This window comes from Streptomyces sp. NPDC001020, from assembly GCF_053599115.1.
In genome coordinates this window covers 1-108,077 of the sequence record NZ_JBSFLQ010000027.1, presented here as the reverse complement: position 1 = coordinate 108,077, position 108,077 = coordinate 1, and the positions used below count along the sequence as shown (strand labels likewise).

102 protein-coding genes, 5 tRNA genes and 1 pseudogene are annotated in these 108,077 nt (G+C 70.4%); 76 read left to right on the top strand and 32 right to left on the bottom strand.

Annotated elements, in window-relative coordinates; all coding sequences use genetic code 11:
- Positions 1 to 217 precede the first annotated feature (217 nt).
- Together ACWDEX_RS24805 and ACWDEX_RS24800 are read right to left on the bottom strand one after the other, a co-directional pair.
- Positions 218 to 889, bottom strand: coding sequence for a response regulator (locus ACWDEX_RS24805; protein ID WP_450466114.1), 672 nt, complete (start codon positions 887 to 889; stop codon positions 218 to 220).
- A gap of 175 nt (positions 890 to 1,064) precedes the next feature.
- Complete coding sequence (locus tag ACWDEX_RS24800; RefSeq protein ID WP_450466112.1) at positions 1,065 to 1,937, bottom strand: RecB family exonuclease; 873 nt, start codon at positions 1,935 to 1,937, stop codon at positions 1,065 to 1,067.
- 221 nt (positions 1,938 to 2,158) lie between these two features.
- On the opposite strand from ACWDEX_RS24800, the gene ACWDEX_RS24795 reads away from it, so the two are divergent.
- The 3 genes from ACWDEX_RS24795 (at position 2,159) to ACWDEX_RS24785 (ending at position 5,651) form a co-directional block, all read left to right on the top strand.
- The gene (locus ACWDEX_RS24795) at positions 2,159 to 3,793 is read left to right on the top strand and encodes a site-2 protease family protein (protein WP_450466111.1); all 1,635 of its coding nucleotides are present in this window, start codon (positions 2,159 to 2,161) and stop codon (positions 3,791 to 3,793) included.
- 169 nt (positions 3,794 to 3,962) lie between these two features.
- On the top strand, positions 3,963 to 4,865 hold the full coding sequence (locus ACWDEX_RS24790; protein ID WP_450466110.1) for a tRNA (adenine-N1)-methyltransferase: 903 nt from the start codon (positions 3,963 to 3,965) through the stop codon (positions 4,863 to 4,865).
- 213 nt (positions 4,866 to 5,078) lie between these two features.
- Positions 5,079 to 5,651 (top strand): hypothetical protein, encoded by a 573-nt coding sequence (locus tag ACWDEX_RS24785; RefSeq protein ID WP_450466108.1) that lies wholly within the window; start codon positions 5,079 to 5,081, stop codon positions 5,649 to 5,651.
- Between the two features lie 112 nt (positions 5,652 to 5,763).
- Here the strand turns inward: ACWDEX_RS24785 and ACWDEX_RS24780 are convergent, their stop codons facing one another.
- Entirely contained in the window at positions 5,764 to 6,069 is a 306-nt protein-coding gene (locus ACWDEX_RS24780; protein WP_450466106.1) for a ferredoxin, read from the bottom strand.
- Positions 6,070 to 6,314: 245 nt separating this feature from the next.
- Between ACWDEX_RS24780 and arc the strand changes: the two genes are divergently transcribed.
- From arc to prcA, 6 genes are all read left to right on the top strand, one after another.
- Complete coding sequence (gene arc / locus ACWDEX_RS24775; protein ID WP_450466105.1) at positions 6,315 to 8,081, top strand: proteasome ATPase; 1,767 nt, start codon at positions 6,315 to 6,317, stop codon at positions 8,079 to 8,081.
- A gap of 234 nt (positions 8,082 to 8,315) precedes the next feature.
- The gene (dop, locus tag ACWDEX_RS24770) at positions 8,316 to 9,827 is read left to right on the top strand and encodes a depupylase/deamidase Dop (protein ID WP_450466103.1); all 1,512 of its coding nucleotides are present in this window, start codon (positions 8,316 to 8,318) and stop codon (positions 9,825 to 9,827) included.
- 179 nt (positions 9,828 to 10,006) lie between these two features.
- On the top strand, positions 10,007 to 10,225 hold the full coding sequence (locus tag ACWDEX_RS24765; protein ID WP_319151554.1) for a ubiquitin-like protein Pup: 219 nt from the start codon (positions 10,007 to 10,009) through the stop codon (positions 10,223 to 10,225).
- A gap of 41 nt (positions 10,226 to 10,266) precedes the next feature.
- Positions 10,267 to 10,860: an endonuclease VII domain-containing protein gene (locus ACWDEX_RS24760; protein WP_450466101.1), complete on the top strand. Its 594-nt coding sequence runs from the start codon at positions 10,267 to 10,269 to the stop codon at positions 10,858 to 10,860.
- A complete protein-coding gene (gene prcB / locus ACWDEX_RS24755) occupies positions 10,812 to 11,654 on the top strand; it encodes a proteasome subunit beta (protein WP_450466099.1) in 843 nt (280 codons plus the stop codon). The genes ACWDEX_RS24760 and prcB overlap by 49 nt, the downstream gene beginning before the upstream one ends.
- A 62-nt stretch (positions 11,655 to 11,716) precedes the next feature.
- Complete coding sequence (prcA, locus tag ACWDEX_RS24750; protein ID WP_450466097.1) at positions 11,717 to 12,469, top strand: proteasome subunit alpha; 753 nt, start codon at positions 11,717 to 11,719, stop codon at positions 12,467 to 12,469.
- Positions 12,470 to 12,569: 100 nt separating this feature from the next.
- Here the strand turns inward: prcA and ACWDEX_RS24745 are convergent, their stop codons facing one another.
- Entirely contained in the window at positions 12,570 to 13,580 is a 1,011-nt protein-coding gene (locus tag ACWDEX_RS24745) for a LacI family DNA-binding transcriptional regulator (RefSeq protein ID WP_450466095.1), read from the bottom strand.
- 129 nt (positions 13,581 to 13,709) lie between these two features.
- Here ACWDEX_RS24745 and ACWDEX_RS24740 point away from each other — a divergent pair, with 129 nt between their 5' ends.
- From ACWDEX_RS24740 to ACWDEX_RS24690, 11 genes are all read left to right on the top strand, one after another.
- The gene (locus ACWDEX_RS24740; protein WP_450466094.1) at positions 13,710 to 14,969 is read left to right on the top strand and encodes an MFS transporter; all 1,260 of its coding nucleotides are present in this window, start codon (positions 13,710 to 13,712) and stop codon (positions 14,967 to 14,969) included.
- A 9-nt stretch (positions 14,970 to 14,978) separates the two neighbouring features.
- The gene (gene pafA, locus ACWDEX_RS24735) at positions 14,979 to 16,340 is read left to right on the top strand and encodes a Pup--protein ligase (RefSeq protein WP_450466093.1); all 1,362 of its coding nucleotides are present in this window, start codon (positions 14,979 to 14,981) and stop codon (positions 16,338 to 16,340) included.
- 126 nt (positions 16,341 to 16,466) lie between these two features.
- Entirely contained in the window at positions 16,467 to 17,465 is a 999-nt protein-coding gene (locus tag ACWDEX_RS24730; RefSeq protein ID WP_450466122.1) for an FKBP-type peptidyl-prolyl cis-trans isomerase, read from the top strand.
- A 70-nt stretch (positions 17,466 to 17,535) separates the two neighbouring features.
- Complete coding sequence (locus ACWDEX_RS24725; RefSeq protein WP_450466091.1) at positions 17,536 to 17,907, top strand: FKBP-type peptidyl-prolyl cis-trans isomerase; 372 nt, start codon at positions 17,536 to 17,538, stop codon at positions 17,905 to 17,907.
- A gap of 182 nt (positions 17,908 to 18,089) precedes the next feature.
- Entirely contained in the window at positions 18,090 to 19,067 is a 978-nt protein-coding gene (locus tag ACWDEX_RS24720; RefSeq protein ID WP_450466089.1) for a helix-turn-helix transcriptional regulator, read from the top strand.
- Between the two features lie 18 nt (positions 19,068 to 19,085).
- The gene (locus ACWDEX_RS24715) at positions 19,086 to 20,174 is read left to right on the top strand and encodes a helix-turn-helix transcriptional regulator (protein WP_450466088.1); all 1,089 of its coding nucleotides are present in this window, start codon (positions 19,086 to 19,088) and stop codon (positions 20,172 to 20,174) included.
- Positions 20,171 to 20,464, top strand: coding sequence for a hypothetical protein (locus ACWDEX_RS24710; RefSeq protein ID WP_450466086.1), 294 nt, complete (start codon positions 20,171 to 20,173; stop codon positions 20,462 to 20,464). Before ACWDEX_RS24715 ends, ACWDEX_RS24710 begins: the two co-directional genes overlap by 4 nt.
- A 10-nt stretch (positions 20,465 to 20,474) precedes the next feature.
- Entirely contained in the window at positions 20,475 to 20,669 is a 195-nt protein-coding gene (locus ACWDEX_RS24705; protein WP_450466084.1) for a hypothetical protein, read from the top strand.
- 256 nt (positions 20,670 to 20,925) lie between these two features.
- Positions 20,926 to 21,213: a Sec-independent protein translocase subunit TatA gene (gene tatA / locus ACWDEX_RS24700; protein WP_450466082.1), complete on the top strand. Its 288-nt coding sequence runs from the start codon at positions 20,926 to 20,928 to the stop codon at positions 21,211 to 21,213.
- Between the two features lie 48 nt (positions 21,214 to 21,261).
- On the top strand, positions 21,262 to 22,203 hold the full coding sequence (gene tatC / locus ACWDEX_RS24695) for a twin-arginine translocase subunit TatC (protein ID WP_450466081.1): 942 nt from the start codon (positions 21,262 to 21,264) through the stop codon (positions 22,201 to 22,203).
- A 200-nt stretch (positions 22,204 to 22,403) separates the two neighbouring features.
- Positions 22,404 to 25,211 carry a DEAD/DEAH box helicase gene (locus ACWDEX_RS24690; protein ID WP_450466079.1) on the top strand — a complete coding sequence of 936 codons (2,808 nt, stop codon included), beginning with the start codon at positions 22,404 to 22,406 and terminating at the stop codon, positions 25,209 to 25,211.
- A 57-nt stretch (positions 25,212 to 25,268) separates the two neighbouring features.
- Here the strand turns inward: ACWDEX_RS24690 and ACWDEX_RS24685 are convergent, their stop codons facing one another.
- Positions 25,269 to 26,210: an RluA family pseudouridine synthase gene (locus ACWDEX_RS24685; RefSeq protein WP_450466077.1), complete on the bottom strand. Its 942-nt coding sequence runs from the start codon at positions 26,208 to 26,210 to the stop codon at positions 25,269 to 25,271.
- 82 nt (positions 26,211 to 26,292) lie between these two features.
- Between ACWDEX_RS24685 and ACWDEX_RS24680 the strand changes: the two genes are divergently transcribed.
- Positions 26,293 to 26,868, top strand: coding sequence for a GNAT family N-acetyltransferase (locus ACWDEX_RS24680; RefSeq protein ID WP_450466076.1), 576 nt, complete (start codon positions 26,293 to 26,295; stop codon positions 26,866 to 26,868).
- A 125-nt stretch (positions 26,869 to 26,993) separates the two neighbouring features.
- Here the strand turns inward: ACWDEX_RS24680 and ACWDEX_RS24675 are convergent, their stop codons facing one another.
- Together ACWDEX_RS24675 and ACWDEX_RS24670 are read right to left on the bottom strand one after the other, a co-directional pair.
- Entirely contained in the window at positions 26,994 to 27,839 is an 846-nt protein-coding gene (locus tag ACWDEX_RS24675) for a siderophore-interacting protein (protein ID WP_450466075.1), read from the bottom strand.
- Between the two features lie 104 nt (positions 27,840 to 27,943).
- Positions 27,944 to 28,924 (bottom strand): 5'-3' exonuclease, encoded by a 981-nt coding sequence (locus tag ACWDEX_RS24670; RefSeq protein WP_450466074.1) that lies wholly within the window; start codon positions 28,922 to 28,924, stop codon positions 27,944 to 27,946.
- A 140-nt stretch (positions 28,925 to 29,064) separates the two neighbouring features.
- Between ACWDEX_RS24670 and ACWDEX_RS24665 the strand changes: the two genes are divergently transcribed.
- The 4 genes from ACWDEX_RS24665 to ACWDEX_RS24650 all read left to right on the top strand — a co-directional run bounded on the left by ACWDEX_RS24665 (position 29,065) and on the right by ACWDEX_RS24650 (position 34,673).
- Positions 29,065 to 30,150, top strand: a complete 1,086-nt coding sequence (locus ACWDEX_RS24665) for a quaternary amine ABC transporter ATP-binding protein (protein WP_450466072.1) — start codon at positions 29,065 to 29,067, stop codon at positions 30,148 to 30,150.
- Positions 30,143 to 32,758 (top strand): ABC transporter permease/substrate binding protein, encoded by a 2,616-nt coding sequence (locus tag ACWDEX_RS24660; RefSeq protein WP_450466071.1) that lies wholly within the window; start codon positions 30,143 to 30,145, stop codon positions 32,756 to 32,758. The genes ACWDEX_RS24665 and ACWDEX_RS24660 overlap by 8 nt, the downstream gene beginning before the upstream one ends.
- A 519-nt stretch (positions 32,759 to 33,277) precedes the next feature.
- Positions 33,278 to 33,853, top strand: a complete 576-nt coding sequence (locus tag ACWDEX_RS24655; protein ID WP_450466070.1) for a helix-turn-helix domain-containing protein — start codon at positions 33,278 to 33,280, stop codon at positions 33,851 to 33,853.
- 100 nt (positions 33,854 to 33,953) lie between these two features.
- The gene (locus ACWDEX_RS24650) at positions 33,954 to 34,673 is read left to right on the top strand and encodes a helical backbone metal receptor (RefSeq protein WP_450466121.1); all 720 of its coding nucleotides are present in this window, start codon (positions 33,954 to 33,956) and stop codon (positions 34,671 to 34,673) included.
- A gap of 99 nt (positions 34,674 to 34,772) precedes the next feature.
- On the opposite strand, the gene ACWDEX_RS24645 is transcribed toward ACWDEX_RS24650, so the two are convergent.
- Both ACWDEX_RS24645 and ACWDEX_RS24640 read right to left on the bottom strand, forming a co-directional pair.
- Positions 34,773 to 35,474: a gamma-glutamyl-gamma-aminobutyrate hydrolase family protein gene (locus tag ACWDEX_RS24645; protein WP_450466069.1), complete on the bottom strand. Its 702-nt coding sequence runs from the start codon at positions 35,472 to 35,474 to the stop codon at positions 34,773 to 34,775.
- 78 nt (positions 35,475 to 35,552) lie between these two features.
- A complete protein-coding gene (locus tag ACWDEX_RS24640) occupies positions 35,553 to 36,308 on the bottom strand; it encodes a FadR/GntR family transcriptional regulator (RefSeq protein WP_450466068.1) in 756 nt (251 codons plus the stop codon).
- Between the two features lie 75 nt (positions 36,309 to 36,383).
- Here ACWDEX_RS24640 and ACWDEX_RS24635 point away from each other — a divergent pair, with 75 nt between their 5' ends.
- The 4 genes from ACWDEX_RS24635 to ACWDEX_RS24620 all read left to right on the top strand — a co-directional run bounded on the left by ACWDEX_RS24635 (position 36,384) and on the right by ACWDEX_RS24620 (position 41,005).
- On the top strand, positions 36,384 to 37,754 hold the full coding sequence (locus ACWDEX_RS24635) for a glutamine synthetase family protein (RefSeq protein ID WP_450466067.1): 1,371 nt from the start codon (positions 36,384 to 36,386) through the stop codon (positions 37,752 to 37,754).
- A gap of 11 nt (positions 37,755 to 37,765) precedes the next feature.
- Positions 37,766 to 39,145: an aldehyde dehydrogenase family protein gene (locus ACWDEX_RS24630; protein ID WP_450466066.1), complete on the top strand. Its 1,380-nt coding sequence runs from the start codon at positions 37,766 to 37,768 to the stop codon at positions 39,143 to 39,145.
- Positions 39,145 to 39,933, top strand: coding sequence for a 3-oxoacyl-ACP reductase (locus tag ACWDEX_RS24625; RefSeq protein WP_450466119.1), 789 nt, complete (start codon positions 39,145 to 39,147; stop codon positions 39,931 to 39,933). The genes ACWDEX_RS24630 and ACWDEX_RS24625 overlap by 1 nt, the downstream gene beginning before the upstream one ends.
- A gap of 157 nt (positions 39,934 to 40,090) precedes the next feature.
- Positions 40,091 to 41,005, top strand: coding sequence for a DUF2510 domain-containing protein (locus ACWDEX_RS24620; protein WP_450466065.1), 915 nt, complete (start codon positions 40,091 to 40,093; stop codon positions 41,003 to 41,005).
- 8 nt (positions 41,006 to 41,013) lie between these two features.
- Here ACWDEX_RS24620 and ACWDEX_RS24615 read toward each other — a convergent pair whose 3' ends face one another.
- The gene (locus ACWDEX_RS24615; protein WP_450466064.1) at positions 41,014 to 42,216 is read right to left on the bottom strand and encodes an amino acid deaminase/aldolase; all 1,203 of its coding nucleotides are present in this window, start codon (positions 42,214 to 42,216) and stop codon (positions 41,014 to 41,016) included.
- A 293-nt stretch (positions 42,217 to 42,509) separates the two neighbouring features.
- On the opposite strand from ACWDEX_RS24615, the gene ACWDEX_RS24610 reads away from it, so the two are divergent.
- From ACWDEX_RS24610 to ACWDEX_RS24600, 3 genes are read left to right on the top strand one after another with little or no spacing between them, the layout of a single operon-like run.
- Entirely contained in the window at positions 42,510 to 43,724 is a 1,215-nt protein-coding gene (locus ACWDEX_RS24610; protein WP_450466063.1) for a hypothetical protein, read from the top strand.
- Positions 43,721 to 44,923, top strand: coding sequence for a type VII secretion-associated serine protease mycosin (mycP, locus tag ACWDEX_RS24605; RefSeq protein ID WP_450466062.1), 1,203 nt, complete (start codon positions 43,721 to 43,723; stop codon positions 44,921 to 44,923). The genes ACWDEX_RS24610 and mycP overlap by 4 nt, the downstream gene beginning before the upstream one ends.
- A gap of 11 nt (positions 44,924 to 44,934) precedes the next feature.
- Positions 44,935 to 45,702 carry an SseB family protein gene (locus tag ACWDEX_RS24600; protein ID WP_450466061.1) on the top strand — a complete coding sequence of 256 codons (768 nt, stop codon included), beginning with the start codon at positions 44,935 to 44,937 and terminating at the stop codon, positions 45,700 to 45,702.
- Between the two features lie 21 nt (positions 45,703 to 45,723).
- On the opposite strand, the gene ACWDEX_RS24595 is transcribed toward ACWDEX_RS24600, so the two are convergent.
- On the bottom strand, positions 45,724 to 46,110 hold the full coding sequence (locus ACWDEX_RS24595; protein ID WP_450466060.1) for a DUF1844 domain-containing protein: 387 nt from the start codon (positions 46,108 to 46,110) through the stop codon (positions 45,724 to 45,726).
- Between the two features lie 359 nt (positions 46,111 to 46,469).
- Between ACWDEX_RS24595 and infC the strand changes: the two genes are divergently transcribed.
- The 9 genes from infC to ACWDEX_RS24550 all read left to right on the top strand — a co-directional run bounded on the left by infC (position 46,470) and on the right by ACWDEX_RS24550 (position 56,566).
- Positions 46,470 to 47,180, top strand: coding sequence for a translation initiation factor IF-3 (gene infC, locus ACWDEX_RS24590; protein WP_450466059.1), 711 nt, complete (start codon positions 46,470 to 46,472; stop codon positions 47,178 to 47,180).
- 189 nt (positions 47,181 to 47,369) lie between these two features.
- The gene (rpmI, locus tag ACWDEX_RS24585) at positions 47,370 to 47,564 is read left to right on the top strand and encodes a 50S ribosomal protein L35 (RefSeq protein WP_007829094.1); all 195 of its coding nucleotides are present in this window, start codon (positions 47,370 to 47,372) and stop codon (positions 47,562 to 47,564) included.
- A 95-nt stretch (positions 47,565 to 47,659) separates the two neighbouring features.
- On the top strand, positions 47,660 to 48,043 hold the full coding sequence (gene rplT / locus ACWDEX_RS24580) for a 50S ribosomal protein L20 (protein ID WP_252423736.1): 384 nt from the start codon (positions 47,660 to 47,662) through the stop codon (positions 48,041 to 48,043).
- A 216-nt stretch (positions 48,044 to 48,259) separates the two neighbouring features.
- On the top strand, positions 48,260 to 49,120 hold the full coding sequence (locus ACWDEX_RS24575) for a TrmH family RNA methyltransferase (protein ID WP_450466058.1): 861 nt from the start codon (positions 48,260 to 48,262) through the stop codon (positions 49,118 to 49,120).
- A gap of 95 nt (positions 49,121 to 49,215) precedes the next feature.
- Positions 49,216 to 50,370: an ATP-binding protein gene (locus tag ACWDEX_RS24570; RefSeq protein ID WP_450466057.1), complete on the top strand. Its 1,155-nt coding sequence runs from the start codon at positions 49,216 to 49,218 to the stop codon at positions 50,368 to 50,370.
- A 148-nt stretch (positions 50,371 to 50,518) separates the two neighbouring features.
- A complete protein-coding gene (gene pheS / locus ACWDEX_RS24565; RefSeq protein ID WP_450466056.1) occupies positions 50,519 to 51,643 on the top strand; it encodes a phenylalanine--tRNA ligase subunit alpha in 1,125 nt (374 codons plus the stop codon).
- Complete coding sequence (gene pheT, locus ACWDEX_RS24560; protein WP_450466054.1) at positions 51,643 to 54,153, top strand: phenylalanine--tRNA ligase subunit beta; 2,511 nt, start codon at positions 51,643 to 51,645, stop codon at positions 54,151 to 54,153. Before pheS ends, pheT begins: the two co-directional genes overlap by 1 nt.
- 375 nt (positions 54,154 to 54,528) lie before the next feature.
- On the top strand, positions 54,529 to 55,869 hold the full coding sequence (locus ACWDEX_RS24555) for a transcriptional regulator (RefSeq protein WP_450466053.1): 1,341 nt from the start codon (positions 54,529 to 54,531) through the stop codon (positions 55,867 to 55,869).
- 151 nt (positions 55,870 to 56,020) lie between these two features.
- Positions 56,021 to 56,566: an NUDIX hydrolase gene (locus ACWDEX_RS24550; protein ID WP_450466052.1), complete on the top strand. Its 546-nt coding sequence runs from the start codon at positions 56,021 to 56,023 to the stop codon at positions 56,564 to 56,566.
- 17 nt (positions 56,567 to 56,583) lie between these two features.
- Here the strand turns inward: ACWDEX_RS24550 and ACWDEX_RS24545 are convergent, their stop codons facing one another.
- Complete coding sequence (locus ACWDEX_RS24545; RefSeq protein WP_450466051.1) at positions 56,584 to 56,841, bottom strand: hypothetical protein; 258 nt, start codon at positions 56,839 to 56,841, stop codon at positions 56,584 to 56,586.
- Between the two features lie 367 nt (positions 56,842 to 57,208).
- Here ACWDEX_RS24545 and ACWDEX_RS24540 point away from each other — a divergent pair, with 367 nt between their 5' ends.
- A complete protein-coding gene (locus ACWDEX_RS24540) occupies positions 57,209 to 58,441 on the top strand; it encodes a helix-turn-helix transcriptional regulator (RefSeq protein ID WP_450466050.1) in 1,233 nt (410 codons plus the stop codon).
- Between the two features lie 105 nt (positions 58,442 to 58,546).
- On the opposite strand, the gene ACWDEX_RS24535 is transcribed toward ACWDEX_RS24540, so the two are convergent.
- Positions 58,547 to 59,407 carry a 3-hydroxybutyryl-CoA dehydrogenase gene (locus ACWDEX_RS24535; protein ID WP_450466048.1) on the bottom strand — a complete coding sequence of 287 codons (861 nt, stop codon included), beginning with the start codon at positions 59,405 to 59,407 and terminating at the stop codon, positions 58,547 to 58,549.
- A 168-nt stretch (positions 59,408 to 59,575) separates the two neighbouring features.
- Between ACWDEX_RS24535 and ACWDEX_RS24530 the strand changes: the two genes are divergently transcribed.
- Positions 59,576 to 60,790 carry a glycoside hydrolase family 10 protein gene (locus ACWDEX_RS24530; protein WP_450466047.1) on the top strand — a complete coding sequence of 405 codons (1,215 nt, stop codon included), beginning with the start codon at positions 59,576 to 59,578 and terminating at the stop codon, positions 60,788 to 60,790.
- A gap of 14 nt (positions 60,791 to 60,804) precedes the next feature.
- Here the strand turns inward: ACWDEX_RS24530 and ACWDEX_RS24525 are convergent, their stop codons facing one another.
- Positions 60,805 to 61,011 (bottom strand): DUF1918 domain-containing protein, encoded by a 207-nt coding sequence (locus ACWDEX_RS24525; RefSeq protein WP_450466045.1) that lies wholly within the window; start codon positions 61,009 to 61,011, stop codon positions 60,805 to 60,807.
- A gap of 99 nt (positions 61,012 to 61,110) precedes the next feature.
- On the bottom strand, positions 61,111 to 62,121 hold the full coding sequence (locus tag ACWDEX_RS24520) for a DMT family transporter (protein ID WP_450466043.1): 1,011 nt from the start codon (positions 62,119 to 62,121) through the stop codon (positions 61,111 to 61,113).
- Here ACWDEX_RS24520 and ACWDEX_RS24515 point away from each other — a divergent pair.
- The 7 genes from ACWDEX_RS24515 to ACWDEX_RS24485 all read left to right on the top strand — a co-directional run bounded on the left by ACWDEX_RS24515 (position 62,120) and on the right by ACWDEX_RS24485 (position 69,417).
- Entirely contained in the window at positions 62,120 to 63,562 is a 1,443-nt protein-coding gene (locus ACWDEX_RS24515; protein WP_450466041.1) for an aminotransferase-like domain-containing protein, read from the top strand. The genes ACWDEX_RS24520 and ACWDEX_RS24515 overlap by 2 nt on opposite strands.
- Before the next feature lie 80 nt (positions 63,563 to 63,642).
- The gene (locus ACWDEX_RS24510) at positions 63,643 to 64,086 is read left to right on the top strand and encodes a GNAT family N-acetyltransferase (RefSeq protein ID WP_450466040.1); all 444 of its coding nucleotides are present in this window, start codon (positions 63,643 to 63,645) and stop codon (positions 64,084 to 64,086) included.
- 405 nt (positions 64,087 to 64,491) lie between these two features.
- Positions 64,492 to 65,520 (top strand): N-acetyl-gamma-glutamyl-phosphate reductase, encoded by a 1,029-nt coding sequence (argC, locus tag ACWDEX_RS24505; protein ID WP_450466038.1) that lies wholly within the window; start codon positions 64,492 to 64,494, stop codon positions 65,518 to 65,520.
- Between the two features lie 46 nt (positions 65,521 to 65,566).
- A complete protein-coding gene (argJ, locus tag ACWDEX_RS24500) occupies positions 65,567 to 66,718 on the top strand; it encodes a bifunctional glutamate N-acetyltransferase/amino-acid acetyltransferase ArgJ (RefSeq protein WP_450466037.1) in 1,152 nt (383 codons plus the stop codon).
- Positions 66,715 to 67,677 (top strand): acetylglutamate kinase, encoded by a 963-nt coding sequence (gene argB, locus ACWDEX_RS24495; RefSeq protein WP_450466035.1) that lies wholly within the window; start codon positions 66,715 to 66,717, stop codon positions 67,675 to 67,677. The genes argJ and argB overlap by 4 nt, the downstream gene beginning before the upstream one ends.
- Positions 67,674 to 68,873, top strand: coding sequence for an acetylornithine transaminase (locus tag ACWDEX_RS24490; RefSeq protein ID WP_450466033.1), 1,200 nt, complete (start codon positions 67,674 to 67,676; stop codon positions 68,871 to 68,873). Before argB ends, ACWDEX_RS24490 begins: the two co-directional genes overlap by 4 nt.
- A gap of 7 nt (positions 68,874 to 68,880) precedes the next feature.
- The gene (locus ACWDEX_RS24485; RefSeq protein ID WP_450466031.1) at positions 68,881 to 69,417 is read left to right on the top strand and encodes an arginine repressor; all 537 of its coding nucleotides are present in this window, start codon (positions 68,881 to 68,883) and stop codon (positions 69,415 to 69,417) included.
- Positions 69,418 to 69,476: 59 nt separating this feature from the next.
- Here the strand turns inward: ACWDEX_RS24485 and ACWDEX_RS24480 are convergent.
- From ACWDEX_RS24480 to ACWDEX_RS24465, 4 genes and pseudogenes are all read right to left on the bottom strand, one after another.
- Positions 69,477 to 69,929, bottom strand: a pseudogene (locus ACWDEX_RS24480) (ABC transporter transmembrane domain-containing protein); the annotation flags it as partial.
- A gap of 60 nt (positions 69,930 to 69,989) precedes the next feature.
- A complete protein-coding gene (locus ACWDEX_RS24475) occupies positions 69,990 to 70,778 on the bottom strand; it encodes an FAD:protein FMN transferase (protein ID WP_450466117.1) in 789 nt (262 codons plus the stop codon).
- Positions 70,779 to 70,790: 12 nt separating this feature from the next.
- A complete protein-coding gene (locus ACWDEX_RS24470; protein ID WP_450466029.1) occupies positions 70,791 to 71,276 on the bottom strand; it encodes an FMN-binding protein in 486 nt (161 codons plus the stop codon).
- Positions 71,277 to 71,283: 7 nt separating this feature from the next.
- Complete coding sequence (locus ACWDEX_RS24465; RefSeq protein ID WP_450466028.1) at positions 71,284 to 72,633, bottom strand: ferredoxin reductase family protein; 1,350 nt, start codon at positions 72,631 to 72,633, stop codon at positions 71,284 to 71,286.
- Between the two features lie 161 nt (positions 72,634 to 72,794).
- Here ACWDEX_RS24465 and ACWDEX_RS24460 point away from each other — a divergent pair, with 161 nt between their 5' ends.
- Entirely contained in the window at positions 72,795 to 73,535 is a 741-nt protein-coding gene (locus ACWDEX_RS24460) for a response regulator transcription factor (protein ID WP_450466027.1), read from the top strand.
- Between the two features lie 20 nt (positions 73,536 to 73,555).
- A complete protein-coding gene (locus ACWDEX_RS24455; protein ID WP_450466025.1) occupies positions 73,556 to 75,022 on the top strand; it encodes a sensor histidine kinase in 1,467 nt (488 codons plus the stop codon).
- On the opposite strand, the gene ACWDEX_RS24450 is transcribed toward ACWDEX_RS24455, so the two are convergent.
- Both ACWDEX_RS24450 and ACWDEX_RS24445 read right to left on the bottom strand, forming a co-directional pair.
- On the bottom strand, positions 75,016 to 75,717 hold the full coding sequence (locus ACWDEX_RS24450) for a L,D-transpeptidase family protein (RefSeq protein ID WP_450466023.1): 702 nt from the start codon (positions 75,715 to 75,717) through the stop codon (positions 75,016 to 75,018). The genes ACWDEX_RS24455 and ACWDEX_RS24450 overlap by 7 nt on opposite strands.
- Before the next feature lie 3 nt (positions 75,718 to 75,720).
- Positions 75,721 to 76,308 carry a pyridoxamine 5'-phosphate oxidase family protein gene (locus tag ACWDEX_RS24445; RefSeq protein WP_450466022.1) on the bottom strand — a complete coding sequence of 196 codons (588 nt, stop codon included), beginning with the start codon at positions 76,306 to 76,308 and terminating at the stop codon, positions 75,721 to 75,723.
- 130 nt (positions 76,309 to 76,438) lie between these two features.
- On the opposite strand from ACWDEX_RS24445, the gene ACWDEX_RS24440 reads away from it, so the two are divergent.
- The 5 genes from ACWDEX_RS24440 to ACWDEX_RS24420 all read left to right on the top strand — a co-directional run bounded on the left by ACWDEX_RS24440 (position 76,439) and on the right by ACWDEX_RS24420 (position 82,455).
- On the top strand, positions 76,439 to 77,632 hold the full coding sequence (locus tag ACWDEX_RS24440; RefSeq protein WP_450466021.1) for an argininosuccinate synthase: 1,194 nt from the start codon (positions 76,439 to 76,441) through the stop codon (positions 77,630 to 77,632).
- 102 nt (positions 77,633 to 77,734) lie between these two features.
- The gene (argH, locus tag ACWDEX_RS24435; RefSeq protein WP_450466020.1) at positions 77,735 to 79,165 is read left to right on the top strand and encodes an argininosuccinate lyase; all 1,431 of its coding nucleotides are present in this window, start codon (positions 77,735 to 77,737) and stop codon (positions 79,163 to 79,165) included.
- 103 nt (positions 79,166 to 79,268) lie between these two features.
- On the top strand, positions 79,269 to 80,240 hold the full coding sequence (locus ACWDEX_RS24430; protein ID WP_450466018.1) for an aldo/keto reductase: 972 nt from the start codon (positions 79,269 to 79,271) through the stop codon (positions 80,238 to 80,240).
- Positions 80,241 to 80,344: 104 nt separating this feature from the next.
- The gene (locus ACWDEX_RS24425; RefSeq protein WP_450466017.1) at positions 80,345 to 80,896 is read left to right on the top strand and encodes a TetR/AcrR family transcriptional regulator; all 552 of its coding nucleotides are present in this window, start codon (positions 80,345 to 80,347) and stop codon (positions 80,894 to 80,896) included.
- Positions 80,893 to 82,455 carry an MFS transporter gene (locus tag ACWDEX_RS24420; RefSeq protein WP_450466015.1) on the top strand — a complete coding sequence of 521 codons (1,563 nt, stop codon included), beginning with the start codon at positions 80,893 to 80,895 and terminating at the stop codon, positions 82,453 to 82,455. Before ACWDEX_RS24425 ends, ACWDEX_RS24420 begins: the two co-directional genes overlap by 4 nt.
- An 81-nt stretch (positions 82,456 to 82,536) precedes the next feature.
- Here the strand turns inward: ACWDEX_RS24420 and ACWDEX_RS24415 are convergent, their stop codons facing one another.
- Positions 82,537 to 83,226 (bottom strand): lysophospholipid acyltransferase family protein, encoded by a 690-nt coding sequence (locus tag ACWDEX_RS24415; RefSeq protein WP_450466014.1) that lies wholly within the window; start codon positions 83,224 to 83,226, stop codon positions 82,537 to 82,539.
- A gap of 326 nt (positions 83,227 to 83,552) precedes the next feature.
- Here ACWDEX_RS24415 and ACWDEX_RS24410 point away from each other — a divergent pair, with 326 nt between their 5' ends.
- Positions 83,553 to 84,716 carry a glycerophosphodiester phosphodiesterase gene (locus ACWDEX_RS24410; RefSeq protein WP_450466012.1) on the top strand — a complete coding sequence of 388 codons (1,164 nt, stop codon included), beginning with the start codon at positions 83,553 to 83,555 and terminating at the stop codon, positions 84,714 to 84,716.
- A 260-nt stretch (positions 84,717 to 84,976) separates the two neighbouring features.
- A complete protein-coding gene (locus tag ACWDEX_RS24405; protein ID WP_450466011.1) occupies positions 84,977 to 85,480 on the top strand; it encodes a GNAT family N-acetyltransferase in 504 nt (167 codons plus the stop codon).
- A gap of 66 nt (positions 85,481 to 85,546) precedes the next feature.
- On the opposite strand, the gene ACWDEX_RS24400 is transcribed toward ACWDEX_RS24405, so the two are convergent.
- Together ACWDEX_RS24400 and ACWDEX_RS24395 are read right to left on the bottom strand one after the other, a co-directional pair.
- Positions 85,547 to 85,993 (bottom strand): hypothetical protein, encoded by a 447-nt coding sequence (locus ACWDEX_RS24400; RefSeq protein WP_450466010.1) that lies wholly within the window; start codon positions 85,991 to 85,993, stop codon positions 85,547 to 85,549.
- On the bottom strand, positions 85,974 to 86,333 hold the full coding sequence (locus ACWDEX_RS24395) for a hypothetical protein (RefSeq protein ID WP_450466009.1): 360 nt from the start codon (positions 86,331 to 86,333) through the stop codon (positions 85,974 to 85,976). The genes ACWDEX_RS24400 and ACWDEX_RS24395 overlap by 20 nt, the downstream gene beginning before the upstream one ends.
- A gap of 626 nt (positions 86,334 to 86,959) precedes the next feature.
- Here ACWDEX_RS24395 and ACWDEX_RS24390 point away from each other — a divergent pair.
- From ACWDEX_RS24390 to ACWDEX_RS24350, 9 genes are all read left to right on the top strand, one after another.
- Positions 86,960 to 87,994, top strand: coding sequence for a methionine ABC transporter ATP-binding protein (locus ACWDEX_RS24390; protein ID WP_450466008.1), 1,035 nt, complete (start codon positions 86,960 to 86,962; stop codon positions 87,992 to 87,994).
- Positions 87,991 to 88,728: a methionine ABC transporter permease gene (locus ACWDEX_RS24385; RefSeq protein ID WP_450466007.1), complete on the top strand. Its 738-nt coding sequence runs from the start codon at positions 87,991 to 87,993 to the stop codon at positions 88,726 to 88,728. The genes ACWDEX_RS24390 and ACWDEX_RS24385 overlap by 4 nt, the downstream gene beginning before the upstream one ends.
- A gap of 77 nt (positions 88,729 to 88,805) precedes the next feature.
- Entirely contained in the window at positions 88,806 to 89,642 is an 837-nt protein-coding gene (locus ACWDEX_RS24380) for a MetQ/NlpA family ABC transporter substrate-binding protein (protein ID WP_450466006.1), read from the top strand.
- A 167-nt stretch (positions 89,643 to 89,809) separates the two neighbouring features.
- Positions 89,810 to 90,448, top strand: a complete 639-nt coding sequence (locus tag ACWDEX_RS24375) for a GNAT family N-acetyltransferase (protein ID WP_450466005.1) — start codon at positions 89,810 to 89,812, stop codon at positions 90,446 to 90,448.
- Between the two features lie 129 nt (positions 90,449 to 90,577).
- Complete coding sequence (gene cbiE, locus ACWDEX_RS24370; RefSeq protein ID WP_450466004.1) at positions 90,578 to 91,789, top strand: precorrin-6y C5,15-methyltransferase (decarboxylating) subunit CbiE; 1,212 nt, start codon at positions 90,578 to 90,580, stop codon at positions 91,787 to 91,789.
- A 344-nt stretch (positions 91,790 to 92,133) separates the two neighbouring features.
- Entirely contained in the window at positions 92,134 to 95,739 is a 3,606-nt protein-coding gene (gene cobT / locus ACWDEX_RS24365; protein ID WP_450466003.1) for a nicotinate-nucleotide--dimethylbenzimidazole phosphoribosyltransferase, read from the top strand.
- A 166-nt stretch (positions 95,740 to 95,905) separates the two neighbouring features.
- Complete coding sequence (gene cobA, locus ACWDEX_RS24360; RefSeq protein ID WP_450466002.1) at positions 95,906 to 97,138, top strand: uroporphyrinogen-III C-methyltransferase; 1,233 nt, start codon at positions 95,906 to 95,908, stop codon at positions 97,136 to 97,138.
- Between the two features lie 66 nt (positions 97,139 to 97,204).
- Complete coding sequence (locus ACWDEX_RS24355) at positions 97,205 to 98,023, top strand: TrmH family RNA methyltransferase (protein WP_450466001.1); 819 nt, start codon at positions 97,205 to 97,207, stop codon at positions 98,021 to 98,023.
- Between the two features lie 10 nt (positions 98,024 to 98,033).
- Positions 98,034 to 98,426 (top strand): NUDIX hydrolase, encoded by a 393-nt coding sequence (locus ACWDEX_RS24350; protein ID WP_450466000.1) that lies wholly within the window; start codon positions 98,034 to 98,036, stop codon positions 98,424 to 98,426.
- Positions 98,427 to 98,436: 10 nt separating this feature from the next.
- Here the strand turns inward: ACWDEX_RS24350 and ACWDEX_RS24345 are convergent, their stop codons facing one another.
- Positions 98,437 to 99,744 (bottom strand): serine/threonine-protein kinase, encoded by a 1,308-nt coding sequence (locus ACWDEX_RS24345; protein WP_450466116.1) that lies wholly within the window; start codon positions 99,742 to 99,744, stop codon positions 98,437 to 98,439.
- A 699-nt stretch (positions 99,745 to 100,443) separates the two neighbouring features.
- Here ACWDEX_RS24345 and ACWDEX_RS24340 point away from each other — a divergent pair.
- The 3 genes from ACWDEX_RS24340 to ACWDEX_RS24330 all read left to right on the top strand — a co-directional run bounded on the left by ACWDEX_RS24340 (position 100,444) and on the right by ACWDEX_RS24330 (position 102,128).
- Positions 100,444 to 100,641 carry a hypothetical protein gene (locus tag ACWDEX_RS24340; protein ID WP_450465999.1) on the top strand — a complete coding sequence of 66 codons (198 nt, stop codon included), beginning with the start codon at positions 100,444 to 100,446 and terminating at the stop codon, positions 100,639 to 100,641.
- A 214-nt stretch (positions 100,642 to 100,855) separates the two neighbouring features.
- Complete coding sequence (locus ACWDEX_RS24335; RefSeq protein WP_450465998.1) at positions 100,856 to 101,782, top strand: phosphotransferase family protein; 927 nt, start codon at positions 100,856 to 100,858, stop codon at positions 101,780 to 101,782.
- A gap of 88 nt (positions 101,783 to 101,870) precedes the next feature.
- Entirely contained in the window at positions 101,871 to 102,128 is a 258-nt protein-coding gene (locus tag ACWDEX_RS24330) for a TFIIB-type zinc ribbon-containing protein (protein WP_450465996.1), read from the top strand.
- A gap of 45 nt (positions 102,129 to 102,173) precedes the next feature.
- On the opposite strand, the gene ACWDEX_RS24325 is transcribed toward ACWDEX_RS24330, so the two are convergent.
- The 5 genes from ACWDEX_RS24325 to ACWDEX_RS24305 form a co-directional block, all read right to left on the bottom strand.
- Positions 102,174 to 102,245, bottom strand: a tRNA-Val gene (locus tag ACWDEX_RS24325).
- A 43-nt stretch (positions 102,246 to 102,288) separates the two neighbouring features.
- A tRNA-Val gene (locus ACWDEX_RS24320) sits at positions 102,289 to 102,360 on the bottom strand.
- Positions 102,361 to 102,402: 42 nt separating this feature from the next.
- Positions 102,403 to 102,474 (bottom strand) — tRNA-Val (locus tag ACWDEX_RS24315).
- Between the two features lies 1 nt (position 102,475).
- Positions 102,476 to 102,549, bottom strand: a tRNA-Cys gene (locus ACWDEX_RS24310).
- 39 nt (positions 102,550 to 102,588) lie between these two features.
- Positions 102,589 to 102,661 (bottom strand) — tRNA-Gly (locus ACWDEX_RS24305).
- A 165-nt stretch (positions 102,662 to 102,826) separates the two neighbouring features.
- Here ACWDEX_RS24305 and ACWDEX_RS24300 point away from each other — a divergent pair.
- The 3 genes from ACWDEX_RS24300 (at position 102,827) to ACWDEX_RS24290 (ending at position 105,688) form a co-directional block, all read left to right on the top strand.
- Positions 102,827 to 103,864, top strand: coding sequence for a chorismate-binding protein (locus ACWDEX_RS24300; protein ID WP_450465995.1), 1,038 nt, complete (start codon positions 102,827 to 102,829; stop codon positions 103,862 to 103,864).
- A 124-nt stretch (positions 103,865 to 103,988) separates the two neighbouring features.
- The gene (locus ACWDEX_RS24295) at positions 103,989 to 104,810 is read left to right on the top strand and encodes an aminotransferase class IV (RefSeq protein WP_450465993.1); all 822 of its coding nucleotides are present in this window, start codon (positions 103,989 to 103,991) and stop codon (positions 104,808 to 104,810) included.
- A gap of 53 nt (positions 104,811 to 104,863) precedes the next feature.
- The gene (locus ACWDEX_RS24290; protein ID WP_450465991.1) at positions 104,864 to 105,688 is read left to right on the top strand and encodes a GNAT family N-acetyltransferase; all 825 of its coding nucleotides are present in this window, start codon (positions 104,864 to 104,866) and stop codon (positions 105,686 to 105,688) included.
- A 10-nt stretch (positions 105,689 to 105,698) separates the two neighbouring features.
- Here ACWDEX_RS24290 and ACWDEX_RS24285 read toward each other — a convergent pair whose 3' ends face one another.
- Entirely contained in the window at positions 105,699 to 106,223 is a 525-nt protein-coding gene (locus ACWDEX_RS24285) for a DsbA family protein (RefSeq protein ID WP_450465990.1), read from the bottom strand.
- Between the two features lie 226 nt (positions 106,224 to 106,449).
- Here ACWDEX_RS24285 and ACWDEX_RS24280 point away from each other — a divergent pair, with 226 nt between their 5' ends.
- Together ACWDEX_RS24280 and ACWDEX_RS24275 are read left to right on the top strand one after the other, a co-directional pair.
- Positions 106,450 to 106,872 carry a hypothetical protein gene (locus tag ACWDEX_RS24280; RefSeq protein WP_450466115.1) on the top strand — a complete coding sequence of 141 codons (423 nt, stop codon included), beginning with the start codon at positions 106,450 to 106,452 and terminating at the stop codon, positions 106,870 to 106,872.
- Positions 106,873 to 107,035: 163 nt separating this feature from the next.
- Positions 107,036 to 107,188, top strand: a complete 153-nt coding sequence (locus ACWDEX_RS24275; protein WP_177198606.1) for a hypothetical protein — start codon at positions 107,036 to 107,038, stop codon at positions 107,186 to 107,188.
- Positions 107,189 to 107,256: 68 nt separating this feature from the next.
- Here the strand turns inward: ACWDEX_RS24275 and ACWDEX_RS24270 are convergent, their stop codons facing one another.
- The gene (locus ACWDEX_RS24270) at positions 107,257 to 107,814 is read right to left on the bottom strand and encodes a CGNR zinc finger domain-containing protein (RefSeq protein WP_450465988.1); all 558 of its coding nucleotides are present in this window, start codon (positions 107,812 to 107,814) and stop codon (positions 107,257 to 107,259) included.
- Between the last annotated feature and the right edge of the window lie 263 nt (positions 107,815 to 108,077).

The window sequence follows — 108,077 nt, the reverse complement described above, 5'->3', positions numbered from 1 at the left end:
GCCGACGACCGCCCCCGCCGCGTCTGTCCTTGCGGATCTCGAACTCCATCGCACCCCTTGAGCTGGGGTGTTGCGACGACCACTAGAACTCAAGCCTGGCCCGGGGGCCTTCGTGCTTGCGGGCGGCGGGTTCGTGTCGCTCGCGGCAACGCGAAGGGCGCCCCCTCATGTGCAGGGAGCGCCCTCACCGGCCGCCCGTCCGACGGGCCGGAAGGCTCTACTGAGCGCCGGGACGCACCAGCCCGCTCTCGTACGCGTACACCGCCGCCTGCACCCGGTCCCGCAGCCCCAGCTTCGTCAGGACGTGACCGACATGCGTCTTGACCGTCGTCTCGCTGACGAACAGGTCGGCGGCGATCTCGGCGTTCGACAAGCCGCGCGCCACCAGCTTCAGCACCTCGACCTCACGCTCGGTAAGGGTGTGCAGCGTGTCCGGAACCGGCTCGTCCCCGGACGGCAGATGCCCCGCGTACTTGTCGAGCAGTCGGCGCGTGATGCTTGGCGCGAGCAACGCCTCACCCGCGGCGACCACCCGGATCGCCTGCACCAACTCGTTGGCGGGGGCGTCCTTGAGGAGAAAACCGCTGGCACCGGCACGCAGCGCCTCCACCACGTACTCGTCGAGGTCGAAGGTGGTCAGCACCAGTACTTTGACCGGGCCGTCCCGCCCGGGCCCGGTGATCTGCCGGGTCGCCTCCACCCCGTCCATCCGGGGCATGCGAATGTCCATCAGAACCACATCGGGCTGCAGGGCACGCACCTGGTCGAGGGCCTGGAGGCCGTCTCCGGCTTCACCGACGACCGCGATGTCCTGCTCGGCCTCCAGGATCATCCTGAAGCCCGTGCGCAGCAGCGGCTGGTCATCGACCAGTAGGACACGGATGGCCACGTAAGTCTCCTTCGCTAGTGCCAGCCCATTCTGCCCTGCTCGCCACCGCCCGACTCCGGCACCCTGGTCCGCAGCGGCCGCATCCCCCAGGGGCCATCCCCGCACCCACGGCCACACACCCGCCGGTCGATCGCAACCGAAGCGACCGCTTCTACCGAAGGTCGGCCCCCGGACCTCAGGAGGCGTGCCCGTCAGCCGGTCGCACCGGCAGCGGATACGGCGGGGGAGTACCACCGAATTCCGGACAGACCGCCTGATGGTCACACCAGCCGCACAGCTTGGTGGGGCGCGGACGCCAGTCACCCGTCTCCGTCGCCAGCCGGATCGCCTCCCACAGCGCGAGCAGCTTGCGCTCGACACGCTCCAGATCAACGAGCACCGGGTCGTACGTCAGCACATCACCGCTGCCGAGATAGACCAGTTGCAGCCGCCGCGGCACGACCTTCTTCAGCCGCCACACCACCAGGGCGTAGAACTTCATCTGGAACAGCGCGCCCTCCGCGTACTCGGGCCGGGGCGCCTTGCCCGTCTTGTAGTCGACGATCCGCACCTCACCCGTGGGAGCGACATCGACACGGTCGATGATCCCGCGCAGCTTCAGCCCGGACTCCAGCTCCGTCTCCACGAACAGTTCACGCTCGGCCGGCTCGAGACGCGTCGGATCCTCCAGCGTGAACCAGCGCTCGACAAGCCGCTCCGCCTCGTCGAGCCAGCGCGCCAGCCGCTCACCTCCCGGATCGTCCGCGAACAGCTCCTCCACCTCAGGCTTGTTCTCCCGCAGCCGATCCCACTGGGCGGGCACCAAAGACCTGGCGCGCGGGGCGGTTCGCTCGGCAGCGGGCGCGTCGAAAAGCCGCTCCAGCACCGCATGCACCAGCGTGCCCCGGGTCGCCGCCTCACTCGGCTTCTCCGGCAGCCTGTCGATCACCCGGAACCGGTACAGCAGCGGACACTGCATGAAGTCGCCGGCCCGCGAGGGCGACAGCGACGCCGGGGGTACGGCGGCCGGGGCGGACGGCTCGGCGGCGCCGTCGGTGCTGGATTCCATGACCACAGACCCTACGGCGCGCCGCTGACAGTGACACAGTCGCGCCCCGGCAAAGCATGACAAGACCGGCATGTCCGGCACGGTGCGAGCTCGTGCGGCGGCGCGGAAAACAGAGAGGGGTGCCGGGGCGGACCCCGACGCGACAGCCGCATACCATCGACCACAAACCCTCCCACCCGGTACGACCGGGGCCGGGGAGACGCTTCGATCGAGGGGACAGCGTGGACGAGAGCGGCGGGAGCGGACAGCCGCGCCCCGGCAACGACGGTGCGACCGACCGCGAGGAGGCTCCCACGACACGGACCGCCGACACCGCAGCCCACGAAGAGCAGCGGAAACACACCCAGGCACAGCCGGCACCGGCCGACGACAGCACACCAGAGCCCACGTCACCGAACGAGGAGACGAAGAGCGCGCCGGTGTCCCGCGACAAGCAGGAGGCTCCGGCGGCCACCCCCGGCGAGAACACGGACCCGGTGACGCCCCACCACGGACAGGCGGACCCGGAGGCATCCCCCGACGGCGACACACAAAGCGCCACGTCCCCGGACACCCCCGGCACCCCGGCACCCCCGCGCACCGACGACACCACCGACACCTCCGCACCCAGCCGACCCCACGCCCACGACCCGGCGGGCACCCCTGCCCGCCCCCTGGCCCACTCCGGCACCCCGGGCCAAGCCGGGCCCCCGCAGCGTCCGAAGGAACCCGGCGGCGGCATCCTCATGGGCAGGCCCTTCGGCGTGCCCGTCTACGTCGCGCCCAGCTGGTTCCTCGTCGCCGCCCTCATCACCTGGGTGTTCGGCGGCCAGCTCGACCGCGTGCTTCCCGAGCTCGGCGCCGCCCGCTACCTGGTGTCCCTCTTCTTCGCGGTCGCCTTCTACGCCTCCGTCCTCGTCCACGAACTCGCCCACACCGTCGCCGCCCTCCGCTTCAAGCTGCCCGTACGCCGGATCCAGCTCCAGTTCTTCGGCGGCGTCTCCGAGATCGAGAAAGAGGCCGAGACCCCCGGCCGGGAATTCACGCTCGCCTTCGTCGGGCCTCTGCTCTCCCTCGTCCTCGCCGGCATCTTCTACCTCGCCCTGCAGTCCGCCGAACCAAACACCGTCCCCGGCGTCCTGCTGGCCGGCCTCATGATCTCCAACCTCATCGTGGCCGTCTTCAACCTGCTCCCCGGACTGCCCCTCGACGGCGGCCGCATGCTCCGCGCCGTCGTCTGGAAGATCACCGGCAAGCCGATGAACGGCACCATCGCAGCCGCCTGGGTCGGCCGCGCCCTCGCCATCTCCGTCCTCATCGGCCTCCCCCTGCTCACCCAGTCCGACGTCCTCGGCCGCACCGCCGACGACAACATCGGCATGGACACCCTCACCGACGCCCTGCTCGCCGCCATCCTTGCCGCGATCATCTGGACCGGCGCCGGCAACAGCCTGCGCATGGCCCGCCTGCGCGAACACCTCCCCGACCTACGCGCCCGCACCCTCACCCGCCGCGCCGTCCCCGTCGAGACCGGCACCCCCCTCTCCGAGGCATTGCGCCGCGCCAACGAGGTCGGTGCCCGCGCCCTCGTCGTCGTCGACGCCCACGGCGAACCCCTCTCGCTCGTCCGCGAGGCCGCCATCGTCGGCGTACCGGAACACCGCCGCCCCTGGGTCACCGTCAGCGGCCTCGCCCAGGAACTCACCGACGGCATGCGCGTCTCCGCGGAACTGGCCGGCGAAGACCTCCTCGACGTCCTGCGCGCAACCCCCGCCACCGAGTACCTGGTCGTCGAAGAGACCGGCGAGATCTACGGCGTGCTGTCCGCCATGGACGTGGAGCGTGCCTTCGTCAAGGCCATGGCCCGCCCCAGCTGACCACCGGCTCCCGGGGCACGTGCGTCTCCGAGACGCTCCGCCAGGCACCGAGGGAGCGAACGCACTCAACCCGTCGGGCCTTCGCGCGATCGCCCCTCGACACGGCGAGCCTCCTCCGGCTCACTCCCGAGTGGTCGGTAGCCCCCTCGGCTGCCGGTAGGCTGGTCACATGTCCGAACCGACCGGTGCCGCCCGCCGACGCGGGCCCTTCAAGGTCGGGGACCAGGTACAGCTGACCGACCCCAAGGGCCGCCACTACACGTTCACGCTCGAAGCGGGGAAGAACTTCCACACCCACAAGGGTTCCTTCCCGCACGACGAACTGATCGGCGCTCCCGAGGGCAGCGTTGTCCGCACCACCGGGAACGTCGCCTACCTCGCGCTGCGCCCCCTGCTCCCCGACTACGTCCTGTCCATGCCCCGCGGGGCAGCCGTCGTCTACCCCAAGGACGCCGGGCAGATCCTCGCCTTTGCCGACATCTTCCCCGGCGCACGCGTCGTCGAAGCCGGCGTCGGCTCCGGTTCGCTCAGCAGCTTCCTGCTGCGCGCCATCGGCGACCAGGGCATGCTGCACAGCTATGAGCGTCGCGCCGACTTCGCCGAGATCGCGCAGGCGAACGTCGAGCGCTACTTCGGCGGCCCGCACCCCGCCTGGCAGCTCACCGTCGGCGATCTCCAGGACAACCTGAGCGACACCGACGTCGACCGCGTCATCCTCGACATGCTCGCCCCCTGGGAGTGCCTGGAAGCCGTCTCCAAGGCACTCGTCCCCGGCGGCATCCTGTGCTGCTACGTCGCGACCACCACCCAGCTCGCCCGGACCGTCGAGTCCATCCGCGAGATCGGCTGCTTCAACGAGCCGACCTCCTGGGAAACGATGATCCGCAACTGGCACATCGAGGGCCTGGCCGTCCGCCCCGACCACCGAATGATCGGCCACACCGGCTTCCTCCTCACCGCCCGCCGCCTCGCCGACGGCGTCGAACCGCCCATGCGCCGCCGCCGGCCCGCCAAGGGCGCCTACGGCGAGGACTACTCCGGACCCAACGCCGACGGAGGCGCCGGCCGCTGACGGCCCACGCCCCTCTCCAACCCACAAGCGCCGTGGCCGAGTTCCCCCCAACACCGCGGAACTCGACCACGGCGCTCACACGTTGGAACACCGGCACACCCCCGAACCTGACACCCCACCAGAAGCGCGGACCCCACCGTTCCCCGGCACTGTGAGGTGTGACACGATGCGGGACACCCCACCGGCACAGCCCTCACAGGAGACACCTCTCTCGTGCAGCACCCCGCCGTCCCGGAACTCGCCCACACCACCACCCGACCCATCCACTGGGTCGTCACGGCCGCCGCCATAGCCGGCGTGATCGCCCTGTCCTCCGCGCTGCAGCCCGGGTCAGCGACGGCAGCCCAGCCCCACACCAAGACCAAGGCGGCCCCGGCCACGACGGCGCCCCCCGACGCCGCCGCCGCCGACTTCCCCCTCGACTGCGGCACCACCAAGCCCCTCGTCCAGAAGAAGGCCACCGGCGACCTGGACGGCGACGGCCGCCCCGAAACCGTGGCAGTGGTCCGCTGCGACGCCGGCATGGGAACCCCACCCGACGGCATCTACGTCCTCACCCGTACCGCGGACGCCCCCAAGCCCCGCGTCGTCGCCACCCTCGTCGACCCCAAGGACCGCCTCACCGTCGCCGACTTCGCCGTCCGCGACGCGGCGGTCACCGCCACCCTTCTCGGCTACTCCTCGCCCGACGTACCGAGTTGCTGCCCGGACGTGACGACTCCCGCCAAGTGGCGGTGGAAGGGCGGCGCGTTCATCCGCTCCACGCCCGATACCCAGCCCGTGTGATCCCGCCCACCACGCCCCGGCGCACAGCGCACACGACCGCCGGAGCGAACACCCACCGGTACGCACCGAGGGTGAGAAACACAGACACGCATGGCGTGGAGTGGTCGCACGATCACTCCACGTTGGGGCCGTAGACCTCCACCCCGTCCGCGATCCGGCGCACATGGATGCACTCACCAGGGCATTCCCGCGCCGAGTCGACCACATCCGTGAGAAGCGGCAGCGGTACGGGCGTTGTGGCACCCCTGGCCTGGAGGAGTTCCTCCTCCTCGCCCTTCACATAGGCCAGACCGTCAATGTCCAGCTCGAAAACCTCGGGCGCGTACTGGGCGCAGATGCCGTCGCCGGTACACAGATCCTGGTCGATCCAGACCTCCAGCGCCTCGCCGTCGACTCCGGCCTGCTGCTGCACGGTCATCTCTCCTGCCGATTCCTGCGCGGAGCCGCCCGGGAATCGGGCCAGCTCTGACGGGTGTTGAACACTGCGACCCTACCTTCGGCCGCTTCCCAATCATGTTCGGTGGGTATTCCCCTGGCGTGAGGGAGAGCGCAAGGGTGAAGATCGGACACACCCCGACAGTCTTTGTGATCTAGGGGTTTCAATCGGCACCCGCCCAGGTAGGGTCTGGAAGCGTCCAGCTCCCCTTGGAGGAGGTGAGGACCGTGGCAGCCCACGACGACGACATGAACCGCGGCATCCGCCCGGGACGAGGGTCCGACGACCCGGCCGGGCAGATCGCCTACCTTGAGCAGGAGATCGCCGTCCTGCGACGCAAGCTCGCCGACTCTCCGCGGCACACGAGGATTCTCGAAGAGCGGATCGTCGAGCTGCAGACCAACCTGGCCGGCGTGTCCGCGCAGAACGAACGACTCGCCAACACGCTCCGTGAGGCCCGCGACCAGATCGTGGCCCTCAAGGAGGAGGTCGACCGCCTGGCACAGCCGCCCGCCGGCTTCGGCGTCTTCCTGCAGGCGAACGAGGACGGCACAGCCGACATCTTCACCGGAGGCCGCAAGCTTCGGGTGAACGTCAGCCCCAGCGTGGAGGTCGACGAGCTCCGTCGCGGCCAGGAAGTGATGCTCAACGAAGCGCTCAACGTGGTCGAGGCCATGGAGTTCGAGCGCGTCGGAGACATCGTCACCCTCAAAGAAGTACTCGAGGACGGCGAGCGCGCCCTCGTGCTCGGGCACACCGACGAGGAACGGGTGGTACGGCTCGCCGAGCCGCTGCTGGACGTCACCATCCGCCCCGGCGACGCCCTCCTGCTCGAAACCCGCTCCGGCTACGTCTACGAGGTCGTGCCCAAGAGCGAGGTCGAGGAACTCGTCCTCGAAGAGGTACCCGACATCGGCTACGAAGCGATCGGCGGCCTCGCCGGCCAGATCGAAGCCATCCGCGACGCGGTCGAGCTCCCCTACCTCTACCCCGACCTGTTCAAGGAGCACGAACTGCGGCCGCCCAAGGGCGTCCTGCTGTACGGGCCCCCCGGATGCGGCAAGACACTCATCGCCAAGGCCGTCGCCAACTCACTGGCCAAGAAGGTCGCCGAAGTGACCGGCCAGGCCGCCGGCAAGAGCTTCTTTCTCAACATCAAGGGCCCCGAGCTCCTGAACAAGTACGTCGGCGAGACCGAGCGACAGATCCGCCTCGTCTTCCAGCGCGCCCGCGAGAAGGCCGGCGAGGGCACCCCCGTCATCGTCTTCTTCGACGAGATGGAGTCCCTCTTCCGCACCCGCGGCTCCGGTGTCAGCTCGGACGTGGAGAACACCATCGTCCCCCAGCTGCTCGCCGAGATCGACGGCGTCGAAGGCCTGCAGAACGTCGTGGTCATCGGCGCCTCCAACCGCGAGGACATGATCGACCCCGCCATCCTCAGGCCCGGCCGCCTCGACGTGAAGATCAAGATCGAACGTCCGGACGCCGAAGCGGCCAAGGACATCTTCGGGAAGTACCTCACAGAAAACCTCCCCCTGCACACCGACGACGTCAGTGAGCACGGAGGCGACAGGGCCGCCACCATCCACGGCATGATCCAGACCGCTGTGGAGCAGATGTACGCCGAGTCCGAGGAGAACCGCTTCCTCGAGGTCACCTACGCCAACGGCGACAAGGAAGTCCTCTACTTCAAGGACTTCAACTCCGGCGCGATGATCGAGAACATCGTCGGACGCGCGAAAAAGATGGCGATCAAGGATTTCCTCGAACACAACCAGAAAGGCCTCAGGGTCTCCCACATCCTCCAGGCGTGTGTGGACGAGTTCAAGGAGAACGAGGACCTGCCCAACACCACCAACCCCGACGACTGGGCCCGGATCTCCGGAAAGAAGGGCGAGCGGATCGTCTACATCCGCACCCTCATCACCGGAAAGCAGGGCACGGACACCGGACGCTCCATCGACACGGTGGCGAACACCGGCCAGTACCTGTAAAAAGCAGGGCGGCTGCGGGTTCCCTCACCGGGTACCCGCAGCCTCCTGCTATTCGGGCCACGGCTGGAGCAAGGCAATGAGGCAAATGATCTCCCCGCCAGCGCAAAGGCGTTCTAGGCTCTTTCGTACCGCCGCGTCGCGCCGTGCGGGGACGGGCACCGCACGCGCACCGGAGCACCAGCGGTACTAGAGCGCCGCCCCCGACCGAGGGCGCCGCCTGGCAAGGAGGGCCGCATGACCGTACGGCGAGTAATGGGCATCGAGACGGAGTACGGCATCTCCGTCCCCGGCCACCCGAACGCCAATGCCATGCTCACCTCATCCCAGATCGTCAACGCCTACGCGGCGGCGATGCACCGGGCCCGCCGGGCCCGCTGGGACTTCGAGGAGGAGAACCCGCTGCGCGACGCGCGAGGCTTCGACCTCGCCCGCGAGGCCGCCGACGCCAGCCAGCTCACGGACGAGGACATCGGCCTGGCCAACGTGATCCTCACCAACGGGGCGCGACTGTACGTCGACCACGCACACCCCGAATACAGCGCCCCCGAGGTCACCAACCCGCGCGACGCCGTCCTCTGGGACAAGGCCGGCGAGCGGATCATGGCCGAGGCCGCCGAACGGGCCGCACAGCTTCCCGGCGCCCAACCGATCCACCTCTACAAGAACAACACCGACAACAAGGGCGCCTCCTACGGCACGCACGAGAACTACCTGATGAAGCGGGAGACCCCCTTCTCGGACATCGTGCGCCACCTCACGCCGTTCTTCGTCTCCCGCCCCGTCTTCGCCGGAGCAGGCCGCGTCGGCATCGGCCAGGACGGGCACGAACACGGCTTCCAGCTCAGCCAGCGCGCCGACTACTTCGAAGTCGAGGTGGGCCTCGAGACCACCCTCAAGCGCCCCATCATCAACACCCGCGACGAGCCGCACGCCGACGCCGAGAAGTACCGCCGCCTCCACGTGATCATCGGGGACGCGAACCTCTCAGAGATCTCGACCTACCTGAAACTGGGCACCACGGCCCTGGTCCTCTCCATGATCGAGGACGGCTTCATCGCCGTCGACCTCGCCGTCGACCAGCCCGTACGCACCCTTCACCAGGTCTCCCACGACCCGAGCCTCAAGCGCCTGATCACCCTCCGCAGCGGCCGGACACTCACCGCGGTCCAGCTCCAGATGGAGTACTACGAACTCTCACGCAAATACGTCGAGGAGCGCTTCGGTGCCGACGCCGACGAACAGACCAAGGACGTCCTGGCACGCTGGGAGGACACCCTCAACCGCCTGGAGAGGGATCCCATGAGCCTGGCCGGCGAACTGGACTGGGTCGCCAAACGAGAGCTCATGGAGGGCTACCGGCGCCGCGACGGCCTCGACTGGGACGCCGCCAGGCTGCACCTGGTCGACCTCCAGTACGCCGACGTGCGCGCCGAGAAGGGCCTCTACAACCGCCTGGTCGCCCGCGGCCGCATGAAGCGCCTCCTGGACGACGACGACATCGAGCGGGCCCGTACCAAGCCCCCGGAGGACACTCGCGCCTACTTCCGCGGCCGCTGCCTGGAGCAGTACGCGGACGACGTCGCGGCGGCGTCCTGGGACTCGGTGATCTTCGACCTGCCCGGTCGGGACTCCCTGCAACGCGTCCCCACCCTGGAACCGCTTCGCGGAACGCGTAACCATGTCAAGGAACTCCTGGACCGCTGCCGCACCGCGGAAGATCTGGTCAGAGTCCTGTCGGGCGGCTGAGCGAGCGCACCGGCCGTTTTGAACGGGGGTGAAAACCCGAGGGCCGGGAATCATCGAGATGGCCCCCGTACGTTGGAGTAACTGCGGGGCCGATGTCGGACCGGGCGAGTAGGGTCTGATCATCACCGATCGACGGGAATGTGCCGACCATGTCGGGCGAACTGAGCGGGGTGAGGGTTATGGCGACCAAGGACACCGGCGGCGGACAGCAGAAGGCGACGCGCTCCACGGAGGAGGTCGAGGAGCAGACGCAGGACGCGCAGGCTTCTGAGGACCTCAAGGAGCGGCACGAGAAACTGTCGGATGACGTGGACTCGGTGCTGGACGAAATCGATGACGTACTCGAGGAGAACGCAGAGGATTTCGTCAGGTCCTTCGTTCAGAAAGGTGGGGAGTGATTTCATCTTCGATTCTAAGGTGAAATCGGGGGGTCTCCTAGATGAGTGAAGAGCAAGCCTTGCGACGCTGTTCGCGATGCAAGCAATACCTCTTGCGGGCAGCGTTCGCCAGTAACCAGTCCATGCCTGACGGCCTCCAGGCGTACTGCAAGGAGCGCTCCGCTGAGTACTACCGGCAGCGCCAGGAGGCCAGGGGGAAGAAGGTTCGGGTCAGGGTCGCTGTCCCGCAAGGGCACAAGCGGTGCCTGCAGTGCGGAGAGGTGAAGCCGCACGCGCAGTGGGAGCGAAACAAGTCCTCGTCGGATGGATGGGCGAGTTACTGCCGTGAGTGCCGCGCCGAGCGCAACCGGGCCAGCTACTTCAAGCGAAAATACGGCGTCACTCCGGCGGAGTTGGACGAGCTGATCGAAGGGCAGCGGGGTGTTTGCTGCATCTGTCTTGCTGCCCCGGCCGAGCATGTGGACCACTGCCACGAGACGGGTAGGGTCCGTGGCGTACTGTGCTTCAGCTGCAACGCCGCGCTGGGGCAGTTCAAGGATCGGCCCGACGTGATAAGGCGGGCTGCGACATACGTGGAAGGAAACGCGTGGAAGCCAACCCTCGTAGCACCGGGCGTCTACCGGCTGCCTTCCTGACGCCCGGGTCGTCGTCCTTCATGGACTTCCTGGCCGAGCATCAGCCCGAGATGCTGCCCGGTAAGCGGCAGCTGCCCGCTCAGGGCGTGGTCGAGGCCCCGCACGGCACCACGATCGTGGCCACGACGTTCCCGGGGGGCGTCGTGCTCGCGGGTGACCGGCGGGCGACCATGGGCAATGTGATCTCGCAGCGGGACATGGAGAAGGTGTTCCCGGCGGACGAGTACTCGGCGGTCGGTATCGCCGGCACGGCGGGCCTCGCCGTGGAGATGGTGAAGCTGTTCCAGTTGGAGCTGGAGCACTTCGAGAAGGTCGAGGGCGCCCAGCTTTCGCTGGAGGGCAAGGCGAACCGACTGTCGACCATGATCCGTTCCAACCTCGGCATGGCCATGCAGGGCCTGGCGGTGGTGCCGCTCTTCGCCGGTTATGACGTGGACCGCGACAAGGGTCGCATTTTCTCCTATGACGTGACAGGTGGCCGTTTCGAGGAGCACGCCTATGCGGCCACCGGCTCCGGCTCGATCTTCGCGCGCGGTGCCATGAAGAAGCTTTTCCGTGACGACCTGACCGAGGACCAGGCGATGACCCTGGTGGTTCAGGCCCTGTACGACGCGGCGGACGACGACTCGGCGACGGGTGGTCCGGATGTCGCGCGCCGGATCTATCCGATCGTCACCGTGATCACCGAGGAGGGTTGTCGCCGACTCTCCGACGACGAGTGCTCCGAGATCGCCCGTGCGGTCCTGGAGCGGCGCCTGGAGCAGCCCGACGGTCCGAGTGCCGCCCTGCTCTGACGGCGGGCCCGGTGATTGTTCAAGGTGATCGTGTGACTTCGACTGAAAGGGACGGATAACCGGTGTCGACGCCGTTCTATGTCTCCCCCCAGCAGGCCATGGCCGACCGGGCGGAGTACGCCCGCAAGGGCATCGCGCGCGGCCGCAGCCTGGTCGTGATGCAGTACGCCGACGGCATCGTGTTCGTCGGTGAGAACCCGTCCCGTGCGTTGCACAAGTTCAGCGAGATCTACGACCGGATCGGCTTCGCGGCGGCCGGCAAGTACAACGAGTACGAGAACCTGCGTATCGGCGGTGTCCGCTATGCCGATCTGCGGGGCTACACGTACGACCGTGACGATGTGACCGCGCGCGGTCTCGCGAACGTGTATGCCCAGACGCTGGGCACGATCTTCTCGAGTGCGGCCGAGAAGCCGTACGAGGTGGAGCTGGTGGTCGCCGAGGTGGGGGTGACCCCGGAGGGCGACCAGATCTACCGACTTCCGCACGACGGGTCGATCGTGGACGAGCACGGTTCGGTCGCGGTGGGCGGCAATGCGGAGCAGATCAGCGGTTTCCTGGACCAGCGTCACCGGGACGGTATGACGCTGGCCGAGGCGTTGAAGCTGGCCGTGCAGGCTCTGTCGCGGGACACGAACGGCAGTGAGCGGGAGATCCCGGCCGAGCGCCTGGAGGTCGCGGTTCTGGACCGTACGCGTCCGCAGCAGCGTAAGTTCAAGCGCATCGTGGGCCGTCAGTTGTCCCGTCTGCTGGAGGGGGATGGCGCGGCCGCTGTCTCGGATGACGGGGAGGGGTCCTCGGCGGACGAGGAGTGATCACTCGTTTGGCTCCGTGAGGAGTGCGCCGCCTTGCTCGTCCTGTGTGCGCCCCGGCCGTCTTCGGTCGGGGCGTGCGTTGTTGTGGGGGTGTCCGCGGCTACCGGGGTGGGGCGGTGGAGCCACGTACGACCAGTTCCACCGGGATGTCGCCTTCCTTGGGGGTGCGGCCGTCCAGGACGGCCAGGAGGGCTTCCATGCCGCGTCGTCCGAAGAGTTCGGCGTCCAGGCGGACGGTGGTGAGTTCGGGGTCGAGGGCGGTGGCGAGGGCGAGGTCGTCGAGACCGGTGACGGAGAGGTCGTCGGGGATGCGCAGGCCGAGGCGGCGGGCGGCTTTGTAGGCGCCGGCGGCGAGTTTGTCGTCGTCGCAGACGAGGGCGGTGGGGCGGGGGCCAGCGGTGATGAGGGCGGCCTCGGCGGCGGTGCGGGCGCCCTCGATGGAGATCGGCGCGCGTGTGGTGCGCAGGGTCGTGCCCGGTGTCTCGGCGAGGCGTGCGGCCAGTTCCCGTGCTCGTGTCTCGAATGTCCAGGAGGGGATGTCCGCCGCGAGGTGCAGGAAGTTGCGGTGGCCCAGGGTCAGCAGGTGGTGTGCCACCTGTCGTACGCCGTCGGCGATGTCGAGGTTGACGGTGGCCGCGCCCAGGCTGCCGTGTGGGTCGCTGTCGAGCATGACGAGGGGGAGCTGGTCGCCGCGGATCGCGGTGAGGGCGCCGGCGGCCATGGAGGAGGCGATGACGCCGTCCAGTGCGGCTTGGGCGGAGTGGAAGGGGTCTCTGGCGGGGCCGACGCCTTCGGGTGAGGGGTAGAGGACGACGCCGAAGCCGTGTTCGGCGGCGACCTGGGCGGCGCCGGTGTAGACGCCCGCGAAGAACTCGGTGGTCAGTGCAGGCACCACGAGGAGAACGGTGCGGGTGTGGCCGAGACGTAGGTTGCGTGCGGCCAGGTTGGGCCGGTAGCCGAGTTCTCGTGCGGCCTGCCGGACGCGTTCGGCGGTGGTCTCGGAGACGCGCCCGCGCCATTTGCCGCCGAGGACCAGAGACACGGCGGCCTGTGAGACCCCGGCAGCCTGGGCGACATCGCGGCTGGTGGGTCGCGTGCTACCTCTTGCCACCGTTGACCTGCTCCTTCGTCTGGACTAGTGGACAGCGCACATGGTACGTATGGCAGGACTAGTTATACGTAAAACTTCGTGTGTCGCCTGCACGGAGGAGCGTGAAGAGGTACGGAGAAGGGGTGAGGCATGGCGGCCGGATATCTGGAGATCCTCAGGGCGAGGCATGTCGCCCGCCTGCTCGTCGGGACGCTTGTGGGTCGACTGCCGAACGCCATCGCGGCGATCGCGGTCGTGCTGTTCGTCCGTGCGGAAGGGGGGACCTACAGCCTGGCCGGAGCGTTGGCCGCGGTGTACGGGGTGGCCAACGCGGTGGGGCAGCCGCTGTTGGGGCGGCTCGTCGACCTGCACGGCCAGCCGCGCGTTCAGCTGCCCGCCGCGCTTGTTTCCGCCCTGGCGATGACGGTGTTCGCCTTTTCGGGCGTGGAGTCGCTTCCGCTGGCCTATGGGGCCGTGGTGGTCTCCGGGCTGTCCGTGCCACCCCTGGAGGGCGGTCTGCGTGCCTTGTGGCCCGACGTGCTGCGCCGCCAGGAGCAGGTGCACACGGCGTACGCGATGGACGCGGTGGCCCAGGAGGTGATGTTCACCGTCGGCCCGTTGCTGGTGACCATGTGCGTGTCCCTGTGGTCCGCCCAGGTCGCGCTCGTCGCGCTCAACGTCGTGGGTGTGCTGGGTGCGCTCGTCGTGGTCCTCGCACCGCCGTCGCGCGCATGGCGCTCGGCGCCGCGTGAGGCGCACTGGCTCGGTGCCCTGCGCTCGCCGGGGCTGCTCGCGCTCCTCGGCTCGTTCCTGTTCGTCGGGATCGCGCTCGGTTCCATCGCGGTCGCGGCCATGGCGTATGCCGACGGCCATGGCGGGGACGCGGTGTACGGCTGGCTGATGGCTGCTCTGGGGCTCGGCGCGCTCGTCGGTGGGGCCGTGTACGGGGCGCGGCAGTGGAGTGGCGCACCGGAGCGGCGGTTGCGGGTGCTCGTGGCGCTTTTGGCATTGTGTTATCTGCCGCTGATGCTCATGCCGGGTGCGGTCGCCATGGTGCTGCTCGCGGTGCTGGCGGGAGTGTTCCTGGCGCCGTGTATCGCCTGCGCATTCATCATCGTCGACCGGCACGCGCCGAGCGGTACGGTCACGGAAGCGTTCTCCTGGCTTGTGACGACGTTCACGGTGGGTGCGTCGGTGGGAACGGGTCTTGCGGGGCCGGTCGTCCAGGCCGGCGGTGCCCTGTGGGGCTTCGCCGTGCCGGGTGCCGCGGGGGCCGTGTCCTTGCTGGTGTTGTTGGCCACCGGGCGGGTGCTCGGGGCTCCCGTCGGAGTCGGGGCGGTTGCGGCTTCGTCAGAAAATGATCCGAACCGTGCTGTCGAACCCCGTTTCAGCTCGGGAGATCGGGCGTAATGTTCACTCATGGACCGCCGCATTTTCGGGCTGGAGAACGAGTACGGCGTCACGTGCACGTTCAGGGGACAGCGCCGCCTGTCGCCTGACGAGGTGGCGCGGTACCTCTTCCGCCGTGTCGTGTCATGGGGCCGTAGCAGCAATGTCTTTCTACGCAACGGTGCCCGCCTCTATCTCGACGTGGGATCGCATCCGGAATACGCGACCCCCGAATGTGACAACGTGACGGAACTTGTCACCCACGACAAGGCCGGCGAGCGCATTCTCGAGGGACTCCTGGTGGACGCCGAGCGTCGCCTGCACGAGGAGGGAATCGCCGGCGACGTCTACCTCTTCAAGAACAACACTGATTCGGCGGGCAACTCCTACGGTTGCCACGAGAACTATCTGGTGGCCCGCCACGGGGAGTTCTCCCGGCTCGCGGACATCCTGATTCCGTTCCTGGTCACACGGCAGTTGCTGTGTGGTGCGGGCAAGGTGCTGCAGACCCCGCGCGGTGCCGTCTACTGCGTCAGTCAGCGGGCCGAGCACATCTGGGAGGGTGTCAGCTCGGCGACCACGCGCTCCCGGCCGATCATCAACACGCGTGACGAGCCGCATGCGGACGCGGAACGGTATCGCCGTCTGCATGTCATCGTGGGCGACTCGAACATGTCCGAGACGACGATGCTGCTCAAGGTCGGAGCCACCGACCTGGTGCTGCGCATGATCGAGGCGGGCACGGTGATGCGTGACCTGACCCTGGAGAACCCGATCCGGGCGATCCGCGAGGTCAGCCACGACATCACGGGCCGCCGCAAGGTGCGTCTGGCCAGTGGCCGTGAGGCTTCCGCTCTGGAGGTGCAGCGGGAGTACTACGAGAAGGCGGTGGACTTCTGCGAGCGCAGGGGGATCCGTACCGGCACCGTCGAGCAGGTCCTGGAGCTGTGGGGCCGCACGCTGGACGCGATCGAGACCGAGGACCTCGACCGGGTCGCTACCGAAATCGACTGGGTGATGAAGTACAAGCTCATCGAGCGGTATCGAGCCAAGCACAATATGACGATGTCGCATCCGCGTGTCGCGCAGATAGACCTCGCCTACCACGACATCCATCGCCGCCGTGGGCTGTACTACCTGCTGGAGAAGAAGGGCCAAGCCACCCGGATCTGCAACGATTTGAAGATCTTTGAGGGTAAGTCGGTTCCTCCGCAGACCACTCGGGCCCGGCTGCGCGGCGACTTCATCCGGAGGGCGCAGGAACAGCGCCGCGATTTCACGGTCGACTGGGTGCACCTCAAACTCAACGACCAGGCGCAGCGCACGGTGTTGTGCAAGGACCCGTTCCGTTCGGTGGACGACCGGGTGGAGAAGCTGATCGCCGGTATGTGAGCCATGCGTCTGCGGGCCAGCTCCGGAACGCAACACGGGCGCCGTACGTTTACCGTGCGGCGCCCTTCTCACGCCGTAGAGTTGCGCACGCCATCCATCACGATCGACCGATACGAGGCCCTCATCGTGCGCCGACGCACCCTCTTCCTAGCTGCCGTGCCCGCCGGACTTGTCACGCTCGCCGGATGCGGCAATGACAAGTCCGGCAAGGGCACGGCGGGTAACAGCTCGTCTCCGGCGGCCACGTCCGCCGCCCCGTCACCGAAGATCGTCGATGGGCCGCTGCCGGCCATCACCGCGGGCACCGGCTTCGGCAAGAAGCCGACCGTGGCCAAGGGCAGCGGCGCCCCGTCGAAGGACCTGGCGGTGAAGACGGTGATCGCGGGCGGTGGCCGGACGGTCGCCGAGAACGACTTCATCCAGGCGAACTATCTGGGCCAGATCTGGGACACGGCGAAGGTCTTCGACAATTCCTACGACCGCAAGACGCCGTTGCTGATCCAGCTCCGCCAGGGCGGCATCATCGACGGATGGCGCTATGCCCTCGCGGGCAAGAAGACGGGCAGCCGGGTGCTGATGTCGGTGCCTCCGACCTGGGGGTACGGACAGCAGGGCAATCCTCAGGCGGGCATCAAGGGCACCGACACGCTGGTCTTCGTGGTCGACATCGAGGACACGTTCAACGGCAAGAGCTCCGCCAAGGGCAAGGACGTCGCGCAGAACGACGCCGACCTGCCCAAGGTGGGCACCAACACCGACGGCAAGGCCCCGTCCATCGGCGTGCCGAAGACGAAGGCGCCGAGCAGTCTGGTCGCGAAGTACGTCATCGAGGGCGACGGTCCCGAGGTGGCGGCGAACAGCACCGTTCTGGTGCAGTACAAGGGCGTGCTGTGGGACACCGGCAAGGAGTTCGACTCCACGTACGGCCGGGGGCAGCTCGCGTCCTTCTCGCTGCAACAGGTCGTCAAGGGCTGGGCCCAGGGCCTGACCGGCAAGAAGGTCGGCAGCCGTGTGCTCATCGCCATCCCGCCGAAGCTGGGGTACGGGAACAACCCGCCCGCGGGCAGCGGCATCAAGAAGGACTCCACGCTGGTCTTCGCCGTGGACATCCTGGCGAAGATGTAAGCCCTGCGGGGATGTGAGAGTGTCGGTGTTGCCGTAATGGCCCCAACACGAACCAGCAGGAGCTTTTGACGTGAGCATCGAGAAGCCCGAGATCGACTTCCCGGGCGGCGAGCCCCCGGCCGACCTCGAGATCAAGGACATCTGGGAGGGCGACGGTGCCGTGGCGCAGGCGGGTCAGACCGTCACCGTCCACTACGTGGGTGTCGCCTTCAGCACGGGTGAGGAGTTCGACGCCAGCTGGAACCGGGGTACTCCCTTCCGCTTCCCGCTGGGCGGCGGCCGGGTCATCAAGGGCTGGGACCTGGGCGTGCAGGGCATGAAGGTCGGCGGCCGCCGCCAGCTGACCATCCCCGCGCACCTCGCCTACGGCAACCAGAGCCCGACCCCGTTGATCAAGCCCGGCGAGACGCTGATCTTCGTGGTGGACCTGGTCGCTGTCTGATCGTCGTTGCGGGATCCGCAGGGATCTCGCCGATGCCGGTCCGGGTCGCCGTTCGGGAACCGACCGGAAACGATCACCTGAGGCCCATGCCTGTCCGGGCATGGGCCCTCGGCTTTTGCCACGACGCGTACGGGGGGTACGGTCGTCGCTCGTAAGCACCATAGGGAAGGCGAAGGGCGTCGATGGCCATTGCCAAGGCCGAGCGGCTGATGAACCTGGCGCTGTGTCTGCTCGGGACGCGGCGGCCGCTCAGCAAGCGCGAGCTGCGTGAGTCCATCGAGGCCTATGTCGAGGCCTTCGGGCCGGAGCAGAGTGCGACCGGGTCCGGCGACTCCTTCAACCGGATGTTCGAGCGCGACAAGGACGATCTGCGCGAGCTGGGCCTGGTCATCGAGACCGTGGAGAACCTGGACGGCGAGATCGGCTATCTGGCCCGCCGTGACAGCAACCGTCTCCCGCCCATCACTCTGGACGCGGAAGAGGCCGCCGCCCTCGGCCTGGCCGCCAAGGTGTGGCAGCAGGCCCGCCTCGCCGGTGCCGCGAGCGGCGCCCTGCAGAAGTTGCGCGCCGCGGGCCTGCCCGAGGACGTCGATCCGTACGAGGCCCATGGCGCCCTGGAGCCACGCATCCCCGTGCACGAGGTCGCCTTCGAACCGCTGATGCTGGCCTGCCGGGACCGGCGGCCCGTCGTCTTCGACTACCGGAAGGCCACCGCCGCCCACCCCGAGCCGCGCCAGGTCGAGCCCTGGGCACTGGAGTGCTGGCGCGGCCACTGGTACCTGGCCGGCTGGGACCGCGACCGCGGCGCCGAGCGGGTCTTCCGGCTCTCCCGGATCACCGGCAGGGTGCGTACCCGCCCCGGTAGCTTCACCGTGGAGGTGCCCGATGTCGTGACCGTCCGCGAGACCGTCGCGGGCTGGGCCGGCGAGACCGCCGACCGCTCAGCTCGGATCCGGCTGCGCACGGGCGCGGGGTACCCCCTTCGGGCGAAGGCCACCGTCGTACGGGAACTGGGCGACGGCTGGGACGAGTTGGAAATTCCGTACGGACACGGCCTCGACGCCTGGCTGGTCGAGTTCGGACCCGACGTCGTGGTGCTGGAGCCCGCCGAGCTCCGCGCCGACGTGGTGGACCGACTGCGCGCCGTGGCCAAGGGCTGAGCGGGAAGAGGGACGACAGTGGCAGGCAAACCGGCCAGGCCGGCGAACGCCATCGATCAGACCCGGCGAATGCTGTCCCTGGTGACGTATCTGCGGGAACGCCCCGGTGCGCGCGTCGAGGATGTGGCTCGGGCCTTCGGGATCAGCGAGGACGAGCTGGTCTCCGACCTCGACGTGCTGCCCATGTGCGGCACCAGCTTCCGCGGTGGGGACCTGCTCGACATCGACACCGACGGCGAGCACATCTGGTGGCACAACCCGGCCGCCCTGGGGGCGGACGCGGCCGAGCCCCTGCGTCTGGCGGCCGACGAGGCCACCGCGCTGCTGGTGGCCGCGCGGGCGGTCGCCACCCTGCCGGGCCTGCGGGAGAGCGACCGTCAGGCGCTGCTGCGGGCCACCGCCAAGGTGGAGACCGCCGCCGGGGAGGCCGCGGGCGCCAGCTCCCGACTCTCGGTGATCTTCGAGTCCGAGGGCGGGGTCTTCGCGGACGTCGACCGGGCCATCTCCGAGCGCCGACGCCTGTGGATCCGCTACTACTCGCCGGCTCGCGACGAGGTCACCGAACGGGAGATCGACCCGATCCGCCTGGTCAGCGTGGGCCACACCTATGTGGAGGCGTGGTGCCGCCGCTCCGAGGCGCGCCGTACCTTCCGGCTGGACCGGGTCGCCGAGATCAGGATCCTCGACGAGCCGGCGGCGCCGCCGGAGATCGAACTGCGCGACCTGTCCGAAGGACTTGTCCAGCCCGCGGCTGAGGATCCCGAGGTGGTGGTCGAGGTCGGTCCGGCCGGACGCTGGGTCGCTGAGTACTACCCGCACGACAGTGCGGACGAGTTGCCGGACGGCGGGCTGCGCATCACCTTGCGGACGCCCGACCCGGCCTCGCTCAGACGTCTGGCACTGCGCCTGGGTCGGGACGGGCGGATCGTCGCGCCGGGCGAGTTGGCCGACAGCGCCCGGCAGGCGGCCCACGAGGCCTTGGCCGCCTACGAGGACATCGAAGCCGACGCGGCCGCCCCTGAGACCGTGGACGCGGTGGGCGCGCGCAGGCCGGCGACGGGCGGTACGGCGGACGGGCGGTCCGGCAGGCAGGAGCAGGGGCTGTGAGCGAGTCGGCGACGGCAGGTGTGCCGGGGATGTCGGTGGCGGCCGCGTTCGCCGGGATGCGGAACGTGGCCCCGGTGGTGTTCCGGGCGGGCTGCCCGGACTGCCGGGGTCGTTTCGAGCTCGGGGCGAGCGCGCTGCGGCTGGCCATCGGTGCCAGCAGCCGTACGACGTTCTACTCCTTCACCTGCCCCGAGTGCGGTGCCGTGGTGCGTAAGCCGGCCGGTGAGCGGATCGTGGAGCTGCTCACCGGCGGTGGGGTCAGGACACTGCGGCTGCACTCGACCCTCTAGTCTCGTGGGCATGTTCTGGCCGATGTTCGCGGTAGCCGCGGGGTTCCTGGGTCTTGCTGTGCTCGGTGTGTTCGCCGTCCGGGTCTTCGTGGAGGCGCGACGCCTGGGGGTGCAAGTCTCGGAGTCGGCGCGGCGGATCAATCGGGCCGCGGAGGACCTGGAGCGGGCGGCTGTGAGCGCGGCCCGGTCGGCGGAATCGCTGTGAGTACAGGCGAAACGCCCGGAATGCCCCCCGGCCTAGCGGTTTGTGGAACCTCGCCCTGTCATCTGTACGAGCCCGCCAGGTACGCTTCTGGTCGCGGCCCGGAAAGAAGGCGCGGTCCGCAAGGCAGGAGTTCGCGCAGGGATTGTTTCGCATTCGTTCCTGGGCGTTACGATCGCTGCCAGCAGGATGGTCAGACAACTGTCCGACCGGCCAGACATGGCCCCGCCGCCCCGCCTCAGTGAGAAGGTGAAGACTTATGTTCCGCAACGCACTTGAGCCGTGGCACCTGGTGCTCCTGGTTCTGGTGATCGTCCTCGTGTTCGGTTCGAAGAAGCTTCCGGACATGGCTCGGTCGCTCGGCAAGTCCGCGCGGATCCTCAAGAGCGAGGCGAAGGCGATGAAGGACGAGGCCAAGTCGTCCTCCGCGACCGCCCAGGCGGCGGATGAGCAGCCGCAGGCGCAGCGCACGATCCAGGCCGCCCCCGGCGATGTGACCAGCTCCCGGCCGGTCAACGAGCAGACGGACACGACGACCCAGCGCTGACGCGAGGACCGGGGTTCTCCGGGCCACTGCACGAGATGAGGATGTGGGTTGCCCAAGCCTGCCCGCAAGAAGGAGAGGGATCCCGAGGGGCGCATGCCACTCGTGGATCATCTGCGTGAGCTGCGCAACCGGCTCGCGAAGGCCGTGTTGGCGATCCTCGTCGTCACGATCGTGGCCGCCTTCTTCTACCAGCACATCATCAACTTCATCACCAAGCCGCTGCTGGACTCGGTCGGCTGCACGCAGTCCTTCGGTGAGCTGGCGAAGTCGAAGGAAGAACACTGTGCGCACGTCACGGTCAGCGGGCTTCTGACGCCCTTCACACTGGCGTTGAAGGCCTCGCTGACCGCGGGCTTCGTGGTGTCGGCGCCGATCTGGCTCTACCAGCTGTGGGCGTTCGTCGCGCCGGGCCTGCACGGCCACGAGAAGAGGTACGCCTACGCGTTCGTCGCGGCCGGCTTCCCGCTCTTCCTCGGCGGCGGCTACCTCGCCTACAACGTGCTGCCCACCACAGCGAAGGTGATGATCGACCTCACGCCCGATGGCGCGGAGAACCTGCTGGAGCTGGACAGGATTCTCGACCTGGTCACGCGCATGGTGGTGGTCTTCGGCCTCTCCTTCGAGATGCCGCTCCTGCTGATCATGCTCAACCTCACCGGCATCCTGTCCGGGCGCCGCATGCTCGGCTGGTGGCGTGGCATGGTCGTCGGGATCGCCGCTTTCGCGGCCGTGGCCACGCCAGGCGCCGACCCGATGTCGATGCTGGCACTGGCGGCGCCGATCTGGGCACTGTTCTTCCTGGCGGTGGGTTTCTCGATGCTCAACGACCGCCGCCGGGCCCGGCGGGAGGGCCAGGGGCCCTCGGACGACGAGGCCTCCGAGCTGGACCTCACGCCCGAGGAGATCGGCGAGGTCGAGTCGGTGAGCGCGACCGGTGCCTCCGAGCTGCCGGCTCCGGACCGTGTGAACGGCTATGACGACGTGACCTGACGATTCGGTTCGTCGACAGTGCGAGAGGTGGCCGCGTCCCCCAGGGGCGCGGCCACCTCTCGTTGCCGTCCGCCCTCGTTGCCGTCCGCCCTCGTTGCTGTCCGTCCGCGTTGTTTTTCCGTCCTTGAGGCGGCCGTCGGTCCTCGGTGCGGATAAAGATCGTCCTGTTGTCAGTGCGGCCCGGTACGCTCGAAAGCACGATGACAGAGGACCTCTCACCGGCCGAGCGGTACGCGGCAGCCCGCAAGCGCGCTGCCGAGCAGGCCACCGCGCTCGCATCCTTCCGCGAGATGTACGACTTCGGCTTCGACCCCTTCCAGATCGAGGCCTGCCAGGCACTCGAGGCGGGGAAGGGCGTGCTGGTGGCCGCGCCCACCGGTTCCGGCAAGACGATCGTCGGCGAGTTCGCCGTCCACCTCGCCCTCGCACAGGGCAAGAAGTGCTTCTACACGACCCCCATCAAGGCGCTGTCGAACCAGAAGTACTCCGACCTGTGTCGCCGTTACGGTACGGCGAAGGTCGGCCTCCTCACCGGCGACAACAGCATCAACTCCGACGCCTCGGTGGTCGTGATGACCACCGAGGTCCTCCGGAACATGCTGTACGCGGGTTCACAGACCCTCCTCGGCCTCGGTTATGTGGTCATGGACGAGGTGCACTACCTCTCCGACCGCTTCCGCGGCGCCGTCTGGGAGGAAGTGATCATTCACCTGCCCGCGTCGGTGACGCTGGTGTCCCTGTCGGCGACCGTGTCGAACGCGGAGGAGTTCGGCGACTGGCTCGACACCGTCCGTGGCGACACGGAGGTGATCGTCTCCGAGCACCGCCCCGTGCCGCTGTTCCAGCACGTTCTCGCCGGGCGCCGGATGTATGACCTCTTCGAGGAGGGCGAGGGCCACAAGAAGGCCGTCAACCCCGACCTCGCTCGTCTGGCACGCATGGAGGCCAGCCGCCCCTCGTACCTGGACCGCAGGCGTGGCCGTGCCATGCGTGAGGCCGACCGCGAGCGGGAGCGCAGACAGCGCGCCAGGGTGTGGACGCCGGGCAGGCCCGAGGTCATTGAGCGACTCGACGCCGAGGGCCTGCTGCCCGCGATCACGTTCATTTTCAGCCGGGCCGCCTGCGAGGCCGCCGTCCAGCAGTGCCTGTACGCGGGGCTCAGGCTCAACGACGAGGACGCACGGGACCAGGTGCGCTCCCTCGTCGAGGAGCGCACGGCCTCCATCCCCGCCGAGGACCTGCACGTCCTGGGCTACTACGAATGGCTGGAGGGCCTGGAGCGCGGGATAGCGGCCCACCATGCGGGCATGCTGCCCACGTTCAAGGAGGTCGTCGAGGAACTCTTCGTTCGTGGCCTGGTGAAGGCCGTGTTCGCTACCGAGACCCTCGCGCTCGGTATCAACATGCCCGCGCGCTCGGTGGTGCTGGAGAAGCTCGTCAAGTGGAACGGCGAGCAGCACGCCGACATCACCCCGGGCGAGTACACCCAGCTGACCGGCCGCGCCGGCCGCCGTGGCATCGATGTCGAGGGCCACGCGGTCGTGCTGTGGCAGCGCGGTTCGAACCCCGAGCACCTCGCCGGCCTCGCGGGCACGCGTACCTACCCGCTGCGTTCCAGCTTCAAGCCGTCGTACAACATGGCTGTCAACCTGGTGGAGCAGTTCGGTCGACACCGCTCGCGTGAACTGCTGGAGACCTCGTTCGCCCAGTTCCAGGCGGACAAGTCGGTCGTCGGGATCTCGCGGCAGGTACAGCGCAACGAGGAGGGCCTCGCCGGCTACAAGGAGGCCATGACCTGCCACCTGGGCGACTTCGAGGAGTACGCCCGGCTGCGCCGCGAACTGAAGGACCGGGAGACGGAGCTGGCCCGGCAGGGCGCGGCCCAGCGCCGTGCCGAGGCCGCCGTCGCCCTGGAGAAGCTCAAGCCCGGTGACGTCATCCACGTCCCGACCGGCAAGTACGCGGGCCTGGCACTGGTGCTCGACCCCGGTCTGTCCGCCGGCCGGGCGGGCGGCCACCGTGGGCTCGAGTACCACGACGGCCCACGCCCCCTGGTTCTCACCGCCGAGCGGCAGGTCAAGCGGCTGGCGTCCATAGACTTCCCGGTGCCCGTCGAGGCACTGGAGCGGATGCGCATCCCCAAGTCCTTCAACCCGCGTTCGCCGCAGTCCCGCCGGGACCTCGCCTCCGCGCTCCGCACCAAGGCCGGGCACATCCCGCACGATCGGCACCGCAAGAAGCGGTCCGCGGCCGCCGACGACCGCGAGATCGCCCGGCTGCGTACGAACCTGCGCGCCCACCCGTGCCACGGGTGTGACGACCGCGAGGACCACGCCCGTTGGGCCGAGCGCTACCACCGTCTGATGCGTGACACCTCGCAGCTGGAGCGCCGCATCGAGGGCCGTACCAACACCATCGCGCGCACCTTCGACCGCATCGTGGCGCTGCTGACGGAGCTGGACTATCTGCGCGGTGACGAGGTGACGGAGCACGGCAAGCGCCTGGCGCGCCTGTACGGAGAGCTGGACCTGCTGGCCAGCGAGTGCCTGCGCGAGGGCGTCTGGGAGGGACTCGGCCCGGCCGAACTGGCCGCGTGTGTCTCCGCGCTGGTGTACGAGGCCCGGGTCGGTGACGACGCGATGGAGCCGAAGCTGCCGTCGGGCAAGGCCAAGGCCGCGCTCGGCGAGATGGTGCGCATCTGGGGCAGGCTCGATGGTCTGGAGGAGGAGTTCCGGATCAGGCAGACCGAGGGTGTGGGCCAGCGCGAGCCGGATCTGGGCTTCGCCTGGGCCGCGTACATGTGGGCCAGCGGCAAGGGCCTGGACGAGGTCCTGCGGGAGACCGAGATGCCGGCCGGCGACTTCGTCCGCTGGTGCAAGCAGGTCATCGACGTCCTCGGGCAGATCTCGGCCGCCGCACCCGGCGAGGGATCGACGGTCGCGAAGAACGCCCGCAAGGCTGTCGACGGCCTGCTGCGCGGGGTGGTGGCCTACTCGTCGGTGGGCTGAGCCGACGCCTCGGCCGCGGCAGCGGGTGCTGCGGTGGTGGCAGGGCGATGAGCGGCCTCAGTCGGCCCACTCCTCGTACGCCGACCACGCCTGGAGCACGCGCCCGCTGACGAAGCGGTGCGCGTGCCCCGTGACCGGGTCGGTGAACTCCAGTGCCCGCGCCAGCAGTTGGAGGGGGCGCCGGAAGTCGCCGGCCGGTCCGGCGGCGGTCACCACCGGATAGAGCCGGTCGCCGAGGATCGGAAGTCCCAACGCGTTCATGTGCACGCGCAGTTGATGGGTCTGCCCGGTGCGGGGGAGCAGCCGGTAGCGCCCGTGTTCCTCGCGGTGCGCCAGGAGCTCGACTCGGCTGACCGCGTTGGGCTCACCCGCCACCTCGCGGGCCGCCAGGACCCCGCGTTCCTTCACGATCCGGCTGTGCACCGTGCGTGGCAGGACCACCGTCGGGTCGTACGGGGCGACGGCCTCGTACTCCTTGGTGATCCGCTTGTCACGGAACAGCGACTGGTACGCGCCGCGCTCCTCGGGTCGTACGGTGAACAGCACGAGCCCGGCGGTGAGCCGGTCCAGCCGGTGCGCGGCGCTCAGTGCGGGGATGCCCAGGTCGCGCCGCAGCCGGGCCAGGGCGGTCTCGGCGACATGGCTGCCGCGCGGGGTGGTGGCGAGGAAATGCGGCTTGTCGGCGACGACGATGTGCTCGTCGCGGTACACCACCTCGACCGGGTACGGCACGCGCTCCTCGTCGGGCAGCGCGCGGTGGAACCAGACGTACATGCCCGGCACGTACGCGGCGTCCGGCGTGATGGGCCGCCCGTCGGCCCCGACGACCAGTCCCGCGTCGATCATCCCGGCGATCACCCCGTCCCCGGCCGCGAGCCGGGCCACGAGATGATCCCGCACGGTGGCCCACCCCTCGCGGAACGGCAGCCGCACCCGCACGGGATCGACTCCGTCGCGCTGTGGCAGGGGAGAGGGCGGGACAGGGCGGCGTCTTCTCATGGGGCTCCAGGGTACGAGGCGGTCGCTACCGGGCGCGAAATTCGTTTGCCCGGTGGTCCAGGCCGCCTGAACCATGCGCAGCATGCCCCTTCTGATCAGAGAAGTCCTCACGGCCGGAACGCTCGCCAAGATCCCGCAACCCGTGATCGCCACCCGTGACGGACTCGTGCTCCGCCCTTGGAAGACCGAGGATGCCCCGGCCGTCCACGAGGCGTTCCAGGATCCGGTGATGCACCAGTGGCACCATTTCGCGACCGAGTCGGTGGGGGAGGTCCTCGGTCTGATCGAGGAGTGGCGGAAGGCGTGGGAGGGCGAGAGCAACGCCTACTGGGCCGTTGCGGACGAGGGCACGGATCGGCTGCTCGGGCGGGTGGCACTGCGCAATATCGTGCCGGCTGACGGTGCGGCGGAGGTCGCGTACTGGACCGCACCCGCGGCGCGTGGTCAAGGGGTGGCCCCGCGTGCGGTGACCGCTCTGACCCACTGGGCGTTCGAGAGCGTCGGCTTCCACCGCCTTGAACTGACGCACTCCGTACGCAACGAGGCGTCCTGCCGCGTCGCGGAGAAGACGGGCTTCGCTCTGGAAGGCACCAAACGCAGTGCCCTCCTCCACCCGGACGGTTGGCACGACATGCACCTGCACGCCCGCGTCCAATGAGTGGCAGCACGAGCGGTGAGCCGTTCTCAGCGCGCTGAACTCGGCCGTGGGAACGGCCCGTTCGATCCCAGACCTGGGCAGCGCACGGTGCGGCGGCGGCACTTCGGTGCCGCCGCCCCGGCGTTCTACGCGGCGGGCGTCGTGCCCTCCTGCTCCGCCTCGACGCGTGCGTTCCACTCCCGCTTCGACGCCTGCCAGCCGTCCTCGTTGTGACCGAGGCGCCAGTAGCCGGAGATCGAGAGGTCCTCACGCGGGATCTGCCGCTCGACGCGCAGCAGCCGCCGCAGTTCCTTCACGAAGCCGGCCTCGCCGTGTACGAACGCATGCACCCGGCCGTCAGGGAATTCCAGTGCGCGGACGGCCTCCACGAGGGCCGCGCCGACCGGCCGGTCTCCGCGATGCAGCCAGATCAGCTCCGCGTCGGAGTCGATCTTCTGCTCCTCCTCCGGGCCGGCGACCTCGATGAAGGCGTGGGCCTCGGCGCCGGCGGGCAGCGCCTCCAGCGCGGCCGCGATCGCCGGCAGCGCGCTCTCGTCCCCGGCGAGCAGATGCCAGTCGGCGCTCAGGTCAGGCGCGTAGGCGCCGCCGGGCCCCATGAACCGCACCGTCTTGCCCGGCTGGACGTGCACCGCCCACGGTCCGGCAAGGCCCTCGTCGCCGTGGATCACGAAGTCCAACGTCAGCTCGCGGTGTACGGGGTCCCAGGCGCGCACGGTGTAGGTCCGGGTCACCGGCCACTGGTCGCGCGGGAACTCCTCACGGACCCGCTGCATGTCGAAGGGTTCGGGGTAGGTGACGCCCTCGACGGGGAACAGCAGCTTCACATAGTGATCGGTGCAACTGCCTGCGGTGAAGCCGGCCAGCCCCTCGCCACCGAGCACCACACGCTGCATGTGCGGGGTCAGCCGCTCCGTGCGGACCACCTGCGCGGAGTGGGCCTTCCGAGCTCTGCCTGCCGGGCGCTCTGCCATGACGACCTCCCAGTATCCGTGGTGAGGGTTACCTAAGTTAGCACCTCGAATCCGTGGATGGTGGGCCTGCTGGGGCACTGGAGCAACATGGGTTCTCCGAACAGTCACGTCCCCAGCGTGCTGAGCAGCCGACGCAGCGACCCGCCCAGGCCCCAGCGGGTCCCCAATGTCTCCAGCGCGGCCGGGTCGCGTGGCGCGTGCGGCAGTGCCGTCTCGACGTCCGGCACCGGTACGTCGTCGGCGACCCGTACGACCTTGGGCGCGAGGGTCACGTAGGGCCGCGCCTCGTCGAGCCGCTTGCGCTGCGTCGGTGTGAGCTTCGCCGTCGGATCGTCGACCGCGGCCATGATCCCCGCCAGGTCGCCGAACTCGGCGAGCAGCTTCGCGGCCGTCTTCTCCCCGATGCCCGGCACGCCCGGCAGCCCGTCGCTCGGGTCGCCGCGCAGCAGCGCCAGATCCGCGTAGCCCCGGCCGTCGACGCCGTACTTCTCGCGCAGCACCGCCTCGTCGGTGAGCCGGAGCGTGCCGACCCCCTTCAGCGGATAGAGCACGCGCACTCCGCGGGCGTCGTCGACGAGCTGGTACAGGTCGCGGTCGCCGGTGACGATGTCGACCGGGCCCTTCGCACGCGCCGTGAACGTGCCGATCACATCGTCCGCCTCGTACCCCGCGACGCCCACGCGCGCGATGCCGAGCGCGTCCAGGACGTCCTCGATGATCGGTACCTGCGGCGACAGGGCGTCCGGCACCTCTTCCTCGTCCGGGCCCGCTTCGTGCGCCTCGGCCACGCGGTGCGCCTTGTAGGAGGGGATCAGCTCGACACGCCAGTGCGGTCGCCAGTCCGCGTCCATGCAGGCGACCAGCTCGTCCGGGCGGTGGTCCCTGACCAGGCGCTCGATGAATTCGAGCAGCCCGCGCACGGCGTTCACGGGTGTGCCGTCCGGGGCCCGCACGGAATCCGGGACGCCGAAGTAGGCGCGGAAGTACAGCGAGGCGGTGTCGAGGAGCATCAGGCGTCGGGTCACGTTCCGCATCATGCCGTACGGCACCGACAGCGACCCCGTCGGCGCAGGGTGACCGCCCATGCGACAACGGTGAGCACCTTGTGAACTGGGACACTCAAAGGTTTGGCCTGCCCGCATCCGGGCAGGCGCGCCTCGAAATGATGCCAGTTGCAATTTCAACCGTTTGCAGCGGCTCGGAGGCTTCCGATCGAGAGGTACCTGTGTCATCCAGGCTTGAGGCCGAACACCTGTACAAGGTGTTCGGCAGACGACAGGACGAGGCGGTGGAGCGGCTCCGGCAGGGAGCGGGCCGTGAGGAACTGCGCGCCGACGGCACCACCGCCGCCGTGATCGACGCGTCCTTCACGGTGGAGCCCGGCAACATCTTCGTCGTCATGGGCCTGTCCGGTTCCGGCAAGTCCACACTGCTGCGCATGCTCAACGGACTGCTGGAGCCGACCGCGGGGCACGTACGCTTCGACGGCCAGGACCTCACCGAGCTCGGCGCCCGCGAGCTGCGCGAAGTCCGCTCCAGGAAGATCAGTATGGTCTTCCAGCACTTCGCGCTCTTCCCGCACCGCAGTGTCCGCGACAACGCTGCCTACGGCCTGGAAGTGCAGGGCGTGCCCCGCGCCGAGCGCGAGAAGCGCGCCGACGAGGCGCTCGCCCTGTGCGGCCTGGCCGGCTGGGAGAAGTCCTGGCCCGACGAGCTGTCCGGCGGTATGCAGCAGCGCGTCGGCCTCGCCCGGGCGCTCGCCACGGACGCCGATCTGCTGCTGATGGACGAGTCCTTCAGCGCGCTCGACCCGCTGATCCGCCGCGACATGCAGGACCAGCTGCTGGAACTCCAGAAGACCCTGAAGAAGACCATCGTCTTCATCACCCACGACCTCAACGAGGCCATGCGCCTGGGTGACCGCATCGCGGTGATGCGCGACGGCCGCATCGTGCAGATCGGCACCGCCGAGGACATCCTGATGCGCCCCGCCGACGACTACGTGGCCTCCTTCACCCAGGACGTCGACCGCTCCCGCGTCCTGACCACGGCCGCCGTCATGGACACCACCGTGCGCGGCGACGAGGCGGACTGCGGCTGTGAGACCGCGACGCCCGACACGCCGTTCGTGGAGCTGTGCGCGATCAGCGCCCGCCTCACGCACCCGGTGGCGGTGCTCGACACGCAACGCGAGCTCGTGGGTGTCGTACCCCGGCAGCGCGTCCTCGACTTCCTCGCCGACGGGGTGGGTGATGCCACACCCTGCGACTCCCCGCGCGACAAGGGAGGGCAGGTGATCGCCCATGCCTAGGATCCCGTTCGGTAGCTGGGTCAATTCCACGGTCGACTGGCTCACCAACCACATGGCCTGGCTGTTCGACTTCTGCAAGACCGTCTTCCAGGGCACCTTCGACGGCATCAACACCGTCCTGCAGGCCCCGGAGCCGCTGCTGCTCGCGGGCATCCTCGCGGTGGCCGCGTTCTGGCTGCGCGGCACGTCCGCCGGTGTCCTCGCCTTCGTCGGCTTCGCCTTCATCGACTCCCTCGGCCTGTGGGAGGACGCGATGGTGACGCTGTCGCTCGTCCTGGTGGCGACGATCATCGCGCTCGTCGTCTCCGTGCCCCTGGGCATCTGGGCGGCTCGCTCCAGCCGGGTCAGCGGACTCATCCGGCCGGTGCTCGACTTCATGCAGACGCTGCCCGCGATGATCTACCTCATCCCGGCGATCCTGTTCTTCGGCACCGGCGCCCCCGCCGGCATCGTGGCCACCCTGATCTTCGCCCTCGCGCCCGGCGTCCGCATGACCGAGCTGGGCATCCGCCAGGTCGACAAGGAACTGGTCGAGGCCGCCGAGGCGTTCGGCACCACCCCGCGCAACACCCTGCTGCGCGTCCAGCTCCCGCTCGCCCTGCCCACCGTCATGGCCGGCGTCAACCAGGTCATCATGCTCGGTCTGTCCATGGCGGCGATCGCGGGCATGGTGGGCACCGGCGGTCTCGGCGGCGACGTCAACGAGGCCATCGGCCAGCTCGACGTGGGCCTCGGCTCCGAGGCCGGTGTCGCCATCGTCATCCTGGCGATCTACCTGGACCGCATGACCAGCGCCCTGGGCACGCAGGTCTCCCCGCTCGGCCGACGCGCCGCCGCCCGGCTGCGTGCCGCGCAGGGCCTGAAGATCTGGTCCTACCGTCCCCGGCCCGCCGTGGCCGTGATCGGCGTGGTCGTGCTCGCGCTCACCGCCGGCGGCATGGGCGTCTTCGGCGGCGGCGAGAAGAACGCCACCGCTGCCGACGTGCAGAACGTCGGTCAGGGCAAGAAGGTCACCATCGGCTACATCCCGTGGGACGAGGGCGTCGCCTCCACGTTCCTCTGGAAGGAGCTCCTGGAGCAGCGCGGATTCAAGGTCGACGTCAAGCAGTTCGACGCCGGACCGCTCTACACCTCGCTCGCCCAGGGCGACGTCGACTTCGAGACCGACTCCTGGCTGCCCACCACCCACGAGCAGTACTGGAAGAAGTACGGCAACCGGCTCGACGACCTGGGCTCCTGGTACGGCCCGACGTCCCTGGAGCTGAGCGTGCCCTCGTACATGAAGGGCATCGACTCGCTGGAGGACCTCAAGGGGAAGGCCGCCACGTTCGGCGGGAAGATCACCGGCATCGAGTCCAGCGCCGGCATGATGAGCCTGCTCAAGAGCAAGGTCGTCAAGGAGTACGGGCTCGACAAGGAGTACAAGGTCGTCGACAGCTCCACGCCCGCGATGCTGGCCGAGCTCAAGCGCGCCTACGCCAAGAAGCAGCCCATCGTCGTCACGCTCTGGTCGCCGCACTGGGCGTACAGCGACTACGACCTGAAGAAGCTCAAGGACCCCAAGGGTGCCTGGGGCAAGGGCGACCGGGTGCACACGCTCGCCCGCAAGGGCTTCGCCAAGGACAACCCCGTCGTGGGCACCTGGCTGAAGGACTTCAGGATGGATGAGAAGCAGCTCACCAGCCTGGAGGCGGAGATCAACAAGGCCGGGAAGGGGAAGCAGCAGGACGCCGTGCGTGCCTGGCTGAAGAAGAACCCCGGCATCGTCGACAAGCTCGCCCCGGTCCACCAGCAGGCCTCCGGCAGCCCGGCCGAGGCGAAGCGCCCGCTGAACGTCGCCTGGTTCCCCTGGGACGAGGACGTCGCCGTCACCCACCTGTGGAAGAACGTCCTGGAGCGGCGCGGCTACAAGCTGAACCTGAAGCAGATGGATGTGGGCCCCGTCTACACGGGCCTGGCCGGTGGTGACCTCGACCTCAACTTCGACGCGTGGCTGCCGTACGCGCAGAAGAACTACTGGGACAAGAGCAAGGCCGACCTCAAGGACCTGGGCACCTGGTACCAGCCGACCTCGCTGGAGATCGCGGTCCCCTCGTACGTGAAGGACGTCAAGTCCCTGGAGGACCTCAAGGGCAGGGCGAAGACCTTCGGCGGCCGGATCATCGGCATCGAGCCGGGCACCGGCGAGATGAACCTGCTCAAGACGAAGGTCCTGCCCGGCTACGGCCTGGACAAGGAGTACAAGGTCGTCGACGGCTCCACGCCCGCGATGCTGGCCGAGCTGAAGCGCGCCTACGCCAAGAAGAAGCCCGTCGCCGTCGTCCTGTGGTCGCCGCACTGGGCCTACAGCGAGTACCAGCTCACCAAGCTGAAGGACGACAAGAAGCTCTTCGGCGAGGGCAACACGATCCGCACCATCTCCAGCCGGGCCTTTCCGGACAAGTATCCGCAACTCACCAAGTGGATCAAGGACTTCAGGATGAGCGAGGACGAACTCGGCAGCCTGGAGAGCGAGATCAAGAAGCGTGGCCACGGCCATGAGAAGGACGCCGTGGCCGCGTGGCTGGAGCAGCACCCGGGCATGGTGGAGCGGATGACTCCGCAGTAGTCCGCCGCCGGGCCGCGCCACCTGGTGGCGTACGAGAAAGATCCGGACAACCACGTCCGTGCCGCGGCCACGCCGTCCACACGCCCTGCCGGCGGGGGCGCCGAACATTTCTTCGGTGCCCTCCGCCGGCAGGGCGCGCTGTTCCCACGGCACCCCGGACCTCGCCTCCGGACACCGGGACGCCCCCCGGCGTGCCGTACGCGCCGTGGTGGTCCCGTCGCCCCCTCGCCGCCGCAGGAGCGTGCCCTTGACCCCCTCAGCCCTGCTGACCAGCCCGTTTGCCCCGCGGCGAGGGCGGCACACAGGCAACGGCGGGACGGCTTGTCCGGTGGCGCGAACCGTGACCCTTACCACTCTTGTATGTGACACCGATGTGACGGGCGCATGAAACGGTTTGACGAACATGCGTAGGGTGCAGACAACGCAAGAAGAAGCAGTGCACCGATGAACCATCGGGCAGCGGCGGCAAACCCGCCGGACAGGGCAGTGGACCGACGAGCGTGGGAGGGAGCCGGAGCGATGGGCGACCACAAAGAACAGCCCCTTCGGGTGGGCGCGGCCATCCGGCGGCAGCGCCGGGCACTGGAGCTCACCCTCGCCGTCGTGGCCGAGCGCAGCGGACTGTCGGTCCCCTTCCTGAGCCAGGTCGAGAACGAGCGGGCGCGTCCGAGCCGGCCCTCCCTGGAACGGATCGCCGACGCCCTGGGAACCACCGCCGTCGAACTGCTCGCGGCGGCCGACCCGGCGTGCAGTGTGGACGTCCTGCGCGCCGACGACGAGGCGATCACGCCGGGGCAGGCGCGGTTGCGCCCACTGGTGCGCGGACACCATCAGCTTCATGCGATGGAGTTCATCGGGGATCACGACGAGGGACGCGAGTTCCAGCACCGCAATGACGAGTTGATGTACGTGGTCGACGGTGCCGTCGAGGTCGAGGCGGAGGGCCGCGCACACCGGCTCGGGCGCGGCGACACGCTCTATTTGAGCGGAGGAGTGCGCCACCGCTGGCGGGCGACCGAGCCCGAAACCCGCGTGATCGTGGTCGCGGTCGCCGACCATATCGAGGCGCTCGAGGACCGCTCGCGCCGCCGCTGACCCCTCTGGTAAACACCCGGCCAGGTGCCGCGCTGGAATACTGGCCGCCATGGCCGACACCTCCGGACACGCGGTCGACGCCCGAGATCGAACGACCGTGATGCGCGTCGTCTCGCTCGTGCCGTCGCTGACCGAAGCCGTGGCCGCATCCGTGCCGGGCGCCCTGGTCGGCGCCACCGACTGGTGCAGCCATCCGGCGGACCTCGACGTCGCTCGGATCGGCGGCACCAAGAACCCGGACGTCGAGCGGATCATCCGGCTCGCCCCCGACCTGGTCCTCGCCAACGAGGAGGAGAACCGCCTGCCGGACCTCGCCGCGCTGCGGGAGGCGGGCCTCGCGGTCCTGGTCACCGAGGTGCGGGACGTGTCGCAGGCCTTCCGCGAGCTGGAGCGGGTCGTGGTCGCGTGCGGGGCACCCGGCCGGCCGCGCTGGCTCGACGAGGCCCGTGCCGCGTGGTCGCGGCTACCGGCGCCGGGGACCCGTACGTCCGCCGTCGTCCCCGTCTGGCGCCGGCCCTGGATGGTGCTGGGCCGGGACACGTTCGCGGGGGACGTACTGGCCCGGCTGGGTGTCGACAACATGTACGCGACACACACGGAGCGCTATCCGCGGATCCCCGTTCAGGAGCTGCGGGACGCCTTCCCCGACCTCGTGGTGCTGCCCGACGAGCCTTACCGCTTCACGGCCGACGACGGTCCGGAGTCGTTCCCGGGAAGAGCGTGCGCGCTGGTCAGCGGCCGTCATCTGACCTGGTACGGGCCCTCGCTGGCCGAGGCGCCGCACGTCATCGGCGAGGCGCTGCGAGCAGCTCGCCGCTGACGATTTCCCGGCCGGTACGGACGGCCGCGACGGCCCAAGCGGCGACGAGCAGCAGGTACAGGGCCATCGCGACGGGGCAAACGTTGCCTTGTCGGGGCCCTAGTCCCGAGTTCGGCCTGCGGACGCCGCGTGCACCAGGGCCCTCATCACCCGTACGTCCTCTCCCATCTCCGGATGCCACTGGACCCCCAGCACCCAGCAGGCCGACGGGAGTTCGACCGCTTCCACCGTTCCGTCCGTCGCGTACGCCGACGCGACGAGGCCCTCGCCGAGGCGGTCCACGGCCTGGTGGTGGTAGGTCGGTACGGACGTCTCCTCCGGGACGGCACCCGCGTACAGGGTGCCGGGCACCGGCCTGACCGGGTGGCGACCGAAGACCCCGGGGGCCTTGGTGTGTCCGTCGATGTGCTGGACGAGCGTGCCGCCGCGGGCGACGTTCAGCAACTGCATCCCCCGGCACACCCCGAGCAACGGGATGTCCGCGGTCAGCGCCGCCTCGATCAGCGCCAGTTCCCAGGCGTCCCGGGCCCGGGACGGCGGGCCGGTGCGGGGATCGGGCCGCGCGCCGTACCGGACCGGCTCGACGTCCGGGCCGCCCGCGACCACCAGGCCGTCCAGCCGGGCGACCGTCGCCGCCGCGTACGCCGGGTCGTCCGGCGGCAGGAGCGCGGCCAGAGCCCCGGCCCGCCGCACGAGCCGTGGGTACCCGGCCGGCAGCAGCGCCGCGTCCAGTTCCCAGACGCCCCAGCGCACCCCGGCCTCCAGATAGGTACTGACGCCGATCAACGGCCTGCTCGTCACGTGTCCTCCCGCCCCCTCAATGGAATGGGTTCACACCTTTGCCAAGGCCGCGGTGAACGGCAAGCTCCCGCGTCGATGTCAGGCCAGGAAGCCCCGCAGCAGCGCCGCCGTGCCCGCGCAGTGCTCCCGCATCATCTCCCGCGCCCCGTCCGCGTCCCCGTCGAGAACCGCCTCCACCAGTGCCTCGTGCTGCCGCTGGGAGTGCTCCAGATTGCGCACCAGCAGCGGGATGCAGTCCAACAGGTCGTTCACCGTCGCCCGTACGGCCGCGTACTGCGCCGTCAGCGATGGCGACCCGCACAGCTCGGCCAGCGTGAGGTGCAACAGCGTGTCCAGCCGCCGGTACTCGGCGAGCGGCGCGTCCTGCGTGCGGGCCAGCGCCTCCCGCAGTCGTGCCGCCCGGGGTCCCGTCAGGCCGTGCGTCGCGCAGAGCCCCGCCGCGCCCACCTCCAGCACCTCACGGAACCGCAGCACGTCCTCGATGTCGACCTTCTCGACGCGTCGGCGCAGCTCGTCCCCGCCACCCCCGTCGGCCCGCGGCCGCACGAACGTGCCGCCGTAGCGCCCACGCCGGGACTCCACCAAGCCCTCGTCCTGGAGCACCTTCAGTACCTCGCGCAGCGTCACCCGGCTGATCCTCAGCCGCTCCGCCAGTTCCCGCTCGGCGGGCAGCCGTTCACCGCCGGGCACCAGCCCGAGGCGGACGATCTGGAGGATCTGCTCCAGTGCCTCCTCGAAGCCGTTGCCGGCCCGCACCGGCCGCAGCACCGGTGTCAGCCGGTCGTGCGGGCCACCCGGGACGCCCAGGTCCTCACCGGTTTCCGCCTGCGACATATGGACGCGCCCCCTTCCCAGCCAATGGTTCTCGCACATACCTTATGGCTCTCGGCGGACGGAAGGAGACCTCCCGTGGCACACCGGACACCCCCGCTCGGCGTCGAAGAGCTGCACGCCCTCGTCGCCGGCGGTGAGATCGACACCGTCGTCCTGGCCTTCCCCGACATGCAAGGACGCCTCCAGGGCAAGCGGTTCGCCGCGCGTTTCTTCCTCGACGAGGTCCTGGAGCACGGCACGGAGGGCTGCAACTACCTCCTTGCCGTCGACACCGAGATGAACACGGTCGACGGCTACGGCATGTCCTCCTGGGACCGCGGCTACGGCGACTTCGTCCTGCGCCCGGACCTGAGCACACTGCGCCGGGTGCCCTGGCACGAGGGCACGGCCATGGTCGTCGCCGACCTCGCCTGGAGCGACGGTTCGCCCGTGGCCGCCGCGCCCCGCCACATCCTCCGCCGCCAACTCGACCGCCTCGCCGCCCTCGGTCACACCGCACAGGTCGGCACCGAGCTGGAGTTCATCGTCTTCAGGGACACCTACGAGCAGGCCTGGGACGCGAACTACCAGGATCTGACCCCGGCCAACCAGTACAACGTGGACTACTCGGTGCTGGGAACGGGGCGCATCGAACCCCTGCTGCGCCGTATCCGCAACGAGATGGCGGGTGCCGGGCTCACCGTCGAGTCGGCCAAGGGCGAGTGCAACCCCGGCCAGCACGAGATCGCCTTCCGCTACGACGACGCCCTGGTCACCTGCGACCAGCACGCGATCTACAAGACCGGCGCCAAGGAGATCGCGGCCCAACACGGCGTCTCGATCACCTTCATGGCCAAGTACAACGAACGCGAGGGCAACTCCTGCCACATCCACCTCTCGCTCGCCGACGAGCACGGCCGGGGCATCATGGCCGGTTCCCCCGACGACCCCGGCGGGATGTCGGAGACCATGCGCCACTTCCTGGCCGGCCAGCTCACCGCCCTGCGCGAGTTCTCGCTCCTGTACGCACCCAACGTCAACTCCTACAAACGCTTCCAGCCGGGCTCCTTCGCCCCGACCGCGGTCGCCTGGGGGAACGACAACCGCACCTGCGCCCTGCGGGTCGTCGGCCACGGCCGCTCGCTGCGGTTCGAGAACCGGGTACCCGGCGGTGACGTCAACCCGCACCTCGCGGTCGCCGGGATGGTCGCCGCCGGGCTGCACGGCATCGAGCAGAAGCTGGAACTTCCCGAACCGTGCGCGGGCAACGCGTACACCGCCGGGTACGCACACGTGCCCACCTCGCTGCGCGAGGCCGCCGAACTCTGGGAGAACAGCGCCCTCGCCAAGGCCGCCTTCGGAAACGAGGTGGTCGCGCACTACCGCAACATGGCCCGCGTCGAACTGGCGGCCTTCGACGCCGCGGTGACCGACTGGGAGCTGCGCCGCTCCTTCGAACGCATGTGAGAGGTCTCCCCTTGTCCGACCAGTACGAGCTCCAGGTACTCAATCCGGCCACCGAAGAGGTCGTCGCCACCGTCGCGGCCGCCACCGCGGCGGACGTGGACGCGGCGGTCGCACGGGCCTCGAAGGCGCAGAGCCGGTGGGCCCTGCTCCCGCCCGGCGACCGCGCCCGGCTGCTGCGCCGGTTCGCCGTAGCCGTCGACGAACACCTCGAAGAGCTGGCGTGGCTGGAGGTGCGGGAGGCCGGCCACCTCATCGGCAACGCCCGCTGGGAGGCGGGAAACGTCCGCGACCTGCTCGACTACGCGTCCGGGGGAGTGGAGCGGCTCACCGGCCACCAGATCCCGGTCCCGGGCGGCCTGAACGTGACGATCCTCGAACCGCTGGGCGTCGTGGGGGTCATCGCGCCGTGGAACTTCCCGATGCCGATCGCCGCCTGGGGCACGGCCCCGGCGCTCGCGGCGGGCAACGCCGTGATCCTCAAGCCCGCCGAGGCCACCCCGCTCACGGCCCTGCGCCTGGCCGAACTGGGCCAGGCGGCCGGGCTTCCGGACGGGCTCCTCCAGGTGCTGCCCGGCCTCGGCCCCGTCGCGGGCGACGCGCTCGTCGAGCACCCGGGTGTGGCGAAGGTCGTTTTCACCGGGTCGACGGCCGTGGGCAAACAGGTGCTGGCGAAGGGCGCCGCCCACCTCAAGCGCGTCACCCTCGAACTCGGCGGCAAGAGCCCCAACATCGTCTTCGCCGACGCCGACCTCGAAGCCGCCGCGGCCGCCACCCCCATGTCCTTCCTCGACAACGCGGGCCAGGACTGCTGCGCCCGTACCCGTATCCTCGTCCAGCGTTCCGTGTACGCTCGCTTCCTCGACCTCCTCGCCCCCGCCGTCGAGTCGGTCCGTGTCGGCGACCCGGCCGACGAGAGCACGCAGATGGGGCCGCTGATCTCCGAGGCACAGCTGCGAAAAACCCGTTCGTACGTTTCCCTCGACGCCGAAGGCATACGCGGCAAGGCCCCCGAGGGCCCCGGCTTCTGGTTCCCGCCCACCGTCCTCACCGGCGTCGACCCGCACGCGCGCGTGGCCGTCGATGAGGTCTTCGGCCCGGTCGCCGTCGTCCTGCCCTTCGAGGACGAGGCCGACGCGATCCGCCTCGCCAACGGCACCTCCTACGGCCTCTCCGGCTCTCTGTGGACCCGGGACGTCGGCCGCGCACTGCGCGTCTCGCGGGCCGTCCGCGCCGGCAATCTGTCCGTCAACTCCCATTCGAGCGTCCGGTACTGGACCCCCTTCGGCGGATTCAAGCAGTCGGGGATCGGCCGCGAACTCGGCCCGGACGCCCTGACCACCTTCACCGAGACCAAGAACATCTTCATCAGCACGGAGGGCCCCGCACAGTGATCTCGCAGACACCGGACATCATCTGCCGTCGGCTGACCGGCCGTACCGCCGTCATCACCGGTGCCGGCAGCGGCATCGGGCTGGCCACCGCGCGCCGGCTTGCCGCCGAGGGCGCCCATGTCGTCTGCGGCGACGTGGACGAGACCCGCGGGAAGGCGGCGGCCGAGGAAATCGGCGGGCTGTTCGTGAAAGCCGACGTCACCGTCGCCGAGCAGGTCGAGGCGCTCTTCAAGGCGGCGTACGACACCTATGGCTCCATCGACATCGCCTTCAACAACGCGGGGATCTCGCCGCCCGACGACGACTCCATCCTGGAGACCGGGCTGGAGGCCTGGAAGCGGGTCCAGGAGGTCAACCTGACTTCCGTGTACCTGTGCTGCAAGGCGGCGATCCCCTACATGCGGCGCCAGGGCAAGGGCTCCATCATCAACACGGCGTCGTTCGTGGCCCGTATGGGCGCGGCCACCTCACAGATCTCGTACACGGCCTCCAAGGGCGGTGTGCTCGCCATGTCGCGCGAACTGGGAGTGCAGTTCGCCCGGGAGGGCATCCGAGTCAACGCCCTGTGCCCCGGTCCGGTCAACACCCCACTTCTGCAGGAACTGTTCGCCAAGGACCCCGAGCGGGCCGCACGCCGGCTGGTCCACATCCCGCTCGGCCGCTTCGCGGAGGCCGAGGAGATCGCCGCGGCGGTCGCGTTCCTCGCCAGCGACGACTCCTCGTTCGTGAACGCCACCGACTTCTTGGTGGACGGCGGGATCTCGGGCGCGTACGTCACCCCGCTCTAGCAGCAACCGTCCCCGTTGCTCGAACCGCCCTCGTCCGACCAGCTCGGGAGCGAGTACACCGGACGGATCGGTCGCCACCGACCAGAACGGCACGGCGCACCGAGCCCGTTGAGCCAGGCCCTGTGTGGTCCTGCGTGCCACCGCCTAGAGTGACCGCGTGAGCAGTGCGCCCCCGCCCGGCTGGTACCGCGACCCCTCGTATCCGCTCACCGAACGTTGGTGGGACGGGGTCGCGTGGACCGATCACCGGCGCCAACCCCAGATGCCCGAGCCGCCCCTGGCGTCCCCGCCGCCCCCGGACGGTGGCAGCCCCCGACGCGCCAAGGCGGTCGCGCTCACCGCGGCCGGGGTCGTCCTGGTCGCGGCCGTCGTCACCGGCGCGATCGTCCTCGGCCGCGACGGTGGCGGCGCGGCACGGGCCGACTCCCCGCCCACGGCGACCACGTCGGTGCCCACCGAGGGCACGCCCTCGCCGTCGCCCTCGCCGTCCACCTCGGCCTCCGGGGATCCGAACGTCGTCGTGGACGAACTCAACGGCATCACCTTCCCGGTGATCGAGGGCTGGGACAGGCCCAAGAACGTCACCAACGACGCCACCGTGCTCACCACGCCGGGCACCTACGACTGCCCGGGCGACCCCGGCCTCTGCTACCACGGCCAGGTGACCTCACGCACCGCCGCCGCCGGCGTCCCCGTCAAGGACCTCGTCAGGGGCGACATCGAGGACGCCGCGAACGCGGTGTACGACCGCGACGCGATCGGCAACAGGCCCTTCGGCGGCATCACGTCCCACCGGCTGGTGAAGTCCGGTCAGATCGCGGTCGCGGGCCGTGCCGGGTACTTCGTGCGCTGGCGTGTCACCACCGCGAAGGGCCCCGGGGGTTACGTCCAGTCGCTGGCCTTTCCCTCCAGCGTGGGCTCGCAGGCGCCCGTCATCGTCCGCTTCGCCTGCGACGCCGGTCCGGACGGCCCGCCGCTCGCCGACATGGACCGGATCATCAGAGGGATCAGGCCGGTCGGCGACGCGGCGACGGGCGGGGGAGTGGGCAGCAGCATCGGCACCGGACACTGACCGCCCCATCAGAGGAACGTCCGCCCCTCGCCGCGGTACGTCGGCACGGTCGCCGTGACCGCGTCGCCCTCGACCAGGTGCAGCGCGTCGAACCGTTCGCACAGCTCGCCCGCCTTGGCGTGCCGGAACCACACCTTGTCTCCGATGAGGAGGTCGTCGGCGGGCGCGCCGAGCAGCGGCGTCTGCACCTCACCGGGACCCTCCTGCGGGTCGTAGGCCAGTCCTTCGGGCAGATACGGGACCGGCAGCCGGTCGGGGCCCGCGGTGCCCGACGCCGGATATCCGCCGCCCAGCACGGTCACCACCCCCACCCCCGGCCTGCGTACGACCGGCTGGGCGAACAGGGCGGCCGGACGCCCCCTGAACGACGTGTAGTTGTCGAACAGTCGCGGCACGTACAGTCCCGAGCCCGCCGCGATCTCCGTCACCGCGTCCTCGGCGGCCGTGTACTGCACACTGCCCGTCCCGCCGCCGTTGACGAACTCCAACTCCGGCGCCACGGCCCGCACGGCGCGCACCACGTCGGCACGCCGCCGCGCCAGTTCGCGGCGTGCCGCGGCCTGCATCAACCGGATGGCCCGCGACCGCACCGGCCGCCCGGCCACCGCGTCCCCGACCCCGGCGACATGGCCCTCGTACGCCATGACGCCCACCAGCCGGAAGCCGGGCGTGCGCGCCACCAGGCGGGCCAGCTCCGCGACCCCGGCGGGGGAGTGCAGCGGCGAGCGCCGTGCGCCCACCCGGACGCGCCCGCCGAGCAGCTTCAGCGAGGTGTCCAACTCCAGGCAGACGCGCACCACTTCGGTCCCGCCCTGGCGGGCGCCGTCGATGAGGCGAAGCTGGGCCGGGTCGTCGATCATCACCGTGACCGCGGCGGCGAGCTTGGGATCGCCGGCCAGTTCGGCGAAACCCTGCCGGTCGGCCGACGGATAGGCGAGCAGGACGTCGTCGAAACCGGACCGGGCCAGCCACAGGGACTCGGCGAGCGTGAAGGACATGATGCCCGCGAAACCGTCCCGGGCCAGGACGCGTTCGAGCAGGGCGCGGCAGCGGACGGACTTGCTGGCGACGCGGATCGGCTTGCCGCCGGCCCTGCGCAGGAGGTCGTCGGCGTTCGCGTCGAACGCCTCCAGATCCACGATCGCGACAGGCGCGTCGAGATGGGCGGTGGCCCGGTCGTAGCGGGCCCGGTCTGCGGCGCGGGCAGTCATGAACGAAGCCTGCCAGATGCGATTACCGCAGGGTAGAGGGATGTTCCGGGCAGATGCCCCGGTGCCGCGCACCGGGTCCCGCTCGAGCCGGTTCAACCCGTAGAGTGACGCGCACGCGGGGAAAAGCGGCTCCGCCCGGGTACGCAGGCCTGGGATGGGCGTCCGCCCGTGCGGGTATGCCTGCCCAGCGAGGGGTGGCGCGTCCCGCACCACGCGCCCCGGCCGCACCGCACGGCGGTCGAACACACCGGCCGACCCCGGGGCGGCCCGGCGACAACGAAACGGGGGGGTGCATGAGCACGGAAGCGCGCCGCGCCTCCATCCCCCCGCGCCCCAGGATCCCGCCCCACCCGTCGGCCCCGCCGGGCGAACCGCCCGCCGCGCCGGACCGTATTCCCCCTCGACCGCAGGGCCGGCCGTCAGTGCCCCACAACGGCGCCGCCGCGACGGTCCCGCCCCACCCGGAGCAGCCGCCCACGACAGAGAAGCCGCCGTCGCCGGACGTGCCCGCGCGGCCCGGCTCGGCACCCCCGCCGGCAGCCACCGCACGGTTCCCCGACGCACCGCCGGCCGCCGGCATACCCGCGGACGTCGCCGAGGCGGACGGCGTACCGGCGCCGCGCACACCTGCGCCGGCCGCCGGCGGGGTGGAGACGACCGCGCGCCCGCCCGCCGAGGCCGCCCACCCCTTCGTGACCCTGGCCCAGCCCGACACGGGTGACGCCGACACCGCGCGCCCGCGGCCCTTAGGCGCGCGGACGCGACCCAGGGCCGTCACGGCCGCCGCCTGCCTGGTCCTCGGCCTCGGTCTTATCGGCGGTGCGGTGGCCGGGAGTTGGCTCACCGAGGGCGCCGCAGGAGACGGAACACGGGACGCGTACGCCGTGACCGGAAGCCTCTGGCACAGCGTGCCCGTCGACCGGCTCTTTCCGCCCACCGTCCACGGACCCGGCGCGGGCCCCGGCGGCGCCGACCGCACCTGGACACGCGTCGCCGTCGCCCCCGACAGCGGTTGCAAGGACGCCTTCGACCCCCTCCTGAGCACGGCTCTCGCCCCCGTCGGCTGTCTGCGGCTGCTGCGCGCCACCTACACGGACGCGACCCGCAGCCATGTCACCACCGTCGGGCTGCTGTTCACCCGGGCCGACGCCGCCGCCATGGGTGCCCTGAACCGCCGCTTCAAGAGCGATGGCCTCGACCGGCGCACCGACCTGATGCCCCGTCCGTTCGCCGCGCGGGACACCGACGCCGCGGACTTCGGCGACGCCCAGCGCGCCTCCTGGACGATCTCGGTGCTCACGAACGCCCCCGTCGTCGTCTACGCGGTCTCCGGCTTCGCCGACGGCCGCACCGTCCCCGAACCACAGCCCGCCGTGGAGGCCGTGAAATCCGGGGCCACCACGGCTCCGGCCCAGTCGGGCCTCGGTCAGGAGGCGGCGGGCCTCGCCGGCCGCATCGAGGAGGGCCTGGACCGAACCATCGCCTCGGCCACGGAGAAGCGGTCATGACCCGTAGGACCGGTGCCCGGCTGCTCACCGTTCTCGTCGTCGGCTCCCTCGCCCTGCTGCCCTCCACCGCCGCCCACGCCGACGGGATACGCGCCCAGGAGTGGGCCCTGGACGCCCTGCACGCCCAGGCGGCCTGGCGGACGACCGAGGGCAGCGGTATCACCGTCGCCGTCCTCGACACCGGTGTCGACGCCACCCACCCCGACCTGGCCGGCAACGTCCTCGACGGCAAGGACATGGTGGGCTTCGGCGCCCGGCGCGGCGACCGCCCCTGGGCCCGGCACGGCACCTCGATGGCCGGCATCATCGCCGGTCACGGCCATGGCATCGGCAACGCCGACGGCGTCATGGGCATCGCGCCCAAGGCGAAGATCCTGCCCGTACGCGTCATCCTGGAGGACGGGGACCCGGCCCGTAGGAAGGCCCGCACCATCCGCGGCAACGCCCTGGCCAGGGGCATCCGCTGGGCCACCGACCACGGAGCGGACGTCATCAACCTCTCCCTGGGCGACGACTCCGAATCCGCGCACCCCGAAGCGGCCGAGGACGAAGCCGTGCAGTACGCCCTGAAGAAGGGAGCCGTGGTCGTCGCATCGGCCGGCAACGGCGGCGAGAAGGGCGACCACATCTCCTATCCGGCGGCCTACCCGGGTGTCATCGCCGCGACCGCCGTCGACCGCTACGGCACGCGCGCCTCCTTCTCCACCCGCCGCTGGTACGCCACCGTCAGCGCACCCGGCGTCAACGTGGTCATCGCCGACCCGGACCGCAAGTACTACGACGGGTGGGGCACGAGCGCCGCGTCCGCGTTCGTCTCGGGAGCCGTCGCGCTCGTCAAGGCGGCGCATCCGGGTCTGTCCCCGGCGCAGATCAAACAACTCCTGGAGAAGACGGCCCGCAACGCCCCGACCGGCGGCCGCGACGACTCCCGCGGATTCGGTTTCATCGACCCCGCGGCGGCCATCAAGGCGGCGGCGCAGCTCGAACCGGAGGGGCTGCACACGGCGGCGTACGGCCGAAAGTACTTCGGTCAGGGCCCGGACCGGGTCGGCCGGACGATGCCTTTCAGCTGGGCGGGCCCGCTCGCGGGCGCCCTCGGCCTGGTGCTGCTGGTGTCCTCGGTGCTGCTGTGGCGGGGCCGGGGAGGGAGGCGCCCGCCTTCCAGGGGCGGCGCAAGTCCGCCCGAGCCCCCCCGATAGGCTCGGTGACCGTGGCGAACATGAACATTCCCGACCCCGGCTTCTCCGATGACGACGGTTCCGCCGACCCTCGGCTGAGCGCGGCGCTCGCCGCCTGGGCCGAGGACAGGACCGCCGTGACGCCCGTCCTGGAGGCGCTGAAGGGCACGCGGCTCCTCGTCCCCGTCGTCGCCGTGCTCCGCGAACTCGTGGAGGGCGGCGAGGACGGGCATCGCTGCAAGGGAGCATCCGCGAAGAGCGGGTTGCGCCGCGAGAAGACCAGCGAGATGGCCGTTCCCACGCTCAAGGTCGGCGACCGCGCTGCCCTGCCCGCCTTCACGTCCACCGACGCGCTGGCCCTCTGGGATCCCGCGGCCCGCCCCGTCGCCGTCCCCCTGGAGCAGGCCGTGCACGCCGCCCTGCACGAGAAGGCCGACACGATCGTGCTGGACATGTCCGGGCCGGTGCCCTTCGAACTGACGGGCCACGCGCTGCTCGCACTCGCGGAGGGCCGTACGACGACCGATCCGCTCGCCGACCCCGCCGTCACCGACGCCGTACGGGCCGCCGTGGCCGCCGAGCCCTCCGTGCTGCGTGCCTACCTCGGCCCGGGACAGGCGGACGGCATCCTGGCGCTCGTCCTGGACCCTGCCGTGACCCCGGCCGAGGCCGCCCAGGCGGTGGCGCGGCGCATGGCCGCCGACGAGACGCTGAGGGCCCGCCTGGTGCGCGGCCTCGACCTGGCAGTACTGCCGGCCGAGGCGACGCCGCCGGGCGAGCCCCTGTTCGTACGCGGGTGACTCGGTGCCCCTACAGGGGCACTAGCCGTAGACCGGACCGGTGTACTTCTCACCAGGGCCCTGGCCCGGCTCGTCCGCGACGATCGACGCCTCGCGGAACGCCAACTGGAGCGACTTCAGTCCGTCGCGCAGCGGGGCCGCGTGGAAGGAACTGATCTCCGTCGCGCTCGCGTCGAGCAGGCCGGCGAGCGCGTGCACCAGCTTGCGGGCCTCGTCCAGGTCCTTGTGCTCGTCACCCTCCTCGGTCAGGCCGAGCTTCACGGCGGCGGCGCTCATCAGGTTGACGGCGACCGTCACGATCACCTCGACTGCGGGGACCTCGGCGATGTCGCGGGTCATGGCGTCGAAGTCGGAGCTCTCGGGGGCAGCCGGGGAGGCCAGATCCTGTGCGGGGGAGGTGTCACTCATACCCCACACGATAGGCCCCGGGGCGCGGCGTCCCGCGCACAGGAGGCCCGCGCGGGACGGGACCCGGGGCGGCGAACCCCCTGCGGACACCGGTTCGCACCTGCCCTCGGGAGCTGCTAGCCTTATGTGACGACCGGCCGGACACGGCAGTGCCTGGCCCACAAGTGGAGGCTCCGATCTCCCACCTGGCCGTCCTGCGGGACGGCGGGTCACCGGTCAGACGACCACCATCATCCGTACGGACGGTGGAGTCGTCCGAAAGCGCGCCCCGCGGTTCACCGCGGCGGTGCTCCGGAACGCTCGGAGTCCCGCCTGTGTCCCGTCCGGGGCATTTTTCATGCGCCGCGATGGTTGGTCCTATGTCAACCGGACATACGCGGCTGTCCAGCCAGGCGGCCGTATGGTGCTACCGAGGAGGATCCATCAGCGCCGAGCCCCGCATCAACGACCGGATTCGCGTTCCCGAGGTGCGACTTGTCGGTCCCAGCGGCGAGCAGGTCGGCATTGTGCCACTTGCCAAGGCCCTGGAGCTTGCGCAGGAGTACGACCTGGACCTGGTCGAGGTCGCGGCGAACGCCCGTCCGCCCGTGTGCAAGCTCATGGACTACGGGAAGTTCAAGTACGAGTCGGCCATGAAGGCCCGTGAGGCGCGCAAGAACCAGGCGCACACGGTCATCAAGGAGATGAAGCTCCGGCCGAAGATCGACCCGCACGACTACGACACCAAGAAGGGTCACGTCGTCCGGTTCCTCAAGCAGGGCGACAAGGTCAAGATCACGATCATGTTCCGTGGTCGCGAGCAGTCCCGCCCCGAGCTGGGCTACCGACTGCTGCAGCGCCTCGCGGAGGACGTCCAGGACCTCGGCTTCGTCGAGTCGAACCCGAAGCAGGACGGCCGCAACATGATCATGGTTCTCGGTCCGCACAAGAAGAAGACCGAGGCGATGGCCGAGGCCCGCCAGGCGCAGGAGGCCCGCAAGGCGGAAGCGAAGGCCAATCCCGGCCGCTCGCAGAACGCTGCCGAAGCCGAGACCGCCGAGGCCCCGGCCGAGGCTTCCGCCGAGGCCTGATCCCGGGGCGAAGGCCCCGGGGGGAACGCCGGACGTACGGACGTACGGCCGTTGCACGACGGACGTACGGACCCCGGAAAAGCCCGGGACGCCCGTCCCAGGATGTAACCGATACAAGAGCGACGCTCCAATCGTGCCCGGTCTCGTGGCCGGGCACGGGAGCGCCACCGACGAGGAGAGAACGGCGCTATGCCGAAGAACAAGTCGCACAGCGGTGCCAGCAAGCGCTTCAAGGTCACCGGCTCCGGCAAGGTGCTCCGTGAGCGCGCCGGCAAGCGCCACCTGCTCGAGCACAAGTCGTCTCGTCTGACGCGTCGCCTCACCGGCAACGCCGAGATGGCCCCGGGCGACGCCAAGAAGATCAAGAAGCTTCTCGGCAAGTGACGCGACGGCGCGTGAGCGCCGTACGTCTGGACCGGGACCCAATCGATTCCGGGCCGCGTGAGTTCACCCGCGGCCCCGCTACAAGGAGTTAACAAGTGGCACGCGTCAAGCGGGCAGTCAACGCCCACAAGAAGCGCCGGGCGATCCTCGAGCAGGCCTCCGGCTACCGCGGTCAGCGTTCGCGCCTGTACCGCAAGGCCAAGGAGCAGGTCACCCACTCGCTGGTCTACAACTACAACGACCGCAAGAAGCGCAAGGGCGACTTCCGTCAGCTGTGGATCCAGCGCATCAACGCCGCTGCCCGCGCCAACGGCATGACCTACAACCGCTTCATCCAGGGTCTGAAGGCCGCGAACGTCGAGATCGACCGCAAGATCCTCGCGGAGCTGGCTGTCAACGACGCGGGCGCGTTCGCCGCCCTCGTCGAGGTCGCGCAGAAGGCTCTGCCGTCGGACGTGAACGCGCCGAAGGCGGCGTGACGCTGCGTCGGCTCTAGCCGGACACGAACGGACCCGCAGGCTTACGCGGCCTGCGGGTCCGTTCGCGTCCGGGTAGCCGCGGGTACGTCTGCGACACCCGCTGCGGTGTCGCACCAGGCGGTTCGGCACCGCCGACATCCGTCGTCCTGCCGGGGCACCCGGTGCCGGCGCGGCGGACAAGAGATCCCAGCCCCCGTACGTTTCGAAGGTGACCCCATGCCCCCCGCCACCCCCGAGCTGATCTCCCCCCGCTCCCCCCGCGTCCTGGCCGCGCGGCGGCTGGCCAAGCGGAACTTCCGGGGGAAGGAGCGGTTGTTCCTCGCGGAGGGGCCGCAGGCCGTACGGGAGGCCGCCGGGCATCGGGCCGGCGGCACCGCCACCCTCGTCGAACTGTTCGCCACCCCTGACGCCGCAGAGCGGTACGCCGACATCGTGGGCGAGGCACGAACCGCCGGCGCCCGCCTCCACCTCGCGGCCGAAGAAGTGATCGCCGACATCTCCACCACCGTCACCCCGCAGGGCGTCGTCGGGATCTGCCGGTTCCTCGACACGCCCTTCGAAGAGATCCTCACGGCACGCCCCAAGCTCGTCGCGGTCCTCGCCCACGTGCGCGACCCCGGGAACGCCGGGACCGTCCTGCGGTGCGCCGACGCCGCCGGTGCCGAAGCCGTCGTCCTCACCGACGCCTCCGTCGACCTGTACAACCCCAAGGCCGTCCGCGCCTCCGTCGGCTCCCTCTTCCACCTCCCCGTCGCCGTCGGTGTCCCCGTCGAGCGCGCCGTGGCCGGGCTCAAGGACGCGGGTGTACGGATCCTGGCCGCCGACGGCGCGGGCGAGCACGACCTCGACGACGAGCTCGACAAGGGCACCATGGGCGGCCCCACCGCCTGGGTGTTCGGCAACGAGGCCTGGGGCCTGCCAGAGGAGACGAGGGCGCTGGCCGACGCCGTCGTACGCGTGCCCATCCACGGAAAGGCGGAGAGCCTGAACCTCGCGACCGCCGCCGCCGTATGTCTCTACGCGTCGGCGCGTGCACAGCGCGCCGCCGGTGGGTGCCGTTCCGTCACCGTCGACTAGTAGGGTGACGGGCTCGGGGGCGGGCCTCCCCGCAGGCGGGGGACCCCCATGAGCAGGGAGGCACCCCCACGCCGGCAGAGAGGTGGGATACGGGGATGAGGGTCGGTACGAGCAGGGCACCGGGAGCACGGGACGCGTACCCCGCGCCCACGTCCCGGCGCGATGATCTCGCCGAACCCGGCCTCGACCCGGACGAACTCCCCGACGGACTCGTGATCGCGGACGAGCACGGCCGAGTGATCCGTTTCAACGCCGCGGCCGAACGCATCACCGCCGTCCGCGCCTCCGACGCCCTCGGGCAGCGGCTGGAGAGGGCCCTGCCGTTAGAGGATCTGGAGGGGCGGCGCTGGTGGCAGCTCACCGATCCGTACGGCGGGCTCACCATCCGTGTGCGGCAGCCCGAGCGCAACCTGCTGCTGCCCGGCGGCCGCGAAGTACTCGTGTCGGCCCGGTACGTCCGCACCCGCCCCACCGGGCCTGTACGCCGTGTCGTCGTCTGCCTCCGTGACACCGAGGCGCGGCGCCGCACCGAGCGCAGCCACGCGGAACTGATCGCCACCGTGGCCCATGAGCTGCGCTCCCCCCTCACCTCCGTCAAGGGCTTCACGGCCACGCTGCTCGCCAAGTGGGAGCGCTTCACCGACGACCAGAAGCGGCTGATGCTGGAGACCGTCGACGCCGACGCCGACCGGGTCACCCGGCTCATCGCCGAGCTGCTGGACATCTCACGGATCGACTCCGGGCGGCTGGAGGTGCGCCGCCAGCCCGTCGACATCGGCACGGCCGTCGGGCGGCACATCCAGGCGTATGTCGCCGCGGGTCAGCCCGCCGACCGGTTCCTGCTGCGCATCGAACAGCCCCTGCCCGCCCTCTGGGCCGATCCTGACAAGATCGACCAGGTGCTCGGCAACCTCCTCGAAAATGCCGTGCGGCACGGCGGCGGAACCGTCACCATTGACGTCACGCCCTCGGCTTCCCCGCGCGAAGGGGCAGACGGGGGCAACGACGAGAACACCGCCACGTCGGTCACGGTGAGCGACGAGGGCCCCGGTATCCCGGAGGAGTCCATGAACCGCGTCTTCACCCGCTTCTGGCGGGGCAGCAAGCGCGGCGGCACGGGCCTCGGGCTCTATATCGTCAAGGGCATCGTCGAGGCCCACGGCGGAACCATCACGGTCGGGCGCGCCCGCGGCGGCGGCGCCGAGTTCCGATTTACGTTGCCCGTGGGCACCCCGGCGCACCTGCAGTAGGAGCCGGCCGAGGACCCACGGGCGCGTTTCCGTACCTCAGCCCCGTTAGACTCGGCCTTTGGCACCTTTGCGTCCCGAAGTCGGCGACGATTTGTCATCGGATGAGTGACGGGGACCTTCAGCCAGCCAATCGGAAGCACGGGAAGAGATGTCGGCACCCAATAAGTCGTACGACCCTGTCGAGGTCGAGGCCTTGAAACCGGAAGAGATCGAGCGCATGCGGGACGAGGCGCTCGCCGCCTTCGCCGCCGCGGACTCCCTCGACGCACTCCACGAGGCCAAGGTCGCCCACACCGGCCCGGCCTCGCCGCTGGCCCTCGCCAACCGCGAGATCGGCGCCCTGCCCCCGCACGCCAAGGCCGAGGCCGGCAAGCGCGTCGGCATGGCCCGCGGCGCCGCGAACAAGGCCCTCGCCGCCCGCCAGGTCGAGCTCGAGGCCGAGCGGGACGCCCGCGTGCTGGTCGAGGAGTCGGTGGACGTCACACTGCCCTACGACCGTGTACCGGCCGGAGCCAGGCACCCGCTGACCACGTTCATGGAGCGGGTCGCGGACGTCTTCGTGTCCATGGGATACGAGATCGCCGAGGGCCCCGAGGTCGAGGCGGAGTGGTTCAACTTCGACGCCCTCAACTTCACGCCCGACCACCCGGCCCGGCAGATGCAGGACACCTTCTTCGTCGAGGGCCCCAAGGGCGATCACGGCGAGTCCGGTGTCGTGCTGCGCACCCACACCTCGCCCGTGCAGGCCCGCTCCCTGCTCGACCGCGAGCCGCCCGTCTACATCGTCTGTCCCGGCCGGGTGTACCGCACCGACGAGCTGGACGCCACGCACACCCCGGTCTTCCACCAGATCGAGCTGCTGGCCGTCGACGAGGGTCTGACCATGGCCGACCTCAAGGGCACCATGGACCACATGGTCCAGTCGCTCTTCGGCCCGGAGATGAAGACCCGGCTGCGGCCGAACTACTTCCCCTTCACCGAGCCGTCCGCAGAGATGGACATGCTCTGCTACGTCTGCAAGGGCGAGTCCGTCGGCAACCCCGACCGGCCCTGCCGCACCTGCTCCAGCGAGGGCTGGATCGAGCTGGGCGGCTGCGGCATGGTCAACCCGCGGGTGCTCACCGCCTGTGGTGTGGACCCGGAGAAGTACAGCGGATTCGCCTTCGGGTTCGGCATCGAGCGGATGCTGATGTTCCGCCACAACGTCGAAGACATGCGAGACATGGTCGAGGGTGACGTCCGGTTCACCCGGCCGTTCGGGATGGAGATCTGATGCGGGTCCCGCTTTCTTGGCTGCGGGAGTACGTCGACCTGCCGGCGACTCAGACCGGGCGCGACGTCCAGGCCAAGCTCATTTCGGTCGGCCTCGAGGTCGAGACCGTCGAGCAGCTCGGCGCCGACCTCAAGGGCCCCCTGGTCGTCGGCCAGGTGCTCACCATCGAGGAGCTGGACGGCTTCAAGAAGCCAATCCGGTTCTGCACGGTCGACGTCGGCCAGGCCAACGGCACGGGTGAGCCGCAGGAGATCGTCTGCGGCGCCCGCAACTTCTCCGTCGGCGACAAGGTCGTCGTGGTCCTGCCGGGCGCTGTGCTGCCCGGCGGCTTCGCGATCTCCGCTCGCAAGACGTACGGCAAGAAGTCGCACGGCATGATCTGCTCCAGCGACGAGCTGGGCATGGGCGACGACGGCAGCAAGGGCATCATCGTCCTGCCGCCCGAGTACGAGGTCGGCACCGACGCGATCGAGCTGCTTGAGCTGGTCGACGAGGTCCTCGACATCGCGGTCACCCCCGACCGCGGCTACTGCCTCTCGCTGCGCGGCATCGCCCGCGAGGCCGCCATCGCCTATGGCCTGCCGCTGCGCGACCCGGCGCTGCTCGACGTCCCGGCACCGAACGGCTTCGGTTACCCGGTGAAGATCTCCGAGCCGCTCGGCTGCGACCGCTTCACCGCCCGTACGGTCTCCGGCCTCGACCCGGAGGCGCGCTCCCCGATCTGGCTGCAGCGACGGCTGCAGAAGGCCGGTATGCGCCCGGTCTCGCTCGCCGTCGACGTCACCAACTACGTGATGCTGGAGCTGGGTCAGCCCCTGCACGCGTACGACCGTTCCCGTGTCCAGGGACCGATCGGCGTGCGCCGGGCCCAGCAGGGCGAGCAGCTCGGCACCCTCGACGGCATCACACGCAAGCTGGACGCCGAGGACCTCGTGATCACCGACGACCGTGGCCCCATCGGGCTGGCGGGCGTCATGGGCGGTGCCAACACGGAGATCGCGGACGACGACCACGAGGCCGGTGCCACCACCGACGTCGTGATCGAGGCCGCCCACTTCGACGCGATCTCCATCGCGCGCACGGCCCGTCGCCACAAGCTGTCCTCCGAGGCGTCCCGCCGCTTCGAGCGTGGCGTCGACCCGATGGCGGCCTCCGCTGCCGCCCAGCGCACCGTCGACCTGCTGGTGCTGCTCGCGGGCGGCACCGCCGATGCTGGCGTCACCGAGGTCATCGCGCCGTCCGCGCCGCGCACCATCACCATCCCCGCAGACCACCCGGACAAGGTGGCGGGCGTCGAGTACGGCCGCGAGACCGTCGTACGCAGGCTCCAGGAGGTCGGCTGCGACGTCTACGGGCAGGACGAACTGATCGTCACGGTCCCGTCCTGGCGGCCCGACCTGACCGACCCGAACGACCTGGCCGAGGAGGTCATCCGGCTGGAGGGCTACGAGAACCTGCCCTCCACGCTGCCGAAGCCCCCGGCGGGTCTCGGGCTGACCGACCGGCAGCGGATGCACCGCCGCATCGGGCGCGCGCTGGCCGGTGCCGGCTATGTCGAGGCGCTGAACTACCCCTTCATCGGTGAGCAGGTCTTCGACCAGTTCGGTCTGGCCGACGACGACATGCGCCGCCAGATCGTCAAGCTGGTCAACCCGCTCTCCGACGAGGAGCCCGCCCTCCGCACGACGCTGCTGCCGGGCCTGCTCGGCGCGCTGCGCCGCAACGACGGCCGAGGCGCGCACGACCTCGCGCTCTTCGAGACCGGGCTGGTCTTCCAGCCGCGGGAGGAGCAGCGGGTCGCCGCGCGCCTGCCCGTCGACCGCCGCCCGACCGACGAGGAGATCGCCTCCCTCACCGCGGCGCTCCCCGATCAGCCGCGGCACGTCGCGGTCGTCCTCGCGGGCGCTCGCGAGCAGGTCGGCTGGTGGGGCAAGGGCCGCCCGGCCGACTGGGCCGACGCCGTCGAGGCGGCGCGCACTGTCGCCCGTGAGGTGACGGCCGAGCTGATCGTCCGCAAGGGCCAGTACGCTCCCTGGCACCCCGGTCGCTGCGCCGAGCTGGCCGTGGTGATCGACGGGACCGAGCAGGTCATCGGGTACGCCGGCGAGCTGCACCCCGGCGTCCTGAAGAGCCTGGGCCTGCCCACGCGTACCTGCGCGATGGAGCTGGACCTGGACGTGCTGGAGAAGGCGGGTAGCGGCCTGGTGAAGGGCCCGCGGATCTCCGCCTTCCCGGTCGCCACCCAGGACGTGGCGCTGGTCGTCGACAAGACGGTGCCGCACACGGACGTCGAGGCCGCGCTGCGCGAGGGTGCCGGCGAGCTGCTGGAGTCCCTCCGGCTGTTCGACGTCTACGAGAGCGAGCAGCTCGGCCAGGACAGGAAGTCGTTGGCGTACGCGCTGCGCTTCCGCGCCTCCGACCGCACGCTGACCGTCGACGAGGCCTCCGCTGCCCGCGACGCGGCGGTCGCGCTGGCAGCCGAGCGCACGGGAGCCGTACTGCGGGGTTAGCTCCGCCGGGCCGGGGAATCGCGGGCCGTCAGCCACGGGTGTGCAGGTGGCTGGGCGCGCGGTTCCCCGCGCCCCTTTCGGGGCCGTGGGTATCTCACTCAGGTGTCTCACCCATTCGGGTCGCCGTCGCCGACGCGCCGTCCGCCCCGCCACGGAGTGCCGGGCAGGCAGCCGGGCGGACGGCGCGGAAGCGGGCCGCCGCACTGTAGGAGGGGGAGCCGACGGCCCGGTCGGCCTCTTGCGAGGTCTCTCAGTCAACCGGTCCGCGACTCTCGGCGACAGCGCGCGCACAGCATGGATTCGGGCATTCGGTTCACACCCCGTGTGAACCCGGACGCACTACGCTGTCCCCACCGAGCCACCGGGGGGCCAACCATGCAGCCCAACACACTGCTCGACGCGATTCTCGACGAGGCCGGCATCTCCCATGCGGGACTCGCCGCGCACGTCAACCAGGCGGGGAGGCCACGCGGTCTCGCCCTGAGATACGAACACACCGCCGTGGCGCGGTGGTTGAAGGGTCAGCGCCCGCGCGGCCAGGTGCCCGACCTGATCTGCGAGGTACTCGCCGCCCGGCTGCACCGCCCGGTGACCCTCGACGACATCGGCCTCGGCGTCCCCGGTGAACCGGCCGCCTTACACGGCTTCAGCCTGTCCGGCTTCGTCGAACGGGCAACCGCCCTGTGGCGCTCCGACGAACAGCAGCGGCCCCATGTCCTGGGTGCCCCGACTGTCACGGGCACGCCCGCCGTCATGCCGGTGTGGGAATGGGAGAACCCGCCCGAGGACGTGGACGTCTCCCGTGGCGGCCGGCACCGGGTCACCCCGACCGACATAGAGACGCTGCGCGCCGCCCGAGCCCACTACGAGCAGATGTACCGCAAGGCCGGCGGCATCGCGACCCGCAGCCGTGTCGTCGGCTTCCTCAACTCCGAGACGGCGCCCCTGCTGCGTGGCGGCTACACCGACGCCCTGGGCCGCCAACTGCACCGGGCCACCGGCGGACTGGTGGCGATCGCCGGCATCTGCGCCTACGACTCGGACGCCCACGGGCTCGCCCAGCGCTATTTCCATCAGGCCCTTCGCCTGGCGAAGGCCAGCGGGGACCGGGGGCTCGGCGCGTATGTGATCGCGCTGCTGGTCAATCAGTCGCTGTTCATGAAGGAGTACCGGCAGGCCGTCGCGTTCGCCGAGGCCGCGCTGCGCACCGCCGGCAGGCACATCACCCCGGCGCTCGCCTCCGACCTGTACGCGATGCAGGCGAAGGCGTACGCGCACCTCGGCGATGCCACGAGCGCGCTGTCCTGCATCCGGCAGGCCGAGTCGGCCGCCGAGCGTATCCGGCGCGGCCACGAACCGGACGAGACCGGCTACGTCCAGCCCGGCCTCGTCAACGTCCAGGTCGCGGAGGCACTGCTCAGCCTCGGGGACCTGGTGGCCGCGAAGGAACACGCCGCGGCCGCCGTCGACACGCCCGCACACGACCGCGGCCGGGTGCACCGGCTCGCCATGCTCAGCCAGATCGAACTGCGCCAGGGCAACGCCGACAAGGCGGTGGCCACCGCGGTCGAGATGACGGAGCGGGCGCGGGGGGTGGAGTCCATGCGTCTGCGCGACAGACTGCGGGCGGTGCGGGAACACCTCGTGCGCAACGGCTGTACCGGGACGGCCGAAGCGGCCGAACTCATCGACGCGGCACTGCGCGTACCTCTGTAACCACCGCCTCACCACTGCCGGAGAGCCGCGCTCCTCCACCGGTGCGCGATGACTGCGCCCGCACCTGCGCCGGGCGCGCGCCGCCGTGAGCCTGCTGAGTCGATGCTCCTGCTGCGATATTGCCACTTACTCGGCGGAAGGTGGCATTACCGTGCAGTGGACGAAACAGAACGAACAGACTGTGTACGCAAACCGCTGGTTCAGCGTCAATCTCGCAGATGTCGTGCTGCCGGACGGCCGGCATCTCGACCACTTCCTCATACGGCTGCGGCCCGTCGCGGTGGCCACTGTCGTGAACGAGGCCAACGAAGTGCTGCTGTTGTGGCGGCACCGCTTCATCACCGACAGCTGGGGGTGGGAACTGGCGGCGGGTGTCGTCGAGGACGGCGAGGACATCGCCGTGGCGGCGGCCCGTGAACTGGAGGAGGAGACGGGTTGGCGGCCGGGACCGCTGCGGCATCTCATGAGTGTCGAGCCGTCCAACGGACTCACCGACGCCCGGCACCACATCTACTGGGCCGACGAGGGCGAGTACATCGGACACCCCGTGGACGACTTCGAGTCGGACCGCCGGGAATGGGTTCCACTCAAGCTCGTCCCCGACATGGTCGCCCGCGGAGAGGTCCCGGCCGCCAACATGGCAGCCGCGCTGCTCCTCCTGCATCACCTCAGGCTGGGGCAGGACGCAGTACCGTGATCCCCACCGCTACGGCCCTAGTGGCCCAGGGCCTGCCAGATCGTCACGACGAGCGCGCCCACGGCCGTGAGGGCCGCGACCGCGGGCAGCGGCCAGCGCGTGTGTTCGAGCGCGACGATCCGCAGGCTCAGATCGTCCAGATCCTTGGCGGTCTCCTCGGCGCGATGGCTGAGCAGGTCCAGCCCTCCCTCGACGCGGGCGTGTGCCACATCGAGGCGGCGGCGTAACTCTGCGAGTTCCCCATGGATGACAGGAGGCTCGGGGTGGGCGGGCACGAGTCCGCTCCTTTCCGTAGTCGTCATATCTCTTGCGTGCGCATGGAGAGTCAACTCGCCTGGTGCACGCGTGGGGAGAGTGCGCGGACGGCATATGCGAGTCCGGCGCGCACACGGTGTGTGAATGACGCGGGCCCGGCACCAGGGACGGTGCCGGGCCCGTGATGAGCTGAGAGTGACGGTCCGTGATCAGGTGGGGCCCTTCAGGACCACCCTTCTCGCCCGCCATGGATGTGCCGCTGACCTAGGATGGCCTGAAAACTGCAGGTAAGGGTGTTTCAACGGCGCCTATGGACCTGCAGAACACCTTCAGGCCTGCTGGTGGCAGTCCACGAAGGTGTGCACCACATGCAAGGGGAGGGGCGCCATGGGCAGCCATACGCGTCGGCCTGGAGAGTACGTCAGACCTTCGGACCGCATTCTGCTCGACGACTACTGCCGCCCGGAGGGGGAGTATTACGCCGCCGGCGCGTACCACCACCAGCAGTCGTTGGGCAGGTTCCATGCCGGTCAGACGGTTGAAGTCGAGCTTGTGCCAGAGCCGTTCAATCCGTGGGACGCCCGCGCGGTGGCCTATGACGTGCAGGGGCAGCGGGTTGCCTACATGCCTGGGATCGCCGCGAAGTTCTGGCATGACGTCGTCACCGCGTGGAACGCTGCGGGTTATGCCGTGTACGTCCGAGCCCTGGTGAATCGCTGGGACAACGGTGGTGAGGCCAGGTTCGGCCTCACCGCGCCGAAGTGGGACTGGCAGTCGCTTCTGGACATGGCTGAGGCAGCGGGACTTCGTACCGCGTGGGAGGCAGTCATGCGCGGACTGAGCGACCGGCAGCGGCTTCTCATGCGGGAGGACGGCGGCTACACACCGGATGACTCCGTTCTCAAGGTGTTGCTGAGGACGCGTGAGGAGTTCCCCATGTTCCGGTGGGGCGGGAAGCGCGACGGCGATCTGGGTGAGCGGATGCCCTTCTGGTACGGGTACTTCGTCCGTGAGCAGGTAGGGGAGGAAGAACGGAAGGAGCGGGATGCCTGGTCTCTGAAAGCGGACCTGGTGTTCGCGTTCAAAGAGGAGATCAGGCGCCGAAGGTCACTGGAGCGTGAGGAGGCACGCCTGCGGCGCCATGAGCGGGAGAAGCAGGCGCTCAGGCTGCAGAGTGAGGGCTTCACGAACAGAGACGTCGCGGCAGAGCTTGGCTTGTCTCCCAAGCAGGTCGAGCATCTTCTCTACCGTGCCCGCAAGGCGACGGGAGCCACCCTTCGCCGCAATGAGGACCTCCAGCAAGAGCGGCGACGTGCGGCAGAGGAGGCGCTCGGACACAAGAGGTCCGGCATGGCGAGGGCGGAGATTGCGCGCACCATGGGCCGATCCGTCGACTCGGTGAAGGAGTTGCTGCAGGACGCGGTCTTCTACGAGGCCCCGAGGGATCATCCGGAGCGGCTCGAACTGGCGATGCGATGCGCCGAATTCCGGGACGAGGGCCACACGAAGGAGAAGGTTGTGGCCATGCTGGGTGTCACCAGGGCGAAGGCGCTACGGGCTTTCAGGGACGCCACCTTCCTGGAGTCCAGTGGCCACGAGATCCTGGGAAGAGTCATGTGACAACCTGCGCGTGACGTAGGCGGGGCCCCGCGTCCTGGCGGGTGCGGTGCAGGAGAACCGCGGGCCGGGCACCGGAATCCCGGTGCCCGGCCCGCAGTCGGGTCGTCAGCCGTACGTGTAGAACCCCGAGCCCGACTTGCGGCCGAGCCGGCCCGCCTCGACCATGCGCTGCAGCAGCGGGGGAGCGGCGTACAGGGGCTCCTTGTACTCCTCGTACATCGAGTTGGCGATCGAGACGATGGTGTCCAGGCCGATCAGGTCGGCGAGCTTCAGCGGGCCCATCGGGTGGGCGCACCCCAGCTCCATGCCGTTGTCGATGTCCTCGCGGCCTGCGATGCCCGACTCGAACATGCGTATGGCGGAGAGCAGGTAGGGCACGAGCAGGGCGTTGACCACGAAGCCCGAGCGGTCCTGGGCGCGGATCGCGTGCTTGCCGAGCACCTTCTCGGCGAACAGCTGGGCCCGGCTGAGGGTGCCCTCGGAAGTGGTGAGCGCCGGGATCAGCTCGACAAGCTTCTGCACGGGGGCCGGGTTGAAGAAGTGGATGCCGACCACGTGGTCCGGCCGCGAGGTGGCGACCGCGAGCTTCACCAGTGGGATGGAGGAGGTGTTCGAGGCGAGGATGGCGTCCGGTCGGGTCACCACCTGGTCGAGGACCTGGAAGATCTCCGTCTTCACCTGCTCGTTCTCGACGACGGCCTCGATCACCAGGTCGCGGTCCGCGAACTCGCCGAGGTCGGTGGTGAAGTGCAGGCGCTCCTGAGTCGCCTGACGCTCCTCCTCGGAGATCTTGCCGCGCTCGGCCGCCTTGGACAGGGAGTTGAACAGGCGGGTCCGGCCGATCTCCAGGGCTTCGCCGGTGGTCTCGGCCACCTTCACATCCAGTCCGGCGCGGGCGCACACCTCCGCGATGCCCGCTCCCATCTGGCCGCAGCCCACCACTCCGACGCGCTCGATGTCGGTCACATCGTCCCTTTCGCTGATCTACGGCTGTGGCAGGACCTCCGTGGTGCGGCGCCTGCTCCGATCGTGCACGTTACCCCCAGAAATCGATGATCGATCGCCCGGGTGGGGTGCATGCTGGTGGATGACAACGGTCTGTGATCATGTGGATCCAAGGCGTAGGGAGTGTGGATGGGTCGAATGTCACGTCGGGCGTTCGCGGTGGCCGGGCTGTCGGCGCTCACGACGGCGGCGGCCCGCCCGCGGCCACTGCGGACGACCGCCGAGATGCGGGGCATGTGGCTGGCGACCGTACTCAATCGCGACTGGCCCTCCCGCCCCGGCCTGACGGCGCCCGTGCAGCGCGCCGAGTTGCGCGCCCACCTCGACATGGCGCTGAGTCTCGGGCTGAACGCCGTTTTCCTCCAGGTCCGCCCCATGGCCGACGCACTGTGGCCCTCTCCCTACGAACCGTGGTCACAGTGCCTCACCGGCACCCAGGGGAAGGACCCCGGCTGGGACCCGCTCGGCACGGCCGTCGCCGAGGCGCACGCACGGGGACTGGAGCTGCACGCCTGGTTCAATCCCTACCGGGTCGCCTCTCACACCGACCCGGCGCGGCTCGCCGCCTCGCACCCCGCCCGCAAGCACCCCGACTGGCTCGTGCCCTACGGCGGCAGGCTGTACTACAACCCCGGACTGCCGCAGGTGCGGGCCTTCGTCGAGAAAGCGATCCTCGACGCCGTACGCCGTTACCCGGTCGACGGTGTCCATTTCGACGACTACTTCTACCCGTATCCCGTCAAGGGCCACACCTTCGACGACGCCAAGGCGTACGCGGCCTACGGCAGTGCGTTCCCGAGCCGGGCCGCCTGGCGACGGAACAACATCGACCTCATGGTCCGGGAGACCGCGGCGCGTGTCCGGCGGCTCAGGCCTGCCGCCCGCTTCGGGATCAGCCCCTTCGGGGTGTGGCGCAACGCCGCGACCGACTCCCGTGGCTCGGACACCCGGGCCGGGGTTCAGGCCTACGACGACCTCTACGCAGACACCAGGAAGTGGGTGAGGTCCGGCTGGCTCGACTACATCTGCCCGCAGCTCTACTGGCACATCGGCTTCGCCGCGGCCGACTACGCGAAACTCGTGCCCTGGTGGGCCGGCGTCACCAAGGGCACCCGAGTGAAGCTGTACGTGGGGGAAGCGCTGTACAAGGCCGGCGACCCGGCTCAGCCCGATGCCTGGCAGGACCCGGAGGAGCTGTCCCGGCACCTCACGCTCGCCAGGCGTTACCCGCAGACGCGCGGGCATGTCTTCTTCGCCGCCAAGGAGATGGCGGCGGACCCGGTCGGAGCCATGGAATGGGTGGTCGCCGACCACTACCAGCAGCCGGCGAAACCCCCGCGCTGAAGACGTGGCCGTGTCTACTTTCCGATCGGCCGGGAGACGTCCTTGTGACGGATCTCGGAGTCGGGGCCCGGTGAGCACACCGCCTCGTGCCCGTCCTGGAAGCGGACGCGGTAAGGGGGAGTGCCCTCCGCCCCCATCACCTCGACGATCTCGGCGACCTTGTCGTGCTGCCCGACGACCCTGCCGTGCTGCACCAGCTTGTCGCCCACAGTTGCGCGCATCTGATGGACCTCCTCGTCGCTTGCGGGAGTATCGGTCCGTGGCCGCGATTCCACGGCCCAGGGCGCCCGGTCGACCCGAGCCCGCGCGCCCCGCCCCCGTCAGCTCCGCGCCCGCTGTGTGACTGCGATGCGGACGAGGACCGCGGCGGCTGTGAGGGGTACGGCCGGGGTGAGGTGCTCGCCGAGGAGCAATACCGACCACACCAGTGTGAGCAGCGGCTGAGCAAGCTGCAACTGGCTGGCCTTCGGTATCCCGATCGCCGCCATGCCCCGGTACCAGACGACCAGCCCGAAGAACTGCGATCCGGCCGCCACCCACAGCAGTCCGGCCACACCGTGCGCCGTGAGGCGGGCCGGCTCGTACGACAGCGCCACGAGCGCCCCGGGTGCGGCAAGCGGCAGGCACAGCACCAGAGCCCAGCCGATGACCTGCCAGCCGGGCATGATCCGGGCCAGTCGGCCGCCCTCGGTGTACCCGGCCGCGCACACCAGCAGTGCGCCGAAGAGGTAGGCGTCCGCGCCGGTCAACGTGCCGCCGCTCTGCTGCACGGTGAACGCGATGACCGCGACGGCGCCGGTGACGGCGGCGCCCCAGAACGTGCGGGAGGGGCGGGCGCCCGTGCGCAGAGCCGAGAAGAAGGCCGTGGTGAGCGGGAGCAGTCCGACGACCACGGCGGCGTGAGCGGTGGTCGAGGTCTGCAGAGCGAGGGTTGTCAACAGCGGGAAGCCGAGCACGACCCCCGCCGCGACGACCGCGAGTCCCGCCCAGTGCGTTCGCGCGGGCAGGGGCACCCGCAGCGCGAGCAGGCATCCGCCCGCGATGACCGCGGCCAGTACGCTGCGCACCGCCACGAGCGACCACGGTCCGAAGCTTTCGAGGCCCCAGGCGGTGGCGGGAAACGTGAGGGAGAAGGCGACGACCCCGAGGCCTGCCTGGAGGGCGCCGGCCCGGATCGGGCTCCCGGCCGGGGCGCCTCGACGGAGCGCGCCCGCGCGATGCGGTGCCGAGCCCTGGGTGGTCCCGGTTTCCGCGGCCGTGTCCGTGCTCACTGCCCCGTTCGGGGTGACCACTATCGAGCTGTCTGTAGTAGCGCTATCCTCTGTTCTCATGCAGGAGCGTAGCAGTGTCGCGGATCTCGTGCAGCAGCTGCGATCGGAGGTGAAGCGCTACTCTCCCGGTGAGAAGCTGCCGTCCAGTCGTGTGCTCATCGAGCGGTTTCGGGTGAGCCCGGTGACCGTGTCGCGGGCGCTGGCGCAGTTGTCCGTGGAGGGGCTCGTGGTCACCCGGCCGGGGGCCGGGGCGTTTCGCGCCGAACCGTGTGCGCCGACCCCGGCGGTGGGGGACACCGCGTGGCAGGAAGTGGCGCTCAGCGCGGACGCCTCCGCCGAGCTCGTGCCGCGCACCGTCGACTCCTCCGGTGTGCTCGCCTCCCTGGCCGCTCCACCCGCCGGGGTCGTCGAGTTCAACGGGGGCTATCTGCACCCGTCGCTGCAGCCGGAGCGCGCCATGGGCGCCGCGCTGTCGCGTGCCGGGCGCCGCCCCGGTGTCTGGGGGAGGCCGCCCGTCGAGGGGATCGCCGAGCTGCGCGCGTGGTTCGCGCGGGGCATCGGCGGGGCGATCACCGCGGCCGATGTGCTGATCACGGCCGGCGGCCAGTCCGCACTGACCACCGCGTTCCGGGCCCTGGCGCCACCGGGTGCCCCGGTTCTGGTCGAGTCGCCCACCTATCCCGGCATGCTGGCGATCGCCCGCGCGGCAGGCCTCAGGCCCGTGCCCGTGCCGGTCGACGTGGACGGAGTCAAACCGTCCCTGCTCGCCGACGCGTTCCGGGCGACCGGAGCCCGCGCCTTCGTCTGCCAGCCGCTGTTCCAGAACCCGACCGGCGCCGTTCTGGCGCCCGGGCGCCGGCGCGAGGTGCTGCGTATCGCGCGCGAGGCAGGGGCGTTCGTGATCGAGGACGACTTCGTACGACGGCTGGTGCACGAGGAGGCCGGGCCGCTGCCGCCGCCGCTCGCCGCCGAGGATCCCGACGGCGTCGTCGTGCATGTCTGTTCGCTCACCAAGGCGACCTCCCCCAGTTTCCGGGTCGGTGCCCTGGCCGCCCGCGGCCCTGTCCTGGAGCGGCTGCGCGCCATTCAGATCGTCGACACCTTCTTCGTGCCCCGCCCCCTGCAGGAGGCCGCGCTCGAACTTGTCGGCTCGCCCGCCTGGCCCCGTCATCTGCGTGCCGTCTCCGCTGAGTTGAGGAACCGCCGCGACATGATGACCGCAGCCCTGCGCCTGCACCTGCCCGAACTCGCCCTGCCGCACGTCCCGTACGGCGGCTACCACCTCTGGGTGCGCCTGCCCGACGGCAGTGACGAGCCCGCCCTCGTCGCGGCCGCCCTGCGTGCGGGCGTGGCAGTCACCCCCGGCCGCCCCTATTTCAGTGCCGAACCCCCCGCCGCGCACCTGCGCCTGAGCTTCGCGGCCGTCGCGGGGGCGGCAGAGATCGCGGAGGGTGTACGCCGCCTGCGCGCGGCCTTCGACGAGGTTGGGCGCCCACGCTAGTCCCGCGGCGCCAGTGCCTCGGTCGGCGGGGGACTCACGAACGGCTCGACAGAGCGGTCGCGGCCTGGAAGTCTCCCGCCATGACCGACACACCCCGCTTCCCCGACGGCTACGAGTTCTCCGCCGACACGGCCCGTATCGACGTCGACCGTACCCACCACTGGCTCGCGACCGACGCGTACTGGGCGATCGACCGACCTCGCGACAAGCACGAGCGCGCGGTCGCGCACTCCCACAACTTCGGCGTGTACGAAACGACTTCGGGTGACCAGGTGGCGTACGCGCGCGTGGTGACCGACGAGGGGCTCTTCGCCTGGCTCTGCGACGTATACGTCGACCGGTCGGTGCGCGGCAAGGGGATCGGCACCGCGCTGGTCGGCGCGGTCCGTGACCACCTCGCCCTGCTCGGGGTGCGCCGCGCCCTGCTGGCCACGAACGACGCGCACGGGGTCTACGCGAAGTTCGGCTTCAAGCCGCTCGACAAGCCGGACGAGTGGATGTTGCTGTGGTTCGACCGGCCCTGACCGGTCGGTGAGTGAGCCCGTCGTGCTGGTGCCGCCAGCGGCGGCCGACCTGTGCTACTGATCACCGACTCCCCGCAGCCGGGCGACCGGCGACGCGCTCGGGTACGCGTCGCCGGTGCAACCCGGGTTGCAGGACGTACGCCCTGAGGGCGCAGCCGTCGGCGTACTGGGACATCGACGTCCGCCCCCCTGACGGCGGTCACGCTCGCCGGGCGGCGCGGGCGCTGGAACCTCTACCTGGAGACCGCGTCGCGTACTCCGTGAACCCGGGCAGCGCGGTGTACGCGGCGCGTCCGGGGTGGTGACGCGGATGGCGGCGTTCCTGTCACACCGAAGCGCATAATGATCCCCGGATTGCATAAACGTGCAGTGACTCGTATAGTCATGCCATCGGAGGAGGATTCCATGGCGGTATATGCGGCGGTGGCCGGAGCGAGCGGGTACGCGGGCGGGGAACTGCTGCGCCTGTTGCTCGCGCACCCCGAGGTTGAGATCGGTACCCTGACCGGCAACTCCAACGCGGGGCAGCGGCTCGGCGCGCTGCAGCCGCATCTGCTGCCGCTCGCCGACCGCGTGCTGGCGGAGACCACCGCGGAGACCCTCGCCGGGCACGACGTCGTCTTCCTGGCCCTGCCCCATGGGCAGTCCGCCGCTGTCGCCGAGCGGCTCGGCCCCGATGTGCTCGTGATCGACATGGGTGCCGACTTCCGGCTGAAGGACCCGGCCGACTGGCAGCGGTTCTACGGCTCCCCGCACGCCGGGACCTGGCCCTACGGCCTGCCCGAACTGCCAGGCGCCCGTACCGGGTTGGAGGGGGCCAAGCGCATCGCGGTACCCGGTTGCTACCCGACCGCGGCCTCGCTCGCGCTCTTCCCGGCGTACGCCGCGGGCCTGGCCGAGAAAGAGGCCGTGATCGTCGCCGCCTCCGGCACCTCAGGGGCCGGCAAGGCGCCCAAGCCCCATCTGCTCGGCTCCGAGGTCATGGGCTCGATGTCCCCGTACGGCGTCGGCGGCGTCCACCGCCACATCCCCGAGATGAGCCAGAACCTCAGCGCGGTCGCCCGCGAGACCGTCACCGTCTCCTTCACACCCACCCTCGCGCCGATGGCCCGCGGCATCCTGGCCACGTGCAGCGCGAAGGCGAAGCCCGGCGTCATCGCCGAGTCGGTCCGCGCCGCCTACGAGAAGGGTTTCGGTGACGAGCCCTTCGTCCATCTCCTCCCCGAGGGGCAGTGGCCGACCACCGCGTCCGTCTACGGATCCAACGCCGTTCAGGTGCAGGTCGCGTACGACGCCGCCGCGCACCGCATCATCGCGATCAGCGCCATCGACAATCTGACCAAGGGCACCGCGGGCGGTGCCGTCCAGAGCATGAACATCGCCCTCGGGCTCGACGAGACCGCCGGGCTGTCCACGATCGGAGTCGCACCGTGACAGACGCGCGTGCGGCCACCCGGCTGCAGACGACTAAGGAGGCGCAGTGAGTGTCACGGCAGCAAAGGGGTTCACGGCGGCCGGTATCGCCGCCGGGATCAAGAAGAACGGCAACCCGGACCTGGCCCTCGTGGTCAACAACGGGCCCCGCCGCGCCGCCGCGGGCGTCTTCACCTCCAACCGTGTGAAGGCCGCACCGGTGCTGTGGTCCGAGCAGGTCCTGAGGAGCGGCCAGGTCTCCGCAGTCATCCTCAACTCCGGTGGCGCGAACGCCTGTACCGGCCCAAAGGGCTTCCAGGACACCCACGCCACCGCCGAGAAGGCCGCGGACGTCCTGGGGTTGGGCGCGGGCGAGGTCGCCGTCTGCTCCACCGGACTCATCGGCGAACTCCTCCCGATGGACAAGCTGCTCCCGGGAATCGAGACGGCGGCCGCCGCGCTGAGCGAGCACGGCGGTGAGAAGGCCGCCATCGCCATCAAGACCACCGACACCGTCCACAAGACGTCCGTTGTCACGAAGGACGGCTGGACCGTCGGCGGCATGGCCAAGGGAGCCGGCATGCTCGCGCCGGGCCTTGCCACCATGCTCGTCGTGCTCACCACCGACGCCGACGTCGACAGCGCGACGCTGGAGGCAGCCCTGCGCTCCGCCACCAGGGTCACCTTCGACCGCGTCGACTCCGACGGCTGCATGTCCACCAACGACACCGTGCTGCTGCTCTCCTCGGGGGCCGCCGACGTCACCCCCGGACACGAGGATTTCGCCGAGGCCGTACGGACGGTGTGCGCCGACCTGGCCCGTCAGCTCATCGGTGACGCCGAGGGCGCCAGCAAGGACATCAAGGTCGAGGTGATCAACGCGGCGACCGAGGACGACGCCGTCGAGGTGGGCCGCTCCATCGCCCGTAACAACCTCCTCAAGTGCGCCATACACGGTGAGGACCCCAACTGGGGCCGCGTCCTGTCGGCCATCGGCACGACGAAGGCGGCCTTCGAGCCCGACCAGCTGAACGTCGCCATCAACGGCGTCTGGGTCTGCAAGAGCGGCGGCGTCGGCGACGACCGCGAGCTCGTCGACATGCGCTACCGCGAGGTCCATATCGTGGCGGACCTCGCGTCCGGCTCATCGACCGCGACCATCTGGACCAACGACCTCACCGCCGACTACGTCCACGAGAACAGCGCCTATTCCTCATGAGCGACCCGATCACCAAGACCAGCAGCACGCGGAAACACACCGCCCTGCCCAAGGCCCGGATCCTCGTCGAGGCGCTGCCCTGGCTGACCCGCCACCACGGGAAGACCGTCGTCATCAAGTTCGGCGGAAACGCCATGGTGAACGAGGAGCTCAAGGCCGCCTTCGCGCAGGACGTCGCCTTCCTGCGACACGCGGGCCTCAAGCCGGTCGTGGTGCACGGCGGCGGCCCCCAGATCAGTGCCGCCCTCGACAAGCACGGCATCGCCAGCGAGTTCAAGGCGGGCCTGCGCGTCACCTCCGAGGACGCCATGGACGTAGTCCGCATGGTGCTCGCCGGGCAGGTGCAGCGCGAGCTGGTCGGGCTGCTCAACCGGCACGGTCCGCTCGCCGTCGGCATCACCGGCGAGGACGCGCACACCATCACCGCCACCAAGCACCGACCCGAGATCGACGGCGAACTGGTCGACATCGGGCGGGTGGGCGAGATCACCGTGATCGACACCGGCGCGATCGAGGCGCTGCTCTCCGACGGCCGCATCCCGGTCGTGTCGTCGATCGCCCGGAGTCAGGACGACGGACATGTCTACAACGTCAATGCTGATACGGCGGCTGCGGCACTCGCTGCGGCGCTGGGCGCCGAAACCCTCATGGTTCTCACAGACGTCGAGGGTCTCTACGAGGACTGGCCCCACTCCGACGAGGTGATCAGCCGCCTCACCGCTTCCGAGCTGGAGGAACTGCTGCCCGAGCTCTCCTCGGGCATGGTGCCCAAGATGGAGGGCTGCCTGCACGCTGTACGCAACGGCGTCAGCACCGCCCGTGTCATCGACGGCCGGGTCCAGCACTCGATCCTGCTGGAGATCTTCACCGACGAGGGCATCGGCACGATGGTCGTGCCCGACGCACTCGAGCAGGGAAACGACGCATTCGACGCGGGGAACAGGGGGGACGCGGAATGACCGCCAACAAGGAACTCACCCAGCGCTGGCAGGGCGCGCTCATGAACAACTACGGCACCCCTCGGCTGCCCCTCGCCCGTGGCGAGGGCGCGCGGCTGTGGGACGCCGACGGCAAGGAGTACGTCGACTTCGTCGGCGGTATCGCGGTCAACGCGCTCGGCCACGCCCACCCTGCGGTCGTCGAGGCGGTCAGCAGGCAGATCGCCTCCCTCGGCCATGTCTCCAACCTGTTCATCGCCGAACCGCCCGTCGCACTCGCCGAACGGCTGCTCCAGCTCTTCGGCCGGGACGGCAAGGTCTACTTCTGCAACTCCGGGGCCGAGGCCAACGAGGGCGCCTTCAAGATCGGCCGACTGACGGGGCGGACCCACATGGTCGCCACCCAGGGCGGCTTCCACGGCCGCACGATGGGCGCCCTCGCGCTCACCGGCCAGCCCGGCAAGCAGGAGCCGTTCCTGCCGCTGCCCGGCGAGGTCACCCACGTCCCCTACGGCGACGCCCAGGCCCTGGCCGCCGCGGTCACCGAGGAGACCGCCCTCGTCGTCATCGAGCCGATCCAGGGCGAGAACGGCGTCGTCGTCCCGCCCGCCGGTTACCTCAAGGCGGCCCGTGCGATCACCGCCGCCACCGGGGCGCTGCTCGTCCTCGACGAGGTACAGACCGGCGTCGGCCGTACCGGGCACTGGTTCGCGTACCAGGCCCACGACGGTGTGCTGCCCGATGTCGTCACCCTCGCCAAGGGCCTCGGCGGCGGACTGCCGCTCGGCGCCACCGTCGCCTTCGGCCGGGCCGCCGAGCTGCTCCGCCCCGGCCAGCACGGCACGACCTTCGGCGGCAACCCCGTCGCCTGCGCCGCCGGGCTCGCCGTCCTCGGCACCATCGAGGCCGAGGGCCTGCTGGAGAATGTCCAGCGGCAGAGCAAGAGTCTGCGGGACGGAATCGAGTCGCTGGGCCACCCGTTGATCAGGCACGTCCGTGGCTCGGGCCTCCTCCTGGGTATCGTGCTCACCGAGCCGCTCGCGCAGCAGGCGCAGCAGGCGGCTGAGGACGCCGGTTTCCTGGTGAACGCGCCCGCCCCGAACGTCGTACGGCTGATGCCGCCGCTGAACCTCGGTGACGAGGACGCGGACGCGTTCGTGCGGGCGCTGCCCGGCATCCTCGACGCAGTGAACGGGGACGGACGATCCGGAGAATGAGACGACGATGAGTCAGGCGCAGGACCACGAGCACACGGGACCCGCCGTGCCGCAGACCCGCACCGCACGCCACCGCCGGATCGTGGACATCCTCAACCGGCAACCGGTGCGCTCCCAGAGCCAGTTGGCGAAGCTTCTCGCCGACGACGGACTGAGCGTCACCCAGGCGACGCTCTCCCGGGACCTGGACGAGCTGAACGCGGTGAAGATCCGCAACACCGACGGAGACCTCATCTACGCGGTCCCGAGCGAGGGCGGCTTCCGCACCCCGCGCGCACCGCTGGGCGAGTCGGCCAAGGAGGAGCGGATGCGGCGCCTGTCCCAGGAGCTGCTGATCTCCGCGGAGGCGTCCGCCAACCTCGTGGTCCTGCGCACGCCTCCGGGCGCCGCGCAGTTCCTCGCCTCGGCCATCGACCAGGCCGAACTGCACGACATCCTCGGCACCATCGCGGGCGACGACACGTTGCTGCTGATCAGCCGGGACCCGACCGGTGGCCAGGCGTTGGCGGACCACCTGCTGCGGCTGGCACAGAACGGGCAATGACCGTGATGCGGAGCCCGGCCCGGCGGCGGACACCGGGTATAGACGGTCCGGATCCGCGTCGAGGCCATTGCCGCCCGGAACTTGCCGACGTTCTCCCGTTCGAACCGATCCTCCTCCCACCCCTGCCGGTTGTACGCCTGCACCAGCGCGACGTTGCCGAGCGCCTCCTCGGCGACCGCGCTGAGCGAGCCGCTACGGCGCCTGCGCTCCCGTGACGCGGCCTTGATCAGCCGCGAGAAGTGCCGGGCGTCGGCCCAGAGCAGCCGCCGGCGTTCGAAGAAGCCGAGCGACAGCCCCTGGACGTGCCGGAACACATCGGCGCGAAGAGAGAGCAGGAAGCGCTCACCGACCCAGGTGGACGTCACGTCGTCGCCGAACCGCAGCACGCCTGAGCAGACGATGAGCCCCAGGTAGAGCGGGGAGATCCACAGCAACGGCCGCAGATCGCGGGGGACGAGCACAGCGTCCACGACGGTTTTCGACGAACGATAGTCGTCGGACCTTGCGGGCATGAGTTTGCTGAAGATGGCCATCGCTCCTCCTGAACCTCGTGGAGAACTCCTGTCCCGTTCTCAGCCCCATCGCCCTGCCAGCCCCCTGGTGCAGCGCACCTCGTCGCCCGCAGTGATCAACAGGCCCTCGACGCCCGGCAGGGACTCCAGCCAGGCCAGGCCTTCCCGTGAGCCCATCGCCAACGCGGCTGTCGCCCAGCAGTCCGCCCAGGTCAGCCTGGGTGCGACCACCGTGACGCCCACCAGGTCTGTGACCGCCGACCTGCCCGTGCGCGGGTCGACGATGTGAGCGCCGCGTTCGGTGGTGCCGGAGGTGGCCACGGCCAGTTCCGCCGCGCCGGCCGCCGAGATCACCGCGGCCAGGCCGCCCCGCCGCAGGGGATCCGACACCCCGACCCGCCACGGCCGCCGCGGCTCGGGCGAGCCCAGCAACTGCACGTCCCCGCCGCCGTTCACGCTCACCCCGCTCGCCCCCGCCGCCGCCAGGTGCCGGGCCGCCCGTTCGACCGCCCAGCCTTTGACGATCCCGGTCGGGTCGATCCGTCCCTCGTACCGTGTGCTGAACCAGCCGTCACTGAGCCGCTGCGCCACCGCGCCGAGACCGAGCACCTCGGCCACCTCCGCATCACAGTCCTCGACGGTCAGCTCGCCACGGGAGAGCCGCGAGATCTGGCTGTGCTCCCGGTAGGTGCTGAACAGGGCGTCCACCCGGTGGAGCATGGCGATCGCCTCCGCCAGCGCACTCCGCAGCGGCTCCGGCTCGCCGCCGCGCACATCGAAGGAGAAGACGGTGCCCATCACCTGCTCCGCGTGCCGCAGCACGGACGGTGCCTGCGCGGGAGGGGTCATCTCTGCGGCCACTCAGCCACCCACCTTGTCCAGGGCCGACTGCAGGGAACGCTGGTAGCCGGCGCTGGTGTAGCTCGCGCCGGAGACCGCGTCGATGGATGCGCTCTGCGCGGCCAGTGCCTCCCGGCTCAGCTGCGGGACGGCATAGCCGTTGATCTCCTGGTCCCTCCCGTTGTCCTGGGGGTAGGCGACGGCCGTGACGTCGGTGAGCTTGCCGTTCCTCACCGTGATCCGGACCTGGACGGGGCCGTAGCGGGTCGGGACCGAGTCGCCGGTGACGGTCTTCGTGCCGGCCGTGGCCGACCCGCTGGAGGCGCCCGGACCGCCGGAGCCGCCCGAGGCGTCGGCACTGCCCGACGGGCCGGGAGGACGCGCGGCCGCGGCGAGGCCGGGTGTGGTGTGCGGCTTCATCGACAGCAGCAGCACCAGCCCGGAGACGCTGGCGGCACTGGCCAGCACGATCCGGCGCAGCGCACTCTTCCTCTTCAACGGGTGCATGACGGCCTCACAGGTCGAACGACTCGTGGTGGATACGGCGGTCGGGAACCCCGGCCATGTGCAGCACCTCGTACATCTCCTCCGCGAATCCGGGCGGGCCGCACAGATAGACGTCGTGGTCCGCGAGGCCGGGCACGGCGGAGTGCAGCCCGTGGGGGGTGATGCGCGGGCGTGAGCCGTCCGCGCCGTTGAGGGCGTACAGCACCCGGGCGCCGCGCCCGCGCGCTATGGCCTCCAGCTCGGCACCCAGCGCCAGGTCCTGGGCCGAGCGCGCCCGGTACAGCAGCGTCACCTCGCCCGGCAGCGTCTCGAACAGGGCGCGCAGCGGGGTGATCCCGACGCCGCCCGCGATCAGCAGGCCCCGGCCGCTGGTGCACCGGTCCGCGGTCAGTGACCCGTACGGCCCCTCCGCCCACACCCGGGTGCCCGGCCGCAGCAGGGCCACGGACGTACTGTGGCCGCCGAGTGCCTTGACGGTGATGCGCAGCCGGGTCCGGCGGGGCGGCGCCGAGAGCGAGTACGGCGTGGACGTCCAGCGCAGGCCGTCCGTGAGGAACCGCCAGCGGAAGAACTGCCCCGGCTCGGCGCCCAGCTTCTCCAGGCGCCGTCCGCGCATCACGACGGACCACACGCCCGGCGCTTCCTCATGCACCGACTCCACCCGCAGCCGGTGGCGCAGGTTGAGTCGCACCGGGGTCAGCACCCGGAACCACACCACCAGGGCCGCGACGCCGAGGTACAGCGCGTACCAGGCGGCCCGTGCGAACGCGTTCCCGCTGAACTCCGCGCCCAGCGCGAGCTGGTGGCCGAAGGAGAGGAAGATCGCCGCGTAGGTGAGGAGGTGCACGTAATACCAGAACTCGTGGGTGACCCTGCGACGGACGGCTCGCGCCGAGGTGATGCCGACGGCGAACAGGATGATCGTGCCGAGGGTGGCCTTGAGCATCTCCGGGTAGTGCAGGACCACGGTGACCAGCTCGTGTGCGAGAGAGGCCCGGTCCTGGGCGGCGTACCCGCCGAGGATCAGGACGATGTGCGCGACCAGCAGGCAGACCGTGTACCGCCCGGCCATCGCGTGCCAGCGGGCCACCCGGTCCGAGCCGATCCGCCGCTCGAGGAGTGGCACCCGGGCCATCAGCCCGAGGAGTACCGCGCAGGCGTACCCGCACAGCAGTCCGGCGATCCTTCCGGCCCCGGTCAGCCAGCCGGCCGCGCCGACGACCGAGCGGGTGTCCTGCCACCACAGCGCCATCACGGCCGCGGCCCCGGCCCACAGGAGGGCCAGCAGCGGACCTGCGGGCGAACGCCGGACGAGCGGCGGTACGGGCGGCGCCTGCTGCTGGTACACCATGGCCATGGCCCTCCCTTCGGACGTCCCGTTGCGCAACTGTGCAGGCGGAACCTCTGAACCGGCTCTGAGACCGAGACCGGCTCCGCGTCCGGCCGGCTCTCCTCATAGGAAACTCAGAGGGCTCGGCGACCCGGCCGCTTGCGGGAGGGTGGATCCTGGGAAGCGCGATGAACACACCCCGCTCCGGCCGCCCCGCCCTCACCCACCCCGACGGCACGCCCGTGCACGTCCTCGTCGTCGACGACGATCCGGACCTCGCCGAGGTGTTGTCCGGGGCCCTGCGCTACGAGGGCTGGGACGTGCGCACGGCCGGTGACGGCGCCACGGCCGTCGCCGAGGCCCGTGTGCTGATGCCCGACGCCGTGGTCCTGGACGTGATGCTCCCGGACACCGACGGCCTCGCCGTGCTGAAGGCCCTGCGCTCCGTGAAGCCGGACGTCTGTGTGCTCTTCCTCACCGCGCGGGACGCCGTCGAGGACCGCATCGCGGGGATCACCGCGGGCGGCGACGACTATGTGACCAAGCCGTTCAGTCTGGAGGAGGTCGTGGCCCGGCTGCGCGGGCTGCTGCGTCGGGCCGGCATGGCCCGGCAGCTGACGGACGGCCCCCGGCTGACCGTGGGGGACCTGGTCATGGACGAGGAGGCCCACGAGGTGACCCGGGCCGGCGAGCTGATCGAGCTGTCGCCCACCGAGTTCGAGCTGCTGCGGTTCCTGATGCGCAACCCGCGGCGCGTACTCAGCAAGCCACAGATCCTCGACCGGGTGTGGTCCTACGACTTCGGTGGCCAAGCCCACGTCGTCGAGCTGTACATCTCCTACCTGCGCAAGAAGGTGGACGCGGGCCGCGAGCCCATGATCCACACGGTGCGCGGGGCCGGGTACGTGCTCAAGCCGGTGGCCCGGTGAGGGCGCGGCTGCGGTCCAGGATGCGACGGCTGCCCCGGCCGCGCACCCTGCGCGCCCGGCTCACGGCCGGGCTCGTCGTACTGCTCGCGCTCAGCTGCGCCGCCGTCGGGGGCGCCGCCGTGTTCGAGCTGAACGGTTTCCTCACCGGCCGGCTGGACCAGCAGTTGCGTGAGGTGGGCCAGCGGTTCCCGGCGAGCCTGGAGCACCGGGTCAAGCTGCCGGACCACGACGGCGACGAGCACGGCGACACGCGCAGGCAGCCCGTCGGCACCTTCGGCGCCCGGCTGGTCGGGGACGCGGTCACCAACGCGGCCGTGGTCCGCTCCGGCAGCGACACCACCACTCTGAGCGCCCCGCTGAGCGCGCGGGACGAACGCACGCTCGCGTCGGTCGCCGCGGATGGCAGGGGCCACAGCGTCCGTCTGTCCTCCCTCGGTGAATACCGTCTGATGGCGGCCGGCGGTGCGGAAGGAGACGTACTGATCACCGGACTGCCGCTGGAACCGGTGGAGTCCGCGGTGCACCGGCTGGAACTCGTCGCCGCCGTCGTCTTCGGCGCGGCCCTCGCGGTCACCGGCGTCGCGGGAGCGGTCTGGGTGCGCTGGTCCCTGCGGCCGCTCAGCAGGGTCGCCGCGACCGCCACCCGGGTCAGCGAGCTTCCGCTGGCCAGCGGCGAGGTCGCCCTGCCGCCGCGCGCCCCGGGAGCCGATCCGCGCAGCGAGGTGGGCCGGGTGGCCACCGCTTTCAACCGCATGCTCGGCCATGTCGAGAACGCGCTGACCAAGCGGCACGCGAGTGAGGAACGGCTGCGCAGCTTCGCCGCCGATGCCAGCCACGAGCTGCGCACACCGGTCGCCTCGGTCCGCGGCCACGCCGAGCTGGCGTTGCTGCACCCGGGTCCAGTCCCGCCGGAGGTGAGCCGTGCCCTGGAGCGGATCGCCGCCGAGTCGGCACGCATGGGCGAGATGGTCGACGATCTGCTGCTCCTGGCCCGGCTGGACGCGGGCCGCCCACTGGAACGGAGCCCTGTCGACCTCACCCGGCTGGTCCTGGACGCGGTCACGGACGCTCGGGCCGCGGGCCCCGGTCACCGCTGGACGATGGAGTTGCCGGAGGATCCGGTGACGGTGACCGGGGACGGCCATCGCCTCCACCAGCTGCTGGCCAACCTGCTGGCCAATGCGCGTCTGCACACGCTGGCGGGCACGAAGGTGACCGTCTCGCTGGAGACGGAGGGTCCGACGGTCGTCCTCACGGTCCACGACGACGGTCCCGGAGTCCCCGACGAGTTTCAGCCCGGTGTCTTCGAACGCTTCACCCGGGCCGACCACCGTCGCCGCCCGGAACACCGGGGCGGTGGCGCCGGACTCGGCCTGTCGATCGTGGCAGCGGTGGCGGAGGCGCACGAGGGGAGCGTGGGGCTCAAGAGCCGTCCGGGGGCGACGGCCTTCACGGTGCGCCTGCCTGCCGGGGCACTGGATCAGTAGCGACTGAGCGAGGTCGCCCCGCCCGCCGCTCCGATCGCGATGTGGGGTCCTCGCGCCGGATCGGCCCACACCAGGATCCGCCGCATGGCGTCCTCGGGCACCGACACACATCCGGCCGTCGCCCCCTCGCCGTTGACGTGCAGGAAGATGCCCGCGCCGCGTCCTCGCACCGGCTTGTCGTAGTTGAATCCGATGACCAGGGCGTACCCGTACTGCCGGCCGTAGCCGGCCAGGTGTTCCGACTCGGAGGCGCGGCAGTCGGCCGGGAGCTGCTCTGCCCAGCGGTTGTAGGAGCGGGACGCGTTGTCCTGGCACCACCGGGAGTCCTGGCGCACCCGGCGGTACGTCGCCTTCGTACCCGTGGGCGCGGCCCTGATGCCGAACGCGTACGGCAGCCCGTACAGGCCCGTCGGGGTCGTGTCCGTGCCCTGGACCCGTGAGGCGCCCTCGGTGAGCCCTCTCGCGCCGAAGCGGGCCGGCGCGGAACCGGTCCTCGACCAGTGCCCCTTACGCCGGTCCCACCAGGTGACCGTCCCGGACGTGGCATCCGGGCGGGGCGCCTCAGCGGTGATCAGCTGGGTGCCGCCACCGGTGTCCGCCATCCGTTCGGGCAGTGGGGCCTCCTCGGCGGCGCGGGGCGTGGCGCCGAGCACCAGGAGGGAAGCGGAGGCGAGGGCGAGGACACCGGGGCGCATGCCTCAGACCGTAGACGGCGGTAGCGGCAACGGCAGGCCGGGCAGGCCGTCCAGGCTCGTTTCGATGTGCTCTTTCCTCCGGAAGTACTCATCGAGGGAGGCGTCGTCCTCGCGCGCGAACCGCTTGCCGTGCAGATCGCGGTCCTCTTCGTACGACATGAAGGGCACCGCGTAGCCACAGGTGTCCCGGATGTGCTCGGCGGTCACGACGATGATCGCGCGCAGTCCGTGCAGGCTCGGGTCGATGTCGGGGAAACGGGTGAGCAGGTCCTTGAAGCGGGGGTCGTCGCGGAAGACCGGCTCGGCGCGGCCGTGCACGCGGACGATGTTCGGCGGACCCTGGAAGGCGCACCACATCAGGGTGATCCGACCGTTCTCCCGCAGGTGCGCGATCGTCTCGGCATTGCTTCCCGCGAAGTCCAGGTAGGCCACCGTGAGGTCGTCGATGACCGCGAAGGAACCTTTCAGCCCCTTCGGCGAGAGGTTGACCGTGCCGTCGCCGGAGAGGGGAGCGGTCGCGGTGAAGAAGAGGGGCTGGGCCTCGATGAACGTACGCAGCCTGCCGTCAAGGCGCTCATAGGTCTTTTCCATGTCGAACGATTATCGACGAGATTCTTTCGCTTGTCTAAGGAATTGCGCGACACGGCGCTCCGGATTGACGAATCATGCAGAGTTCTGCATACTCATGCATATCAGCGAATGCACTGTGAGGGAGAAACCCGTGACCGAGCGCGTCGTACTCGCCTATTCCGGCGGTCTGGACACCTCCGTCGCCATCGGCTGGATCGCCGAGGAGACCGGCGCCGAGGTCATCGCCGTTGCCGTGGATGTCGGCCAGGGCGGCGAGGACCTGGACGTCATCCGTAAGCGCGCGCTCGCCTGCGGTGCCGTCGAGGCCGAGGTCGCCGACGCCAAGGACGAGTTCGCCGACGAGTACTGCCTCCCGGCGATCAAGGCCAACGCCCTCTACATGGACCGCTACCCGCTGGTCTCCGCCCTCTCGCGGCCGACCATCGTCAAGCACCTGGTCGCCGCCGCGAAGAAGCACGGCGCCACCACCGTCGCCCATGGCTGCACCGGCAAGGGCAACGACCAGGTCCGCTTCGAGGCCGGCATCGTCGCCCTCGCTCCCGACCTGAAGTGCATCGCCCCGGTCCGTGACTACGCGATGACGCGGGACAAGGCGATCGCGTTCTGCGAGGCGAAGAACCTCCCGATCGCGACCACCAAGAAGTCCCCCTACTCCATCGACCAGAACGTCTTCGGCCGTGCCGTCGAAACCGGCTTCCTCGAGGACATCTGGAACGCGCCGATCGAGGACATCTACGAGTACACCTCCAACCCGGCCGAGCCCCGCGAGGCCGACGAGGTGATCATCACCTTCAAGGAGGGTGTCCCGGTCGCCATCGACGGCAGGCCCGTCACCGTCCTGCAGGCCATCCAGCAGCTCAACGAGCGCGCCGGTGGCCAGGGAATCGGCCGTATCGACATGGTCGAGGACCGGCTCGTGGGCATCAAGTCCCGCGAGGTGTACGAGGCTCCCGGCGCGATCGCTCTGATCACCGCCCACCAGGAGCTGGAGAACGTCACCGTCGAGCGTGAACTCGCCCGCTACAAGCGTCAGGTCGAGCAGCGCTGGGGCGAACTGGTCTACGACGGCCAGTGGTTCTCCCCGCTCAAGCGCGCCCTGGACGGCTTCATCAACGAGGCCAACCAGCATGTCTCCGGCGACGTCCGGATGACCCTGCACGGCGGCCGCGCGGTCGTCACCGGACGGCGGTCCGAGCAGTCGCTGTACGACTTCAACCTCGCGACCTACGACACCGGCGACACGTTCGACCAGTCCGCGGCCAAGGGCTTCATCGACATCTACAGCCTGTCGTCGAAGATCGCCGCGCGGCGGGACCTGGCGTAACCCCGTACAGGTCACCCCGCACGCATCAGCCTGACAGCCGCCTCCTCACCTGCAAGGGTGAGGAGGCGGTCGCACAGAGACATCTTCCGAGGAGCAACTCAAGTGAGCAGCAACAGCGGTGACGTACGGCTCTGGGGCGGCCGTTTCGCCGACGGTCCCGCCGAGGCCCTGGCGAAGCTGTCCGCGTCCGTCCACTTCGACTGGCGGCTCGCGCCCTACGACATCGCCGGTTCCCGCGCCCACGCGCGCGTGCTGCACAAGGCGGGGCTGCTCACGGCCGACGAGCTGACGCGCATGCTGGCCGGCCTCGACCGGCTCGAAGCCGACGTGGCCTCGGGCGAGTTCACCGGGACCATCGCCGACGAGGACGTCCACACCGCCCTGGAGCGCGGTCTCCTGGAGCGCCTCGGCCCCGACCTCGGCGGCAAGCTGCGCGCCGGCCGCTCCCGCAACGACCAGGTCGCGACCCTCTTCCGTATGTACCTGCGCGACCACGCCCGGATCGTCGGGGGCCTGATCGCCGACCTCCAGGACGCGCTGGTCGGGCTCGCCGAGGCCCATCCGGACGTGGCGATGCCCGGCCGCACCCACCTCCAGCACGCCCAGCCGGTGCTCTTCGCGCACCACGTCCTCGCACATGTCCAGGCCCTGTCCCGGGATGCCGAGCGGCTGCGCCAGTGGGACGAGCGCACGGCCGTGTCCCCGTACGGCTCGGGCGCACTCGCCGGCAGCAGCCTCGGCCTCGACCCGGAGGCGGTCGCCCAGGACCTCGGCTTCGAGCACGGCAGCTCGGCCAACTCCATCGACGGCACGGCCTCGCGCGACTTCGTCGCCGAGTTCGCCTTCATCACCGCGATGATCGGCGTCAACCTCTCCCGGATCGCCGAGGAGGTCATCATCTGGAACACGAAGGAGTTCTCCTTCGTGACCCTCCACGACGCCTTCTCGACCGGCTCGTCGATCATGCCGCAGAAGAAGAACCCGGACATCGCGGAGCTGGCCCGCGGTAAGAGCGGCCGTCTGATCGGCAATCTGACGGGCCTCCTCGCCACCCTCAAGGCCCTTCCGCTGGCGTACAACCGCGACCTCCAGGAAGACAAGGAGCCGGTCTTCGACTCCATCGACCAGTTGGAGGTCCTGCTCCCGGCCTTCACCGGCATGATGGCCACGCTCACCGTGCACCGTGAGCGCATGGAGGAGCTGGCCCCGGCCGGCTTCTCCCTCGCCACCGACGTCGCCGAGTGGCTGGTCAAACAGGGCGTGCCGTTCCGCGTCGCGCACGAGGTCGCCGGAGAGTGTGTGAAGGTCGCCGAGGCCGACGGCAAGGAGCTGGACGAGCTCACGGACGAGCAGTTCTCGAAGATCTCCGCGCATCTGACGCCTCAGGTGCGGTCGGTCCTCAACGTCCCCGGCGCCCTCGCCTCCCGTAACGGCCGCGGCGGTACGGCGCCCTCGGCGGTCGCTGTCCAGCTCGCCGAGGTCAAGGCGGACGTGGCGGCCCAGCACGTGTGGGCCACCGCGAAGCAGAAGTAGGAGCCGCAGGCCGCGTACGCGAAGGGCAGCGCGGGTTAGGTTGGGCGCTGGTGCCCCGGCAGAGGGGCTCCAGCCGCAAGGAGCCGACCGAACGGAGCCCGCGATGCCCTTCGCCCGACTGGCCTCGGCGACGACCCCCACGTGTCACATCGGGCTGGGTCTCGCCGCCGTCGGCCGCCCCGGCTACATCAACCTCGGCCGCGAGCGGGACCTCCCGCCCGTCCGTAGCGTCGACGCTCTGCGCGAGCGCACCCATGAACTCCTGGACGCCGCCTACGCCCAGGGCGTGCGCTACGTCGACGTGGCCCGCTCGTACGGACGCGGCGAGGAATTCCTCGCCGAGTGGCTGAACGTCCACCCCGACATCGACGATGTCGTCGTGGGCAGCAAGTGGGGCTACACCTACACCGCGAACTGGCGTACCGACGCCGAGAAGCACGAGGTCAAGGACCACAGCCTGGCCACGTACCACCGGCAGCGCGCCGAGACGGCCGCCGTGCTCGGCGACCGGCTCGACCTCTACCAGATCCACTCCCTCACATCGGACAGCCCGGCCCTCACCGACAAGGACCTGCACGCCGAGCTCGCCGAGGCCGCGGCGCAGGGCGTCACGATCGGCTTCTCCACCAGTGGCCCGGCACAGGCCGACGCGATCCGTGCCGCGCTCGCTGTGACGGTCGACGGCAAGCCCCTGTTCCGTACCGTGCAGTCCACGTACAACCTGCTGGAGACCTCGGCCGCGCCCGCGCTCGCCGAGGCCCACGACGCGGGGCTCACGGTGATCGTCAAGGAGGGCATGGCGAACGGGCGTCTGGCGGACCCCTGTGCGCCGGATCCCCTCAAGGCGGTGGCCGCGGAGACATCCCTCGGCTGCGACGCGGTCGCCCTCGCCTTCGTCCTGCGGCAGCCCTGGGCCTCAGTCGTCCTCTCCGGCGCCGCCACCACCGTTCAGCTCGCCTCCAACCTGCACGCCACGGTCGTAGACCTCACCGAGGACCGGCTCGCTCGTCTCGACGCGCTCGCCGAGGACCCGCACGCGTACTGGGAGCGGCGCGGGCGGCTTGCCTGGCACTGAGGCAGCGCGGAAACCCGGCCTGCCGAGTCCCGAGCGGACCCCCCTCCTGGAACGCGTACGTATCTTGTGAGACATCAATGTCTCACATGCTTTATCGTTGTCTCATGGCTGTCGACCGTGAACACATGCTGCGCAGCGCAGCCGCCCTGCTCACCCGGAAATCCACCGCCACCATGGACGAGGTCGCCAAGGCGGCGGGGATCAGCCGGGCGACCCTGCACCGCCACTTCGCCGGGCGTGAGGCGCTCGTGAGGGCGTTGGAGACGCTCGGCATCGAGGAGTGCGAGGCGGCCCTGGACGCCGCCCGGCTGGACGAGGGATCCGCGAGCGACGCCGTACGCAGGCTTCTGCGCGAGATCCAGCCCGCCGCCGGGCTGCTCGCCTTCCTCTACGGCGAGAACCAGCTGTGGGAAGGCGAACGGCAGAACGAGGGCTGGATCCGGCTCGACAACCGGATCGGCGCGGTGTTCCTGCGAGGCCAGCAAAGCGGCGAGTTCCGCATCGACCTCACCCCGGTCTGGCTCACCGAGGCGCTCTACGGACTCATCGCCTCGGGCGCCTGGGCCGCGCTGGACGGCCGCGTGGCCGCCAGGGAATTCCCCACCATGATCGCTGAGCTGCTGCTCGGCGGCGCACTGCGGAGAGAGGAACCATGACCAGCACCGTGCGGCACGGGGGCGCCCCCTGCGCGAGCGCAGCGCAGAGCTCGAGGGACGTCGGGTCGCAGGGCGAGAAGCGTCCGGGCCGGTGGCTCGCGCTCTCCGTCCTCGTGCTCGCCGTGCTGCTGGTGGCCGTGGACGCGACCGTCCTCGGTCTCGCGACCCCGTACATCAGCGAGGACCTGAAACCGTCGGGCACCCAGCTGCTGTGGATCGGTGACGTCTACTCGTTCGTCATCGCCGGTCTGCTCGTCTCCATGGGCAGCCTCGGCGACCGCATCGGCCGCAAGCGGATCCTGCTCGGCGGTGCCACGGCCTTCGGCGCGGTGTCCGTCCTCAACGCCTACGCGTCCACGCCGGAGACGATGATCCTGGCGCGGGCGCTGCTCGGTGTCGCGGGCGCGACCCTGATGCCCGCCACGCTCGCCCTGATCAGCAACCTCTTCCACGACCCGCGCGAGCGCAGCCTCGCCATCGGTATCTGGGGCGCCACCGCCTCGGGCGGTACGGCGGTCGGCCCGATAGTCGGAGGCTTCCTGCTCGAACACTTCTGGTGGGGCTCGGTCTTCCTGATCAACCTGCCGGTGATGGCGGTCCTCGTGCTCGTCGGCATCAGGACACTGCCGGAGTCCCGCAATCCGAGCCCCGGCCCCTGGGACCTGATCAGCGTCGTGCTCTCGCTCGTCGGCATGGTCGGCCTCGTGTACGCCGTCAAGGAGGCAGCCGCGCACGGGTTCTCCTGGCCGGCCGCGGCCGTCGGCGTCCTCGGTGCCGCCGCGCTCTGCGGCTTCGTGCGCCGCCAGTTGACGCTCCCGAAGCCGTTGCTGGATGTGCGGCTGTTCAGCAGCCGTGGCTTCTCCGGCGCCGTGCTCGCGGACCTGCTGACCGTTCTCGGCATGTCCGGGCTGGTCTTCTTCCTCTCGCAGTACCTGCAACTCGTCCAGGGCAGGGCACCGTTCGAGGCGGGCCTGGCCGAACTGCCCGCCGCGGTCGGCGCGGTGGCGGCGGGCCTCGTCGCGGGCGCGGTGGCCCGGCGCTTCTCGGTACGGGCCGTGGTGTCCGGCGGGCTCGCGGCGGTGGGCCTGGCGCTCGCCGCCCTCACCCTGCTCGACCGGTCCACCGGCTACCCGTTCATCGGAACCGCCCTGCTGGTCCTGGGCGTCGGCGCCGGCTTCTCGTTCACCGTGACCGCCGACGTGATCCTCTCCAATGTGCCCAAGGAACAGGCGGGCGCCGCGTCCGCGGTCTCCGAGACGGCGTACGAACTCGGCGCCGCCCTCGGTATCGCGCTGCTCGGCTCGATCGTGAGTGGCGTCTACCGCGGATTCACGGGCCCGGCCGGCACCCCGGCCGCGGCACACGAATCACTGGGCGGCGCGGTCGAGGTGGCCGCGGGCATGCCCGCGGCCACCGGCGAGGAGCTGTTGTCGTCGGCCCGCGATGCCTTCGTCGACGGCCTGACGCTGGCAACCGGCGCGGGCGCGGCGGTCCTGCTGGCCGCCGCGGTGGCGGCGTGGTTCCTGCTGCGCGAACAGAGGCTGGCCGGCGCGCCCTGACAAGGGCCGGATGTGGCGTCATGTGCCGCTCGGCCACGGGCAACCACGGGCGGGCCGCACCCGGCGACAGGGCGCAGAGTGCTAGGCGGCCTTGGCCTTGGTGGCGTACATGTCCACGTACTCCTGCCCCGACAACCGCATGACCTCCGCCATCACGGAGTCGGTCACCGCACGCAGCACATACCGGTCGCGGTCCATGCCCTCGTACCGGGAGAACTCCATCGGCTCACCGAAGCGGACCGTGACCCGGCCGGGGCGCGGCATGCCCCGGCCGCCCGGCTGCAGCTTGTCCGTGCCGATCATCGCGAACGGGACGACCGGGGCGCCGGTCATCAGGGTGAGACGCGCGATGCCCGTGCGGCCGCGGTACAGACGGCCGTCGGGGGAACGGGTGCCCTCCGGGTAGATACCGAAGACCTTGCCCTCCTCCAGGATCCGGCGGCCGGTCATCAGCGCGGCCACACCGCCGTTCGCGCCGTCCCGGTCCACCGGGATCATGCCGACGCCCGTGAAGAACCAGGCCATCAGCCGGCCCTTGATGCCCTTGCCGGTGACGTACTCGTCCTTGCCGATGAAGAACACCTGTCGCTTGGTCACCACCGGCAGCACGATCGAGTCGATGAACGTCAGGTGGTTGCCGGCCATGATGACCGGGCCGTCGGCCGGGATGTGCTCCATGCCCTCCACCCGTGGGCGGAACATCAGGCGCATGATCGGTCCGAGCACTGCCTTGATGAGCTTGAAGCGGGACAACGGACCCTCCGGTGTCAAGGGATGCGGTATGAGTCTGTGCAGGTGAGGACGATACTCGCGATCCCCGGCATGTCGCACATCGGGTTCACCGAGCGGACACGTGTCATGGACGACTGTTTACCTGCGGTGGTGCCGCGTTTACGTGTCCGTCGTCTGCCGGGCGGATGTGACGGACATCGCGTACGCCTGGATGACGCGTCATCACTCACCTTTGCTGCGTAGGCCGTTGTGCGCATCCTGGAGGACGTCCCGAGTCCGCACCGTGTTCCGTTGTACGTCTTCCGGCCGTCACCCGTACGCCCCTACCATCGACCCGCTTTGACAGATGTGGCGGGAGGAGCCTCATGGGGACGCAGGAGTCGTACGGGCAGGGGCGAGGTGCGGGCCGTCGGGCGGTGCTCGGGGCCGCGGTGCTCGGTGCGGGCGGAGCGGTGCTCGGACTGTCCGGTACCGCGAGGGCGGACACGAGGCAGGCGGGTGGCCGTCTCGCGGATCTGCCCGTGCCGACGATCGTCGGGCACCGCGGGGCCAGCGGCTACCGGCCGGAGCACACCTTCGGCTCCTACAATCTGGCCCTCGACATGGGTGCCGACATCGTGGAGGCCGGCGACCTGGTGCCCACCAAGGACGGCCATCTCGTGTGCCGGCACGAGCCGGAGATCGGCGGCACCACCGACGTCGCCGACCATCCCGAGTTCGCCGACCGCAAGACCACCAAGGTTCTGGACGGCGTCTCCACCACGGGCTGGTTCACCGAGGACTTCACCCTCGCCGAGCTGAAGACCCTGCGCGCGATCGAGCGCATCCCGGCCGCCCGCCAGCGCAACACGGTCTACAACGGCCGTTGGGAGATACCCACCTTCGAAGAGGTGCTCCAGTGGCAGGACGAGCAGACCCGTAAGCGCGGCAAGCAGGTGTGGGTCTACCCCGAGACCAAACACCCCACCTACTTCCGCAAGCTGGGCCTCGGCCTGGAGGAGCGGCTCGCGAAGATCCTGCGCAAGCACGGCAAGGACAAGAAGAAGTCGCCGGTCATCATCCAGTCCTTCGAGCCGAGCAGCATCCAGCGGCTGAACGCGCTCGTCGACAACCCGCTCGTCGTGCTGCTGTCGAGCGCCGGCGAGCGCCCCTGGGACTTCGTGGAGGCGGGTGACCCGCGGAGGGTCGCCGACCTCGTCACGCGGCAGGGCCTCAAGGAGATCGCGTCGTACGCCCAGGGCATCGGCCCCACCCTCGACCTGGTCATCCCGAAGGACGCGCAGGGCAATCTCACCACGCCGACCACGCTCGTCGCCGACGCGCATGCCGCGGGCCTGATCCTGCACCCGTACACCATGCGCAACGAGAACACCTTCCTGCCGGCGAACTTCAGGAAGGGCACGGACCCGGCCGCGTACGGGGACGTCTTCGGTGCTTTCAGGACGTACTTCGCGACCGGCATCGACGGTGTCTTCACCGACAACGCCGACACCGGTGTGCTCGCCCGTGAGGACTTCCTGCGCCGCTGAGACGTCAACGCGCAACAGCGCCACCCCGGTTGGGTGACGTTCGGCCGCCTCGGCAACCCATTGCCGAGGCGGCCGCGTCACGCCGCCTGTTCCACGCGGCTCGCGCCGAGTTGGGTATCTCACAGGGCAGTCTTGCGGCGGAACGTTCCAAATGCCTGGAATGCCTTCATTGGTGGCCGGCAGCGGAGGTTGCGGCCCGCGAAGGGCGGGGATAGGAGTGAGGGACGACCGGCGATCAGGTGAGCGGGAGGCGTGCGCACATGGGCATGAGCGTGACCATCTCTGAGGCGACCGAGCAGGACGCCGAGCAGATCTTCAGGCTGCAGTACCTGTGCTTCCAGAGCGAGGCCGCGCTGTACGGCAACTACCGCATCGCCCCGCTCGTCCAGACCTTGGACTCGGTCCGTGAGGAGGTCGCCTCGGACTGCGTCATCGTGGCCCGGCTGGGCGACGAGGTGGTCGGCTCGGTGCGCGGCAGTGCGACCGAGGGCGGCGCGGCGGCCATCGGCAAACTCTGCGTGCACCCGCGGCTGCAGGGTCACGGCATCGGCGCCCGGCTGCTGCGCGCGGTGGAGGCGGCGCTGGTGGAGCAGCGCGGCGCGAAGCGGTTCCGTCTCAGCGCGGGTCACCGCAGCGAGGGCAACCTCCGCCTGTATCGCCGCGTCGGCTACGAGACGGTCGGCACGTCCCAGGGTGAGGACGGCGTCCCGATGATCGTCCTGGAGAAGCAGGTCCCGGCAGGGACGTACGCGGCAACGGCGTAAGACGGCAACGCGTTCCCTGCGGAACCGCGCGGCCCGCTGCGCACGGTTCGCAGCCGACGGCGGCTTTCAGGCGCCCTGCTGCCGCACGCGTGCCTTCCGGAGCCAGTACATGGCCGACAACGGCAGCAGTACGGGAATGAAGAGATACCCCATGCCGTAGTCGGACCAGACGGTCGCGTCGGGGAAGGCGGACGGCTCGACCAAGGTCCACGTGCCCACGATCAGCACACCCGCCAGTTCGGCGGCGCAGCACAACAGCGCAGCCCTGCGGGCTTTTTCCCCGCCGCGGACCAGGGAGTAGGTGATGAAGCCGTAGACGATGCCCGCCACCGCCGACAGGGAGTACGCCAGCGGGGCCTTGTCGAACTGCGTCGAGATCTGCACCACCGAGCGCGACACCGCTCCGACCACCATCACGCCGTAGAGCCAGACGAGCAGGATGCCGGGCCCGCTGATGAGTCGTGTCGTCGTCGGTTTCTGTGTGGCGGTCACCTCAGCCTCCCCAGATGTCATAGAGCCGCACCTGCAGCACGGCGAGGACCACACCGCCGGCCGCGACCGTCACCGAACCCCAGCGCGTGCGCTCCGCCAGCGACATGAAACCGGCCGCCGGAACGCATGCGAAGGCTCCGAGCAGATACGCCACGAAGATCGTCGTGCCCTGAGCAGGCTTCTCGCCGCGCGCCAGTTGGACGATGCCGACGACCAACTGGATCACGGCCAGCAGCGTCACCACGGCCATGCCGACGAAGTGCCAGTCCTTCGTGGGCTGATCACGATAGGCCGCCCAGCCGCACCAGGCGGCGAGGAGTAGTGCGGCGACACCGGTCACCAGTGTCAGGGCATCAAACATGCCGTGACCCTATTACGGGCCAAAAGGCCCCACGCGCGCACCCCTGGGCTGCCCCCGGCGTATGGCCGAGGTCCGGCCGGCGACCGCCCGCGCCGGCGGTGGATCCACCGTGGCGTTGGCCACAACCCGGCGTCCCACGAGCTGGACGCTGACCCGGTGGTGAAGGGTCTTTCGGCCCTGTCCGCCCTGGCCACCAGGTGTTTTATGGAGATCTCGGTACGCGGCTGAAGCTGTCCACCGCTGTCCGCCATTCGGACAGCGGTGGCGGTTCCCTGCCGTGCTTCTGCTTTACTTGCCCGCATGACCACGACGAGCAGCCGCGTACTTGCGACCGAGGCGACCATGACGCCCGGTGCTCGTTGTATGCGTCCTGCGCGTCGAATGTGCGCCTTCTAGAGGGCCCCTGCACCATCTGAGCCTCGCGCCCCGAAGCGAGAGCCCGCTCATCTCCGCGCCCGCGTCCGGGACCGTCCGGCGCATGCGGCCGAGCCCCCTCCCCTGCGCGCACGTTTCTCCCGCCTCCGGCACCCTTTCGAGAACCGTGCTGCGTTCTGGCTGTACCCGACCATGAACGCCGTGCCCGGCGCCCACGGCGCGCCGCGCACTCGACAGTGACGGAAACCCACGTGATCACCACATCGGGCCTCACCAAGGTCTACCGCTCGCGAGGCCGCGAGGTCACCGCCCTCGACGGCGTCGACCTGCACGTCCGCGAAGGCGAGGTGTACGGCGTCATCGGCCAGTCCGGCGCCGGCAAGTCCTCGCTCATCCGCTGTGTCAATCTGCTGGAGCGTCCCACCTCCGGCACGGTCACCGTCGCCGGACAGGACCTCACCGCCCTCGCCGGCCACGGGCCGCGCGCCGGCAAGGAGCTGCGGCGGGCGCGCAGCCGGATCGGCATGGTCTTCCAGCACTTCAACCTGCTGTCCTCGCGCACGGTGCGGGACAATGTCGAGCTTCCCCTGGAGATCCTCGGCAAGTCAGGGAAGGAACGTTCCCGCAGAGCGCTCGAACTGCTCGACCTGGTCGGCCTCGCCGACAAGGCAGGCGCCTACCCCGCCCAGCTCTCCGGCGGTCAGAAGCAGCGCGTCGGCATCGCCCGCGCCCTGGCCGGCGACCCCAAGGTGCTCCTCTCCGACGAGGCCACCAGCGCCCTGGACCCGGACACCACCCGCTCCATCCTCCAGCTGTTGCGCGACCTGAACCGCGAGCTCGGCCTGACCGTTCTGCTCATCACGCACGAGATGGACGTCGTGAAGTCGATCTGTGACTCGGCGGCGCTCATGGACAAGGGCCGCGTCGTCGAGTCCGGCACGGTCGGCGAGCTGCTCGCCACGCCGGGCTCGCAGCTGGCCGCCGCGCTCTTCCCGGTCGACGGTGAGGCCTCCGGCCCGGACCGGACCGTCGTCGACGTCACCTTCCACGGCGAGGCCGCCACCCAGCCCGTCATCTCTCAGCTGGCCCGCACCTACAACATCGACATATCGATCCTCGGTGCCGCCCTCGACACCGTCGGTGGCCTCCAGGTCGGCCGGATGCGTATCGAACTGCCCGGTCACTACGAGGACAACGTCGTGCCCATCGGCTTCCTGCGTGAGCAGGGCCTCCAGATAGACATCGTCGACCCCAAGGCCTCGCTGGTGAAGGAAGGTGCCAAGTGACCTGGTCCGAGATGCAGCCCCTGTTGTCCCAGGCGTGTTGGGACACCCTCTACATGGTCGGCTGGTCCACGGTCATCGCCGTCGTCGCCGGACTCCCGCTCGGCATCCTGCTGGTCCTCACCGGCCGGGGCGGCCTGCTGCAGAACGTCGTCGCCAACAAGGTCCTCGGGCAGGTGGTGAACATCGCCCGCTCGATGCCGTTCATCATCCTGATGGTCGCCCTGATGGGCTTCACCCGCTGGGTCACGGGCACCACCATCGGCCGCGAGGCCGCCATCGTGCCGCTCGCCATCGGCGCCATCCCGTTCTTCGCCCGCCTGGTCGAGACGGCCGTCCGCGAAGTGGACGGCGGACTCGTCGAAGCCGTGCAGGCGATGGGCGGCAACACCTGGACGGTCGTGCGCAAGGTCCTCGTCCCAGAGTCCCTGCCCTCGCTGATCTCCAGCACCACCACCACGGTCGTCACCCTCATCGGGTACTCGGCGATGGCCGGCACGGTCGGCGCCGGCGGTCTGGGTGACATCGCCATCCGCTACGGCTATCAGCGCTTCGAGACCCAGCTCATGTGGATCACCGTGGCGGTCCTCGCCGTGGTCATCTCCGTCATCCAGTTCGCCGGCGACTTCGCCGCCCACTTCCTGCACCGGCGCGGCGGCCGCTCCGGTCCGGCGCCGAAGCTGCGGCTGCTGAAGGCCAAGGAGCCCGCGGCGGCCGACGTCAGCAAGGCCGCCTGAAGCCCCGGGACTTCCCGGCCCCAAGACTCCCCCGTTCATGAAGCGGGGGCGCACCACCCCTAGGAAAGGCACTTTTCGTGCGTAACACCGCCAAGATCACCGCCGCTGTCCTGACCGCTGGAGCCCTCACTCTCGGGCTCTCCGCCTGCGGCTCGGGCTCCGACTCCGGCAAGCCCGATGCGAACGCCCCCCTGACGGTCGCCGCCACCCCCAACCCCCAGGGCGAGATCCTCACCTATGTGAAGGACCACCTGGCGAAGAAGGCCGGCCTCAAGCTGGAGGTCAAGGAGTTCACCGACTACGTGACGCCGAACACGGCCGTCCAGCAGGGTCAGGTCGACGCCAACTACTTCCAGCACAAGCCGTACCTCGACGACTTCAACAAGAAGAACGGCACCGACATCGTGCCGGTGGCCGGCGGCGCCGTGCACCTGGAGCCGCTCGGTGTCTACTCCAAGAGCGTCAAGAAGCTCGCGGACCTCGGGAAGGGCGCCACCGTCGCCGTCCCCAACGACACCACCAACGAGGCCCGCGCCCTGAAACTGCTGGAGGCGAACGGCCTCATCAAGCTGAAGGCGGGCGTCGGCTACGAGGCGACCCCCAAGGACATCACCGACAACCCCAAGAACCTCTCGTTCAAGGAGCTCGAGGCGCCCCAGCTGCCGCGCTCCCTCGGTGACGTCGACGCCGCGGTGATCAACAGCAACTTCGCACTGGAGGGCAACCTCAACCCGGCCAAGGACGCGATCGCCGCCGAGTCCGCCAAGGACAACCCGTACGCGAACATCCTCGTTGTGAAGAAGGGCAACGAGAACGACCCGCGCGTCAAGAAGCTCGTCAAGCTGCTGACGTCGCCCGAGGTGAAGAAGTTCATCGAGGACAAGTACGACGGCGCGGTCGTTCCGGCGTTCTGACAGAAGCGCGCACCCGGTTGCCACGCACAGGGTCCTCCCTCACGCCGTTCAGGAGGTGGGGGAGGACCCCGTGGTGCGGCCAGGTGCTTCCATGCTGCATGCTGGGCAGTTCAGCAGGCCCTGTCGGTCAGGCCCTGACGGTATTTCCGAAGGTTACGGAGCGGCGCATGACTAGCACCTTCCCCAACATCTCCATCAGCACGGAGCGGTTGGTGCTACGCCCCCTGGACGAGGACGACGTCGCCGCTCTGGCCGAGATGATGAACGACGAACAGGTCGCGGCCTGGACCGATGTCCCCCAGCCCTTCACCGAGGAACGCGCCCGCACCTGGATCACCGACTACGCCCCGGCCGAGCGCACGGCGGGCCGCGGCCTCGATCTCGCGGTCACCGAGTTCCTCACCCAGCGCCTGGTCGGCGTCGTCCAGCTGGCCAAGACCAACTGGCGCATCCGCTCCACCGAACTGTCCTACATCATCGCTCCCTGGGCCCGCGGTGAGGGCTACGCCTCCGAGGCGGCCCTCGCCGTCGCCCAGTGGCTCTTCGGGGACCAGAAGTTCGAGCGCATCGAACTGCGCACGGCGGCCGACAACACCGCCTCCCAGCAGGTCGCCCAGAAGATCGGCTGCATCAGCGAGGGCGTCCTGCGCAACGCCTGCATAGCGCACGTCCGCACCGAGGACGGCACCTGGACGGACGTGCGGACCGACTTCATCGTGTGGAGCCTGCTGCCGGAGGACCTCGACGGGGTCAGCGAGGAACTGGCCGACACCGGTGGTTTCACGTCGTTCTCGAACTGGAACTGACACTGGGGGACCACTCCCACAGACCCGAGCCCCCGCTCGGGTCCACGTAGCGGAACCGGGTACCCTCACGGAGCCCGCCGTGCGGGCTGCCCCCTGACGACCTGCGTGAACCCCTGGAGGCTGACGACGATGGCCGACCGGGTCACGGTGATCGGCTGGGACGGCTCGCCACTGACTGCCGCGGCGCATTCCGCCCTGGCGGCCGCCACACTCGTCGCCGGCGCGGCCCATCATCTCGCCCTGCCCGAGGTGCCGGGGACGGCCGAGCGCATCCGCCTCGGCAGCGTCGCCCTCGCCGCCCGCCGCATCGCCGCCCACCGGGGCACGGCCGTGGTCCTCGCCGACGGGGACCCGGGCTTCTTCGGCGTCGTGCGCACCCTGCGCGCGCCCGAGTTCGGGCTGGAGGTGGAAGTCGTCCCGGCTGTCTCCTCGGTGGCCACAGCTTTCGCGCGCGCGGGAATGCCCTGGGACGACGCACAGGTGGTCGTCGCACACCGCCGCACCCTGCGACGCGCGGTGAACGTATGCCGCGCCCACACCAAAGTCGCCGTTCTCACCTCACCCGGCGCCGGGCCCGCCGAACTCGGCCTGCTCCTCGAAGGGGTCCACCGCACCTTCGTCATCTGCGAGGAACTCGGCACCGAACGCGAGCAGGTCTCCGTCGTCACCTCCGACAGGGCCGCCGACCACACCTGGCGCGACCCCAATGTCGTCATCGTCATCGGTGGCCCCGTGGCCGCGGCCGACGACGGCGGCTGGATCGCCGGCCGCGATCCGGGTGCCGGACCGCGCGGCTGGGCGCTGCCCGCCCAGGCGTACGGCGGCGAACTCGGCGAAGGTGAGACGGACCTGCTGCGTGCCGCCCAACTCGCCCGGCTGGGCCCCCGGGTGGGCGACCTGGTGTGGGACATCGGCTCGGGCAGTGGGGCCTTCTCCGTGGAGGCGGCCCGCTGCGGGGCCGCTGTCATCGCCGTCGACCGTGACCCGGACGCCTGCGGCCGCACGTTGGGCGCCGCGCGCCGCTTCGGCGTCCAGCTCCAGGTCGTGCACGGCACCGCCCCGCACATCCTGGAGAACCTGCCCGAACCGGACGTCGTACGCGTCGGCGGCGGGGGAGCCGCGGTCGTCTCGGCCGTCGCCGACCGCCGCCCGCAACGCATCGTCGCGCACGCCGCGACCCGCGACGCCGCCGAACTGATGGGCAGGGACCTGGCGGAGCACGGCTACGAAGTGGAGTGCGCGCTGCTGCAGTCCGTCGAACTCGACACGCGGGCCTGGACGGAGAAGGAGCGGAGTGTTGTGTTCCTGCTCAGCGGTCGTTTGCCCGCACGCTCCCTGTGATCTCGTTGTCGTACGGGCGGGGTAGGCTGGCGGATTGTTGTACCTCACTCGGGTGATCCGGCGCTTCGTCGGTCAAGGTCCGGAAAGCGCCCCTCTTTTGGGGCGGGTGTGGTACCGCAGAACCGGAGGGCGCGCAGTGTGGCGCAGTCCACAGCGGGCCATGGCGGATCAAGCTGTCGCGACGGCGGGACGGCCGCGACAATGCCAGTTGATGGCTTTGCCGCCATTGCTGGCGGGTCGTTCGTGCCGCTGGGCACGCACGCTCGTTCTTCACTGCGGGCGGTCGGCGCGCCGTTCCGGGCGAGCTGGTCGTAGAAGCACTAACCGATGGGCGAGGGATACGCATGACCGACACCGGCCAGGTCCCGGGCGAGGGGCTGCCGGAGAACGCAGGCATGGTGGAGCAGCCGGGCGTCCTCGCGCCGGGCGCGTACACCTACCTCGACCCCTCCGACACCACCGCCGATGACGACGACCTGCTTCTGATGCCCGGCCAGCAGGGCGCATGGGGCAACGAGATGCCGCAGCCCGCCCCGGCCCCGGCGCCGTTCACCCACGAGCCCGGCCCGCATGAGACGGCCGGACGGGACAGCGGCTCGGTCGACCTCAGTGCGGTCCGTACGCCCCCTCCGGCGTCCGTGCCGCAGCCGACCCCGTCGCCCCGTCCACTGCACCTCGGTCCGCCCACGCCGAGCACCTCCTTCAGCCCGGTGCGTTCGCTGTCCGACCGCGGGCCGGCGGATGCCCCGCTGCGCCCCTCCGGGCCGCCGACCACCGGCCCCGAGTACCTCGACGTGCAGCACTTCGCAGAGCACTCCCCGCAGGGAGCGGTGCCGTGGGGTGCCCCGACGCAGACGCAGACGCAGACCGTCCCGCCGGCCGACCACGCGGGGACTCCTGTGGAAACGGCGGAGCCGGAGCCGATGGCCGAGCCGGAGCCCATGGCCGAGCCGGAGCCCACGGCCGAGCCCGAGCCGATGGCCGAGTCGGCGCTGATGGCCGAGCCGATCACGGATCCCGTCACACCTGAGGCAGCGGCACCCGTGCCCCCGCCCGAGCCGCTCCAGGAGCAGGCGGTCCCCGTCGCTGCCGAGACACTCCAGCCGTCCGGAGCGCCGGCCGACCCGCAGGACGCTCAGGCCGCACCCATGGCGGCGCAGCCGGCCGCGTCGACCGCGGACGCCGCGCACGCCGTGGCGGCGCCCGCAGGCGCGCTCGGCGTGCCCGACGGCGCATCTGCCGCCGAGACCGAGCCCACCCAGGCCGCCGCGCAGGTCCCCGAGGCCGTACCGGCACCCGCGGGACCGTCGGTACCGAACGGATCATCCGCCCCGGTCACCCCCCAGCACCCGGAAGCCGCGCCCACAGCGGACCCGCAGGCGCCGAACGCCACACCCTTCGTCGGCGTGCCGAACGCGCCGCAGCCGTCGGACGACACGGCGCAGGCCGATGCGGTCGCGCCCACCCTCGACGCGGTCGCGCCCCAGCAGGCCGCCGAGGCCGCCGTCCCCGCGTCCGTCGACCTCACGGTGCCGCCCGTGCAGGTCCCCGAGCCCCTCGCGCCCGTCCCGGCCCACCCGGCCCAGGACCCGGCCGAGGACGTCAGCCCCGGACCGGACCCGCAGGAGCCCGAACAGCAGACCACCGACCCCTCCGTCCACATCGCCGACGCGGCGGCCCGGATTCCCGACGCAGCACAGCAACTCGTCGCCGAGGAGACACAGTCCGAGGGCGGCGAGCCTCTCCAGCTCGTGCCGGACGGCGCCCCGGCTCCGGCCGCCACACCCGAGGCGTTCGTTGGCCAGATGCCCGGCGAGCAGCCCGAGACCGGTGAGTCGGCCGGTGCCCCCGTGGAGTCCGAGGCACCTCCGTCGCTCGGCGAGTTCGTGCCCGTGGAGGGCGTCGTGCCGACCACCCCGGACCTGGCCCCGACCCCGCCGCACGCCCTGATCGTGCCGCCCGTCGCCGTCGACGAGCAGTCGGCCGCGCAGGAGTCCGCACCGCCCGCTGTCGAGGAGGAGCCGGTGCCTGCCGCACCGGCCGCGGAACAGCCCGCCCCCACCGTTCCGGCCCCCCGCGACGGCGACGCACCCACCCCGGAGCTTCCCCTTGTGGACCCGGAACTCGTGGTCGCACAGCAGGCGGAGGACCTGGACACCAGGGCCGCCGACGAGGAGGAGAGCGCGGCCGCAGCGGAAGCCGTACGAGAGTCCACCGGCCCGGCGGCGCCCGGATACGACGATGCCGAGCGCGAGGCGGTGCTGCGCGTGATGCGCGAGCGCCGCGACATCCGCAACGGCTTCCGCAGCGACCCGATCCCGCACGACGTGCTCCTGCGCGTCCTTGAGGCAGCCCACACGGCACCGTCCGTCGGTCACTCCCAGCCCTGGGACTTCGTCGTCATCCGCTCGGCCGAGACACGCCGCATGATGCACGAACTGGCGCAGCGTCAGCGCGAGGCCTACGCCAAGTCGTTGCCCAAGGGCCGTGCGAAGCAGTTCAAGGAACTGAAGATCGAGGCCATCCTCGACACGCCGGTGAACATCGTGGTCACGGCCGATCCGACCCGCGGCGGCCGGCACACCCTCGGCCGGCACACCCAGCCGCAGATGGCCCCGTACTCCTCCGCGCTCGCCGTGCAGAACCTGTGGCTCGCCGCCCGCGCGGAGGGCCTCGGCGTCGGCTGGGTCAGCTTCTTCGACGAGCGGGAGATGGTCCGCGCCCTCGGCCTGCCGGAGCACCTGGAGGTCGTGGCCTACCTCTGCATGGGCTATGTCGACGAGTTCCCGGAGGAACCCGAGCTGATGCAGGCGGGATGGTCCAAGCGCCGCCCGCTGTCCTGGGTCGTGCACGAGGAGACGTACGGTCGCCGTGCGCTGCCCGGCGAGGAGCCGCACGACCTGCTCGCCGAGACGGTGGCGGGTATCCGCCCGCTGGACGCCAAGGCCCTCGGCGAGGCCTGGGAGCGGCAGAAGCGGATGACCAAGCCCGCGGGCGCGCTCGGCATGCTCGAGATCATCTCCGCGCAGCTTTCCGGCCTGTCCCGACAGTGCCCGCCGCCGATCCCGGAGCCCGCGGCCGTCGCGATCTTCGCCGGGGACCACGGCGTGCACGCCCAGGGCGTCACTTCCTGGCCCCAGGAGGTGACCGGCCAGATGGTCGCCAACTTCCTCGGCGGCGGCGCGGTCTGCAACGCCTTCGCGGGCCAGGTGGGTGCCGAGGTCTGCGTCGTCGACGTGGGGGTGGCCGCCGACCTGCCCGCCACCCCGGGCCTGCTGCCGCGCAAGGTACGCGCGGGCACGGCGGACATGACGACCGGTCCCGCGCTCACCCGCGAGGAGGTCAAGCAGGCGATCGAGGTCGGCATCGAGACGGCCCGCGACCTGGTGGCCGCAGGCAACAAGGCGCTGCTCACGGGCGAGATGGGCATCGCGAACACGACGGCCTCGGCCGCCCTGATCTCGGTCTTCACCGACACTGACCCGTCCGAGGTGACGGGCCGCGGCACGGGTGTCAACGACGAGACGCTGGCCCGTAAGACGGAGGTCGTACGGCGTGCCATCGAACTCCACCAGCCGGATCCGGCCGACCCGATCGGCGTCCTGGCGGCGTTCGGTGGACTGGAGCACGCGGCCATGGTGGGCCTGCTGCTGGGCGGCGCTTCCCTGCGCACGCCGGTGATCCTGGACGGTGTCAGCGCGGGCGCTGCCGCCCTGGTGGCCCGCGCGATCGCCCCCGAGGTCCTCGCGGCGTGCATCGCCGGCCACCGCAGCGCGGAACCGGGGCATGTCGCGGCCCTCAACAAGCTGGGCCTGCGCCCTCTGGTCGACCTGGACCTGCGCCTGGGCGAGGGCACGGGCGCGCTCCTGGCCCTGCCGATGGTCCAGAGCGCGGCCAGGGCGATGCACGAGGTGGCGACGTTCGACTCCGCAGGGGTCACCGAGAAGTAGGGCCTCTCGAAACGGGCGCGAAGCCCTGCTGCCCCCGACGACGGCGCTCGGCTCCCGACCGGCCGAGCGCTGCCGAGAGACCCGCATAAAATCCCCACGTCAGGGTCCCTCCGCAGCCGCAGAGGCCTGGTACCGCACCGCCGCCCGCAAGAGGAGCCGCACCGCCATGGCCGTACACCCCCCTTACCCCGTAGGGCTCCGCCTCTTCCGCCGTCGCGTCGTCGTCCTCGGCGGCGGACAGGTCGCCCAGCGGCGCCTCCCCGCGTTGATCGCGGCCGGCGCGGACATACATCTCGTGTCCCCCGAGGCGACCCCCTCGGTCGAGGCCATGGCGGCCTGTGGCGAGATCACCTGGCTGAAGCGCCCGTACCGGTCCGGTGACCTGGAAGACGCCTGGTACGCGCTCATCGCCACCGACGACCCCGACGCGAACCTCCGGGCCTCCGCGGAGGCCGAGGCGCACCGGGTGTGGTGCGTGCGCTCGGACGACGCCGAAGCGGCCACCGCCTGGACCCCGGCGACCGGACACAGCGAGGGGGTCACGGTCGCCGTCCTCACCACCGACGCCAAGGGCCGAGACCCCCGTCACACCGCCGCCGTCCGCGACGCCGTGGTGGAGGGCCTGCGCGACGGCACACTCGTCGCCCCGCACCACCGCACCCGCACCCCCGGTGTCGCACTGGTCGGCGGTGGCCCCGGCGACCCGGACCTGATCACGGTTCGTGGCCGCCGTCTGCTCGCCGAGGCCGACGTGGTCATCGCGGACCGCCTCGGCCCCCGCGACCTGCTCGCCGAACTCCCGCCGCATGTCGAGGTGATCGACGCGGCGAAGATCCCGTACGGCCGTTTCATGGCTCAGGAGGCCATCAACAACGCACTGATCGAACACGCCAAGCAGGGCAAGTCGGTCGTCCGCCTCAAGGGCGGCGATCCCTTCGTCTTCGGCCGTGGCATGGAGGAGGTCCAGGCGCTGGCCGAGGCGGGCATCCCGTGCACGGTGGTCCCGGGCATCTCCAGTTCGATCTCGGTGCCGGGCGCGGCCGGAATCCCCGTCACCCACCGCGGTGTCGCGCACGAGTTCACGGTGGTCAGCGGTCATGTCGCCCCTGATGACGAGCGCTCGCTGGTCGACTGGCCGTCGCTGGCGAAGCTGACCGGTACGCTGGTCGTCCTCATGGGCGTCGACAAGATCGGGAAGATCGCCGAGACGCTTGTCGCTCACGGCAAGGCACCCGACACCCCCGTCGCCCTGGTCCAGGAAGGCACGACAGCCGCCCAGCGCCGTGTCGACGCGACCCTCGCGACGGTCGCACGGACCGTACGGGCCGAGGACGTGAAGCCTCCGGCGGTCATCGTCATCGGCGAGGTCGTCACGACAGGTCCCCGCCCAGCCCAGTGACCCGGGGTAACCCGGGCCCGTTCCAGCCGTTGGCACCACACCACCAGGACAAGGCAGTATCACCCTGTGGCCGATCTCATCACCATCGAGGACCCCGACGACCCGCGCCTGCGCGACTACACGGGCCTGACCGACGTGGAGCTGCGCCGCAAGCGCGAACCCGCCGAGGGCCTGTTCATCGCCGAGGGCGAGAAGGTCATCAGGCGGGCCAAGGACGCCGGCTACGCGATGCGCTCCATGCTGCTGTCCGCGAAGTGGGTCGACGTCATGCGGGACGTCATCGACGAGCTCCCGGCCCCGGTGTACGCGGTCAGCCCGGAACTCGCCAAGCAGGTCACCGGCTACCACGTGCACCGCGGTGCGCTCGCCTCCATGCAGCGCAAGCCGCTGCCCACGGCGGACGAACTCCTGACGACCGCCCGCCGGGTCGTGATCATGGAATCCGTGAACGACCACACCAACATCGGGGCCATATTCCGCTCGGCGGCGGCCCTGGGCATGGACGCGGTACTGCTGTCACCCGACTGCGCCGACCCGCTCTACCGTCGCAGCGTGAAGGTCTCCATGGGCGCGGTCTTCTCGGTGCCGTACGCGCGCCTCGACACCTGGCCGGGGGGCCTGGAGTCGGTTCGCGAGGCGGGCTTCACGCTCTTGGCGCTCACCCCCGACGAGAAGGCCAAGACCCTCGACGACACGGCACCGCACAGGATGGAGCGGGTCGCGCTGATGCTCGGTGCGGAGGGCGACGGCCTGTCCACCCGGGCGCTGGTCGCCGCGGACGAATGGGTCCGTATCCCCATGGCTCACGGCGTCGACTCCCTCAATGTGGGCGCGGCGGCCGCCGTCGCCTTCTACGCGGTGGCCACCGGCCGCCCCCAACCCTGAGCAGGACCCCGTGGACCAGCGAGAGGCGATCGTCGCGGTGTTGCGGCGCACGGGCCGGGTGCTGGTCATCGAGCGTGGCCCCGAGGCACGCCGCCCGGGCTACTGGACACCGCTCAGCGGCACCCTCGAAGCGGCCGAGACCCAGGAGGAGGCACTGGTCAGAGAGGTCCGCGAGGAGGTCGGCCTGACCGTGGTCCCGCTGGCGAAGGTCTGGGAGTCCGAGACCGACGACGGACTCTTCCGCCTCCACTGGTGGACGGCTCAGGTGGGCGCGGACGACGTGGTCGCGGACCCGGGCGAGGTGAGCGCGGTCCGCTGGGTCACTGCGGAGGAGTTCCTCGCGATGGAGCCGGTCTTCGACGGTGACCGCGAGTTCTTCGAACGGATCCTGCCCCGCCTGTGACGGCCGCCGCTCAGTCGTCCCGGCTCAGCTCGCCGCCGTACTGCGCGGCCATCGGGGCGCCGGGCGGGGAAGCGTACGACCGCTCCGACCGTACGTCCTTGCGCTCGCCTCCGTCGCCCAGCCCGCGGGCCGGCCCCTGGCAGCCCTGGGCCGCCGCGATGCCCAACGCCACCAGCAGCGTCACCACGACGAACACGAACAGCCGCTGACGCAGCAGCCGTGGGTTGGCCGGGCGCCGTCCGGCCCCGTTGGTCCGGGGAGCCGGCCGTCCGGTTCCGCTGCGCGGTGCGGGCCGGGCACCGGAACGGGTCGTTGCGCGCTGCGCCGATGTCGGACGCGCCCCGGACCGGGGGCCGTTGCCGCGCGGCGGGGGAGTGCCCGGACCCTGTGTGCGCCGCACGGTGCGCTGCTCGACGTACTGCTCCGCCAGGCGCCCCGACGGCCGGTCCGGCTCACCACGCCGGTCGGACGCCCGTACGTCCGAGAGTCCCTGGGCCTCCCGGGCGGCGATCTCCTTGAGCCGGAGCGAGAGCTGGAGGGTGCTGGGCCGTTCCTCGGGGTCCTTCGCCAGACAGGCGTGGACCAGCGGGGCCAGGGCGTCCGGCACTCCGTGCAGTTGGGGTGCCTCGTGCACCACACGGTAGAGCATCACCTCGGAGCTGCCGTGTCCGAACGGCGAGTCGCCGGTCGCCGCGTACGCCAGTGTGGCGCCCAGCGAGAACACGTCCGTGGCCGGGGTGACGGCGGCCCCGCGCACCTGCTCGGGGGCGAGGAAGCCGGGCGACCCGACGGCCGTGCCGACGTGCGTGAGCGTGGAGGCGCCCGTCGCCCATGCGATGCCGAAGTCGATGATCCGCGGGCCCTTCGGGGACAGCAGGATGTTGGACGGCTTCAGATCGCGGTGGACGACCCCGGCCTCGTGCACCGCCACCAGCCCCTCGGAGAGGGCGGCGCCCACAGCGGCCACCTCGGCGGCCGTGAGCGCCCCCTCCCCGGCGACCTTGTCGTGCAGGGACGGCCCGGGCACGTACTGCGTGGCGAACCACGGGCGGTCCGCCTCCAGATCGGCGGCCACGAGCCGTGCCGTACAGCCACCGCGGATCCGCCGTGCCGCCGCGACCTCACGCGCGAACCGTGAGCGGAACTCCTGATCCTCCGCCAGGTCCGGCCGGATCACCTTCAGCGCGACCCGCTGACCCCGCTTGTCCGATCCGAGGTAGACGACGCCCATTCCGCCCGCGCCGAGCCGCCGGTGAAGCCTGAACGAGCCGACGACACGCGGGTCCTCACGCCTCAGGCGCATCATCGCCATGTCCATCCCCGCTGCCCGGTCCGTCTGACGAGCCACAGCTTACGTTTCCACGGCCAGGTGCGCGCAGAGGCCGCGCCCTCTCGCCCCGATCGATTGTCAGTGCCCGCTGGGGGACTTGACGGGCGGTCAGGGGAAATGTGAACGCGACAGCCGTATTTCGCTGGTGGCCCCAACGCCCTGACGTGCGAGGGAGATTGACGCCGGGACGGGTGAGCGTGCGGAGACGGCCCTGAGTGCCGGGGATGTGACGCGTACCTACGGAGCGGTGGTGGGCAGGGTGGTCCGCCGGGCCGAGACGTCGATGCGCGGTGGCGTCGTCGAAGTGACCGAAGTCACCCGGTGGGGGCGGTAGGGGCGCGTCGGGCAACGAGGTAGGGGCGTCGTCCGCAAGGCGCCCTTCAGGTGAACCGGGCAGCGTCACCGGTGGAACGGCCGGTTTCACGGGGGATGGTTCCGGGCCCGAGAGGCGCGGCAGACGTCCCCTCCGGGAGGACCCCGAGATCTGCGCCCGCATCTCCACCCAGGGGAGTACACCGCAGGTCATGGCTCATCCTCCGGGAGGCCAGGCAATCGGTACGAGGGCATGACGACCCCGACCCGCCCGGTGCCTAGATTTGAGGTCAAGCGGCGGGTGCAGCACTCGTCCCCCGAGGTCGGACACTCGCCGCTGCCAAGGACAACAGCGCAACGGTCAGGAGAGGGACCATGGCCCAGACGGCACCGCGGACACTGATCCGCACGCAGGGGCGCAAGGCGTACGGCACCCGTCGCTCCGGCCAGCGCCACCCGCTGGTGGCGGCGGCGATGGTCCTCCCCCTGGCGGCCCTGCTCGTGTACGTCTTCGGCGGCTGGGATGCAGTGGTCACACAAGCGTCGTCCGTGGGAGCGATGCTGGGGCGCTGAGCGGCGCCCCGGGCCCGGAAGAGCGGTCCGGGCGGGGACATCCACCCATGAAACCCCGTGGGGACGGGGGTGCGGCGGACGGCATAGACGCCCGCGCAGCTGGGGAGCTGCGCGGGCGTTGTCTTTGCCGCGGGTCCCCTGCCCGTACCAGTCGAACACCGGTCGCTGCGTCCGCGTACGCTTCCCGGCACAGCCTCAGCTCCCAGGGAAGACCGTGAACGCACTCCTGCCCGCGCTCACCGCGACAGCACGCGCCGCAGTGCACGCGAAACCCGGCACGAACTGCCGTTGCCCGGTCCCCGACACGGTCCTCGCCGACCGCGAGGACGACGCCGTCGTCGTCCGCCACGGCGACACCGTCGCCAAGGCCCACGCTCCCGGCACCGATCCCGCCGGTCTCTCTCTCCGCCTCACCGTCGCGGCCCGCCTTCCCGGCGTTCTCCTCGCCCCCCGTGATCCCGCGCCCGTCACCCTCCACGGCCGCCTCGTGACCTTCTGGCCGTACGGCACCCGCGTGGACCCCGACTCTCCTCGGACCGCCCCCTGGGAGGAAGTCGCCACCCTCCTCGCCCGGCTGCATCGGGCCCCGGCCCCCTCCGGCCTCCCCTCCATGCGCGGTCCCGCCAAGGCCGCCCGCGCGATCCGGCGCCTCTGCGCGCTGGGCCCCCACTCCGCAGCAGGGCCCGTCCTCCGTGCCTGGGCCGCCCTCCCGGACTGGGCCCGCGCCGAGGCCCCCCTGCCCACCGCACGGCACCTCTGCCACGGAGACCTCCACCTCGGCCAGCTCGTACGCCATCCCGTGGGCACCGGCCCCTGGCGCCTCATCGACATCGACGACCTGGGTGTGGGCGACCCGGCCTGGGACCTGGCCCGCCCGGCGGCCTGGTACGCCTGCGGTCTGCTCGCGCCCGAGGAGTGGACCGGTTTCCTCGCCGCGTACCGGCGGGAGGGCGGCCCGGCCGTCCCCACCGTGGACGACCCCTGGCCCGCCCTCGACGTCCCCGCTCGCGCCCTCACCGTGCAGACGGCGGCCCTGGCCGTCGTCAAGTCCTTCGCGGCGGAGCGCCCCTTGGACGAGGTGGAGCAGGCCGTGGTCGACGCCTGTGTCCGAATGGGCGCCATTTCGCCGGAGTTGACGTGAGGTGTGCGACACAGTGTGCAACCGGCCATGACCGGAGTGAGTCTCTGTTTGGCGAAGCACCGGCGACCGGCGAGGAGTTGAGCCAACCATGCAGTGTCCGAAGTGTCATGCTCCGATGCACACGTACAACCGCAACGGCGTCCAGATCGAGCAGTGCAGCGGCTGCCGTGGGATCTTCCTGGACTACGGGGAACTGGAGGCGCTGACCCGAGTGGAGGCCCAGTGGGCGCAGCCCGCCCCGCAGGCCTATCCGGCGGCTCCTGCCTGGGGCGCCCCGCACGGCGGTCACGACCACTACGGACACCACCGCCACAAGAGCTTCGGTCACATGCTGTTCTCCAGCTGAGCCCACGCAGAAGCCCCCGGCTGCAGGGCCGGGGGCTTCGATGTGTGGACGATACTGGGATTGAACCAGTGACCTCTTCCGTGTCAGGGAAGCGCTCTCCCGCTGAGCTAATCGTCCTCGGGACCACGGCCACTCCGAGGAGAAGGCCATGGATACTGCGTGCGCGATACTGGGATTGAACCAGTGACCTCTTCCGTGTCAGGGAAGCGCTCTCCCGCTGAGCTAATCGCGCGGGGACCCTTGCGGATCGGTGGTGCGGGTCCTTGCGGACCAGTGGACGATACTGGGATTGAACCAGTGACCTCTTCCGTGTCAGGGAAGCGCTCTCCCGCTGAGCTAATCGTCCTTGGAGGTGGAGACGGGATTTGAACCCGTGTAGACGGCTTTGCAGGCCGTTGCCTCGCCTCTCGGCCACTCCACCAGGAGTACAGGGGATCGGGAGGATCCCCTGCTTCCTTCGAGCGGACGACGAGGCTCGAACTCGCGACCTCAACCTTGGCAAGGTTGCGCTCTACCAACTGAGCTACGTCCGCCTGTCGTTTCGGTCCGCTTCCGCGTCCCGGCGACGTGTTGAACTCTAGCGGATTCCGGGGCCAGCACAAAAACGCGTTTGTGCAGCGTGCTGCGCCGCGCCCGCTCGAGGACTGGCCAGGACGCCCCGGGGGTCCCTCAAGGACACCCGTCCTAGACTCGACGGCGTGCTCGACCTTCCCCCTCTTGCTCGTTTCGGCGACCGTGTCGCCACCGGTCTGATCGATGTCACCGACGACCCCGCTGCGCTCGACTCCACCGGTTTCTGGGCCGTCTGCGCGGACTACGAGGGACGGCTGACCTGCGCCCGCTTCCGGGAGGTGCGGGAGGAGCCGGTACCGGCCCCCGTACCGGGCGGGTGGCGGGGTCCGGCGGCAGGCGACTGGGCGTCGTCACTCGACCACGCGTCGTACACGGCGGGAGTGCGGCGCATCCGCGAGCACATCGCGGCCGGCGAGGTCTACCAGGTGAACCTCTGCCGCGTGCTCTCCGCCCCGATCGCGCCCGACGCCGACGTGGACGCCCTGACCGCCGAGCTCGCCCGCGGCAATCCGGCGCCGTACGCGGGAACGATCCGCCTGCCGGAGCACGGCGTGGAGATCGCCACCGCCTCGCCCGAGCTCTTCCTGCGTCGCGACGGCCGGGTCGTCGAGTCCGGCCCGATCAAGGGCACCGGGCGGACCGAGGCGGACCTCCTGGAGAAGGACCACGCCGAGAACGTGATGATTGTGGACCTGGTCCGCAACGACATCGGGCGCGTCTGTGTCACCGGCAGCGTGACCGTCCCGGATCTGTGTGCCGTCGAGAAGCACCCCGGCCTGGTCCATCTCGTCTCCACGGTCCGCGGCGAGCTGCGCGCCGAGGCCGGCTGGCCGGAGCTGCTTGAGGCCACCTTCCCGGCCGGGTCGATCACCGGCGCTCCCAAGTCCAGCGCCCTCAGGATCATCGACGCCTTGGAAACCGCGCCCCGCGGGCCCTACTGCGGCGGCATCGGTTGGGTCGACGCGGACCGCGGGGTGGGGGAGCTGGCCGTCGGTATCCGCACCTTCTGGATCGACAGGGGCGCGGGTGTCCTGCGTTTCGGAGCCGGCGCGGGCATCACCTGGAGCTCCGACCCGGAAGGGGAATGGCGCGAGACCGAACTGAAGGCAGCCCGGCTGCTCGCGATAGCGTCGGGGGAGCACCAGGACAGCGGGCCGTGGTGAGCCCTCTCACCTGCTGTGTCCGTCTGGAGGGACGCCGGGCCCGGCAGTGGTCTCGCCGAGCGTCGGCCCCCACCGGACCGGCATGTCGGAGCCGCTGCCGCCACGATCTAGCGAGGTAAGACCAGTGAAGCTCTGGCTCGACGGCAGGCTGCAGGACATCGAGTCCGCCCGCGTCTCCGTCTTCGACCACGGACTGACGGTCGGCGACGGCATCTTCGAGACCGTCAAGGCCGTGGACGGCCGGCCGTTCGCGCTGACCCGCCACCTCGACCGGCTCACCCGCTCGGCCCGAGGCCTGGGCCTCGCCGACCCCGACCTCGACGAGGTCCGCCGGGCCTGCGCCGCCGTCCTGGAGGCCAACCCGATGGCGCTCGGCCGCCTGCGCATCACCTACACCGGCGGCTACGGCCCGCTCGGCTCCGGCCGCGGCGAGGCCGGCCCGACCCTCGTGGTCGCCCTCGGCGAGCTCGCCCCGCGGCCCGACTCCACGGCCGTGATCACCGTTCCTTGGACCCGTAATGAGCGGGGCGCGCTGGCGGGACTCAAGACCACGTCGTACGCCGAGAACGTCGTCGCCCTCGCCCGGGCCTCGCAACAGGGTGCATCCGAGGCGCTGTTCGCCAACACGCTGGGACACCTCTGCGAGGGCACCGGGTCGAACGTCTTCGTCGTCCTCGACGGTGAGATCCACACCCCGCCGCTGGCCTCCGGCTGCCTCGCGGGCATCACACGTGCGCTCACCGTCGAGTGGACCGGGGCCAGGGAGATCGACCTCCGGCTGGACGTCCTGGAGCGTGCGGACGAGATCTTCCTCACGTCCACGACCCGTGACGTGCAGGCCGTGCACCGGGTCGACGACCGTGAACTGCGGGGCGTGCCCGGCCCGGTGACGGCCAAGGCCATGCGGATCTTCGCGGAGCGGTCCGGGGACGATCTCGATCCGTAAGAGGTGCGGAAATTCGGCTGACGGCGGCCTGCGTGAGGGGTAGAACACCCCTGATGACCACGACCCTGCGGCCGACCGAGCCGCTTCAGCGCACCACGGACGGCACGCGATCGCAGCACTACGAGGTGTGTGTGAACGGCCGGCCGGTCGGCGTACTCCACCTCGGCACGTCCTCCGGCCTCGGTGACTCGGTGGCGCAGATCCGCGATCTGCGCATCGAGGAGCCGGACAGGCGGCGCGGCCGGGCCACGGTGGCCGCACTCGCCGCGGAGGAGGTGGCGCGGGGCTGGGGCTGCGGTCAGATCGAGGCCGTGGTTCCCGCCGGTGCCGAGGCGGCGTTGCGGCTCACCGAGACGCTCGGCTACGTCCTGCGCAGCCGCAACATGGAGAAGCGGCTGGGCGACATCGCCCCCGAACTGCCAGCCGGGAGTCGTGCACGACCCATGACGGACGCCGAGTTCGACCAGTGGGACGCGGACGAGTCGGAGCACTACGCGCGTAGTTGGATCGAGCGGGGCGTACCCGAGGCCGACGCGTACGCCAAGGCGCGGCGCGACCACGAGCAGGTCCTGCCGAACGGCCTGCGCACGGAGAACGTGATGTTCAGCGTTCTGGAGCACGAAGGCCTGCGCGTGGGCGCCCTGTGGCTGGCGGTGCGGGAGGACAGCGCGTACGTCTTCGACGTGCGGGCGGATGCGGCCCACCGCGGGCGAGGGCACGGACGCACACTCATGCTCCTCGCGGAGGCCCAGGCGATTGCCGCCGACCGGCGTCTCCTCGGACTTCACGTGTTCGCGGGCAACGTTCCGGCCGAACGCCTCTACGAGTCGCTCGGCTATGAGACGACGCGGTACGCCTGGGCCAAGCCCCTGGTGTAGGACGGCCCGCTCAGGCCTCCTGCTCCGCGAGCAGCCGGTCCGCGATCTGCTCGATGCGCTCGCGCAGCCCTTCCTGGCTCTTGCCGCCGTCAAGACGCTCGCCGTCGATGACGTACGTCGGGGTGCCGGTCACCCCGATCGCCTTGCCCTCGGCCTGGTCGGCGTCGACGACCAGGATGTGGCGTCCGTCGATCAGCGCAGTGTCGAACTCCTCGGCGTCCAGGCCGAGTTCACGGGCCACCTCGACGAGAACGGACTCTCCCGCGCGGTCCAGCTCCTCGACCCGGTCGAGCACGGCCTCGACATACGGCCAACCCTGGCCCTGCTCCAGTGCCTCTTCGGCGGCCTGCGCGGCGGCGAAGGCGTGCTGGTGCTTCTCCAGCGGGAAGTGCCGAAGCCGCAGCTCCAGCCGGTCGCCGTAGCGGGCACGTAGCGCCCGCAGGTCGTCGAGGGCGGTGCGACAGTCGGGACACTGGAGTTCGAACCAGACGTCCAGGACAGGTGCGGCGGCGGGTGCGGCGGAGGAGTCACTCATGGTCACCAGTCTCCCAGCACCGCGGACCGCGTCCCAAACTGGTCTCGTCTCGGCCCGCGGCGAGGTGACCGGGACCTGTCGGGTGCAGATGCGTCCGCGCCCTGAGGAGGAGCCGACCCGGAGATCTCCCTGAGGTCTGGCCGGACCGTGGCATCCGAGGTGCCGGGCGGTGCAGGATGGAAAGGACGAACCGACCTGCCTGACCGATCACCGCCTGGAGCACCGGATGATTGCCGAGACCGTCTGTTCCGCCGTCTCCGTGGCCGGCCTGGGCATTGCCGCGGTCACGGCCTACCGCAAGCGCTTCCACAGGGCGGCTCGCATGGCCGCGTACGCGCTCGTACCCATCGGCCTGGTGATGACGGGAGCCGTGGGTTGGCTGGCCCACACGGCGTTCAGTCTCACGGCATGGGCGGGCTTCGGTGTGCTGGGCATCGCCTGGCTGCTGTTCATGACCACGCGGGCCGTGGAGCGCCGGAGCGGAGGGACCCGTAAGGAGCGCAAGGCGGTAAAGGCCTCGCAGGGCGAGGCGGTGGCCCCTGCCGCCTCCACGCCGACGCTGGGTGCCGCAACCCGCCCGGCGGCCCGGCCCGCTCCCACGGACGACTTCGCGGACATCGAGGCCATCCTCAAGAAGCACGGCATATGACGGACTGAGACGACACGGCAGCCGGGTAGGGGCGCTCGACCATCACGAGGGGCGCACGCCGGGACGACTTCCTCTGGGCGCGTCACGGATATTGACGAACTCACCACCCTCATGGGCGTGTTGATCGCATGGTGGTTGTCGGCTGCGTCATGATCCACGCGAGATGCTGGACAGAACCCAGAGCGACACCGCTGCTCCTCCCGAGGAGCGTCGGGGTTGTCTCTTCGCGCTTTCCCAGCCACCGCTGATGATCTTCCTTGCGGTGATCGGCTGTCTGCTGCTCATGGCATCACTGCACGATCTGCTGTTGCTCTGAGCCGTATGCGGAGCCCCTGGCGTCACCCGCTGGAGGGCTCCGTCAGCCCCGCCGGCACGGGACTCTCGTCAGCCCGCCGCTTCCTTCCGGCGTGCCCGGTACGCGGCCACATGGAGGCGGTTTCCGCAGGTGCGGCTGTCGCAGTAGCGGCGGGAGCGGTTGCGGGAGAGATCGACGAAGGCGCGCCGACAGTCCGGTGCCTCGCAGCGGCGCAGCCGCTCCTGCTCTCCGGCCACCACGAAGAAAGCCAGCGCCATCCCGCAGTCCGCAGCGATGTGATCGGCGACGGAGGCACCGGGTGCGAAGTAGTGCACATGCCAGTCAAAGCCGTCGTGGTCGGTCAGGCGGGGGGTGGTCCCCGCAGCGGCGACCAGCTCGTTGATCAGGCCGGCCGCGGTTCGGCCGTCCGTCGTGGCGAAGACGGCGGCGAACCGCCCGCGGATCTGGCGTACAGCCGAGAGGTCGAACTCCGACAGGGCGCCGATATCGCTGATTTCGTGCTCGCGCGCGAAATTGTCGAGGGCGGCGACATCTGGGAGCCCGTCCGCCTCGTTGCCCTCGGGTGTGGTGTTCACCAGACCCACCACGAGGTCGAGCGCACACCGGGTGTCATGGGTGATCAGCACTGTCGCTCCCTGGCCTGGGGGTCGGGCGTGCGCCCGCCGATGCTGGCCGAGCCTAGCGGCATCCCTGCCGCCCCGGGGCCCGCTGCGGGCTGAACGGGGAAAAGGCGACCGTAACGCTCAGTGACGTCCTTGGCCGCCAGGCTCGTCACGGTACGAGTCATTCTCCTCGCACTCCGCGTGCACGCCCAGGCGCCGCCACCGCGAGCACTCGCGGTGGCGGCGGCGGGGCGGGGCGGGGGGGGGGGGGTTGGCCGAGCCGTCTA

Bases quoted from the DNA above. Each gene is read 5' to 3' on its own strand.
- ACWDEX_RS24800 (WP_450466112.1), bottom strand. From the start codon at position 1,937: ATGGAATCCAGCACCGACGGCGCCGCCGAGCCGTCCGCCCCGGCCGCC.
- ACWDEX_RS24790 (WP_450466110.1), top strand. From the start codon at position 3,963: ATGTCCGAACCGACCGGTGCCGCCCGCCGACGCGGGCCCTTCAAGGTC.
- ACWDEX_RS24780 (WP_450466106.1), bottom strand. From the start codon at position 6,069: ATGACCGTGCAGCAGCAGGCCGGAGTCGACGGCGAGGCGCTGGAGGTC.
- dop (WP_450466103.1), top strand. From the start codon at position 8,316: ATGACCGTACGGCGAGTAATGGGCATCGAGACGGAGTACGGCATCTCC.
- ACWDEX_RS24765 (WP_319151554.1), top strand. From the start codon at position 10,007: ATGGCGACCAAGGACACCGGCGGCGGACAGCAGAAGGCGACGCGCTCC.
- ACWDEX_RS24760 (WP_450466101.1), top strand. From the start codon at position 10,267: ATGAGTGAAGAGCAAGCCTTGCGACGCTGTTCGCGATGCAAGCAATAC.
- ACWDEX_RS24740 (WP_450466094.1), top strand. From the start codon at position 13,710: ATGGCGGCCGGATATCTGGAGATCCTCAGGGCGAGGCATGTCGCCCGC.
- pafA (WP_450466093.1), top strand. From the start codon at position 14,979: ATGGACCGCCGCATTTTCGGGCTGGAGAACGAGTACGGCGTCACGTGC.
- ACWDEX_RS24720 (WP_450466089.1), top strand. From the start codon at position 18,090: ATGGCCATTGCCAAGGCCGAGCGGCTGATGAACCTGGCGCTGTGTCTG.
- ACWDEX_RS24705 (WP_450466084.1), top strand. From the start codon at position 20,475: ATGTTCTGGCCGATGTTCGCGGTAGCCGCGGGGTTCCTGGGTCTTGCT.
- tatA (WP_450466082.1), top strand. From the start codon at position 20,926: ATGTTCCGCAACGCACTTGAGCCGTGGCACCTGGTGCTCCTGGTTCTG.
- ACWDEX_RS24690 (WP_450466079.1), top strand. From the start codon at position 22,404: ATGACAGAGGACCTCTCACCGGCCGAGCGGTACGCGGCAGCCCGCAAG.
- ACWDEX_RS24685 (WP_450466077.1), bottom strand. From the start codon at position 26,210: ATGAGAAGACGCCGCCCTGTCCCGCCCTCTCCCCTGCCACAGCGCGAC.
- ACWDEX_RS24680 (WP_450466076.1), top strand. From the start codon at position 26,293: ATGCCCCTTCTGATCAGAGAAGTCCTCACGGCCGGAACGCTCGCCAAG.
- ACWDEX_RS24675 (WP_450466075.1), bottom strand. From the start codon at position 27,839: ATGGCAGAGCGCCCGGCAGGCAGAGCTCGGAAGGCCCACTCCGCGCAG.
- ACWDEX_RS24670 (WP_450466074.1), bottom strand. From the start codon at position 28,924: ATGGGCGGTCACCCTGCGCCGACGGGGTCGCTGTCGGTGCCGTACGGC.
- ACWDEX_RS24660 (WP_450466071.1), top strand. From the start codon at position 30,143: ATGCCTAGGATCCCGTTCGGTAGCTGGGTCAATTCCACGGTCGACTGG.
- ACWDEX_RS24655 (WP_450466070.1), top strand. From the start codon at position 33,278: ATGGGCGACCACAAAGAACAGCCCCTTCGGGTGGGCGCGGCCATCCGG.
- ACWDEX_RS24650 (WP_450466121.1), top strand. From the start codon at position 33,954: ATGCGCGTCGTCTCGCTCGTGCCGTCGCTGACCGAAGCCGTGGCCGCA.
- ACWDEX_RS24640 (WP_450466068.1), bottom strand. From the start codon at position 36,308: ATGTCGCAGGCGGAAACCGGTGAGGACCTGGGCGTCCCGGGTGGCCCG.
- ACWDEX_RS24615 (WP_450466064.1), bottom strand. From the start codon at position 42,216: ATGACTGCCCGCGCCGCAGACCGGGCCCGCTACGACCGGGCCACCGCC.
- ACWDEX_RS24610 (WP_450466063.1), top strand. From the start codon at position 42,510: ATGAGCACGGAAGCGCGCCGCGCCTCCATCCCCCCGCGCCCCAGGATC.
- mycP (WP_450466062.1), top strand. From the start codon at position 43,721: ATGACCCGTAGGACCGGTGCCCGGCTGCTCACCGTTCTCGTCGTCGGC.
- ACWDEX_RS24595 (WP_450466060.1), bottom strand. From the start codon at position 46,110: ATGAGTGACACCTCCCCCGCACAGGATCTGGCCTCCCCGGCTGCCCCC.
- infC (WP_450466059.1), top strand. From the start codon at position 46,470: ATGTCAACCGGACATACGCGGCTGTCCAGCCAGGCGGCCGTATGGTGC.
- rpmI (WP_007829094.1), top strand. From the start codon at position 47,370: ATGCCGAAGAACAAGTCGCACAGCGGTGCCAGCAAGCGCTTCAAGGTC.
- ACWDEX_RS24575 (WP_450466058.1), top strand. From the start codon at position 48,260: ATGCCCCCCGCCACCCCCGAGCTGATCTCCCCCCGCTCCCCCCGCGTC.
- ACWDEX_RS24570 (WP_450466057.1), top strand. From the start codon at position 49,216: ATGAGGGTCGGTACGAGCAGGGCACCGGGAGCACGGGACGCGTACCCC.
- pheS (WP_450466056.1), top strand. From the start codon at position 50,519: ATGTCGGCACCCAATAAGTCGTACGACCCTGTCGAGGTCGAGGCCTTG.
- pheT (WP_450466054.1), top strand. From the start codon at position 51,643: ATGCGGGTCCCGCTTTCTTGGCTGCGGGAGTACGTCGACCTGCCGGCG.
- ACWDEX_RS24555 (WP_450466053.1), top strand. From the start codon at position 54,529: ATGCAGCCCAACACACTGCTCGACGCGATTCTCGACGAGGCCGGCATC.
- ACWDEX_RS24540 (WP_450466050.1), top strand. From the start codon at position 57,209: ATGGGCAGCCATACGCGTCGGCCTGGAGAGTACGTCAGACCTTCGGAC.
- ACWDEX_RS24530 (WP_450466047.1), top strand. From the start codon at position 59,576: ATGGGTCGAATGTCACGTCGGGCGTTCGCGGTGGCCGGGCTGTCGGCG.
- ACWDEX_RS24525 (WP_450466045.1), bottom strand. From the start codon at position 61,011: ATGCGCGCAACTGTGGGCGACAAGCTGGTGCAGCACGGCAGGGTCGTC.
- ACWDEX_RS24515 (WP_450466041.1), top strand. From the start codon at position 62,120: ATGCAGGAGCGTAGCAGTGTCGCGGATCTCGTGCAGCAGCTGCGATCG.
- ACWDEX_RS24520 (WP_450466043.1), bottom strand. From the start codon at position 62,121: ATGAGAACAGAGGATAGCGCTACTACAGACAGCTCGATAGTGGTCACC.
- ACWDEX_RS24510 (WP_450466040.1), top strand. From the start codon at position 63,643: ATGACCGACACACCCCGCTTCCCCGACGGCTACGAGTTCTCCGCCGAC.
- argC (WP_450466038.1), top strand. From the start codon at position 64,492: ATGGCGGTATATGCGGCGGTGGCCGGAGCGAGCGGGTACGCGGGCGGG.
- argB (WP_450466035.1), top strand. From the start codon at position 66,715: ATGAGCGACCCGATCACCAAGACCAGCAGCACGCGGAAACACACCGCC.
- ACWDEX_RS24490 (WP_450466033.1), top strand. From the start codon at position 67,674: ATGACCGCCAACAAGGAACTCACCCAGCGCTGGCAGGGCGCGCTCATG.
- ACWDEX_RS24485 (WP_450466031.1), top strand. From the start codon at position 68,881: ATGAGTCAGGCGCAGGACCACGAGCACACGGGACCCGCCGTGCCGCAG.
- ACWDEX_RS24475 (WP_450466117.1), bottom strand. From the start codon at position 70,778: ATGACCCCTCCCGCGCAGGCACCGTCCGTGCTGCGGCACGCGGAGCAG.
- ACWDEX_RS24470 (WP_450466029.1), bottom strand. From the start codon at position 71,276: ATGCACCCGTTGAAGAGGAAGAGTGCGCTGCGCCGGATCGTGCTGGCC.
- ACWDEX_RS24465 (WP_450466028.1), bottom strand. From the start codon at position 72,633: ATGGCCATGGTGTACCAGCAGCAGGCGCCGCCCGTACCGCCGCTCGTC.
- ACWDEX_RS24460 (WP_450466027.1), top strand. From the start codon at position 72,795: ATGAACACACCCCGCTCCGGCCGCCCCGCCCTCACCCACCCCGACGGC.
- ACWDEX_RS24455 (WP_450466025.1), top strand. From the start codon at position 73,556: ATGCGACGGCTGCCCCGGCCGCGCACCCTGCGCGCCCGGCTCACGGCC.
- ACWDEX_RS24450 (WP_450466023.1), bottom strand. From the start codon at position 75,717: ATGCGCCCCGGTGTCCTCGCCCTCGCCTCCGCTTCCCTCCTGGTGCTC.
- ACWDEX_RS24445 (WP_450466022.1), bottom strand. From the start codon at position 76,308: ATGGAAAAGACCTATGAGCGCCTTGACGGCAGGCTGCGTACGTTCATC.
- ACWDEX_RS24430 (WP_450466018.1), top strand. From the start codon at position 79,269: ATGCCCTTCGCCCGACTGGCCTCGGCGACGACCCCCACGTGTCACATC.
- ACWDEX_RS24425 (WP_450466017.1), top strand. From the start codon at position 80,345: ATGGCTGTCGACCGTGAACACATGCTGCGCAGCGCAGCCGCCCTGCTC.
- ACWDEX_RS24420 (WP_450466015.1), top strand. From the start codon at position 80,893: ATGACCAGCACCGTGCGGCACGGGGGCGCCCCCTGCGCGAGCGCAGCG.
- ACWDEX_RS24410 (WP_450466012.1), top strand. From the start codon at position 83,553: ATGGGGACGCAGGAGTCGTACGGGCAGGGGCGAGGTGCGGGCCGTCGG.
- ACWDEX_RS24405 (WP_450466011.1), top strand. From the start codon at position 84,977: ATGGGCATGAGCGTGACCATCTCTGAGGCGACCGAGCAGGACGCCGAG.
- ACWDEX_RS24400 (WP_450466010.1), bottom strand. From the start codon at position 85,993: ATGACATCTGGGGAGGCTGAGGTGACCGCCACACAGAAACCGACGACG.
- ACWDEX_RS24395 (WP_450466009.1), bottom strand. From the start codon at position 86,333: ATGTTTGATGCCCTGACACTGGTGACCGGTGTCGCCGCACTACTCCTC.
- ACWDEX_RS24375 (WP_450466005.1), top strand. From the start codon at position 89,810: ATGACTAGCACCTTCCCCAACATCTCCATCAGCACGGAGCGGTTGGTG.
- cbiE (WP_450466004.1), top strand. From the start codon at position 90,578: ATGGCCGACCGGGTCACGGTGATCGGCTGGGACGGCTCGCCACTGACT.
- cobT (WP_450466003.1), top strand. From the start codon at position 92,134: ATGACCGACACCGGCCAGGTCCCGGGCGAGGGGCTGCCGGAGAACGCA.
- cobA (WP_450466002.1), top strand. From the start codon at position 95,906: ATGGCCGTACACCCCCCTTACCCCGTAGGGCTCCGCCTCTTCCGCCGT.
- ACWDEX_RS24345 (WP_450466116.1), bottom strand. From the start codon at position 99,744: ATGGACATGGCGATGATGCGCCTGAGGCGTGAGGACCCGCGTGTCGTC.
- ACWDEX_RS24340 (WP_450465999.1), top strand. From the start codon at position 100,444: ATGGCCCAGACGGCACCGCGGACACTGATCCGCACGCAGGGGCGCAAG.
- ACWDEX_RS24330 (WP_450465996.1), top strand. From the start codon at position 101,871: ATGCAGTGTCCGAAGTGTCATGCTCCGATGCACACGTACAACCGCAAC.
- ACWDEX_RS24290 (WP_450465991.1), top strand. From the start codon at position 104,864: ATGACCACGACCCTGCGGCCGACCGAGCCGCTTCAGCGCACCACGGAC.
- ACWDEX_RS24285 (WP_450465990.1), bottom strand. From the start codon at position 106,223: ATGAGTGACTCCTCCGCCGCACCCGCCGCCGCACCTGTCCTGGACGTC.
- ACWDEX_RS24280 (WP_450466115.1), top strand. From the start codon at position 106,450: ATGATTGCCGAGACCGTCTGTTCCGCCGTCTCCGTGGCCGGCCTGGGC.
- ACWDEX_RS24275 (WP_177198606.1), top strand. From the start codon at position 107,036: ATGCTGGACAGAACCCAGAGCGACACCGCTGCTCCTCCCGAGGAGCGT.